The sequence below is a fragment of the Haemophilus sp. HMSC71H05 genome, from assembly GCF_001838635.1.
In the GTDB taxonomy this organism is placed as follows: domain Bacteria; phylum Pseudomonadota; class Gammaproteobacteria; order Enterobacterales; family Pasteurellaceae; genus Haemophilus_D; species Haemophilus_D parainfluenzae_R.
In genome coordinates, this window is sequence record NZ_KV838019.1 from 1 (window position 1) to 114,836 (window position 114,836).

Here is a 114,836-nt window from a genome sequence, read left to right on the forward strand (position 1 = left end):
AGCTTGCTGCAGTCGCAGAAGAATCTGCTGCTGACGCTGATGAGCTTGCCGCAGTCGCTGAGCTATTTGCAGATGAAGCAGCACTTACAGCTGCTGAGGCTGCACTTTCAATTTTACTTAAGTTGCTGGTAACCACTTCCGCCGCTGATGTTGCCGCTGAAGCTGCTGTAGAAGCTAAAGACACTGCACTACTTGCACTTGAAGCGGCTGTCTTAGCTGTTTCATTTGTCTGATCTAGCTGTGAAGTTACTGCATAAAGTTGTGAACCATTGATCGCTTCTGTTGAAGTTGCAGAAATATTACCTGCTGCTACATTGATCAATTTACGCTCATCACCTACCGCACCGACGCTTACGAAACTACCTGCACCTGCAACGGTTCCTTTGAAACCACTATAGGTTAAATTTCCTACAGTTGCTTCAGTTACATTTGCAATAGCATGAGAGCCAGTTGTAGTTGAATGATTACCTAATACTACCGCTTCATCTAAACCCGCAGCGATAGTTAAGTTATTACCCAATACAGTTGTACCGTTTGATGCAATAGTATTACCGTGTCCAATAATCGTGTTATTTTTAACGCCATCTTTTACGTTATTTGCAACACCTACAGCAATGGTATTTTGGGTATTATTACCAACAAGGTTATACACACCTAACGCGGTGCCATTATTCACATTTTCACCAACCCAAGTGCGAGCACCAACCGATGTACCATTTGTTGTGCTGTTATCCACACCAGCGTAATGACCTAATGCTGTACCATCATTTGTATTTGGACGAACATAGCTTCTTGAACCCACAACGGTCGCATTCACAGAATCTTTACCCGCTGCAGAGAATTGTCCCACTACGGTTGCATTCACTGAATTTGCTTCTGCCACAGAATTAGCACCTAATATGGTTGCATTTACCGTACCCGTGCGAGCTGCACTATTAGAACCCACTACCACTGCATCTTCAGATGCTGCTGAAGCACCGTTACCCATAGCAATTGCATTATATGCTGTTTCGGTGGTTGTTGCTCGCATACCTGCTGTAATAGAAAATATACCTTGTGCACCAGCAGACGAACGAACTGAGCCGCCATTAGTTCTTAAACTCTCCTCTGAAGGAAGTCTATCTATATCCTCTGTTCCATCATTTACATGGAAATAAATATTAGCGGCTTGATTAGCTAACTCCAATGCATTGTTTGCTGTAGTCTTTGCCGTTGTTGCAGTAATGCTTGCAGTTGTTGCAATAGTCTGACTGAGATCTGCAACACTTTTTGCCGCTGTTGCTGTAGACTGAGCATTACCTGCAGTAGCTTGTGCATTATCTGCAGCCGTTTTTGCGGCTGTTGCTGTACTTGCTGTTGAATTTACGACTGTGATCACGTTGTAAAGCTGTGAACCGTTAATCGCGTCAGTAGAATCAGCGCTAATTAGACCAGCTGAAACATATTGAACCTGTCTAGCCTCAGTGCTGTTACCTACTGCTAAAACAGCGGTTCCGCTTGATTTACCATTATTACCAACTTCAGTTCCATTAATTGTAATTGAAGTTAATGCATTACGACTTCCGGTTTCTGAACCCGCACCTAACGCAACATCATTCGCACCTGTTGCATTTGCATTTGTTCCAACTGCTAATGCATTATTTCCATTTGCTACTGAACCTAAACCAGTTGCAATAGCACCATCTCCAGTTGCATTTGCATTCGCACCGGTTGCAATATTTCCAGTTCCACTCGAAGTTACATTCGTACCAATTGCTATAGAACCAACTCCACTTGCAGTTGTGGTATTAGGACCTGCAGAAATCGCGATTGCACTTTGATTAGAAGCATTTGCATTAGCACCTAAAGCAGTTGCAGCATTACCTGTTGCAGTAGCATTATGTCCGACAGCTGTAGCACTAACATTAGCACCTTGAGCACCAGCTCCCATAGCGATCGCATAATCTGAAATTGCTTTTGCATCTGAACCAACTGCAACTGATTTAGTACCTGTCGCTTTTGCAGCAATACCGTAGGCAGAGCTATTTGAACCAGTTCCTTCAGAAAAACGTCCAATAGCCGTTCCACCGTTATTTGCCTTAGATGTATGTCCAATAGCAATAGCACCAGTACCAGTCGCAGTACCACCACCAGCTGCAACTAAATAATTACTTGCATTACCACTGAATTGTGTCATGGTAGAAGTGATTGCACTAGCCTGTCCCGCAACACCTAATGTTGCCAATGCAATAGCACTTAATTTAAATAATTTACTGACTCGACCTACAACTGTCGGCACTGAAACATCAGAAGATGATTTCACTTGCCCTTTTGCTAATTCGGACGTTACTACCAACGATTGTGTAGTACGATTCCAAATCACTTTAAAAATCTTATTCATAAAAAAATGAAACTCCTTTGCATAAATTTAACTATTATAAAACTATGAGCCGGCCTCAAAATGCCCAAGCAGAGACCAATCCCCATTATCTAACACAGGCTTAATAAAATCTAGGAATTTTCGAGATCATTTGTGTAAAAGTATGTAAATTAATTACCCTAGAAAAAACAAACACATATTAATTTTGCTTTTGTACTCAAAAACTATAACAAAATCCCACTCTCCGCTTTGGTAAAATTCATAACAAATAAACTTTTATAAGTACGAACATGATATTCACCGGTTAGAACGCGACGGGTAAACGAATGGTAACTTTCCATGCTTTCAGCGTGAATAAGCAGCATAAAATCATAATCGCCAGAAATTTCATAACAGCTCACCACATCGGTTTCTTGTCGCATTTTTCGTTCAAATAACTCTTGAAAGCGGGAATGTTGGTTGTCCATTTCCACCATCACAAAAACACTAATGCCTCTGCCCACTGCCTTTGGCGATACCACCGCCACTTGTTTGGTAATAACCCCTTTTTCTGTCAGTAATTGAATTCGACGCTGACAGGTTGCCACCGAGCTATGCACTTTTTCAGCGAGCTCTTTTAACGGCAAAGTCACATCTTGTTGGAGGATATTTAAAATATCCCGATCTAATTTATCTAATTCCATGTTTGCCCCTTGAAAATAAATGCAAAATAACGCTTAAAATTGAGAAAAATAATCACCAATCATTTTATATTGAGAAAATTTACCACACCAGACTTTTATAATGACGTTATCAAACCTAAGGAAATATAAAAATGGCTCAAGGTATTTTTCTCGGCATCATCTCGCAATTTTTATTTGGATTGCTATATCTATTCAGCTTATGGCTACAGCCGCTTAACGGCACGGATGTGTTTGCTTGGCGAATGGTCATGATGGTATTTGGACTCTTTTTGATTATCTTCCCAACCGTAGGTTGTCGTTCATTATCAAAATTAGTCAATGAAACCTTAGGTAAAGACAAAAAACGTTGGATGTTGTTTTTGCTCGGTACACTTGATGCCGGCAGTCAATTTTGGTTATTTATGTGGGCCCCCGTTAATGGCGAAGGAGTAAACATCGCTATGGGGTATTTTTTATTCCCATTAGTGATGGCATTACTGGGACGCATTTGGCTGAAAGAAACCCTTTCCACCATTCAAATCATCGCTTTATGTATCGCCGCCTGCGGTGTGGCACATGAGCTTTGGCACAATCAAACCTTTTCATGGAGCAGCCTCTGGGTGTGCCTAGTTTATCCCTATTATTATTTAAGCCGTAAAGCCATGAAGATCCCCGCATTGCAAGGGATCACACTTGATGTGTGCTTCATTGCCATTCCTTGCCTCATTTATTTGCTCATACAAGAACAGCAATTTTCTTTTGTAATCAGTGAAAGCCGATATTGGTATTTATTGCCTGCATTAGGTTTAGTGAGTGCAATCGGTTTGTCTGCCAATTTAAAATCAAGTCAACAAATTCCGGTCAGTGTATTCGCCGTGCTCAGTTATCTCGAACCTACTTTGCTCTTTTTAATTGCGATATTTTGGCTCAACACACAAGTTTCCCCTTCCGATTACTTCACTTATGTGCCGATTTGGACCAGTTTGATTTTACTTGGCATAAATGGCTTAATGAAAAAACGCCATTAAAATTGACCGCACTTTTATCTCAACAAGTGCGGTCATTCTTGAAATAATTCTAATTCACGTTCATAATGAACGAACATTCATATTTTATAGACTGAAGCCTTTTTTACTTCAGCATTTTTTCATAAGGCTCGCATTATGACCGATCAACAAACAGATACTCAAACTTCCTCAAATAACAAATCTCAACAACGCAAAAAAGGGCTTTCCATTTTTATTCTTTTGCTTCTTCTGATTGCAATCGGTTCTGCAGCTTATTGGTTTTTCTTTATTAAAGGCTTTGAAGAAACCGAAGATGCCTATGTGAGTGGCAATCAGGTGATGGTCTCATCACAAGTAGCGGGAAATATTTCGAAAATTAATGTCGATAATATGGATCCCGTACAAGCCGGTGACGTGTTATTAGAGCTGGATGATACCAATGCCAAATTAAGTTTTGAGCAAGCTAAAAGTAATTTAGCCAATGCCGTTCGCCAAGTTTCACAACTGAATTACACCGTAAAACAATTGAAATCCGCCGTTCGTGCGAATGAAATTACCCTTGCTCAAGCTCAAGGAAACTTGAATCGTCGCGTTCAATTGGTGAAAGATGGGGCGATTGATAAAGAATCTTTCCAACACGCCAAAGAAGCGGTTGAACTCGCCAAAGCAAACTTAATGACCTCACAAAACCAACTTGAGGCAAATCAAGCCTTATTGCTAGATGGTCCTTTAAGTGAACAGCCCCAAATTCAAAGTGCGGTCAGTAATTTAAAACAAGCTTGGTTAAATTTAGAACGTACGAAAATCCGTAGCCCAATTAAAGGCTATGTGGCTCGTCGTAATGCGCAAGTAGGGCAAGCGGTTTCTGTTGGCGGGGCATTAATGGCAGTGGTGACTACCGATCAAATGTGGTTAGATGCCAACTTCAAAGAAACACAATTAACCCATATGCGAATTGGTCAGCCAGTTGAAATTCATTTCGACCTTTACGGCAAAGATAAAACCTTTAATGGAAAAGTCGTCGGAATTGAAATGGGTACGGGCAGCGCATTCTCATTATTGCCCGCTCAAAATGCGACCGGTAACTGGATCAAAGTGGTGCAACGTGTGCCTGTGCGTATTCAATTAGATCCGCAACAGCTAGCTGAAAATCCACTACGTATCGGTCTTTCTGCGACTGTGAAAGTGAATGTGAGTGATAGCCAAGGTGAAACCTTGCGTAACCAAGCGCCAGCTACAACGCTTTATTCCACGAATGTGCTGCAATATGATGAAAGTGCGGTCAATAATTTGATCGAATCCATTATTCGCGACAATAGCTATTAGGTTTCACAATGTCGCAATCTCATTTTACGCCGGTACAAGGCGGTGCACTGGTTATTCTCACGTTAGCGCTCTCGCTTGCGACGTTTATGCAGGTGCTTGATTCCACCATCGCTAACGTTGCCATTCCTACTATTGCAGGTGATTTAGGGGCTTCATTCAGCCAAGGCACATGGGTCATCACTTCGTTCGGTGTGGCCAATGCGATCTCAATTCCTATCACCGGTTGGCTGGCAAAACGTTTCGGTGAAGTGCGGTTATTTTTAATCTCAACCTTACTTTTCGTCCTTGCCTCTTGGCTTTGTGGCATTTCACACAGTTTGGAAATGTTGATTATTTGCCGCGTCATCCAAGGTGCAGTTGCCGGTCCAATCATTCCTCTTTCGCAAAGTTTATTACTCAATAACTATCCGCCTAAAAAACGTGGCATGGCACTGGCATTTTGGTCAATGACCGTGGTGGTTGCCCCTATCTTCGGGCCAATTCTAGGAGGCTGGATCAGCGATAACATTCATTGGGGTTGGATCTTTTTCATCAATGTTCCCATTGGATTGGCCGTCGTCTTAATGAGTTGGAAGATTTTAGGCGATCGAGAAAGCCAAATATCTCATCAACCTATTGATACTGTTGGGCTTGTTTTACTGGTTCTCGGCGTAGGCTGTTTACAATTAATGCTGGACCAAGGAAGAGAGCAAGATTGGTTTAATTCAACGGAGATTATTGTTCTCACCGTGATTGCGGTTGTGTGTTTGATCGCGCTCACTATTTGGGAACTGACGGATGACAATCCCGTTGTAGATATTTCACTTTTTAAATCACGCAACTTTAGCGTAGGCTGCCTTTCAACTAGTCTCGCTTTTTTAGTGTATTTGGGATCGGTTGTACTTATCCCACTTCTACTCCAACAAGTTTATGGCTACACCGCGACTTGGGCAGGGCTCGCAGCCGCCCCAGTGGGATTATTCCCGATTTTACTTTCGCCAATCATCGGTAAATTAGGGTATAAAATTGATATGCGAATTTTAGTCACAATCAGCTTTATGGTTTATGCCCTGACCTTTTATTGGCGAGCCGTGACCTTTGAGCCGGAAATGACCTTTGCCGATGTTGCCTTGCCACAATTTGTGCAAGGTTTAGCGGTTGCTTGCTTCTTTATGCCGCTGACCACAATTACGCTCTCAGGTTTACCACCCGAAAAAATGGCTTCGGCATCGAGTTTATTTAATTTCCTTCGAACCCTTGCTGGTTCAGTAGGAACATCCCTCACAACCTTTATGTGGTATAACCGTGAAGCTGTGCATCATACTCAACTCACGGAAGCGATTACTCCATATAATCCAATTTCCCAACAGTTCTTCCAGACGATGGCAAGTTTTGGTTTAAACGAACAACAAACAGCATCATATCTTGCCAGACAAATCACTGCTCAGGGTTTTATTATTGGCGCGAATGAGATTTTCTGGCTATCGGCAATTACTTTCCTAGCATTATTCATAATCGTCTGGTTCGCCAAACCGCCTTTTGGAAATCGCCATTAAAAAACCTCAAAAAATAACCGCACTTTGATAATGTTCAAAAGTGCGGTTGGTTTTTCTAGCCTTTTGTTAAGATGTCTTTTAGGAATCTCGCGGTGTGCGAACCTTTGACTTTAGCGACCTCTTCCGGTGTGCCTGTCGCGATGATTTGACCACCGCCACTGCCCCCTTCAGGGCCAAGATCCACAATCCAGTCTGCGGTTTTGATCACATCTAAGTTGTGTTCGATCACCACGATAGTATTGCCTTGATCGCGCAAGCGGTGTAACACTTCGAGAAGTTGTTTAATATCAGCAAAATGCAAGCCGGTTGTCGGTTCATCCAAAATATAAAGGGTTTTACCCGTATCGCGTTTTGAAAGCTCTGTCGCTAACTTAACGCGTTGTGCCTCACCACCTGAAAGCGTGGTAGAAGACTGACCTAAACGAATATAAGACAAGCCTACATCCATTAGGGTTTGCAATTTACGCGCAATCATTGGGATCGCATCAAAAAACTCGCGAGCTTCCTCCACCGTCATATCTAACACTTGGTGAATAGTTTTGCCTTTGTATCGGATCTCTAAGGTTTCACGGTTATAGCGTTTACCTTTACATTGATCACAAGGTACATACACATCCGGCAAGAAATGCATTTCAACTTTCAGCACGCCATCACCTTGGCACGCTTCACAACGACCACCACGCACGTTAAAACTAAAACGTCCCGGGTTATAACCACGTGCACGCGCTTCTGGCACGCCCGCAAATAATTCACGTATTGGCGTGAATAAACCGGTGTAAGTCGCAGGGTTAGAACGCGGTGTACGACCGATCGGACTTTGGTTAATATCGATCACTTTGTCGAAATATTCCAAGCCTTCAATGGATTTATAAGGCGCAAAATCCGTTTTTTCCGCACGATTTAAGGCGTTTTGAGCCAATGGGAATAACGTATCATTAATTAGCGTTGATTTACCTGAACCTGATACCCCCGTAATACAAGTAAATAAGCCCACTGGGATCTCTAAATTCACACCTTTCAGATTATTCCCTGTTGCCCCTTTTAATTTTAGAAGTTTGCTTTTATCAAGTGCGGTTCGTTTTTTCGGAATTTCGATTTTTTCTTCACCCGATAAGAACTTACCCGTAATAGAATTTGGGTTCGCCATAATTTCTTTGGCTGTCCCCTGAGCGATCACTTGGCCACCATGTACACCAGCTCCAGGGCCAATATCAATAATATGATCGGCTTCTCGAATGGCATCTTCATCATGTTCCACCACGATCACGGTGTTACCCAAATTACGCAAGTGAATCAGTGTATTTAGTAAGCGTTCATTATCGCGTTGATGCAAACCGATAGAAGGCTCATCCAACACATACATGACACCCACTAATCCCGCACCAATCTGACTTGCAAGACGAATACGTTGTGCTTCACCGCCCGAAAGGGTCTCGGCAGAACGAGAAAGGGAAAGATAATTCAAGCCCACATTCACTAAGAATTCTAATCGCTCTCTGATCTCTTTCAGGATTTTTTCCGCAATTTGTGCTTTTTGACCGGTTAAGGTAAGCCCTTGGAAAAACTCAAGGCTTTCACCAATGCTTTTCTCTGAAATTTGCGGCAAGTTAATGCTGCCGATATACACGTTGCGAGCTTCAGGGCGAAGACGTGAACCACCACAATCTGCACAAGGGCGGTTGCTGATATTTTTTGCCAATTCTTCGCGTACAGACATGGATTCCGTTTCTTTGTAACGGCGTGCCATGTTATTCAATATCCCTTCAAAAGGATGCTTGCGGATCACTACATCGCCACGGTCGTTCATATATTGGAATTCAATTTCTTCCTTGCCTGAACCGTGCATCACAATATCTTTAATTTTTTGAGGCAAATCTTCGTATGGCGCTTCAATATCAAATTTATAATGTTTCGCTAACGAGGTAAGCATTTGATAGTAATAGAAATTACGACGATCCCAACCTTTCACCGCACCGCCTGCGAGGGAAATGCTTTCATTTTGCACCACACGGCTTTCATCAAAGAACTGCTGAACACCTAAGCCATCACAAGTCGGACACGCCCCTGCTGGGTTATTAAATGAGAACAAGCGAGGCTCTAATTCTGGTACGGAATAGCCACAATGTGGACAAGCAAAGTTTGCCGAGAAAACCAATTCTTCAGCCTTAGGATTATCCATATCCGCCACAACTGCTGTACCACCAGAAAGCTCCAAAGCCGTTTCAAAGGATTCCGCCAAACGTGTGGCTAAATCTGACCGCACTTTAAAGCGATCCACCACAACTTCAATGGTATGTTTTTTCTGTAAAGCAAGTTCTGGTGGATCGGATAAATCACAGATTTCACCATCAATTCTTGCACGAATATAACCTTGTGCCGCTAAACTATCTAACAACTTAACATGCTCACCTTTACGGTTTTTCACCACAGGCGCAAGCAACATCATTTTGCTTTCTTCTGGCAGACTTAAAACTTTATCCACCATTTGACTGATGGTTTGTGCCGTTAATGGCACATCATGATCTGGACAACGCGGCTCCCCTACGCGAGCAAACAGCAAACGCAGATAATCGTAAATTTCGGTGATCGTGCCCACGGTTGAACGCGGATTATGAGAAGTGGATTTTTGCTCAATAGAAATCGCCGGCGACAAGCCCTCAATCGAATCCACATCCGGTTTTTCCATCAAAGAAAGGAATTGACGCGCATAAGCAGAGAGCGATTCCACATAACGACGCTGCCCTTCCGCATAAAGCGTATCAAATGCTAAAGAAGATTTGCCCGAACCAGACAAGCCTGTTATCACAATTAATTTATCGCGCGGAATGGTTAAATTGATGTTTTTGAGGTTGTGGGTTCTAGCCCCACGAATGTCGATAGTATCCATAAAAAAAGCGATTGCCTTAAGAAAATAAATTCAAAAATTGCGACCATTATCGCATATTTCAATATCTGTGCAAATATCCAGTTAATTTTTATGGATCTTTTGTTTCTTTTAAGGCAAAATAGCCAAAATTTTTCATCTTATTTCTAAAATATAGAGGATTCTATGGCAGGTATTAATAAAGTAATCATCGTGGGTAATTTAGGTAATGATCCTGAAATCCGCACGATGCCAAATGGCGAAGCGGTAGCAAATATCAGCGTGGCAACAAGTGAAAGCTGGACAGATAAAAACACAGGTGAACGTCGTGAAGTCACCGAATGGCACCGTATCGTGTTATATCGTCGTTTAGCAGAAATTGCGGGGCAATACTTACGCAAAGGTTCACAAGTTTATGTTGAAGGTCGTTTAAAAACCCGTAAATGGCAAGATAACAACGGCCAAGATCGTTACACCACTGAAATCCAAGGTGATAACTTACAAATGTTAGGTGGTCGCTCTCAAGAGATGGGCGGTTATACACCTGCACAATCAGCACCACAACCAAGCTATCAATCTCGTCCAGCACAATCTGCGCCAGCGCCACAAGCTGAGCCACCAATGGACGCATTTGATGATAACATTCCATTCTAAATTGTATTAATACAAGATTATCAATACGAAGAGAGACCTTTCATTGAAAGGCCTCTTTTTTATCTATCATTTTGACATCAATTATTCCTGCGCCTTATCTCGCTCAAACGCTAAAACGAAATAAATATTCAATTTATTGCACCGCATCCAAATCTAATATATCTTTATTTGAATACTGGAAAATAGTATAGATATCAAGGAGAACATTTCTTAGATGAGTAACATCACTCGAATCAGAAAAAAGAACACGATGTATCTTTGCTTTATTTCCTTTGAACATCTTCAGGAGTAAGAATATATGGAAAATTTTAAACAAATTCTTTCGAAATTATCTGTTATTTTTTTATTGTTCTATTCGCAAAATATATTTTCCATGACACAAACAGAAATCCAATTGGAAAAAGCCTATTTAGCAGAAATGATTGATATTGCATCTGAAATTATGGAGAAAAAACAATCTGTTGATCCTGATTCATTGCAATATAAACGTAGGAATATCAAGGTTCTTACTCATACAAACATGAAAAACGGTTATACAAGCTACACTTTGGAAAAATCAAAGGTTCATTTGGTTGTACCTAAAGAGTTAAAACAGAATACGAAACTTAATCTCTATTGGGATCAAAGCAAAGGTTCAATAAATATCCTATTTGACAAAGATGAATTGACAAAATACTTTCATCTGAATCTTAAAAAAAGTGAAGAAAAATCAGAAACATTGAAAACAGTTTTTGATGAAACCACATATTTTTTCACATCCTATGAATTTTCTATCGATAAATACCCTAACGTTACCGTTGAGTTTCGTCTCTACCATTCACCCGGTACGACATTCAGATTGGACTACCCGACTGAATTTACGCGGATTTTGATTTATAGAAAAATGTAACAAACGATGTTTCCTTATACCGTTTCTAACTTGGACGACATTGTTCCACCACCGACCGCACTTTAGAAGAAAAAAACGCAGTGGTAAGCTTTAAAGCGAAATTAGAGAAATAGATCACTATCACTGAATAAGAATTCAGTAATCACATGATGACTTGCTGGTACACCAAATGTATAATAGATAGAGTTCACTCTAATTATTTTTATAAATATAAAAGGTAAACTATGAAAAAAAATAATCGCATTATTATTTGTAGGCTTATCTTCATTTCTGACTGCGTGTAGCAGTCATTTAGATACGAGTAGCTTGCCGATTGAAGTCTATAATCATACATCCAAAGCTATTAACTTTAATATGACAAATGCTACTGAAAAAGACTGGAAAGGCTGGGAACTAGGCTATGGAGGCGAGCTTAAATCAGTAGCTGCGTTTAGTTCAGATACTGGCGCTGGAGGCTTATGGCGTCTTCCTCGAACTGGGCTGGTATGCTTATCAAATGAAGCTCATCGGCACAGGCAACACCCCGCAGCCGAAACGCTCCGCGTGGGCGGAACTGTTCCGCCTGCTGAAAAACATCCGCCAACACCGCCTGCGTTCCGGACGGGCGTAAAAAGTGCGGTGTTTTGCAATTTTTCGCTTAAATTCCATCGCTTGTAGCTACAAAAGTGCGCTCTATTTTACGAATTTTTCTTTATATTCCCCAACAGTAATCTGCGCCCTTCAAATTCCTTGCCGGCAATTTCCAAAGCGAAGCGTTCTTTGTCGGCGTCGCGTACTTTGTCGTGTACGGCACGTAATTCCTGCACGCTAGCACCCAATGCCTTGACGATTTCATCGCCCATTTTCATGGAAGAATAGAAGGTTTCGCGCACTACGAAATCCGCTTCCGCTTTCACTAGGGCCAGCGCATTGCGTCTGTCCCAGGCGCGCACGAACACCTTGGCGTTCGGGTTGATATGATGAATATTTTCCACAATTCTGACCGCACTTTCTCCGTTGTCCACGCATACCGCTACGATGTCGGTGTGTTCTACGCCGCAGGCATGCAGCACGTCGGCGCGGGTGGCTTCGCCGTAATAGACTTTGAAACCGTATTCGCGTGCGACGTTGATGGTGTCGGGATCGTTGTCCAGAATGGAAATAGTGGCACCGTAGGCTAGCGGCATTTGGCTGACCACCTGCCCCATGCGCCCGAATCCGATAATCAGCACGTTGCCGTTGAGTTCGCCCGCATGTTCTTCCACATCGTCCACTGCCGCAGCTGCGCGGGGTTCTTTGAAATAGCGGTCGAACAGCATAACGCTAAAGGGTGTCATAACCATGGAGAGCACCACGATTGCCGTCATATTCGCTAGCACTTCCGCATTAATCGCCCGTTGTACGGCAGCGGAGGCGAGTAATACGAAGGCGAATTCACCGCCCTGCGACATCAGTACGGCGCGGTGTATCGCGGTGTGATGGCTTGCTTTGGCAAAACGCGCCACTCCATAAATGGCAAGGCATTTCAAGATAATCATCAGTACAGTGGCGGAAAGAATTACCTTCCAGTTATTGAGCACCGTTGCCACATCCAGCGACATCCCGACAGCTAAGAAAAACAGCCCGAGCAAAAGGCCTCGGAACGGTTCGATATCCGCTTCAAGCTGATGACGGAAGTCGGATTCCGACAGCAGCACTCCCGCCAGAAACGCACCCATCGCCATAGACAGACCGCCCAGCTCCATTAAATAAGCCGCACCGAGTACCACCAGCAGCGCGGCGGCAGTCATCACCTCGCGTGCTTTGGATTTTGCCAGAATTTTAAACAGCGGATTGAGCAGCCAAATACCTGTAGCAATCAACGCTGCCAAAGAAAGCGCGGCAACACCGATTTTCTGCCATATCGGTACGGCATCGGCAACGGCATTGGGATTATCGGGTGCTAGAAATGCTACAATCGCCAGCATGGGCACAATCAGCAAATCTTCAAACAGCAAAATGGAGACAATGCGCTGACCTTGCGGTGTGCTGATTTCATGACGTTCGTCCATAATCTGCATGACCATTGCGGTGGAGGTGAGTGTAAAACCTACCGCCGAAATAAACGACATCACTAAAGAAAAACCGTAAGCCAGCCCGATTTGGGTAAGGAACAGACTGGAAAAAGTCACCTGCAGGGTACCCAAGCCGAAAATCTGATTACGCAATTTCCATAAATGCGACGGCTTCATTTCCAGCCCGATCAAAAACAGAAACATCACCACGCCGAATTCCGCAATATGCAAAATAGCGTGGGAATCGGTAACGAGCTTTAATCCGAAGGGTCCGATAACCAGCCCCGCAGCCAAATAACCCAGAATCGAGCCTAGACCTAAACGTTTAAATAACGGCACGGCAACTACCGCCGCCCCCAATAACTCCACCACGTGCAATAAATCGCCGTTAGCTGCTTCTACCGCCATAATTCCTGCCTTTGTTAATTCATAAAAATTTTTGTATTATAAAGGAAAATCGCCGTAACACAAAAAAGTCGTCATTTGACGGCTTCCTCTAAGAAAAGTGCGGTCGGTTTTTGTTAAATTATTGCACTTTGCCGTCGATTTCGATCGGGGTATATTCCACCGGCACCCAAGTATAGCTGCCGTTGCTTTCGGCACGGACGTGTCCGATGCCGGGGAAGGGCATATGTGCGCCAGCTATCTAGATTTTACGTGTGGCGGCATCTTTGAGCGCGTCTTGGCGGCTGGCGCGTGCCTGTTTGGGGTCGCTGTCAAACTCAATGGCGATTTCGGGATCAAGCATTTGCAGTGTGAGGCTGTGTTCGAGTTCGGGATCGGAGAGTCTGTGCCATTGTCCGAGCAGGACGGCTTTGAACATGGACAACAGGGGATAGGCGGGACAGTCGCGGTGGTCTCGGAGATAACGGGTTCTTTGACGGTTCAGGTACTGTTCGATCGGTTGCCAATCAATCACCTGATCCAACTTCAATAGAGGGAAGCGGTTGATGTGTTTGGCAATCACGGCTTGGGCGGTTTGCTGGAAGAAGGTAGTCATAAAAAATCCCCTAAATGTCTTAGTGGGAATTTAGGGGATTTTGGGGGAATTTTGCAAAGGTCTTATGTAAAAACAAATCGATAAGGTCTATAATTGGTGCGCAATCCATCATTTCACGGAGACAAATTATGCACACACAAAATCTTATTATCGGCTTTGGCAAAGCGGGCAAAACGCTGGCGGCGGATTTGGCGAAACACGGGCAACAGGTCGTGCTGGTGGAACAGTCGGCGCAGATGTACGGCGGCACTTGCATCAACATCGGCTGTATTCCCAGCAAAAAACTGATTGTCGAGAGCGAGCAGCGCGGGCATAACGCCGACAAAGCGGCGGTGTTTGCGGCGGCGATGAACGCGAAAAACACCCTGATTCCGAAATTGCGCGCCGCCAATTTCGCCAAACTGGACAATCTGGACGGCGTAACCGTGCTCAACGCGCGCGCCGAGTTTCTCGATGATCGCACGGTCAAACTGACTGACCCAGACGGCGGCGAGCAAACCCTTACCGCCGAACGCATTTTCATCAACACCGGTGCCACCCCGCGCCGCCTGGGCGTAGCGGGCGAAGACAGCCCGCGCGTACTGGACAGCACCGGTGTACTCGCGCTGAACGAACGCCCGCGCCGCCTCGTCATCATCGGCGGCGGCTACATCGGCTTGGAATTTGCCTTTATGTTCCACGCTTTCGGCAGCGAAATCACCATTCTCGATGGCGGCGACCGCTTCCTGCCGCGTGAAGATCGCGACATCGCCGAAGAAATGCTGCGCGTATTAAACAGCAAAGGCATCAAGGTGTTGCAAGGCGTGAAAATTGAAGCGTTCCGCGACAATACGGCGGACACCAGCGTCATCACCTCGCAAGGCGAATTTACCGCCGACGCGGTGCTGGTGGGCGTAGGCCGCGTGCCGAACACGCAAGGATTGGGCTTGGCAAACGCGGGCATCGAAACCGACCCGAGCGGCTTCATCCTCGTTGACGACCATCTGCGCGTGCAAGGCAAAAACCACATCTGGGCGATGGGCGACGTGGCGGGCAGCCCGATGTTCACCTACATCTCGCTCGACGACTATCGCATCGTGCGCGAACAGCTTTTCGGCGACGGCAAACGCAACCGCGCCGACCGCACCCCGTTCCCGACCGCCACCTTTACCGAGCCGCCGCTCGCCCATATCGGCTTAACCGAAACCGCCGCGCAGCAATCGGGGCGCGAGGTGAAAGTGTTGAAACTGAAAGCCGACGCGATTCCGAAAGCCAAAATCCTCAACCAAACCGACGGCCTGCTCAAAGCCGTGGTGGACGCGCACAGCGGCGAAATCCTCGGCGTAACCCTGTTCTGCGCCGAAGCGCACGAAATCATCAACCTGTTTAAAATGGCAATCGATTTCCGCGTCCCTGCCCGCTATGTCAAAAACCAAATCTTCACCCACCCGACCATCGCCGAAGGGCTGAACGATTTGTTCGCGGGCTGCTAAAAAACTGGTTGTAAAACGACCGCACTTGATACGGAAATGCCATCTGAAAGCGATTTCAGAATCGATGCGGGTATGTTGTTTCGTAACCGAGTCTGTATAAACCGTTTTTCTTTGTCCAACGGGCATCTTTGTCTTTACTCGGTGTGGTTTGACCGCTGACTTGTCCTTCGTCATCGACTTCTATGGCCTGACGCTGTTTGCCGCCGGCGGTTTGAATAATGGTGGCGTCAATGACGGCGGCGGATGCTTTCTCTACTTTTAGGTCTTTTTCAGTCAGTTGGCGGTTAATCAGTTGCAGCAATTCGGACAGGGCGTCGTCTTGCGCCGCCAGTTGCGGTAGCGGCATAAGGTGCTGTAATCGGGGATGCTCAGTTCGTCGAAACGGCAAAACAGGTTGAAGTCGATGCGGGTAATGAGGCTGTGTTCGAGTTCGGGATCGGAGAGGCTGTGCCATTGTCCGAGCAGGACGGCTTTGAACATGGACAGCAGGGGATAGGCTGGACGGCCGCGGTGGTCTCTAAGGTAACGGGTTCTTTGACGATTCAGGTACTGTTCGATCGGCTGCCAATCAATCACTTGATCCAACTTCAATAGCGGGAAGCGGTCGATGTGTTTGGCAATCATGGCTTGGACGGTTTGTTGGAAGAAGGTGCTCATGAAAAATCCCCTAAATGTCTTGGTGGGAATTTAGGGGATTTTGAGGGGATTTTGCAAAGGTCTCAAAAGGAGAAAAAATATTACAAACAGCTGTTCCGTTAATTGAGCAAATTGATGAGTTATTTTTCGGAAAGTTGAATAACGACGAAGAACAATTTAAGCATTTTCTTGTTAGATTAAACAAAGAATAAGAATATTATTTATGGAGTTGTCAATTTTGATAACTCCATACTACATTTGAAACTCAAAAATAGAGCATAGCTATAGAACAGAAATTTATTCAAGAGAATTATTTACACCAAAGTATAGAAGTCCTCTGTTTTTATTTTCAAAAAGTAAAACAGAGAACATAAATGGTTGGCTCTTGAAAGCAATGTGTAAAAATTTTACGTTAATATTGTAAAATATAATGATATAATTACTCTGTTATCGGGGTTATTTTTACGTATTTTTAAGGAAGTTATCAATATTTGATTGCAACAAGTTGAAATAATTAGAGTTTTATTTTTCATTCTTTCCTTATATAGAAACAACCCTTTTAAGTTACATATAATTTAAAAACAAAAGCGTTGTTCTATATCGCTAGAACAACGCTTTTTCTATACATACAAGCAGTCAAATTTTTATAATTTCTTGCAAAAATTCATTAAATTTTGACCGCACTTTGCCCCTCAAAAAAAGAACCTAGACACCTAATTTTAGGTTCAGATTATTATTCAATTTCGTTATAACTAAAAATCAGTACATATATTTAACAATTCTTTCGATTTTGCTATGTGGTTTGCTACATTTTTACCGTCTTATTTTCACTAGAGGTACAATTATGCAGCATCGCGATCTTTATCCCCATGAAATCTTACAAGATGTTATTGATAAAAGTTATGCTAAGTCGGAAGGGCACTTAAAAACACTGGCTATTTTAAGTTTTTTAGGTGGCGGCTATGTGAGTTTTGGTTATATGGCCTATTTAAAAGTAGTGAGCGGTATTCCTCCAGAGTGGAGTGGGCTATCAACATTACTTGGTGCGGCTGTGTTTCCTATTTGTTTGATTTGTATATTAATCGGTGGTGGTGAATTAGCCACGGGAAATATGATGATGATGGCATTAGGCCGTTTAACAAAAAGAGTAAGCCTTAAAAAATTATTTCGTAACTGGATTGTAGTGAGTTTGGGCAACCTGCTCGGTGCGCTGTTTATGGCCTATTTCTTAGGGCATTATGCCGGTTTATCAGAAGGTGCTGCTGCCGCTAAAACCATCGCGATTGCCGAGGCTAAAGTGCAAATGGATTTTGGTCGTGCCTTTGTTTCAGCTATTGCCTGTAACTGGATGGTCTGCATGGGTATTTGGTTCTATTTTGGCGCCAAACAAACCTCCGGTCGTATCCTAGCCATATGGTTCCCCGTGATGATTTTTGTGCTTATCGGATTACAACACTTTGTCGCTAATATGTTTATTATTCCTGCCGGGATTTTTGCCGGTGCTAATGTGACTTGGAGCCAATTCTTCTTCAATATGATTCCTGTCTTTTTAGGCAATGTCACGGGTGGTGCAGCATTTGTCGGTGCATCTTATCTTTATGCCTATCGTCACTTATTAAAAGAAGATTATTGTATTTAGTAAACGAAAATCTGCCCGCACTTTGGCGTGAAAAAGGTCTTTTGAAATGTCAAAAGGCCTTTTATTCTCCCTAAAATGTATTGAATCCTCTCTTAATTAACTCAACACTATTTTGAATAGTGAAGAGTTGCACTTTACACTTAAAGCATGTAAACTTATCGACTAAGAGCAATATGGAAAGAAAAACGTTAGCAAAACTGCCATATTATTTAGCATTCTCAAATTTACAGTAAGGAAGAAATCACATGCCGAAGATGAAAATTTCTAGACTGATGTTTTATAGCACTATTTTGACTAGTGTTATGCTGTCTTCTTGCAGTCAACATGCCCAATCCTACTCAACAGTAGAAAATTCAGCGAGTAATACTGCTACGTATTGGACTGAGCAGCCATTTTGCAGCGGGCGTTACCAAATTAACTTACCAGCCAATCGTAAAGGTGGCACAAGTTGGATTAAATACAATGGTTGGCAGATAACCGTACGACCAGACTATTGGAATAAATCAGTAGAGTTGGCATCAAAGATCCAGGAGCTAGGTCATAATGGAAGTGATATCTTTATAGAAAACCGTACAATCGTTCCTAATAAAGCGATAGCTATGGTGACACAGGCTCCTGGTTCTTGGGAACACTCGGTGTCAAAGCACCTAAAAGGTATGCTCTATTATGTCGATTATAGGTTCAAATTAAGTAAGAACGATGCCTATACGGTTAGAGCTTTTGTTCGTATTATGCCTGTCAACGGTAAAGAGCCACCAAACCTTAAACAGCTTGAAAAAAGTAAAGTTGATGAAGCTATTAGGTATTTACAGGATGATTTTTTCAATAAGATGAGGGATCGTAGTGAGAGCGATATTCCGCAGCAACAGGGTGTCTGCCTGACAGAGGGGTTTATTGCTGATAAGGGATCCGAGCCATTTTGGGGCAGAGCGGGCATCAAAATCAAAGACTATAAAGACGTTTATGCCGAGCTAACGACGGGTGGATCTTTAGAGGAAGGTGATAAACCACTATTAGAACGAGATCTTTTCACTAAAGATAGTGCTTTGGATAAACTCTTCTCGTGGGCGAAATACAGCACCATCCGCAAAGGAAAGCGCAATATAAATGGCATGGCCGGCAGTGAAAAACTGGTTAAGTGGCAGGGAAATCGATATCTATTTATCTGGGAAAAAGATGATGGCAGTGTGAGATTTAAGATGACTTTCAGAACCAGTAATAACAATTCTGCTGGTTCCCCATTAAGTGAAAAGGAGGCTTTAACGGCTTGGGATGCAATATTGCCAACATTGAAAAAACGAATTTGATCAGATTTTTAATGAATAGAAACTTACTAAATTTATTAACTTTAAAGCTTAAGAAAGAGACAAAAATGAACCGTAAATATCGTAGAAAAAATGTATTTAAGATTGGCTTATTATATGGTGCTATAGCAATAGTATTAACAGGATGTTGTTCTTGTTGGCCGATGTGTATCTAGAAACATTGTCTTTACAATAAGGAAGAAATCACATGCCGAAGATGAAAATTTCTAGACTGATGTTTTATAGCACTATTTTGACTAGTGTTATGTTGTCTTCTTGCAGTCAACATCCCCAAACCCACTCAACAGCAGAAAATACAGCAAGCAATTATGCTCAAAATGCGGCAACGTATTGGACTGAGCAGCCATTTTGCAGTGGGCACTACCAAATTAACTTACCATCTAACCGTATAAGTGGGACTGGTTGGCTTAAATACAATGGTTGGCAGATAAGAGTGCGACCAGATTATTGGAATCTGAAAGTAGAATCCGCATTAGAGGTTAAAGAAAAAGGATATAATGGAAACGAGAGTTTTATAGAGTACCGCACTATTATTCCCAACAAAGCGATAGTTACGGTGACACAGGCTTCTGCTTCATGGGATAGCCCTTTATTAACTCAGGTAAATGGAATGCTTTATAATGTTGATTTTAGTTTTAAGTTAGGCAAGAACGATGCCTATTCCATTAGAGCTTTTGTACGCATTATGCCTGTCAACGGCAAAGCTCCCCCAAACCTGAAACAGCTGGAAAAAAGCAAAGTTGACGAAGCTATTGGGCATATACGGAATGATTTTTTCGACAAATTGAGAGATCGTAAAGATACTGAAATGCCACAGCAACAAGGTGTTTGTTTAACAGAAGGATTTATTGCCGATAAGGGAACTGAGCCGTTTTTTGGCAGTGCGGGCATCAAAATCAAAGACTATAAAGACGTTTATGCCGAGCTAACGACGGGTGGATCTTTAGAGGAAGGTGATAAACCACTATTAGAACGAGATCTTTTCACTAAAGATAGTGCTTTGGATAAACTCTTCTCGTGGGCGAAATACAGCACCATCCGCAAAGGAAAGCGCAATATAAATGGCATGGCCGGCAGTGAAAAACTGGTTAAGTGGCAGGGAAATCGATATCTATTTATCTGGGAAAAAGATGATGGCAGTGTGAGATTTAAGATGACTTTTGGTACCAATAAGAAAAATACCAAAGGTTCACCACTCAGTGAGCAAGAAGCTTTAACCGCTTGGGATGCAATATTACCTACATTGAAAAAACGACTTTAAACAATGGATTACCACTGCTAAATTAAAGTAAAAAACAAGCGGTCAAGTTTTGAAGAGCATTTGCAAAAATACTTCAAAATTTGACCGCACTTTTAAATCAAAAGCCTTCAAAACTTAGCGCATTGAGATTTTGATTATTAGTATTAAATTAAAAAAATCTAATGTGGCTTGCCTTGGAAATAATTGTAGAGGTCCAATTGAAAAATAGATAAACTGAAATCATCAGCAATTTTTGAAAATCTTCAGTTAGAGATGTAAAAGACCTGTCTCAATTTAGTCGCAAATCAACCTTATTTTAAATACTCGCCAAATAGCATGCACAAAGAGGAAAGTTACAATGGCTATTTTTAACAAATTTCAACGTGCCAAGCAGGTTGCAGAAATCTTATTACGTTATGGTTTAGATGAGTTTTTTGAACGCAGTAATTTAGAGAAGTGGTTACCGGAATCCCTTTCAAATAAGTTAGCCAATGAATCAAGTGGAAGCGTGTCTGTATATGAACGTATCCGTCGAGCGATGGAAGAGCTGGGCACAACTTACGTTAAATTAGGGCAGATGTTAAGTGATCGCCGCGATTTGCTACCAGTTGAAATGATTACTGAACTACAAAAATTGCAAGATAAAGTAGAAGTTCAGCCCATTGATATTGCAGAGAAATTTCAGCGTGAATTAGGCATAGATATTCATGAACATTTCGAAACGCTTGCTTCAGAGCCTATGGCATCAGCTTCTATCGGTCAAGTATTCAAAGGGCGGTTGAAAAACGGACAAGATGTTGCGGTAAAAATCAAGCGAGAAGGCATTGAAGAAGTCATTAAGGCAGATTTACTTATCTTACAAGATCTCGTGAATTTTCTAGAACAACGCAACGACATTATTTCTAACCTTCAACCTAAAGCGTTATTAAATACCTTCAAAGAATCCATTACAACAGAACTCTCCCTTGAAAGTGAGCGTCGTAGCATTGAGCGTTTTGCTAATAACTTTAAGCAAAATCCACGTATTTTAGTCCCACAAACCTATTCGAATTTATCAAACAATAACATTCTTTGTATGGATTTTGTGTATGGTTCAAAAGTGACCAATAAAGCACAGATTGAACAACAAGGTTTACTGGCTAAAGATGTTGCTTTACTTGGATTAGATCTCTATATGAAACAAGTATTTGAGTTTGGCTTCTTTCATGCTGATCCCCACCCTGGCAACATTCTATTAACGCCTGACGGGCGGATTGCTTTTATTGACTTGGGGGCAATGGGCAAACTCAGCCCTAAAGAACGCGAATTACTTGGAAATTGTTTGTACTATGCCTCTAAAAAAAATATGCGAAAAATCATCGAGACCATTAAGCAGCTTGCTGTCAGTTATAATGTGCCGAATGAAAAAGCGCTAGAAAATGATCTTTCTGAGATTTTCATGCTCCTCACTGAAAGCAATTTGGCAGGGTTAAATATCAGTGAATTGATGAATCGTTTTACCAAAATTATGAGCGAAAATAGCATTATTATGCCTGAGGGCGTTTATTTGCTAGCAAAAGGTTTTGCCCAGATTGAGGGGATCGGACGTTATCTCTATCCTGAATTAGATATTGCAGCCGTACTTAAACCTTATGTTACACAAATGCTCAAGAAACGATTTTCACCTAAACACGTGATTAGTGAAAATTTCGAAAAAATTGCTGACAGCTACAACAACTGGCTTTCGCTTCCGGAAGAAGTCAAAATTTTCTTACAAAAAATCAGCAATAAGGAAATTCGTCTTGAACATGAAATCCACGGATTAGAGCGTTTTCGTAAGACTGTCGAACGAGTGGGCATTATGTTGATTATTGCCGCACTCATTATTGCAGCGTCTATTTTATCGTTGAACGAAAATCTCCCTCAGCGTAATGGCATCCCAATACCAAGCTTGATTTGCGGTGCGATTGCATTAGTACTAGCGGTCTTTTTATTGATTAAGCGAATAGATAAGAATTAGTGTAATGAGGACAATACAAGCGGTCGAATTTTTAAGATGATTTGCAAAAACACCTCAAAATTTGAGCGCTCTTTGGAATGAAAAAATCCCCTAGCGCTTTATGCTAGGGGATTTTTGTTTTTAATGATGTGAGATTTATTTCAAACCTTTTTTCACCAAATCTTCATAACCACCATGGTTGGTTACATTGGTGTAGCCTGCATTTTTCAGCTCTGTTAGTGCGGCTTCGGCACGACGGCCACTACGACAATAAAGGTTGATTGGTGCATCTTTATCTGAGCCAATCGCTTTAACGCCTTCAACAATTTTATCGTGTGGAATATTCACCGCATCTTGCAAATGACCTGCGTTAAATTCCTCGGCTGAACGTACATCAATCCAAACGCCTTTTGCTTTTTCCGGTTGTACTGCACTTTGTTCTGTTTGTGGTGCAGTATTCGCAGAAGCAAAAAAAGGTACAGCAATGGCTGCCGCAGAAAGTACCGCTGTGAATAATTTTTTCATTATTCAATCTCCTATTAAATAGAAATAATATATTTACCTAAATAAATTTAGGGGTTATGTAAAACTAATAGTCATCATACGCCTAAATATAAAGATAATAAACTGTGAATGAAGTAAAAATTAAGTAAAATTTTCGTGAAATTTAACCGCGCTTTGTAATATTTCCCCCTATTTAATACGCCCATATCTCTAAACCTTACTATTAATTATTTCCGATTAGTAAAAAATGTTGTTCATAAACGGGTATTTTTCACACAAAGATTTAACCGTACAATCCTCCCCATCAAATATTGAGGAGAAAATAATGAAAAAAATGCCTGTATTGTTTGTTGGGCATGGTAGCCCGATGAACGTGTTAGATAAAGAAAACCCGTTCAATCAGAATTTCAGCCTAATTACACAAAACTTTCCAAAACCAAAAGCCATTTTGATGATTTCAGCGCATTGGTACAGCAGCCGTTTGCAGGTGACATCAGGTGAACACCCTGAAATGATTTACGATTTCTATGGTTTTCCTGAAGAACTCAGCCAAGTGCAATATCCCGCACCCGGTTCGCCTGAGTTGGCGGAGCAAGTGCGATCATTATTACAGCCAGAAAATGTCGAACTAAATCCAACGCGTGGTTTTGATCATGGTGCATGGGCGGTGTTGAAATATCTCTATCCCAATACCGATATTCCTGTGGTGCAACTTAGCCTTAACCGTTTGCAATCGGCAGAATGGCATTTCAATTTGGCGAAAAAATTATCTGCTTTGCGAGAACAAGGTGTGTTGATTATTGGGAGCGGCAACATTGTGCATAATCTGAGAGCGATAAGCTGGGAACATATTGATCAAATCGGCGCGGGGTATGACTGGGCGTTTGCTTTCCGTGAAACAGTCAATCAGGCGATTGCGACGCAAGATGATGAAACTTTGGTGCATTATGACCAGTTAGGTGAAAAAGCCGAGCTTTCTGTGCCTACGCCAGATCATTATTTGCCGTTGTTGTACATCATGGCATTACGTGAACCACAAGACGATATTACGTTTTTCAACGATAACCTGATTGCAGGATCGCTCAGCATGACGTCGGTTTTAGCGGGGTAAAACTCTGGATTAGGATGAGTAGTCTTGGGAAAAAAATCAACGTATCGCGAGCTTACGGGCTTGCTATTTTGCGAAAATTATTACCAAAAAATGCTGTAATAGAACCACTGGTTAAGCAACGCATTGCTAAAAGCAACAATATTGCGCAAGTCAGCGATGCTCCGTGTTATAGCATAAACTGTATAAGTTGGATGCAAATTAATTCAGCAAGTTTACTATATAATAATTGGGGATAAGGATAGTATAAGCTATTAGATTATTGAATAATAATTTACAAAATAACCGAACTTTTAAAGGAAAGAAAAAAGCTATCTGAAATTCATTTTATGTGTTCTATTAAGACCACCTTTTTATCTATGTGCCATCACTAGCTTTATCCACCACTGAAAAAATTTCTTGAACTTTCGTAAAGTTAAAAGTAAAGCTAACTAAGTATTTCTATAAAGTATTTCAAATTTTTTAGAGTGAGTTGAAAGATATTGGCACGATTTTGCTTAAACTAACATTAATTAACGTTTGACCAAAATTAATTTTGGTGCTATTTTTGGAAAAATTTTCCAAAAATATGATTGAGATTAGGTGTTAATATGTTTGTTGAGATGAATGTGACTAATTTTCGCTCTTTCCGTGATACCCAGACATTTACTTTGGTGAAAGGAAAAGGTGATGAATTACCGGAAAATACGTTTAATATTGAAGGTGTAAAGGATTTAAGCCTATTAAATTCGGCTGTCATTTATGGAGCTAATGCGAGTGGTAAGTCTAATTTATTAAGATCCTTACGTACAATGAAGAAAGTTGTAACGCAAACTTCACAGCGTGGGGACAAATTACCAGTTGTACCATTTAAATTGGACCCAACAATTTTAAATCAACCTAGTGAGTTTGAGGTAATCTTTATTATTGATGGAATTCGTTACCAATATGGATTTTCAGCAACTGAGGATAAAATTTTTGAAGAATGGTTATTTGCATATCCTAAAGGGAGAGCTCAAAAATGGTTTAAACGAATTTTCAATTTTGAAACACAAAATTATGATTGGAGTTTTAGTTCATTACTAGGAGGGACTAAGCAATTATGGAAAGAGGCTACACGAGAAAATGCACTATTTTTATCTACAGCAGTACAATTAAATAGTGAACAATTGAAACCTTTATTTGATTGGTTTGATAAAAAACTCAAATTTGGTGATATTGGAGGTTTTTCCCCAGAATATAGTATTTCTCTATGTGTTGAAAATAAAAAAAACGATATCATGAAATTCTTACGAGCCGCAGATTTAAATATTAATGATATTGAAATTAAAAAAGAAGAGTTTAATCCTTCTGCATTGCCTTCAGATATGCCAGCTTTTTTAAAAGAATTACTAATTAATAATATGAAAGGTGGACAGGTTGTAGATGTTAGAACAGCTCATTTAAATAATCATAATGAGGCAGTATTTTTTGATTTCGAAGATGAGTCTGACGGAACAAAAAAATTATTTGCTTTTGCTGGCCCTTGGATGGATGTATTAAAAAATGGCTATGTTTTATTTATTGATGAATTACATGATAATTTACATCCTAAGTTAGTTCAGTTTCTTGTTAAGCTATTTCATAATAAAGAAACAAATCCTAAAAATGCTCAATTAATTTTTACAACACATGAAACTTCGATCTTAAGTCAAGATGTCTTCCGTAGAGATCAAATTTGGTTCTGTGAGCGAAATAAAATGCAATCCACATCATTGTATCCACTTTCTGATTTTAGCCCTAAAAAAGGAAAGGAAAATTTAGAAAGATCTTATTTATCGGGAAGATACGGAGCTTTACCATTTATTCGTTCTTTTAATATGGAGTAAAAAATGGGGAGTGATGATTTATTCAAAAAGCGAAAAGCCAAAAAACTTAAGGACCATCAACGTAAAGTAGCAATGCGAAAGCCTTATGATAGGGTACTAATCGTTTGCGAAGGAGAGAAAACTGAACCGTCATATTTTATGGAATTGCGTGAATATTATGGATTGCATACAGCAAATATAGAAATAACTGGTGAGTGCGGTTCATCTCCTACAACAATTCTAGCCAAAGCAAAAGAATTATTTAATAAAGCTAAGCAAGATGGAAATCCTTTTGATAGAGTTTACTGTATTTTTGATAAGGATGAGCATACAACATATGAGCAAACTATTCTTGAAATAGAAAATATAACTCCTAAAGGAGTTTTCTTTTCAATTACTTCCGTACCATGTTTTGAGTATTGGATACTGTTACATTTTACATACAGTTGCAAACCATTTACTTCTTCAGGAAATAAAAGTGCAGCAGAATATGTAATTAGCGAACTAAAAAATTTTTACCCAGATTACGAAAAGAATAAAGAAGGTATTTTTATTGATTTGATAGATAAGCTTGATACAGCTATAGCTTATGCTAAACAGATTAGTAAATCTAACCAAAAGACAGTGACTGATAATCCATCAACATCAATTGGGGAATTAGTTGAGTATTTAAGAAACCTAAAATTATGAAATATTAATATCAAAAGGCCATCTAAAAATTGATACGGCCTTTTTACTTGACTCTCTTATCTCCACGCAGGTTCCACTTCTCCCACTGCTTTCTGAGATTTTTCATCCATTTCCACTTTAATATTGTGGTCCACCACCACATTCATGTTAATGGTGATGCCTTCCTTTGGTGTGTCCAATTGAATGGTCGGTGTGCAAGCCGTAAGTGTAAACATAGCCGCAAAAATAAAAAAGTACGGTTGAAATTTAAGGTGTTTTATCATTTGTCTTTGTCTAATTGCTTATAAAGTTTATATTGCAGATTTTGTTCAAATTGCGAGCCGTAGTCAATCATATTCCACAATTCAAACATATTTTCTTGGTGCGTATAATTTAACGTTATCGGATTATTGGTTCGCTTGGTTGGATTAAATCCGCTGATACTCGCCCGCAACGTCATTTGCCCTTTAGGATCGAGCGTCACCGCTGCATGGGAATTTTGCAGTTCCATTTCTTTTAATAAATCCACCAAAATATTCTCTGTCCAACCGCCTTTTTTCAGCCCTTTCACCATTTCATCCGTTAATTTGATGGACACATTCCCCACTTGTTCCAACGTGCCATTACAAATTAAACATTCCTTATGTCCGAGCCAAAATGGCAGGGTTGCATTAGCACGGCCGGTTAAGGTTACTTGATTATATTGTGCCAAAGCTAACACTTGCGCTAAATCAATATTGGTAAAAGAAAGTGTCGCCATTTTACTTTGTGGGAAAGTGAGCTGAGGTACCGTCAATTCACCATCAAATAAGGAAACTTTCACATTTTTTAAGATAAGTGGATTTTTCATGGTATTCGGATAACGACCGAATAAATCTAATTCCCCATTTGCGACAGAAAGCACCCCATAGCGAATATTTTTAGTCGAAATATGAATGGGTTTGCCCGAAGCCACTTGTAATGCCTCGTTTTCATAATTCATTGGGAAGCGAATATTCAAGCCATACACTTCACCATCTGGCATAGTGATTTTACCGTTTTTTAGGTTCAGCTCCCCACCCATTTTCACGCCATTGGTATTAATCACAAATTTGCTCTGTCCTTTGATGCTCCCTTCATGGATTAACCAGTTCCATTTTTGTGGGAAGAGTGATTGGAATACTTTTGCGGATTGTTCTTTCCAACTAATTTCGCCTGAAAGTGCACTATTCTGATATACACCCAAAACATCTAAAGGCCCAAGCGAGCCCGCCTTTAAATCACCTGCAAAATTGAAGTTACTGATACTCTTACCATCAATGCCTAAGCCAAAAACAGGCGAAACAAAACGACCGCCATAAGCCAGTTCAATCCAATCTGTTTTCGCTTGTAACAAGCCTCGAATATGTTCTTCTTCATAATCCCAACGGAGTCGATCTTTAAGTTCCAATGAAAGTGGTGCCATTTTTACCTCTTTCATTTTGACTTCTTTAGAATGAGCAGAAAGTTGATTTAATTCAATATGATCGGCTTCCCAAAATCCTTTACCTTCCATTTTGACTGGCGTATTTAAGGATTTCCAGTTTGCACTTCCATTGATAATCCAATCCCAACGGTTTGTCGCTTGTTTTTCCACTGACTGTAACTTATGTTCTTCATCTCGGAAGTCAAACACGGTTTTAATACCGGCAATAAACTCGTGAGCGTTTCCGTCTAATTTTAAATTGAGATTTTCAAACTGCGGGGTTGTGCCATTCAACGTTGCCTGCAAACGCCCTTCTAAGCCATAACGACCGATAATAATGTCATCTAACGGTAAACGAACATGTAACTTGGTGCCCTCTTGTTCGTTATCCATTTTAAAGACCGACCCCGGATAAAAATACACCACGGGATGCGTAAAAATCCCACCTAGATGATAAGTTAAATTGGTGAGTGCCACAGTCGAGTTATAACGCAAATCCCCACGTGTTTTCAGCTCAAAGTCCAATTCGTTATTGTCATCGCCCCCACCGATTTCACCATTTTTGCCTGAAATCACGATCTCCCCTTTGCCCATTTCGCCAAAGGTTTGCAAGATCACGTTCATATCAATGCTTAATGGCAACAAGCCTTCTGCTGCACGGTGGATAGATAACCCAAGGAAGCCTTTAATCGGTTGATAGCTGTCGAAGGTCCAATAAAATTTCCCCCATGAAATATCCAAACCGTCTTTGGTGAACACAAAAGGCACATCCAACAACGGCGAATTTGCTGTTAAATCTTGAACATTTAACTGACCATCCGCGCCTTGCCACGACACTTTTGCCTCGCCTTTGGTTACAGCAAGTTCTGGGTTATTCCAATTGAATAAAACATTTCCTTGTTGAGGAAGTTGAGAAAGATCGGGCTCAAAATTTGCAGTGAACTGAAGATCATAGGTTTTATCGCCTGATTGTTTGATATCGGTATTGCCTGTCCATTGGAAGATCCCATCTCGTGGCGTGACAGTGGATTGATGATGCAGCTCAAGCCCATCATTATTCGCTTGAGCTTCAAGGGCTAATTGGTTGCCATTATAGTTGGCATCTAACGCCCAATCAGCCGATAAAAAAGGCTGCAATGCGGCTTGTTTCAGTGCATCGGTATTTGTTAATTGAAAGTGTTTAACTTTGACATCAGAAATAGGTAATGCCGCCCAAAGTGCGGTCAAATTTGGTGGTGTTTTTTCAGCGTTATCGCTTGGTAAATGAGTTAAACAATCATAATTCAAACTCGCCTTTTCAACATCAAGACTACGTTTATTCCACCAAGTGAGTTGCGTATTATCGAGGTTTACAAGGGTACATTGGTCTGTTTTCACTTTTAGCTCAGGTAGCGTTAAACCTGTCGCTTTCCATTGCCAGTCATCCGCTAATTCAATGTGATAATGCGGTGCTAAAAAATGATTTGCGAGTTGTTCCACACGTTTCGGGGTCGCAAAAACGCGCACTAAGCCAACGCTTACTACGATCAACAGCAACAAAATAATCAAAGCCCACAGGCAACGCTTTCGCATAGTTTCCCCAATTACGCGATAAATAAATGAACAGAGACGTATTCTATCTTATCTCGTCCCAAATAGCTCAACTAACTTATCCCCAAAGAAATAAAATACTAATCCAAAGGCGACAATAATTAAGCCAATAAATTTCGTGATATTGACTTCTCGAATCGGCATACCGATAAGACCGAAATGATCAATAGTGGTTGCGGTAATTAATTGTCCGACGATGATAAAAAATAACATCGCGGTAATGCCTAGCTTAGGTGCAAGTAAAACCGTTGTGAACACGACAACTGCACCAAGTATCCCACCAATTAATTTCCACCAAGGTTGTGAAGGGACGGTTGATAAATTGCCCCATAAATCGGTTTTTACCCAAGCAATAAAAAAGAGAACGATCGTTCCCACTGCAAAAGAAATAAAGGTCGCGATCACTGCTTCGCCACTCATGGCTTTCGCCAACTGCGTATTAATGGCTGATTGCGTCGCGAGTGCGACACCTGCCGCTAAGGCGATAATGAGATAAACAAAAAACATTGAAACTCCCAACAGAAAATTTGGCTTATTTTAACCTTTTCCTATTTGTCTTGTCGCGAAATGCTTTCCATTCGATAAAAATCGTCCAAAAATCAACCGCACTTTGCATTTCATTCATAAATACCTCAAAAGTTGTAAGTCATCTTACCTGTTTATTTGATCTCGATCACTATTTGACTATTCTTTATTTGACGGTAATCTTCAAATCCATACACTAAACTCCATTCGGAGCAATCGTTTGCGTAATGCGTATTGAAAGCAAAATAGACTGATTTTATCAACTCAATGGGAGGAATATCCATGACCCACATTATCGTTGCAACGCACGGTAAGTTTTCTGAAGAAATCGTCAATTCCGCCGCTATGGTGTATGGCGAAGATGAAAACTGCCATGTCGTGACTTTCTTACCGGGTGAAGGTGGTGAGCATTTAATCGAGAAATACAATGCGATTATTGCCACGCTGCCTGAAAATGAACCTGTGCTCTTTTTGGTCGATTTATTTGGTGGTAGCCCTTATAACGCGGCAAGCCGAGTTGCCAGTGAAAGGGATAATACCGATATCGTCACCGGCATTAATCTACCGATGTTGCTAGAAGTACTTGATGCTAAAGATGGCGCTAGCTTAGATGAATTGGTAGAAACCGCGAAAGAAGTCGGGGTCGCTGCCGTGAAATCCTTCCGTCAACCTAAAGAAAGCAAGCCTGCTCCAACGCCAGCCTCTAAACCAGCTGAAGCACCAAAAACCTCTCCAAATCCAACCGCACTTTCTGGCAATATGAACATTTCCTTGTTGCGTATTGATAGTCGTTTAATCCACGGTCAAGTGGCAACCTCTTGGGCGAAAGCAGTGAAATGTGAAGCGATTTTTGCGATAAATGATGATGTGGCGAATGATGCGCTTCGTCGTGATTTATTACTCCAAATCGCGCCTGAACATTTGAAAGCTTATGTGATTCCTGTGGAAAAAGCCATTAAGGTGTATCACAACCCGAAATATGCAGGTAAAAATATTCTTTGGTTAGTGACCAACCCAACGGACATCCTGCGTTTAATCGAGGGTGGCGTGAAAATTGATAAGGTCAATGTGGGCGGTATGACCTATCGCGAAGGCGATAAACTTATTTCTCAAGCGGTTGCGGTTAACCCAACAGATGTAGCGGCATTTAAACAGCTTTTAGATAAAGGCGTGGAATTAAGCTTACAACAAGTGGCGAGCAGCCCGAAATCAATGCTCACACACAAAGAGCTTGATGCGATTCAATTTTAATTACGAGGACAATTCATTATGACAACAATGGAAATTATTTTAGTCACGCTCGTTGCCGCCATTTGCGGAATGGGGAGTGTATTGGACGAACGTCAAACCCATCGTCCTTTAGTTGCTTGTACCCTAATAGGCTTAGTATTAGGTGATTTAGAAACCGGTATTATTGTCGGTGGTACCCTTGAATTAGTGGCATTAGGCTGGATGAACGTGGGTGCAGCAATGGCACCAGATGCGGCATTAGCCAGTGTGATTGCGACTATCCTTGTCATCAAAGGCGGACAAGATAAAGGGAGCGCATTAGCGATTGCGATTCCGGTAGCGGCGGCAGGTCAAGTATTAACCATCTTCGTTCGTACTTTAACTATCTTCCTTCAACACAAAGCCGATGATTTTGCCGCAAAAGCGAACTTCCGAGGTATTGAATTCTGTCACTTTAGCGGCCTTGCATTACAAGCGTTACGCGTGGCAATTCCAACCTTCTTCGTTGCGTTAGTAGCAGGTACGGATACGGTAACCGAAGCATTGAACGCGATTCCAGAAGTGGTTACTCGCGGTTTACAAATCGCTGGTGGTTTTATCGTGGTCGTCGGTTATGCGATGGTCATCAATATGATGCGTGCAGGCGCATTAATGCCATTCTTCTTCCTAGGCTTCGTGATCGCCTCTTTCACCAATTACAACCTTGTCGGTCTCGGTATTTTAGGCACATGCTTAGCGATGATTTACATTCAATTGAACCCACGTTTCCATCAATCTACTGCACCACAAGCAGTTGCAAAACGTGAATTAGCTGACGATGAACTTGAAGGACTATAAGGAAGAAATTATGACTGAACAAACTAAAAAATCATTAACAAAAGGCGATATTCGTAGCACTTACTGGCGTTCAACTTTCTTGCTTGGATCCTTCAACTTTGAACGTATGCAAGCAATGGGTTTCTGTGTATCCATGATCCCAGCCATTAAACGTCTTTACAGCAAAAAAGAAGATCAAGCAGCGGCATTAAAACGCCATTTAGAATTCTTTAACACCCAACCTTGGGTCGCATCATCTATCATCGGTGTAACCGCTGCGATGGAACAAGAACGTGCGAACGGTAACGATATTGATGACTCAGCAATCAGCGGGGTGAAAGTCGGTTTAATGGGCCCATTAGCCGGTGTGGGTGACCCAATTTTCTGGGGAACATTACGTCCTGTATTGGCCGCACTTGGTGCAGGTTTAGCCATTACTGGTAGCCTTTTAGGGCCATTGCTTTTCTTCATCGGTATCAACCTTTGCCGTGCAGTAACTCGTTGGTATGGTTTCAAATACGGCTATGAAAAAGGTACCACAATCGTTAACGATATGGGTGGCGGTCGCTTACAAAAATTGACGCAGGGGGCATCTATCCTCGGTCTCTTTGTCATGGGCTCTCTGGTATCGAAATGGACGAGTATCAACATTCCATTAGAACTTTCCCGCTATAAAAACCAAATGGGCGAAGAAGTGGTGACCACCGTACAAAGCGTGTTAAACGATCTTCTCCCAGGCCTTGCGGCGTTAGGTTTAACTTTCTTATGTATGTATTTATTACGTAAAAAAATCAACGCCATGTACATCATCTTCGCCTTATTCGGCGTGGGTATTTTAGGCTATCATTTTGGTGTGTTGGCATAATATATTATGATATTGCCTTCCCTCTTTCGCTTGAGGGAAGGCAAATTTTTAGCATGACATATAAACCCTATGAACTGGAAAGATCTCATCAAGCCACCACCGGCTGAAGGCTATATTAAAAATTCATCCAATTTAGTGACCGCACTTTTTGTTCTGGCGGGCATTCTTTATTACCCCACTAATGGCTATGGCGCCGTCATCGCTTTAATTGCCGCATTAATTGTATTAATCGGACAAAAAATGCTAATTGCTCAAACCAATAAAGACTTCACTGAAATGCAGTTAGCCGAAAAGCAATTCCAAGAAACCCAAAACAGCGATTACCTCCGCTTTATTGAAGCACGCGCCACCCAAATGTTGCACGACAACAAAGTCCTTTCCGAAAAAGGCAAAAAAGAGTTGGAGAGATTACTGTCTATCGTCAAAACGCATTTAGCATAGCTGATCCAAAATAATCATAACTTTTAGCTATATGAAATAAGCTTTTCTTCTTTTTCTTACTTAAGTTAGAAAGGTATTATCAAGCGGAAATTTATGATTTATCCCTTAGGAGTAGTTTATGTCTCAATTTAAAATTCACACCATTGAATCAGCCCCTGAAGCGGCACAAGAAGCCTTAAAAGCCGTACAAAATGCAAATGGTTTTATTCCAAATTTAATTGGTGTTCTCGCGAATGCCCCTACTGCACTTGAAACTTATCGCACGGTAGGCGGTATTAATGGTCGTAACAGCTTAACGGCAACAGAACGCGAAGTGGTGCAAATTACTGCAGCTGTAGTTAACGGTTGTGGTTTCTGTGTAGCAGGCCACACGAAGATCGCTTTAAAAGTGTTAAAACTTGAAGAAGAGCTTGTAAACCAAATTCGTGCAACTGCTCGTATTGAAAGTGATAAAAAACTGGATACTTTAGCGCGTTTCACCCTTGCCGTTATTTTACAAAAAGCAAAATTAACCGAAGCGCAGCTTAAAGCGTTTTTTGATGCGGGTTATACCCAAGAAAATGCTATTGATGTGATTTTAGGTGTCAGCCTCGCCACATTATGTAACTATGTGAACAACATTGCTGAAACCCCAATCAACCCTGAATTACAGGCATTTGCATAATCAAGCCAATATAAAAAGTGCGGTCAAAAATGACCGCACTTTTTTATTCCTTCACAAATTGTTTTATTTGATCTGAATTGAGATGCCCAGGTTGGACTTTGATAAGATTTAAATCCTTATCTAAGAGTAAATTAAACGGATAGCCTAATACATTAGCTCGTTTAATGATTTCACCCTTTTCATCCAATAATACCGTGATATTTTTGTAATCCAGACCTTGATACCAATTGATAAATTTTTGGCTGTTTTGCTCGTTCTTTTGTCCTGGTGAGGCAATCGTAATCACATTAAAATCAAGATTTTTTTCTGCACTGAGATCGTCAATTTCCACTAAACCAGCCAGACAAATTGGACACCAAGATGCCCACATTTTGATATAAAGCGGTTTGCCTTGATATTGTGATAAAGATACAGTTTGATTATCCAATGTTTTCAAGGAGATATCAGCCAAAGACACCTTTTCTTGTGCAAAACTCAATGGACTCAAAAATAATAAAAGTGCGGTCAATATTTTTTTCATTTTTTCCTCTTATTTCACAAAAGGAATCAAATCGCCATAACCTTGTTTTTCCATTTCATCCAATGGAATAAACTTAATCGATGCGCTGTTGATGCAATAACGTAAACCACCTTTATCACGCGGACCATCATCAAACACATGGCCTAAATGGGCATGACCACTGCGGCTTAACACCTCAATGCGAGTCATGTTAAAGCTATTGTCTCTTTGATACTCCGCCACTTCAGCGGCAATCGGTTTAGTAAAACTTGGCCATCCACAACCAGATTCAAATTTATCTTTGGAAGAAAATAACGGTTCTCCCGTGGTGATATCCACATAAATACCAGGCGCGAAATTATCCCAATATTCGTTACTAAAAGAACGTTCGGTATGTTTGCCTTGTGTCACGTCATATTGAAGTGCGGTCAATTTTTGCTTTAATTCTGTATCACTTGGTTTTGGGTATTTTTTATCATCAATTAATGGCTCATCCGCTTTTTTGATATCGATATGACAATAGCCATTCGGATTTTTCTTGAGATAATCCTGATGATACTCTTCCGCCTCCACATAATTTTTCAGCGGTTCTACTTCAATTTGGAGCGGCGCTTGATATTTGCTTTGTAAGGTTTTCAATGCTGCTTCAATAACGGCTTTATCTTGTTCGTTTTGATAATAAATGCCGGTTCGATACTGTCTGCCACGATCATTGCCTTGCTTGTTAATACTGGTTGGGTCGATAACACGGAAATAATATTGCAATAATTTATCTAACGAAATTTTGTTTGGATCGTAAGTGACTTTCACGGTTTCAGCATGATCTGTCGCGTGCAATAATTGATAGTTCGTGGTATCGCCTTTTCCATTGGCATAGCCAGAAACGGCATCAGTCACGCCTTGAATGCGTTCCATATAAGCTTCTAGTCCCCAAAAACAACCACCAGCAAGATAAATAATTCGTTGTTCTTGTTTGCTTTCCATTGTCATTTTTTGCTCCTTTGATGAAGTTGTATTATCAGCATACGTTAAACTACTTTGCAAACCGCCAAAAAGTGCGGTCAATATGAGAAATGTTTTTGTATATTTCATTTTCTTTCCTTATTATAGAAAAATCTTCAACTTACATTTCATTAGACGAAGACAAGCCCATTTTCTTACAAAATAAGGCAATTTTTTTACCGCACTTTGTGCAAGGAACCTTTATGCCAAACATACATCTCCGCAATAATTATCAAAAAGCTGTTGTTTGTATGGTGTTAGCTTACATCAGCATTGCCTTAATGGGCGTATTTGTAAAATACGCCTCTGATGAATTACCGTCCAGTGAAATTTTATTTTCCCGTTTCTTTATTGGTTTTGTGTTTCTCCTGCCTTTTTTGATTAAAGATGGAGATTTCAAAGTCGATATGTCGCAATGGAAGTTTCTCGTTTTGCGCAACCTCGCCGGCATTGCCAGTATGTTGTTAACCTTCTATGCCATTAAATATTTGCCGATTTCCATTGCAATTTTATTGATGAATACGTCCGCACTTTTTGTGCCTTTATTGCTGTTTTTCTTTAAAGTCAGAACACCATTAAAAGTATTGGCTTGCAGTTTTATGGGCTTTATTGGTGTATCCATCATTATGCTGACTAACGGCTCAATGAATATCAATCCTATCCATGTAGGCTATGCTTTGGGGGCGGCAGTATTAGCAGCCATGGCATTTATCAGCTTACAAGAGCTCAATAAGCACAACTCACCTAAAAATATCGTGTTTTACTTTCACTTATTAGGCTCAATTTTATTGCCGCTCTTTTTCATCGCACAATGGAAAATGCCAACATTACATGGATTTGCATTACTGCTTTTGGTGGGCGGATTCGGTCTTATTTTCCAATTATTACTCACTCGTGCCTTTAAATACGCGCCTGCAAATGTCATCACGCCTTTTGCCTTTACCGGTGTCATTTTCTCCAGCATCTGTGACTGGCTCTTCTGGGATAACGTACCAAGCCTAAATTTCTGGATTGGTTCATTAGTCATTATTGTTGCCGTCAGTCTGCTTGCTAGAATGCGGGCGAAATAGAGAAATCCGACCAAATAGCTAAAATATAACTATTCTCAATAACATTGTTTTAATGTATAATCCAAACGCTTTTATTATTGAGGACATAACATGAAAAAATTATTGAAAACCACTTTAGCTTCCGCATTGTTAATGGCATCTGCATTTGCTAGTGCCGTCACGATTAAAGATGCAAAAGGCGAATTTACCCTTGATAAAACCCCAAGCCGTGTTGTCGCATTGGAATATTCTTTTGTGGATGCCTTAGCCCAAGTCGGTGTAAGCCCAGTGGGTGTGGCTGACGATAACAAAGTCGATCGTATTTTGCCGCAAGTACGCGAAAAAATTGCTGCATGGCAATCCGTTGGCACACGTTCTCAACCGAGTCTTGAAGTGATTGCTTCTCTGAAACCCGATTTAATTATTGCCGATCCTTCCCGTCACACAGCGGTGTTTGAAGAATTGAAAAAAATCGCACCAACGGTGATGTTCGATTCTCGTCATGAAAGCTACCAAGAAAATCTTGAAACTGCACAAAAAATTGGTGATTTAGTGGGTAAAAGCGCTGAAATGAAAGCGAAGATCAATGAACATAATGATTACATTGCCAACATTGCAAAAAATCTAGGTGTGCAAGGCAAAAAAGCCTCATTTGGTACTTCCCGAGAAGATAAATTTAATATCCAAAATGACAATGGCTATGTGGGTAGTTTCTTAACGACATTAGGTTTTGCCCCAACCAAACTTAATAGCGATCAGGCTTTCGTGGAAATCAACCTTGAACAATTAGTAATGGAAAAACCGGAATACTTGTTCATCGCCCATTATCGTGATGAAAGCATTGCGCGCAAATGGGAAGCCGAGCCACTTTGGAAAGCCATTCCTGCCGTAAAAGCAAATCATGTTTACAGCGTTGACTCCGACATGTGGGCTCGTGGTCGTGGCTTAGAAGCGAGCAAAATTATGGCAAAACAAATTGAAGGTTTCGTGAAACAAAAATAATGATGAAGTCCATTTTCCGTTGGGGACTTCCCCTTATCATTCTGGCTTTCCTATTATGGGGAAGCCTGTTTTTGTATTATCCCATCGAAATTCGACCGCTTGCAGCGTTACAAGCATTCCTCCCCGATGGCGATGAAATTGCCAAAATCACCGTAACCGATTTACGCCTGCCGCGCGCATTAGTTGGCATGATTTTAGGTGCCAATCTTGCGGTGGCAGGGGCGTTGTTACAAACCATTACGCGCAACCCACTGGCCTCACCTACGCTACTCAGTGTGAACTCAGGAGCCAGTCTTGCCATGGTGACCACCAGTGCGTTTAGCCCCTTGATTCTTTCTGGTTATAGCATTGCCTTAGTGGCCAGTATCGGTGGCGGTCTGAGTTGGTTTGTAGTGATGCTGATCAGCAATGGATGGAAAGACAACAGTGGGGATCGTAGCCGGGTAATTTTAGCGGGGATTGCTGTATCACTACTGTGTGCAGCGCTCACGAAATTGGTGCTAATTATCGCAGAAGATCATGCCTTCGGTATTATGAGTTGGCTAGCTGGCGGCATTGCACATGCCCGTTGGAATGAATTATTGACGTTATTTCCGTTCTTTATTTTGACCGCACTTTTCTGCCTGTTTTTTGCCAGTCGTTTGAATTTACTCAATTTAAGCGATGAATCCGCTCGTTCACTAGGCATCAATCTCTTCCATTTACGTTGGTACGCTAACATCATGGCGTTATTGATTGTGGGCTCAAGCGTGAGTGTTGCTGGTCCAGTGGCCTTTATTGGCTTACTCGTGCCTCATCTTGCTCGCTATTGGATTGGTTATGACTTGCGAAAATCTCTCCCCATGGCGATGTTACTCGGCGCAATTTTAATGCTCGCTGCAGATACCATTGCCCGTGCGGTTAATTTCCCTAGTGAAGTACCTGCTGGTGCGGTACTTGCCTTAATCGGTGCGCCAGTCTTTGTATTATTTGCCAGAGGAAGACACTAATGCGAGCTTCTCATGTATCTTTTCGCGCTATCGGCTTTTATGTCGTCACGCTTAGTTTGATGGTACTACTCTTTGGATTGAGTATTCGACTTGGCACTTATACGCTTTCCTTTGAGGAAATTTGGGCGGCCTTTCAGCCTGACGATAAAAACTATTTTACCTTGATGGAATATCGCCTACCCCGTGCGGTATTAGCGATTTTATTAGGCGGAGCCTTAGCAATTTCCGGTGTGTTAGTGCAAAGCGTGGTGCGTAATCCGCTTGCCTCTCCTGACATTTTAGGGATTAACAACGCGGCTGGGTTGGTTGCTGTTTCGGTATTGATGTTCTTGCCAAACTTGGCATTTTACTGGATGCCAATTTTTGCGTTTTTAGGCGGCGTGCTCTCTTTTGTCATTTTATGGATCGTGTGCGGTTTTAGCTTCCGCCCTATCAAAATGGCAATCATTGGAGTTGCACTTTCCGCATTGTGGGCAGCCATTAGTCATTATCTGATGCTCACCAATCCGGTCGAGATCAATACGGCGATGTTATGGCTCACAGGAAGCCTGTGGGGACGCAGCTGGTCTTATTTGAATGTGGTATTGCCATGGTTAGTGGTATTGCTACCCTTACCATTTATTTTCTGTCGCGATCTCGACACCCTTGGTTTAGGTGAAAACAAAGCCTCCACCTTGGGCGTAACCGTAAATAAAGTGCAAATCAGCGTTTTAGTGTTAGCGGTAGCCCTTTCCACTACAGCCGTGGCAATTTGCGGTCCGATTGCCTTTTTAGGCTTGGTTGCTCCGCATCTTGCCCGTCGTTTAGTTGGCGGCAGACATCGCACCCTATTACCGGCAGCCTTGATTATTGGCGCCCTCTTATTACAACTTTCGGATATTTTGGCGCGGGTGATTGACCCACCAACTGAACTCCCCGCGGGTATTCTGACCGCGATTATCGGTGCGCCATATTTCTTCTACTTATTGATGAGAACTAAATAATGAGCATTGAAATCAATAATTTATCTTTAGGTTATCAAGATAAACTCGTGGTTAAAAATCTGTCGCTAAAATTCCCGAAAAATAAAGTGATTGCATTAATCGGCCCAAATGGTTGCTGTAAGTCCACCACATTAAAAGCGGTGGCTCGTTTGCTCAAACCGAAGCAAGGCTCAATCACCCATAAAGGTCAGGATATTTGGCAAAAAAGCCCTAAAGAATATGCCCAAGAATTGGCTTTTCTCCCGCAGCAACACCTGGTACCAGAAGGGATTAAAGTGCAGGAATTGATTGCCTACGGGCGTTCGCCTTACTTAAATCTCTGGGGCAAACTCAGCCAAAAAGATGAAGAATTGGTCACTTGGGCGATGGATCAAACACAAACTGCCGAACTCGCCGAACAGTTAGTTTCCGATTTATCTGGTGGTCAGCAACAACGGGTATTTTTAGCCATGACACTTGCGCAAGATGCTGAATTAGTGCTACTCGATGAACCGACTACTTATCTGGATTTAAACCGTCAAGCAGAACTCATGGGCATGATGCGACAAATGCAACAAAATGGCAAAACCGTGATTACGGTGTTGCATGATCTCAACCAAGCCTGTCGCTATTGCGATCACTTAATCGTCATGAAAAAAGGTGCAGTAATGGCACAAGGTACGCCCGATGAAGTGATGACCGAAGAGTTGCTGAAGGATGTATTTGATTTGAATGTCATCATTCATCGTGATCCTATCAGCAATACACCGATGTTTATTTTGAAATAACCTACTATCACTTCTCTAAATATCAAATAGGCGTTTTATTTTACTAAAACGCCTATTTTTTTACCTAAAATCCCCGCTGTTATACATAAATAATGCTTTTTATAGCTCAATTAGAGGTCGGACCACTTTGCGAAACTTACACTTTCTTTACATTGTCATAAAAGTGGAGTCCACAATAAATAATTATAATTAAACATAGTATAAGTTAATATGAAATCTCTATCCCATGTCTTTAAGGCAATGCTATTGGCAGGTGTCAGTACCTCAGTAGTACAGGTTGCCTATGCCCAAAATTCCTCTATTGATACCGAACGAGAAAATATCATCATTTTCTCTCGTCAAGGAGAGGCCCAATTAAATCAAGCCATTCCAAAACTTGAGGCCTTATTTAAGAGGACAAACGATATTAAAGTGCGCGATGATTTAATGACACTCTATCTGAGGACGAATCAATCCGCTAAAGCACTTTCACTTTGCGAAAGCTGCGCACCAGCGCAATTTTCCCAAAATGAACTGGAAAATTTAGGCAAAGCCGCTCGAAATGAAAAACAATACGACCGTGCCGTTGCATTCTATTCCCAATTGCAAAAGCAATTCCCTGATAATCCAAATGGATGGCTTGGTGGTGCATTAGCCTCCACAGAAACCAAAAACTATACTGCAGCAAAAAATGCACTGAATGTTTACAAAAAACGTTTTGGACAAGATAACGCCTATCTTGATGCAGAAAGCTATTTGCTTGATTTCACTGAACCCGATATGGCTAAACTTGGCCGTTGGCAACGTCAATTAGAGCAAAATCCGAAAAATATCACCTTAATGAGAGAGTTGTATCGTTTAGCATCAAAATACAACCTTCTGCCATTACAAGAGAAACTACAACAAGCCTATCCGGATCAATTCAGTCAAAAAGACATGATGTGGTTTGAGCATGGTAAGGTGATTACCTCCTCAAAAAATGCGACAACGCCTACGCAGCAAGAAAAATCATTTGAAGAATTGACCGCACTTTTGGCCAAAATTAATCCTGAGCATCCTCTGTATCAACAAGCATTGCAAGATCGTTTTGTGATGGGTGTTCGCTTGAATAAATTTGATGAAATAAAAGACGACTTCAATACATTACAGGCTCAATCTAATGTGCCTGCATATTTAGAAGAAGCCTTTGGTGATTATTGGGCAGCAAAAGGCTCACCACACAAAGCATTAGCAATTTATCAATCAATTGAACAACAAGTCTTAAACAATAAACTCGCTGTGAGTGATGGTTTACTTCATAAACTCTCTCTCACTGCAAGCGATGCGGGCAAATTTGAATTGGCGCAACAATATTTAGAGCGTATGAATTCAAATGTTTATATCAATGACTATACCCGAACATCAAAAATTCTGAATCCAGGCTACGATTCTCGCTATTTTGGTTTAGCTCGTTTAGCGTTATGGCGCGGTAACAGCAAATTAGCTCAGCAACTGATTGATGATCGTCTATTTAATAAAACGCCTGGTGATCCATGGGTGATGTTGCAAAAAGCAGAACTTGAGCGAAATCGTGGCAACTATGATGATGCTAAATTATGGGCGGAAAAAGCCGGTTATTTTTTGAGTAAAAATGATCAGCAAGAAGCTCGTAATAACCTGGCTGAAACTGCCTTAAGTCAAAATGATTTACCAGCAGTTTCAAAAACGATTAATGCAATGAATGAAGAACAACGTCAGTCAGCGCAATCCCTTATTAAGCATTATGAACAAGCGCGTTCTGGCAAAATTGTAGGGAGCGTCGGCATACAGCATCGCACTTCACCAATAAGTTATAGCAATGAAAGTAGTCAAGATTATGCGATTTACACACCGAAAACAGCAAATGGTCACGATCTCTACGTTCATTACTTAGAAACACGCTCCCCTTATGATAAAGAAAGCCTCATTTCTCGCCGAATTGGTGTGGGAACAGAGCTCAATTTCTATCCGCTCCAATTGAAAATGGAAGGCGGGAAAGGCATTAAGCTTAATGATAAAGCCTATTTCTCTACAGAGGCAAATTATACCCTCAACCAACATTGGTCATTTAATTTAAACGCCAATATTAATGGTAGTGGCACCCCAGTTAAAGCCATTAATAAAGGTGTGTATACCAAAGATATTGGTTTCTCTACCACGTATTCCTATTCCGATATTTTCCAAGCCGGACTAGGTGGTGGCGTCATGAAATTTGATGACGGCAACTTAAGAAAAGAAGCCAATTTCTGGTTGAATCTCAATACATTCAAACATGACCGTTGGACGCTAACCAACAATTTCAGAGTCGATTACAGCAAAAACAAAACCATTGATTCTGCTGAATATTACAACCCATCAAAAGCGACAAGCTTGGAATTCGGTGCGGATTTAAGTTACTACCAACCACTTAATTATGGCTTAGTCTTAAATCACCATTTGAAAGCCAGTGTGGGCGCCTATAAACAGGCAGAACTCAGTCGAGAAAAAATGTGGTCGATTAGTTACGGACACCAATGGCGTATTGGTAAAAAATTTGGCGTGTCTTATGAAATTGGGCGTAAAAAGAATATTTACGACGGCAGTGCTGAATTCAACAATTTCGGAAATTTAAACTTTTCTATTTATTATTAAATATTTAAGCGGTATAACTTTATGAGATCTCTAAAACATTTTGCAAGAATAATTATTTGCACGCTTTCCCTTTTTTCGGCTTTTACCTTTGCGCAAGATCGTTATGGCGTATTAGCTTATCACTCTGTGGTAGATGAAAGTGCGGCTGAAAATCAAAAACAGTATTTTCCTCAAACGATTTCTGCCCAAATGTTAATTAAACATTTTAATTGGCTAAAAGAAAACGGATACAACGTGATCAGTTGGCAGCAAGTTATCGATGCTGAAAATGGTAAAGGCACATTACCTGATAATGCGGTATTGCTAAGCTTCGATGATGGCTATGAAACCATGTATAACGTGGTCTTTCCTCTATTAAAGGCCTATAACTACCCTGCTGTTTTTGCGCCAGTGACAGGCTGGTTAGATACGCCGGCAAATAAAAAGATCGCTTATGCCGATAAAATGCTAGATCGTTCTGTTTTTGCCACTTGGTCGCAAGTCAAAGAAATGGAACAAAGTGGGCTCGTTGAAGTAGCCTCACATACTCATAATCTTCATAACGGTATAAATGCCAACCCATCTGGTGGCCAATTACCCGCTGTGATTGCACCTGAATATAAAAACGGAAAATATGAAACAGAAGATGCCTACAAAAACAGATTAAAATCTGATTTTGCCCGTACTGTTCAAACCTTAGTCAATCGTATCGGTAAGAAACCACGTGTAATGGTGTGGCCTTATGGACAATTTAATGATGTTGCTGTGCAACTTGCACGACAAGCAGGAATGCCACACTATTTCTCATTAGGTGAAAAAATCATCAATAAAGTGGGCGATAAACATATTGGACGCTTATTACTTAATGCAGAAACCGATCTAAATACCGTTAAAAACTATCTTGATGGCATTGATGAAAGCAAACAAATTCAACGAGTACTGCATGTCGATTTAGATTATGTCTATGATGCGGATAAAGCTCAGCAAGCCAAAAACCTTGATAAGTTAATCGACCGCATCTATCGCTATGGTGTGACGACAGTTTATCTTCAAGCCTTCTCTGATCCCGACGGAGATGGTGTAGCGGATGCCTTGTATTTCCCAAATAAATACCTTCCTGTACGAGATGATATTTTTGGCCGAATTGCCTGGCAATTACAAACGCGCGCAGGCGTACAAGTCTACGCTTGGATGCCTGTACTCGCCTTTGATTTACGAAAAGGCGTAAAAGAGGCGGAATATGTCATTGATAGCCGCACGGGCAAGCCTTCAACAAAGGCTTATTTACGCCTTTCACCTTATAACAAACAGAATGTTGAAATCATTAAATCCATTTATAACGATTTGTCATTCTATGCCAAATTTAATGGCATTTTATTCCATGATGATGCGTTCCTAACCGATTTTGAAGGGGCAGAAGGTGATCATGCTGAAGGTATAGTTAGCCCACAAGCAAAACAAAAAACACAAGATTTAATCCAATTAACCCATCAACTCACCGATGCGTTAAAACCTTATTTCTTGCGTGGTTCATATTCTCTTAAAACGGCTCGTAATCTTTATGCATCAGTGATCACCAATCCAAATGCTGAAGAATGGTTGGCACAAAACTTAAAAACGCTCACCGACAATTACGATACCATTGCCATCATGGCGATGCCATACATGGAAAATGAACAGCCTATTTCACAAAAAGAAGCCTATCAATGGTTTGCTTCTCTCATTGAAAATGTGAAAGCCCAAGCGCCATTAGATAAAGTCTTATTTGAATTCCAAGCGGTGAATTGGCGGACTCAAAAGCCAATTCCTGAATCCGAATTGATTGATTGGATGACGCTATTACAAAAAAATCATATTTATAGCTATGGCTACTATCCGGATAACTTTTTAACGAATCAACCGGATATGAACAAAATGAAACCGTATTTTTCCGTAAATACGAATGCAGGAAAACAATAAGGATTGACTTATGAACCAACAATTCTTAGAAGCCGTGAGTATCTTCGTATTCATGTATCCTGCTGGAATGGCGATATATTGGGTGACGGCAAGTCTGTGTTATTACCTTTTTATGGAAGGAAAACTTGGGCAACCAACTTTCCAACAAATGCCAAAAGAACGTGTTCCGATGGTCAGCATTATGGTGCCTTGCTATAACGAAGGGGACAATTTAGATGAAGCCATTCCTTACTTGCTCCAACTCAGATACCCAAACTATGAACTGATCTTCATCAATGATGGCAGTAAAGATAACACGGGCGAAATTATTGAGCGTTGGGCAAAAGCTGACGAACGCATCGTGGCGCTTCACCAAGAAAACCAAGGTAAAGCCAGTGCATTAAATCATGGCTTGTTAGTTGCTAAAGGTGAATATGTAGCTTGTATTGATGGCGATGCAGTATTGGATTTCGATGCGATCGATTACATGGTGCAATCCCTCGAATTAAACCGTGCTTATGGCGCCGTTACTGGCAATCCACGCGTACGTAACCGCAGCACCATTTTAGGTCGTCTACAAGTTTCTGAATTTAGCTCTATTATCGGTTTAATCAAACGCGCTCAAAGTCTAATGGGAACCATTTTCACGGTATCCGGCGTATGTTGTTTATTCCGCAAAGATGTGATGGAAGAAATCGGTGGCTGGAGTACCAATATGATCACTGAAGATATTGATGTCAGTTGGAAAATTCAAACGGCTGGTTACAACATCATGTATGAGCCTCGTGCCTTATGTTGGGTATTAATGCCTGAACGTCTTTATGGCTTATACAAACAGCGTTTACGCTGGGCACAAGGTGGTGCTGAAACCATTCTCAAATATTTCCCTCAGGTCTGGCGTTGGAGAAACCGCCGTCTATGGCCAATGTATGCCGAATATTTTGTTACCGCAACTTGGGCAATCTTATTGGTTGTACTGGTTGCGCTTGCACTATACCGCAAGATTACCTTAGGTATAGGTATTCAAAACATGGAGCTGTTTGAAACAAATATCTCGATCATGTTTTTCTCTTTCTTCTTACAGTGTCTCTTAAGCTTATACATTGATTCACGTTATGAAAAAGGATTGATCCAATATGGAATTTCCTGCATTTGGTATCCCTATGTTTATTGGTTACTTAATACAGTAACGTTACTCATTGGGATCCCAAAAGCGATTTTTAGAAACAAGTCCAAGCTAGCTGTCTGGACAAGCCCTGACAGAGGAGTTTAAATAATGGCAACCGCCACTTTACAACAATTGATGGTTATTAATAAAGGTAGCAGCCTTCCCTTGCTGATTAAAGCCAAAAGCTTTGTACTAGATCTAGTTACCTGGGCTTTATGGGCTTATATCATCACTTTTGTCGCGAGATATGCGGAACGCATCTTCACTAAACCGATTCTGGAAAGTTTCTTTTTTGTCGATGTGGTCAGCATCATGTTTTCTGTCTCTGCGGTATTGGTCATCTTGGCTTATATTTGGTCTATTCTTACCGTAGCAAAAGAATAACTCGCAAAAAACTTAACATAAAAAAAACCGCACTTTGGTTAACAAATCAAAGTGCGGTTATTTTTAGAAATGTTTAATTAGATACGATATTCTCTAATTAAGCTTTTGGACCTGCTGCGATAAGTGCTTTACCTTCTGCGTTGGTCGCATATTTTTCAAAGTTTTTCACGAAACGTCCAGCAAGGTCTTTCGCTTTCGCTTCCCATTGTGCTTTATCGGCATAAGTATCACGAGGGTCTAAAATCGCAGGATCTACGCCAGGTAATGCTTTTGGAATCGCTAAATCAAAGATTGGTAACTCGCCCATTTCTGCTTTTTCGATAGAACCATCTAAGATCGCATCGATAATACCACGAGTATCTTTGATTGAGATACGTTTACCTGTACCGTTCCAACCAGTATTAACTAAATACGCTTCTGCACCAGCAGCTTGCATACGTTTAACTAATACTTGAGCATATTGTGTTGGGTGGAGAGTTAAGAACGCTGCACCGAAACATGCTGAGAAAGTTGGCGTTGGCTCAGTAATACCACGCTCTGTACCAGCTAATTTAGCAGTGAAACCAGATAAGAAGTAGTATTTGGTTTGCTCTGGTGTCAATTTAGACACTGGAGGTAACACACCGAATGCATCCGCAGTTAAGAAAATTACTTTCGTTGCGTGACCTGCACGAGATACTGGTTTAACAATATTATCAATGTGATAAATTGGGTAAGACACACGAGTATTTTCAGTTTTAGAACCATCATCGAAATCAACTGAACCATCTGCACGAACCACGACGTTTTCTAATAATGCATCACGACGGATTGCACGATAGATATCTGGTTCATTTTCTTCAGAAAGATGGATAGTTTTCGCGTAGCAACCACCTTCAAAGTTGAAGATACCTACATCATCCCAACCGTGCTCATCATCACCGATTAATTCACGTTTTGGATCGGTAGAAAGCGTGGTTTTACCTGTACCTGATAAACCGAAGAAGATTGCTACATCACCGTCTTTACCTACGTTAGCAGAACAGTGCATTGCACCTACACCTTTAAGTGGTAAGAAGTAGTTCATCATTGAGAACATACCTTTCTTCATTTCACCACCGTACCAAGTACCACCGATTAATTGAATACGCTCAGTTAAGTTAAATGCAACGAAGTTTTCAGAGTTCAAACCTTGTTCTTTCCAGTTCGGGTTGGTGCATTTAGAGCCATTCATGACCACAAAATCTGGTTTAAAAGTTTTTAATTGTTCTTCTGTCGGACGAATAAACATATTTTTTACAAAATGTGCTTGCCATGCCACTTCAGTCACAATACGCACTGCGATACGGTCTTGTTCACTTGCGCCACAGAAACCATCAACCACGAATAAACGTTTGCCAGAAAGTTGTTTAGTCACAAGATCTTTCAAGCTCGACCACGTTTCTTGAGTCATTGGTTTGTTATCGTTTTTCGCCACATCAGAAGTCCACCACACAGTATCTTTTGTGGTATCATCTAAAACGATGTATTTGTCTTTCGGTGAACGACCGGTAAAGATCCCTGTATCAACAGCCACCGCACCAGTTGTGGTAAGTGTCCCTTTTTCAAAGCCTTCTAAGCCTGGTTTTGTTTCTTCTTCAAAAAGTTGTTCATAACTTGGGTTATAAACCACTTCTTTAACATCATGAATACCAACGGCTTCAAGTTCTTTAATTACGTTTTTAACATCAGTCATAGTTCACCTCTTGATTAAAGTTTAAAAATTTTTCCTATGTTTATTGTATGGGAATTGTCAAAAAAAAAATGTTAACTAGATCTCATTTTTGAACATTCATTGGAAAATTCTACCCCTTTTTAGGTGGTTTAGGAGGTTGGGATACAACAAGGTTGATTTACCCCTCATATTTCCGATATAGTGAGAACCATTATCAACTTAAAATGCGATAACCATGTTCTCATTTCTGCGTTTACCCTTTTTTATTTGTCTGCTGATGTTTACGCAAAGCACGCAAGCAGAACCCGACTTTAAGATTCCACCTATTCAAGAAAACATGAAAAAAATGTATCAAATTCAACAAAAAGATTTTACCTTTGAAGACAAACATTACCGCTTGTTTATTGCGGTACCACCAAAAACATCGCAAAAACTGACCGCACTTTACACGTTAGATGGCAATGCTCAATTTCCAATGGCAGTGAATGCTGTCAATCCCAATAAACCTCTCCCGCTTATTGTCGGTATCGGTTATGTATCAGATAAAGCTTATGTCATTGAAGAACGCACGAGAGACTACACTTTCCCGGCAGAAGGTACCGAATTCGCCAAAGGAGGAAAAGCAGCCGATTTTCTACGCTTTATTCAACAAGACGTAAAGCCTTATATTGAACAGCATTTCGATATTAATAAGGAAAAACAATATTTCTTTGGCCATTCTTTTGGTGGATTATTTGGATTGTACGTACTCTTCCATCAACCGGATTTATTTCAATATTACACCTTGGCAAGCCCTTCTCTTTGGTGGGGGAATGGCTCATTTCTACCTCAAAATGAACCATGGATTAGCCCAAAACCATCACATATTCTGATTACATTAGGCTATTATGAAGAGCATCCTGAACAGGATCCAAATATGACTGAAGAACAATTACAGCGTATTAATCAACGGAAACAAATGCGAACAATCAATGCGCATCAACTGGCGGAAATATTGGAAAAACAGGGTAATTCCGTGGAATTTATTTCTATTCCCAATAAAAATCATGGTGGCTCAATTCCGGACGCTATCAAACATTGTTTAGAACAAGTTCAACAATAAAAGAGCATAAAAAAATCCCCATTATCATGAACGGGGATTTTTCTTATTGGGCTTGTTTAAGTTTATCAATCGCTTCTTTATTGAAGAAGTAATGCGTACCACAACATTCACACTGCATATCAATGCTGCCTTTATGCTCTTCTAAAATTTCCTCTATTTCAGCTTCTGGAATCAGTAATAATGCTGCCCCAGAACGCTCAGGTGAGCAACCACAGAAGAAAGAAACGGCTTGAGGTTCAAAAACTTCCACTACTTCTTCGTGGTATAAACGATAAAGCAATTCTTCTGCAGGTAATCCAAATAACTCCTCATCTTTTACGGTTGCAGCTAAGGTCGTTAAATGTTCAAAATCTTCTGGCGTACCTTGGCCATCTGGCATAATCTGTAGCAACATTCCAGCGGCAACAGCTTTACCGTCATATTCACCCGTGCGAATAATAAGTTGGGTTTGTAATTGCTCTGAACGCACAAAATAGTCTTCTAAACATTCCGTAATCGTTGGTTTATCTAAACCGATAACGCCTTGATAACGTTCACCTTCAGTTGGAGCAATCGTAATCACTAATACGCCTTTGCCAATCATATCATGTAGGCTCATGCCGTCTTGAATATCACCTTGCACACGTGCTAATGCACGGATCTGTTGCTGATCATTGCCATTAACTAAGGCTAATTTTAATGGACCATCACCTTGAATTTGAACTGTAATATTGCCATTAAATTTTAATGTGGCGGTCAACAAATTCGTTGCCACCATCATCTCACCCAGTAAGTTTTGTACTGCTTTTGGATAATGATGAGTGTTCAACGTATCAGTAAAAGTTTGGTTTAATCGTACCCATTCACCACGCACGGCACGGTTTTGGAAAAGGTAACGGTAAAGTTTGTCATTGTCTTGAGTGTAATTCATTATTTGTTCCTATTTATTCTTTGAGTAAAAAGTGCGGTCAATTTTGTGAATAAATCTTAAACGTTCAAAAAAGATGTCGTTTTGTTACCGCACTTTGTGCCTGAGCAATATTATGGGGGTGAAAATCAAAATTACAAGCCAAAAAGAAAAGCGGATAGCTCTCACTATCCGCTCGCTTTATAAGATTAAACTGATAAATTACCAGTATGCACGTAAACCGATAACAGTTTTGAAATCACGGCTACGATCAAGTTGTTTACCAGAGTCTTTATCAAAGGTATTCTCGTATTTAGTACGAGTTGCTTGCCATTCAATGAATGGTTTCACTTTTAACGAACCTTGATTATACACATAGTATTCAGTACCCACTAAGAACTGGCGATCAGTCGCTTTTGAATATGCAGAACCTACAGGTAAAGTTTTCTCAGTTTTGTAAGAATACATTGCATATACATTCCAATCTTCATTTAAACCTTGGCGAATCACTGCAGTTACTTCATTATTTTTCACTTTGTTACCTGCACCATCTTTATTTTTAGTATCTTTGTGAGCTAAGTCTAAACCATAAGTAGTGTGAACAAAGTTATACGCTAAGCCTAAAGCATAAGCATTGCTGTAGTATGCTGTTTTGTTCGCATTTTCAGAAATTTCACGAGTGAAACCTGCTGCGACAGTTACATTTTGGATACTATCAATTTCATGATTGAAGATAAGACCTGTACCCCAAGTGTTTTTACGATTATTTTTTAAATCTACGTTTTTGATGTTACGTTTGCTTGAACCGCCGTAGTACGCACCAAATTTCACTTTATTTGAACCGTAGTCACCATTATAAACATATTGTGTTACACGACGAGCTGAAGTCTCTAATAAACCATCAGTCAAGCTGTAAGTATTTGCTAAATCACTTTGTTTTACTTCATCAGTGATAGTTACCATGTTACCGTAAGTTAATTCACCGAATTGTTTGTGGCCAAAACCAGCATAAAGTTGGTGAGTATAAACATGGTCAAAATCATGTTGTGAAGGTGCTTCACCACGCATACGCCATTCAGCACGGCCTAAAGCGTAGAAATCACCACCTAAGCTTTGTTTTAATTTGAAACCAAAACGTGAACCGTTGTTATCAACTGCGTGATTGATGTGTTCTTTAGTTACATCACCATTTACATAGTTAGTTTTGTTAGAGGTGCTTTCCCATTTAACACGTAAAGAACCGTAAAAATCAACATCAGTACCAGTTTGGTCAATGTGGAAATTATAAGCTTGTGCAGAACCTGCTGCTAATGCAGCTACAGATAAAGCAAGAAGTGTTTTTTTCATAACGCTTTCCCTATTATTTAATGAAGTTTATTAAAAAATTGAACTTTTTGCAGTTTATACACTACAACTTAAATGGTCAACCCTAAATTTTGCCAACTATCAGAAAATAGGCAATATTTTGACTAAAATCAATCAAGATAAATACATATTTGATTACTTTATCACCTATTTAATTAATAAATTTAGCGTAGAAAACACTTGGTCTGAAGTAATATTTTCCATTGAATTTGCCGTTAAATAATGCTGATTTTTACCATAACAGCCAATTAAGGTCGGATCTGTTGCGCCATAAAGTGTAATATTCGGTTTATCCAGCGCAGCAGTTAAGTGGGCAAGCCCTGTATCTACCGATACCACGGCTTTCGCATTGGCAATTTGTCCAGCCAATTCATTCAATGAAAGCTTAGGCAAAACGACTACATGAGATAAACCTGCGGCTAATCGCTCTGCTCTTGCCTTTTCTTTTTCATTTCCCCAAGGTAAACGGACTTGAACAGAAAGCGTGGTCAGTTTTTCAATTAAATTTCGCCATTCTTGTTCTGGCCAATGCTTTTCATCTCTTGTCGTAGAATGAAAAAAGATCACATAAGGTTCGATAGAATCTGCAGAAATAAAATGACGAGCAATACCATAATCCCCTTTTTCTTTCGGTAATGGATAAGATAAGGCTTGCGCAAAAAGTTGACGAATACGTTCTACCGCATGTTGTTGATAGGAAATAGTGTATTTTTTATCGTAGAAAAATGAAGCAATCGGTTCACGGATACTTTTGCAATCATAGCCATGTTTAATGCCATTAGCTAAGCGTGTTACAAAAAAAGCACTCTTAAAAAGCCCTTGTGCGTCAATCACGGCATCATATTGCTTGGCTTGTAATAACGCGCGGTAAGATTTCCACTCGTTTTTGGTCTGAGTCGAAAAAGGCGATTTTCGCCAACGTCTTAAGGCAATTGGAATGATTTGCTTCACGGCAGAATGCCAATGTGGAATTTCGGCAAAATTCTCTTCTACCACCCAATCAATGGAGAGATTAGGAATAGCATGCTGCGCATCAGTCAATGCTGGCAAAGTATGGATTACATCGCCCATAGAAGACGTTTTGATCACGCATACTTTCATTTAATTAACCTTCTTCCCCAGTGCATAATACCGAGACCTGACACAGCTAAAATACCACCAATAATTAAGGATGAATCCACTTGTTCATTCAACCAAACAGCTGAGAATAAAATCCCTAAAATCGGCACAAGTATGATATAAGCTGAGGCATTACCTGCCCCTAAGTATTTCACCCCATCAAAATACCAGGCATAGGCTAATACTGTTGCTCCAAATGCGAGGCCAAGCAAACTTATCCACTCACCTTGAGATAAATTCAGTACCGTAAGCCAATCGGCTGCACTTTCCACGCATAATGCGCTCATAAATAACAATAAAAAACCAAAAATAGAAGATAAGGTGGTTGCGGTGAGTGAATCAATACCTGCGAGTACTTTTCTCGCCAGTAAGGTATAAACGACCCAACAAATTAGCGCCCCAATTAATAATATTTGCCCAAAGCCAAAGGAATCCATCATCTGTAAAAAATTCCCTTTTGTGAGAGCCAATAGCGATCCACTCATGGCAATAATCATTCCGAGTATTACCCATCGATTCCATTTTTCTTTAAATAAAAAAATTGCCAAAAACGTCGTGAAAACTGGGTTTGTTGCTACAATCACGGCAGCTTGCCCTGCCGGAAGATATTTCAGTCCCCAGATAAAAAACGTGGAATAGGCAAAAACACCGAAAAAGGCAGTCACAAACAAACCTATCCATTGGTTTGCTCTTAGTTGTTTCGCATATTTAAAGCGATTTGCCGCATATAACCAAATCATGAGCGGAATAATCGCAAAGAAAAATCGCAAACTGGAGGCAACAAATGTCGGCATAGCTTGGGCAACCACTCGCCCCCAAGGCCAAGATGCGCCCCATAAAATAGCCATTCCGATTAATTGTAAGTGTATGCGAAGAGGGTTCATTTTGCTAATAATGTCTCTAATTTTTCTAATGCCATTTCTGGTGTAATATCAATCAAACTTTGATGATACCCTTCCGAGCTATCTGTGCTTTTACGCACTTTAATTAAATCGCCTTCAATTAAACGAATAATCACCGCTTTATCAGATAATGGTGGCGTATAAGTTGGGCTCGTTGGGCCGTAAAGCGCGACCAATGGACGATCTGTTGCAGCGGCAATATGCATTAAGCCGCTATCATTGCTCACCACTGCTGTGCAGTTAGCGATTAGATCCACAGCTTGATTAAGATTCGTTTGCCCTGCCAAATTCAAACAAAACGGTTGTAGCTCGGCTGGCAACGCATTGCGGATTTGCTCTCCTGCCTCCACATCTTTTGGTGAACCAAATAATTCTACCGCATAGCCTTTTTCAATTAGCATTTCAGCCAATTTAGCATAATGATAATGCGGCCAACGTTTAGCTGGACCAAATTCTGCACCTGGGCAGAAACCGATAATCGGACGTTCGCCTAAAAGTGCGGTCTGTTTTTCAAAGTTTTTTAAGGTTTCTGTTTGTTGCGTTGGATCAACGGCTAAATAAGGTTTTAGAACAGAAATATCTGCCGCTTTCGGTACTGCATTTTGCTCAAAAGCTAACGCCACATAACGTTGCACCATCATTGGGTAATCACGTTTGTTATTGCGTAAATCATTAAGTAAGAAATAACGGCTTTCCCCTTTCCAACCACGACGCACAGCAATTTTTGCAAAAGCAGGAATAAAAGCTGACTTCAAGGAATTTGGTAACACAATCGCCATATCATATTGATTGCGCAAAGCCTTACCTAAACGATAACGTTCACACAAGGCAAACTTGCCGTGTCCAAGCGGCATTTCAATGGCATGGCGCACTTCTGGCATACGGGCTAAAAGCGGTTTACACCAATTCGGTGCCATCACATCAATTTGGCAATTGGGATATTGCAGTTTGAGTTGTTGATACAAACTGTGCGACATCATCATATCGCCGACCCAAGACGGGCCGATAATTAAAATATTCATGCTTGACCTTATAACAAAAGTGCGGCTAAAAATAAGACTAATTTTAACCGCACTTTATTCATTTTCTAGTATTGAACGACATTATTTGTTCAATATTTTTATTTATTTAACCACGCCATGTACTCAGCCACACCTTCCGCTACGGTTTTAAATGGTTTGTCATAGCCAGTTGCGCGAAGTTTCGTTAAATCCGCTTGCGTATATTCTTGATAGCGAGATTTCAAATGCTCTGGGAATGGAATGGTTTCCACTACGCCTTTTCCGTGGAATTTAATCACCGCTTTTGCCACTTCCGCAAAAGATTCTGCATTGCCGGTACCACAGTTGAAGATACCTGAAATGCCATTTTGCCAGCACCAAATGTTGACTTGTGCCACATCGCCTACATAAACGAAATCACGGCGGAAGTGTTCACTACCTGCAAATAATTTTGGATTTTCGCCTTTCAGGATTTGGTTATTTAAGTGGAATGCCACGCTTGCCATTGAACCTTTGTGGCCTTCACGCGGACCATACACGTTAAAATAACGGAAACCACATACTGGTGATTTTGCTTCAGGTAAAATCGCTCGCACATATTGGTCGAATAAGAATTTAGAATAACCGTACACATTCAATGGGCCTTCAAATTCACGCTCTTCACGGAATTCAGTTTTGTCGCCATAAGTCGCCGCACTTGATGCATACAAGAACGGAATTTGACGATCTAAGCAGTAATGCAATAACTCTTTTGAATATTCGTAGTTATTATGCATGATGTATTTACCGTCCCATTCAGTAGTCGCCGAGCAAGCGCCTTCATGGAATACCGCATCGATCTCACCTAAATCATCACCTGCAATAATTGACGCAATGAAGTCTTCTTTATCGCAGTAATCTGCGATATCAAGATCCACTAAGTTAATGAATTTAGTCCCGTCTTTTAAGTTATCCACCACTAAAATATCTTTGCGTCCCATATCGTTTAATGCTTTAACGATATTACTGCCGATAAAGCCGGCGCCACCTGTTACGATAATCATAATTCTGTCCTCTTTAAAATAAGTCTGTGTATTGTAATAGATTTTGTGCCGCTTAGCCAAAAAACTCTGTGAAAAACAACCGCACTTTTAAGCCCCAGTAACTTGTCCAACCCGTTGTGGCTAAATCCATTTTTCCTTTGTTTAAAATAATAATCGTCGGTGTCACATTCACCTGCCATTGATCCGCAATCTTGCCTTGAGGATCATTCACCGTTGTAAACTGATAGCGATGGGTTTGTAAATAATCCTCCACGTCCTTATTTGTTCCTGAACGTAGCGCGACAGAGATTACCGGATAGCCTTCTTCTGAAAGTGAATTAATCGCTGGAGAAGTATAACGACAATAACCGCACCAACTTCCCCAGAAATAAATGATCGTCGGCTTAGCTTGATCTAATTGGGGTAAAAAGAAGGCATTCCCCTGTAAATCATAAAGTGCCGTCGCATTGATTTCAGGCGGAATATTAGGTTTACGAATAAAATCGAGAATACTGCTTACGACAATCAACGTTAGCAGGAGCGAAATCGCATTTTTTAATAATGTTTTAAGTTTCACAATAAAATTTCATGATCTAGGATAAATGGATTGTAATCGATCAGAAAAGTGCGGTCAAAATTGCAGAGATTTTGTTATGATAATCACATCATTTTATAAGGAGAAAAAATATGGATAGTAAACAATTAGCACAGTATATTGATCACACTGCCCTTACTGCAGAAAAAACAGAACAGGATATTCTTAAGCTCTGCGATGAAGCCATTCAATACGGCTTTTATTCAGTCTGCATTAATTCAGGCTATATTCCTTTAGCCAAAGAAAAACTCGCTGGCTCAAACGTCAAAATTTGTACCGTTGTTGGTTTCCCACTTGGCGCTAACTTATCTTCCGTCAAAGCTTTTGAAACCCAAGAAGCGATCAACGCAGGGGCAGGTGAAATCGATATGGTAATTAATGTCGGCTTGATTAAATCCAATAAATGGGATGCCGTAAAAGACGACATTCAAGCTGTATTAACCGCTTGTCATGGCGTGCCACTTAAAGTGATTTTGGAAACCTGCTTACTCACCAAAGAAGAAATTGTGAAAGCCTGTGAAATCTGTAAAGCGTTAGGTGTGGCATTCGTTAAAACCTCAACCGGTTTCAATAAAGGCGGTGCAACCGTAGAAGATGTCGCTTTAATGAAGAAAACGGTAGGCAACATTGGCGTGAAAGCCTCTGGCGGTATTCGTGATACTCAAACCGCACTAGCAATGATTGAAGCAGGTGCGACACGAATTGGTGCAAGCGCAGGGATTGCCATTGTAACTGGTACTTCTGGTAATACCTCAAGCAATTACTAATCAATAATAAAAAAGGAGATTGAAGTGGATGCCTCAATCTCCTTTTTAATCATCAAAGACTTAATTAAGCTTTAATTTGTCCTTTTAAGAAATCTAACAACTGATCTTTTGCAATCATTTGTTTTTCACCGGTACGGCGATTTTTATATTCGATTTCGCCGTTTGTGAGATTTTTCTCACCAATCACCACCATGTGTGGCACGCCGATAAGTTCCATATCGGCAAACATCACACCTGGACGCTCTTTACGGTCATCAAAGATCACTTCTACGCCTTGTGCTTGTAAAGTGCGGTACAATTCTTCGGCATATTCTTGAACGCTTTCAGATTTATGCATATTCATTGGCACAACAGCTACGGTAAATGGTGCAATTTCATCTGTTGGCCACACAATACCGCGATCATCAAAATGCTGTTCAATCGCTGCCGCGACCACACGTGTTACACCAATACCGTAACATCCCATGGTTACGACCATTGGACGACCATCTTCACCTTGAACAGTCGCATTCATGGCTTCTGAGTATTTTTTTCCTAATTGGAAGATATGACCGACTTCGATACCTCGTTTAATCAACAAAGTACCTTTACCATCTGGGCTTGGATCACCTTCAACCACGTTACGAATATCCGCTACTTTTGGTAACGCTACATCACGTTCCCAGTTGATATTGAAGTAATGTTTACCATCAATATTTGCACCCGCGCTGAAATCAGACACTAACGCCACTGAACGGTCAACAATCACAGGAATATTGAGATTAACAGGGCCTAATGAACCGACACCCGCACCAATTTTAGCTTTGATAACAGCTTCATCCGCAAACTCAAATGGTGAAGCCACTTCAGATAATTTTTCTGCTTTAATTTCATTTAATTCATGGTCACCACGAATGACTAATGCCACTAACGGTTGCTCTTCGCTTGCCCCTTTTACGATTAAGGTTTTAACTGTTTTCTCAATTGGCAAATTGAATTGTTCCACCAACTCAGCAATTGTTTTTGCATTTGGCGTATCAACTAATTCCATTGCTTTCGTTGGCGCGGCGCGTTCACCAATCGCCACCGCTTCTGCTAACTCAATGTTTGCTGCGTAATCTGATTCCGTAGAGAAAATCACATCATCTTCACCGCTGTTTGCTAACACTTGGAATTCATGTGAGGCGCTCCCTCCGATAGAACCGGTATCCGCTTGTACTGCACGGAAATCTAAACCTAAGCGATTAAAAATATTACTATACGTTTGGTACATCACATCATAAGTTTGTTGCAAGCTCGCGTGATCAGCATGGAAAGAATACGCATCTTTCATAATAAATTCACGTGAACGCATGACACCAAAACGAGGACGTACTTCATCACGGAATTTGGTTTGAATTTGGTATAAATTGATCGGAAGTTGTCTGTATGATGACACTTCGCGGCGAACTAAATCCGTAATCACTTCTTCATGTGTTGGACCTAATACAAAGTTACGATTACCACGATCTTCAAAACGAAGTAATTCTGGGCCATATTGTTCCCAACGACCTGATTCTTCCCATAATTCTGCTGGTTGCACGACTGGCATTTTGATTTCAAGTGCGCCGCTTTTATCCATTTCTTCACGGATGATTTTTTCTACTTTACGGAGCACGCGCCAGCCGGTTGGCATCCAGTTATAAAGACCTGAGGCAAGAGGACGAATCATCCCTGCGCGAAGCATCAATTGATGGCTCACAATGGCCGCTTCAGCTGGGGTTTCTTTTAATGTTGAGAATAAATATTGACTTGTACGCATTGAATTAACCTTAGATTCTAAGCATTGAGAAAAAATTGGTGAGAGTATAACAAAAAGTGCGGTCATTTTTAACCGCACTTTTTTCTGAGAAAAGATTATCTTCTCGGTAGGTATCTAACTGGATCGACAGATTTACCTTTATAACGGATCTCGAAGTGAAGTTTCACAGCATTGGTTCCTGTGCTACCCATTTTCGCAATCTCTTGACCCGCTTTCACTTCTTGTTGATCGCTCACGAGGATCTTGTCGTTGTGTGCATAAGCACTTAAGAAATCATCATTATGTTTGATGATGATTAAGTTACCGTAGCCACGTAATGCGTTACCCGCATAAACAACACGACCGCTAGCCGCCGCTTTAACCGCTTGTCCGCGAGAACCACTGATATCAATCCCTTTGTTACCACCATCCGAGTTAGAGAAACCTTGGATCACGTTACCTTGGGTTGGCCATTGCCATGCCACATTCGATGCCACTGGTGCTACAACGTTTGCATTAACAGGCGTATTGTTTGTGGTTTCCACTTGAGTTGTCGTTGTCACCGGTGTGCTCGGTGTATTGTTGGTAAACGCTGGTGTTGATGTACCACCTGTTGCAACACCTGATTTAATTGGACCAATTACCGTACCATCAGAACCAATTTGCGTACCGTTTGCACCTGGTGTATAAGTCACTTCTGGCTCAGCAGGGGCTGCCGGTGCAGCTGGTGCTGTCGTTTTCACTGGTACAGTCGTAGTAACTGTTTTAGTTGAACAATTAGAAATTTTTAACGTTTGGCCCACACTTAAACTATAAGGCTCTTTCATATTATTCATGCTTGCCAAATCTTTCACGTCCATACCTGTCAAGTAAGCGATTAAGAACATGGTATCGCCTTTGTTTACTTTATAGGTATTTCCTTTGTATGAACCTTTTTGAATTTGGCTGTAATCCGGCGCATTGGTATTTGGATTACGCGGCACATTGATTGCGCCAGAGCTGGTGCAATCAGAAACCGTTTTGGTTACTGTTTTAGTCTGTGGTTGAACCGGTGCTGGAGCTGGCGTTGGTTTAGGCTGTGCTGCAGCAGGTTGTTGAACCGGTTGATAAGTTGGTTGGAAACTTGGTTGTGGTGTTTGAGTTCCCGTTGGCACGCTATTGCCCATGGTATTTGGCATCGTATTTTGTTGGATTTCTGGCTGCCATGTACCGCTCGAATTATTATCAACAGGCTGCATTACACCCGGAGAAAGTGTGCCATCTACATTTTCAATTGGCGCAGGGCTATTTGAACTACACGCCGTTAAAATAGCGATACTCACAGGGAGCAATAAAAACGATTTTTTCATTTATTCTTCCTTTAACATTAAATTTATTTCATTTGATTTGGCATCGAGTTCTTTTCAATTTCCGGCATAAAGCTACCACCGGCAACCGCTCCCGTTCCCTCTACGGGTTGCATAATACCATTAGGTAATGCATCGGGATCTTGTTTTTGTGGTTCTCCTGTACAAGCTGAGATCAGCAATGCACTCGAGATAATTAAGAGTAATTTATTCATAAAAAAGGTCATCCTGTTATTTTAAAATAAGATAAGCAATCACAGCCAGAGCAACCACACTCCAACCAATGATTTCAATGGATTTACGTAATTTCGCGGCGAATTTCTCTCCGCCCCATGCAGCCAGTTTTGCGACTAAAATAAAACGAGCAAAACGCGATACAAATGCGGTTATCACAAAGGGGATAAACGCCATTTGCATCACGCCTGCGCAAATGGTGAAAACTTTATAAGGAATCGGGCTAAAACCGGCAACAAAGACCACTAAAATGCCCCATTCTTTAAACCACGCCATAGCTTGTTCCCAAGCGGCTTGGTAACCCCATTGCTGAATATAACCTTGAACCCAATCAAAAGCATAATAGCCGATAGCATAACCAATCATTCCACCGACAACCGAAGCAATCGTGGTATAAAGTGCAAAACGAAATGCACTTTTCGGTTTTGACATTGACATCGGAATCAACATCACATCTGGTGGAACAGGGAAAAAAATAGCCTCAATAAAACTTACAAAGGATAACCAAAACACGGCAAAGCGATGTTTTGACCATTGCATTGTTTTATCATACATCGCACCAAAAATATTCATTCACTTATCCTTTATTGCTTCAATAGGGAAAATTCGTTTCAAAACGGCACATTATTCACTTTCCAGCCAATCTTGTAAAGCAGCAATTGACTGATGAGCCGTAAGATCCGCTTGAATTGGCGTAATGGCAACATAACCATTTTTTACCGCATGAAAATCTGTACCTTCACCATCATATTCTGGCAAGCCTGACGGGCCAATCCAATAAATATTTTCGCCACGAGGATCTTCTTGTTTAATCACTTCTGCAGCGGATGAGCGATAACCTAAATGACAGACTTTGATGCCTTTAAGCTCTTCGTAAGGCAAATCTGGCACATTGATATTGATCACTTCGCGTTTATTCAATAATTGAGGATGTAATTTCGGAATTAAATCACACACTACACGAGCCGCTGTTTCATAATGCAAACGACCATCTAAAGATACCGCAATAGCTGGCAACCCTAAATGTCGGCCTTCCAATGCTGCAGCCAAAGTACCTGAATAAATCGTATCATCCCCCATATTGCAACCCGCGTTAATACCTGATACGACAAGATCCACTTGTCCAGATAAAAAACCGTTTAGTGCCAAATGCACACAATCAGCCGGTGTGCCATTCACGCAATAATCACCACTGTCTAAATGACGAGGGCGAAGCGGCTCAACAAGCGTTAATGAACTTGATGCCGCGCTACGATTACGATCGGGCGCAACGATCACCACATCGGCAATTTTTCGTAATTCTTTTGCTAAAACTTGAATCCCTTCGGCGTGAAAACCGTCATCATTGCTGACTAAAATTCGCATTATTCTTCTTCCTTAATATTCACTAACTCTCGCACCAATGCAGTGGCATAACTCCCTGCCGGCAAATAAAATGAGAGCTTCAATCCTTCTTCAACAAACGTCCAGTGGAAATCTTTTGCCTGCATCAATAAAGGGCGACGAGCGGCTTTCATTCTTTCTTGTTTCATTAATTCTTGGAAAATCTGATGTTCCAAAACGACTTTATTTTCGACCGCACTTGCAGATAAATTTTCTTCGCCAATTAAAGGCGCAGTGAGCAAAATATCTTGTTCGTTCAAACGTTGCTGTAAGACCACTAAATCTTCATTTTCATCAGCCTTAAACCAACTGTGCGATCCGTTTAATTGCACAATATCGTCTCTTAGAACCTGATCTGCCACATTTTGTTCAATTCGTTCTGCTACAACTAAATTAAAAATTTCGCTGCGAGCAGCTGAAAGGTAAAAACTGCGTTTTTTACGATCTTTGACCTTAATCTCCCCTTTAGCCCAACGAATCGCTTGAGTTAGGTTATGCCCATCACGCCCAAAACGTTGTTCGGTGAAATAGTTAGGAAAACCGTATTTCGCCACAAAATTTAAGCGCTCATTTAATTCGTCACTTTCTTTTGCACCACGCAATAAAATCTCAAAAGCATTCCCTTGAAGACTGCCCGTGCGAATTTTGCGATTGTGGCGAGTGACTTCTAAAATCTCGACACCTTCCAATTGAAATTGACTAAAATCAGGCGTTTCCTTACCTGGCATTTGCAAACAAAACCATTGTTCTGTGATGCCATGACGATCTTTCAAACCTGCATACCCCATATTTCGATCAGAAATACCTGCAAACTTGGCAAGTTTTTCGCCCACAAACAACGTATTACAATCCGTTTTACGGATTTTTACTGCCACAAATTCGCCTTCGCCTGACATTTCATAGCCCAGATCTTCTTTTACAATAAAATCAGCAAACACTTGCTTTAAAAGTGCGGTTGTTTTTGGCGGTGTTTTTAAGGTGAAATAAGGGAGATGTTTGACCATTTTTTTTCGTTCTAAAATAAGAAAGCCCAACTTTTTTCGCTGTAATAAATAGCGTGAGCAGCTGGGCATGTTAAGCACAATTTATTCGCGCAGAATTTTAACCTTTCCGCCCCCTCAAGGCAAACTGAAATGAGAATAAATTTTTAGCGACATTTTCATCTTTATCCCCTACAATGACCGCACTTTTTCTGACAAAAGGAATGCCTTATGACAAACTTTAACGAACTTCAAGAAGAAACCCGCGAAATCATTACGGATTTATTAAATGACGGCAGCGATCCGGATGCCCTTTATATTATCGAACATCACATCGCCCATTATGATTTTGATACCTTAGAAAAAATTGCCGTAGATGCGTTCAAAGCAGGCTATGAAGTGTCAGAAGCTGAAGAATTCGAAGATGAAAATGGAAAGGTCATTTTCTGTTTTGACATCATCAGTGAAGTGGAATTAAAACCTGAAATTATCGATGCACAACAAAAAGAAATTTTACCATTAGTCGAAAAATACAAAGGCATTTATGATGGCTGGGGCACGTATTTTGAAGATCCGAATGCAGAGGACGATGAATACGGCGATGACGGCGAATTTTTTGACGATGAAGATGTCGAAGACGACAACGAACGTTTACATTAATAATAACAAAGGGCGTGTTAAACCGCCCTTAATTTTTACCTTACCCAAATAGGAATGAAACAATGAAACTCAAAGCGCTTTCTTTAGCATTACTTGCCTTGCCTATCGCTTCTTTTGCTGCAGAACCTGTATCTCATCAGCCAACTGATGTCAGCTTTAGTGTTGAAGCTGAAAGAGAGGTAGAACGTGATTTATTGCAAGTCTCCCTTTTTTACCAAGCGGAAGGCAATGATTTATCCGCACTCAATAAAATTATGGCAGAAAAAATGAATAAAGCCATTGAATTGGCAAAAGCACAAAGTGCGGTTGAAATTAAAGATAATTCTCGTAATACCTGGATTCGCTATGATAATAAAGGCAAACAACAAGGCTGGATTGCGCGTGCAGAATTAACCTTAGAAAGTAAAGATTCTCAAGTGTTATCAACATTAGTACATGAATTAGATGGCGTATTAGCCATTGATCGCGTAAGCGCGTCTGTTTCACGTGAGAAATTAAATAGCTTAGAAAAAGAATTAACCAAAGAAGCTTTAGCGAAAGTTAAAGATAAAGCCCTCTTAATTCAAGAATCTTTGCAGATGAAAGGTTATCACACACAAAGCCTTGACGTGTCTTCTGCCAATGATTCAGCGAATGATTTCCGCCCTTATGCCGCAGGGGCAATGATGGCAAAAAGTTTCTCTTACTCGGATGAAAAAGATGAAACTTACACTCAAAGTGGCAAAGAGAAAATTAAAGTCAGTGTGAATGCGCGAATTGCATTGCTTAAAGAATAATTTTCTATACAATGAATGACGATTTTTTTAATAAGGAAAACAATATGAAAGTAGCAAAAAATACGGTTGTGAGTATCGCTTACCAAGTACGTACTCAAGACGGTGTATTAGTTGATGAAGCACCAGCAAATCAACCATTAGAATATTTACAAGGCCACAATAACTTAATCATTGGTCTTGAAAATGCCTTAGAAGGTAAAGAAGTTGGCGACAAATTTGAAGTTCGTGTTCAACCAGAAGAAGGCTACGGCGAATACAATGAAAACATGGTTCAACGTGTACCAAAAGAAGTATTCCAAGGCGTTGATGAAGTAGTTGTTGGTATGCGTTTCTTAGCTGACACGGATATCGGCCCTGTTCCTGTTGTGATCACGGAAGTGGATGGCGATGAAGTAGTGGTTGATGGTAACCATATGTTAGCGGGTCAAGAATTACACTTCACTGTTGAAGTTGTTGGTACTCGTGAAGCAACACTAGAAGAAATTGCTCACGGTCACGTACATGGTGCACACGATCACCACCATCATCACGATGATGAAGATGGTCATGGTTGTGGTTGCGGTGGTCATGGTCATCACCACCATGATCACGATCATGGACACGGCGGTTGCTGTGGCGGTGGTCATAAACACGATCATGATCACGGACACGGTCATGGCGGCTGTGGTTGCGGCGGTCACTAATCTTAATCTAGAGATAAAACTAGAGACAAAAAAAGTGCGGTTAAAAATAACCGCACTTTTTCTTTATCTAAACTTTCATTACAGAATGAATCGACTTAAATCTTCATTTTCAATCACTTCGCCTAAAGCATCAATCACATAAGCGGCATCGATATTCACGGTTTGACCATCCATTTCACTCGCATCAAATGAGATTTTATCCATTAAACGTTCCATAACGGTATGTAAACGTCTTGCACCGATATTCTCCGTTTTCTCATTCACACGGAAAGCGGCTTCGGCAATTTTCTTGATTGCATCTTGTGTAAACTCAATGCTCACGCCTTCTGTCGCCATAAGCGCTTTATATTGCTCTGTTAAAGACGCATTTGGCTCAGTTAGAATACGCTCAAAGTCTTCTGCCGTTAATGCAGACAATTCAACACGAATCGGCAAACGACCTTGCAACTCAGGGATTAAATCTGATGGACGCGCCACTTGGAATGCCCCTGAAGCAATAAAGAGAATATGATCAGTTTTCACCATACCGTGTTTAGTATTAACCGTCGAACCTTCCACTAATGGCAATAAGTCTCGTTGCACGCCTTCACGAGAGACATCGGCACCACTGTATTCGCCTTTTTTACAGATCTTATCGATCTCATCAATAAACACGATACCGTTTTGCTCAACTGCATCGATAGCTTTTTGTTTCAATTCCTCTGGATTGATCAATTTGGCTGCTTCATCATCAATTAAGGTTTTTAACGCATCCTTAATTTTCATTTTGCGTTTTTTGGTTTTATCCGAACCTAAACTTTGGAACATGGATTGTAACTGATTGGTCATTTCTTCCATACCTGGAGGTGCCATGATTTCCACACCCATTGACACGCCCGCCGACACATCAATTTCGATTTCTTTATCGTCTAATTGACCTTCACGTAATTTTTTACGGAACGCTTGGCGAGTACTGCTATTAGTATCGTGGTTTTCCACTTCACCCCATTGATTTTTTGGTGGTGGTAGCAACGCATCTAAAATACGATCTTCAGCCGCATCTTCTGCTTTCGCACGATTTTTCGCAATTTCTTGTTGGCGAACTAATTTCATCGCACTGTCCGTTAAATCACGGATAATGGAATCTACTTCTTTCCCCACATAACCCACTTCGGTGAACTTGGTTGCTTCCACTTTAATGAAAGGTGCATTGGCTAATTTTGCAAGACGACGCGCAATCTCGGTTTTACCCACACCTGTTGGTCCAATCATTAAAATATTTTTAGGGGTAACTTCATGGCGAAGTGGCTCTTGCAACTGCATTCTTCTCCAACGGTTACGCAACGCGATCGCAACCGCTCTTTTCGCCTCTTTTTGGCCGATAATATGTTGATCTAATTCGGAAACAATTTCACGAGGGGTCATTTCAGACATAATTTTTCCTTATTTATTCGGTAATTCTTCGATAGTGAAATTCGTATTGGTGAACACGCAAATATCACCCGCAATTTTTAAAGATTTTTCTACAATTTCACGAGCTGATAAATCGGTATTTTCTACCAACGCACGGGCTGCCGATAATGCATAATTACCGCCTGAACCAATGGCTAAAATCTGATCGGCTTCTGGCTGCACCACATCACCAATACCGGTAATGATTAAACTTTCTTTTTCATCCGCCACAATCAGCATCGCTTCTAACTTGCGCAACGCACGATCGGTTCGCCAATCTTTGGCTAATTCCACCGCAGCTTTTAACAAATGTCCTTGATGCATTTCTAATTTACGCTCAAATAATTCAAATAAGGTGAACGCATCGGCTGTACCACCTGCGAAACCGGCTAAAACTTTGCCATTATATAAACGGCGCACTTTACGGGCATTCCCTTTCATCACTGTGTTGCCTAATGAAACCTGTCCATCGCCCCCAACAACCACTTGGCCATTACGACGTACGCTTACAATTGTTGTCATTCTTTTAATCCTTCTTTTAAGAAAAGTTACTCGTTATATGGCGATCGATTCCACCAAATTCAAGGGAAAATTTTTCTTTGATGCTTTATTAGACAATCAGTTTTAAAAAATGTGACAAAGATCACTTTTTTAAATAGCAAACGATTGCTATTATTTCACACCTTTATTTTAAAGGAATATGATTTGTTACAAATAAAACAAACTACTTAATGAGGAAAACATGAAAAATTTACTTAAACTTTCTGCCATTGCAATTTTAGCGGCAAGCGCAGCCTCTACTTTTGCATCAAACAAAGAACCTTACACTGAACAAGGTACGAATGCTCGTGAAATGACAGAGCAAAAACCGATTCACTGGATCTCTGTTGAGCAGTTGAAAAAAGAATTAGAAGGCAAAGCACCAATTAATGTGAGCTTCGACATTGATGATACTGTACTTTTCAGTAGCCCTTGTTTCTACCACGGCCAAGAAAAATACTCACCAGGTAAAAATGATTACTTAAAAAATCAAGATTTCTGGAATGAAGTGAATGCAGGTTGTGACCAATATTCCATTCCAAAACAAATTGCGGTGGATTTAATTAATATGCACCAAGCACGTGGTGACCAAATTTATTTCATCACAGGTCGTACAGCGGGCGATAAAGATGGTGTGACCCCAGTGCTACAAAAAGCCTTTAATATTAAAGATATGCACCCTGTAGAATTCATGGGCGGTCGCAAACTTCCAACTAAATATAACAAAACACCGGGTATTATTGACCACAAAGTGAGTATTCACTATGGTGACAGTGATGACGATATTCTAGCAGCAAAAGAAGCGGGTATTCGTGGTATTCGTTTAATGCGTGCTGCTAACTCCACTTACCAACCAATGCCAACCCTTGGTGGCTACGGTGAAGAAGTATTGATTAACTCAAACTACTAATCAGCGCCCAAAGTGCGGTTATTTTTGACCGCACTTTTCTTATCTAATTAACCATCTTAATTTTTAAAAAGTTTCTGGGAATATGCTAAAATTTTTCCGTTTCCAGGAGCCTATTTATGTCAGAACTCACGTCTAATCAATATTTAATTATCATTGCCATGCTGGTTTTTATCAGCATTGTGATGCTTTTTCTATTAAGCCGCAGCAAACGAGACACCCAAGAATTACAACACGATCTCAATAAAACTATCGAAGATTACAATCAATTAGCGGAGCGTTTTGATTCCTTAAGTGTGGTCAAAAATCAGCTAGAACAGCAAGCTGTTAAAGCACAAACTCATGCGGAAGGCTTACAAACTCGTCTTAATGAACGTGATGAAAAAATCCAATATTTAGAAAAAGAATTGGATGAAGAGCAGCTCCGACACGATCAAATTGGCGGTCAAATCACCGCATTAAAAGAACGCTTTGGGATCGCGTCAGCACAAGCTGAAAGCTTGCAAGGTCAATTACAACAAGCGCAAGAAAATCTGCTACGAAAAGAACAAGAACAGCAAAAAACGCAGGAAAAATTGACCGCACTTTCACAAGAATTAACGGAGTTGAAAACTACCCTTTCCGAAAAAGAAAAGCATTTTGCCGAACAGCAACAGCATATTGAGCAATCCAAACAACAGCTAGGCGTAGAGTTCCAAAATCTGGCCAACCGCATTTTGGAAGAAAAAAGCCAATCCTTTAATCAAACCAATCAAACCGCATTGGAAACCTTGTTGAAGCCTTTCCGTGAACAAATCGAAGGCTTTCAAAAACGAGTGAATGAAATCCATTCAGAATCCGTAAAAGGCAATGCAGGCTTAGAAGCGGAAATCAAAAAGGTGTTGGAAATTGGCTTAAATATGTCACAAGAGGCTAATAATTTAACTTCTGCGCTAAAAGGGGAAAAGAAAACCCTAGGCAACTGGGGAGAAGTGCAACTTGAACGCGCACTTCAACTGGCCGGACTCATTGAAAACGTGCATTACAGTGCACAAGCACATTTTAAAGATGAACAAGGCGGTCGAAACTATCCTGATTTTGTGCTTAATCTGCCTGATGAGAAAAACATCATCATTGATAGCAAAATGTCATTGAATGCTTACGAAAGTGCGGTCAATTCTGAGGATGAATTAGAACGTGAGCGTTTACTAAGGGAGCATATTAAAGCCCTAAAAAATCACATTGATGACTTGCACCGCAAGGATTATAGCAATCTGATTGGTATGCGTAGCCCTAATTTTGTCTTGATGTTCATTGCAGTGGAACCCGCTTATATTGAAGCCTTAAAATTAGACCCAAGTCTGTTTAATTATGGTTACGAGAAAAATGTCATTATGGTTTCGCATACTACCCTTATGCCAATTTTACGCACAGTGGCGAATTTATGGCGTATCGAACGCGGCAACGCCGAAGCGAAAGAAATCGCTGAAAAAGCAGGTGAAATTTACAACCAGATTTGCTTGGTGGCAGAACGTTTAAACAAACTGGGGAACACCCTTTCCACTGTGAGCAATCAATACAACAGCACCGTCACCGCCCTTGTGGGACAACAAGGTTTAGTGGGGAAAGTGGAACGCTTTAAAGACTTGTCAGCGAAGGCTAACAAGAGCATGCCAAACGTTGAATTGCTCAATAATGACGTGGATTTAACGCGCCTATCCCTTCTCACCACTGAGAGTGAAGAAAAATAAAACATATCTATTGAATTTTTCTTTAAAAGCGGCTATTTTCTTGCCACTTTTTTTATTTTAATTTTATTTGTGGGGAATTTATGGCTACGGAACAAAAAGAAATCACGGATCCATGTGCAAAATATAATGAGCAGACTAACTTTCTAAGCAAAACGATTTTTGCAAGTCGTTGGTTACAAGTGCCTATTTATTTAGGTTTAATTGTTGTACAAGGCATCTATGCCTACAAGTTTATGAAAAACTTGTGGTATCTCATCACCAATGTCAATGAAATGGATGCAGACACCATTATGCTCGCCGTACTCAATCTCATTGATGTGGTAATGATTGCTAACTTATTAGTAATGGTAACATTAGGCGGTTATGAGATTTTTGTTTCAAAACTGCGCACGAAAAACCACCCCGATCAACCTGAATGGATGAGCCATGTGAATGCAACTGTACTGAAAGTTAAACTTTCTATGTCAATTATCAGCATTTCATCTATTCACTTATTGCAAACCTTTGTGAATGCGTCAAAAATCCCTGAAAAAACAATCATGTGGGAAGTGATTATTCATTTTTCTTTCTTGATTTCAGCGATTGCGATGGCTTATACCGATAAAATCTTATACAGTACAAGTCACAAGAACCATTAATCAAAAAAAAGTGCGGTCAAATTTGACCGCACTTTTGTTTTCTAGAACTCATCTTGGTGTTTAAATTTCAATAAATCTCGACGTTCTTTTTTGTTTGGACGACGATCAGGATGTGGCATCGAAAGTGCATTATTTTTTCTTGCCCATGCCATTTCTTCGCGTTTTTTCACACTCAGTGGCGTTTCTTGGTAAAGCAGTTGGGCCTCAGGGGCACCACGACGTTGGTCACTCAACGCTATCACTTCAATTTCCTTTTCATCACTGCCTTGGCGAAGTTTAATCATCGCACCAACTTCAACAGTTTTACTCACTTTTGCACGTTGACCATTGTAATGGACTTTGCCGCCTTCAATCATCGCTTTCGCAATGCTACGGGTTTTATAAAAACGCGCCGCCCAAAGCCATTTATCTAATCGTACTTCGTTATTTTCAGCCATAACTCTTCCTATTTCTCTCACTTTGCGTATGATGAGCCAATAACAAGATAATAGGGCTAATATTATGAAAAAACAACTTCCACACATTCTCTCCCTTTCCACCGTGGCAAAATCCCGTTTGTTTGAAATTCAAGCTGTCGAACTCAAATTCTCCAATGGAATTAACCGCACTTATGAACGTTTCCGCCCTTTCAATCGAGACTCCGTGATGGTGATTGCGATTGATGGTGAAGATTTACTTCTTGTTCGTGAATACGCGGTAGGAACAGAACAATATGAGCTAGGCTTTGTAAAAGGTGGAATGGATATGGGGGAAACGCCCGAACAAAGTGCAAATCGAGAATTACAGGAAGAAATTGGCTTCGGCGCAAAAAAATGGACATTTTTACGTACCATGAAAATCAATCCACAAATCATGGGTCACAAAATGCACGTGTTATTAGGTGAAGATTTGCACCCCAATAAACTGGAAGGCGATGAGCCTGAACCATTAGAAATAGTCCGTTATCCGTTATCTCAACTTGATACACTTTTGGAGAGTAATGAATTTAATGAGGCCAGAAATCTTGCTGCACTTTATTCTTTACGCGATTACTTAAAAAAACGATAACTTTAATTGAATAAATTTAAATAATTTCTAATAGCAAGCGATTAAATTTAAAGAAAACTTGCATAAATATTCTTTTTTTGAGAATGTATCGCCATTTTTCAAAAAATATATATAGGAAAATTTATGTCTGATAATAATTTAAAAGAATTGACCTTCCGGGGGATGTTCCTTGGGGCGTTAATTACAGTGATCTTCACTGCATCTAACGTTTATTTGGGTCTTAAAGTGGGGATGACGTTTGCGTCCTCTATTCCTGCTGCCGTGATCTCTATGGCAGTTTTAAAGTTCTTTAAGGATTCCAGTATCTTAGAAAATAACATGGTGCAAACCCAAGCTTCATCAGCAGGGACATTGTCTTCCGTTATTTTCGTGCTTCCAGGCCTATTAATGATGGGTTACTGGCAAGAATTCCCATTCTGGCAAACAGTGCTTATTTGTGCCGCTGGTGGTACCTTAGGCGTGCTATTTACCATTCCACTACGTCGTGCAATGGTAGTAAACAGCGATTTACCTTACCCTGAAGGTGTGGCTGCTGCTGAAATCTTAAAAGCGGGTAACAACAGTGAAAGCGACAGTGGCGTGAAAGATATTGCTTATGGTGGTATTTTTGCAGGAACCGTTGCATTCTTAACCAATGCATTACGTGTCATGTCTGATAGCGCGAGCGCATGGTTCTCTAACGGCAAAGCCATTTTCCAATTACCAATGGGCTTCTCACTTGCCTTAGTGGGTGCCGGTTATTTAATTGGTATCGTGGGCGGTCTTGCCATGTTATTCGGTACATTCCTTGCTTGGGGTGTCGCAGTACCTTATTTCACTGCAACAGGCGATATGCCAACGGATGCCTCTATTGTTAGTTATGCCATGGCTGAATGGAAAACGAAAGTTCGCTTTATCGGTGTAGGTACTATCGGTATTGCGGCGATTTGGACATTATTAATCCTTTTCAAACCAATGATTGAAGGGATGGTTCATTCTTTCCGTATGTTAAAAGGCTCACAAGCTGAATCAGAACATCGTATTGATATCGACTTATCGCCAAAAACCATTATTTATATTTTATTGGCGACAGTCGTGTTAATCGTGATTTCTTTATATCACTTCATTGCAGCAGCGCCAATTTCTGCTGAGCTTGCTGTGTTATTAGTCGTGGTTTGTACTCTTCTTGCGGTGCTAATCGGCTTCTTCGTTGCCGCAGCATCTGGTTATATGGCAGGACTTGTAGGCTCATCTTCTAGCCCTATTTCTGGTATCGGGATTATTTCTGTTATCGTGATTTCACTTGTTTTAGTGACAATTGGCAAAAGCAGTGGTTTATTTGAAACGGCAGACGGTCAAAAATTCTTAACGGCATTAACCTTATTCACGGCATCTATCGTTTTAACCACAGCAACCATTTCAAACGATAACTTACAAGATTTAAAAACCGGTCTTTTAGTTGAAGCGACCCCTTGGAGACAACAGGTTGCATTAATCATTGGTTGTTTCGTTGGTGCGTTAGTCATTGCACCGGTATTAGAAATTTTATACCACGCTTATGGTTTCACAGGTGCATTACCACGTCCAGATATGGACCCTGCACAAGCGCTTTCAGCGCCACAAGCCACTCTTATGACCACTATCTCACAAGGTATTTTCACCAACCATTTAGAATGGACTTATATTTTAACTGGTGTAGGTTTAGGTATTGTGTTGATCATTGTGGATGCATTCATGCGTAAAACCAGCGACAGCCGCTTTGCCCTACCAGTATTAGCGGTGGGGATTGGTATCTACCTTCCACCATCAATCAATATGCCGGTTGTTGTCGGTGCTGTAATGGCATGGTTTATCACCCGTCATATTAAAAACTATGCAAAACGCACTAACGATGTGGAAGTGGAGAAAAAAGCAGAACGTTTCGGCACACTTTTCGCTGCTGGTTTAATTGTGGGTGAAAGCTTGATGGGTGTTATCTTAGCCTTCATTATCGCAGCATCTGTCACATCGGGCGGATCTGAAGCACCATTAGCCTTAGCGTTAGAAAACTGGGATAAAATGGGCGAATTACTCGGTCTTGCCGTATTTATCTTTGGTATCTTTATTTTCGTTTCTCGTGTATTACGTGCGAAGAAATCGAAATAATGGATTAAAATAGGCTGTCCTCGGATAGCCTATTTTTCTAGGAGTTTAAGGTGTCTACGCAATCCCCTTATCTAAAGGCTATTATCATATTTCCATTGGTTACGCAGCTAATAGGTAGCATTATTGCTTATGTCGTTTTTGGAATAGACTACTGCAAAGAAGGGAACTTCGATGCTGCATTATTTGGTTTCTTTCTGACATTTTGGCCTCTCACCGTGCCGGCGATAATCAACGCTTACTTTGCTAAATACCGGGGCTATCTACGCCATCAGTGGAATAAGATTTTTCTTTTTTCATTCATCATTCTTTTTTGTTATTGGAGTATCGGCAATCTCCTCATCGCACAAAATACCCAATATCTGACTGACCGTGTATTATTCGTCTTAGAGGGTTCTGTCATCCTGGCAATCTATACGACAATTTTCCTCTCCTTGTTATTACCGAAATCAAAGTAGGAAATAAACATGCAATTATCTCAATCTCTTCTCGATCAAGTCCGCTCGCTTGCCAATGAAGCGGGAAAACATTTGGCTCGTTTTTACCAACAGGATGTGGCAATACAAACCAAATCGGATAACACCCCTGTCACAGAGGCGGATTTATTTGTCAGCCAGTTTTTAATCGAAAAACTGACCGCACTTTTCCCCGATATCCCTGTTCTTTCAGAGGAAAACTGCAATATTCCTTTTGAACAACGCCAAACTTGGCAAACCTATTGGTTAATCGATCCCCTTGATGGCACACAGCAATTTATTGATCGCACGGATCAATTTTCGGTGTTGATTACACTCGTGCAAAACCATCAACCTGTTCTGGGTGTTATCCACTTCCCTATTTTGAATATCACCTATTACGCCATGAAAGGTTTTGGGGCATTCAAGCAAAGCGACAAAGAAATAAAAACCTTACAACCCAGAAAAATCGATCTGACCAAACCGTTAAAAATCGCCGTAGGCGCCACTACCTCACAAGAAAAAGTGCGGTCAATTTTAGCGAAGAATTTGGCATGCAAATTTATGGTGGTTGGCTCGAGCAGTTTGAAAAGCGGTTTAGTCGCAGAAGGAGCGGTTGATTGCTATGTTCGACTCGGTAAAACAGGCGAATGGGATACGGCAGGTGCTGAAATTTTATTAGCTGAAATCAATGGGATGATTTTCGATCCGCACTATCAGCCGCTCACCTATAATCAGCGTGAAAGTTTAATTAATCCACCCTTTGTGATGGTGGCTGATAATACACAAAATTGGGCATCTGTCTTTCAATTTAATTGATTGGTTCGATTGGTAAAGTGCAGTAATATATTGCATTATTTAAAAATACTACTCGGAACAATAAGGAATAATATGCAAACGAATAATAACTGTATCGTGATTTTTGGTGCTTCTGGTGATTTGACTCACCGTAAACTCATTCCAGCACTTTATAATCTCTTCAAATTTGGTCGATTAAACCAATTTTCTGTATTAGGTGTCGCTCGCTCAGAATTAAACGATGACACTTTCCGTGAAAAAATGCGTGAAGCGTTACTTGAAACAGAAGAAACCACACCAGAAACGTTAGACGCTTTTTGTAGCCATCTCTATTATCAAGCCGTAAATACATCTGATGCGGCCGATTACGGTAAATTAGTCCCACGTTTAGAAGAATTACATACTAAATATCAAACGAATGGCAACACCCTTTACTATATGTCTACGCCACCAAGCTTATATGGTGTAATTCCAGAATGCCTTGCGGCCCATGGTTTAAACACAGAAGAAGACGGTTGGAAACGGATTATTGTCGAAAAACCTTTTGGTTACGATGAAAAAACAGCACAAGAACTCGACGTTCAAATTCATCGTTTCTTTGAAGAGCATCAAATCTATCGTATCGACCATTATCTTGGTAAAGAAACCGTACAAAACTTACTTGTTTTACGCTTCTCAAATGGCTTATTCGAACCACTTTGGAACCGTAATTACATTGATTATGTCGAAATTACGGGTGCCGAGGCCATTGGCGTAGAAGAACGTGGCGGCTATTATGATGGCTCCGGCGCAATGCGTGACATGTTCCAAAACCACTTATTACAAGTTTTAGCCATGGTTGCCATGGAACCACCTGCAATCATCAATGCGAACTCAATGCGTGATGAAGTGGCCAAAGTCATGCATTCTTTACGTCCATTAACGCAAGATGACGTTGAGCATAACTTAGTGCTTGGTCAATACACCGCAGCCGAAATTGATGGCAAAGAAGTCAAAGGTTATTTACAAGAAAAAGGAGTGCCTTCTAACTCTCGCACTGAAACCTTTATGGCTTTACGTTGCGAAATCGAAAACTGGCGTTGGGCGGGCGTACCTTTCTATGTACGTACCGGTAAACGCTTACCGGCACGTGTGACGGAAATTGTGATTCACTTTAAAACCACACCACATCCGGTATTCAGTCAAAATGCGCCTGAGAATAAATTGATCATCCGTATTCAACCTGATGAAGCCATTTCAATGCGCTTCGGTTTGAAAAAGCCAGGTGCGGGCTTTGAAGCGAAAGAAGTCTCAATGGATTTCCGTTATGCCGATTTGGCCGATGAGCAAGTGCTAACAGCTTATGAACGCTTATTGCTTGATGCGATGAAAGGCGATGCCACACTCTTTGCGCGTACGGATGCGGTGCATGCTGCATGGAAATTTGTGCAACCGATTTTGGATTACAAAGAAGCGGGTGGTCGAATCTACGAATATGAAGCCGGCACTTGGGGACCGATTGCAGCCGAAAAACTCATTGCGAAAAGTGGTCGCGTATGGCGTAAACCAAGCGGTAAAATGAAGAAAAAGGTTTAATCATTAATATCTCGCCTTCTTCAATAGAAGAAGGCTTATCACCGAATAGAGAGAAACAAACATGAACACCATTACCTTCCCAACAGCTCAACACGCTGTTGAAAAGATCGCTCAAGAATTTGTGATTTATAGCCAATTAAATCACCCTGTGCATATTTCTCTTTCTGGCGGTTCAACACCTAAGCTGTTATTCAAAACCTTAGCCAAAGCGCCTTATGCGGAACAAATTAACTGGAAGAATCTGCATTTTTGGTGGGGCGATGATCGCATGGTTCCACCAACAGATTCAGAAAGCAACTATGGTGAAGTGCAAAAACGCTTATTCGATCATATTCAAATTCCTGCAGAAAACATCCACCGAATTCGTGGCGAAAATGAACCGCACTTTGAGTTAAAACGTTTCGAAGAAGAATTAAGTGCGGTCATTCCAAATGGTGTTTTTGATTGGATTATTTTAGGTATGGGAACTGACGGTCATACCGCTTCTCTCTTCCCACATCAAACCCATTTTGATGATGAAAATCTTGCTGTCATTGCGAAACACCCTGAAAGTGGTCAAATTCGCATTTCTAAAACCGCCAAACTCATTGAACAAGCGAAACGCATTACCTATTTGGTCACTGGCGAAAGCAAAGCAGACATTTTAAAAGAAATCCAAACAACGCCAGCTGAAAACCTACCTTATCCCGCAGCCAAAATTAAAGCAAAAAATGGGGTGACGGAATGGTATTTGGATAAAGCGGCGGCGAAATTGCTATAACAAGTTGAGTATCAAATACCATAGGATTGCAAAATGATAGACTACAAAGTAAATGAACCAATTTCAGTTAAACAATTTATTGAATTGTTAAATAAAACAACGCTCGGGGCACGCCGTCCGTTAGAGGATGAAAAACGCGTCGCGGCAATGTTGCATCATGCGGATTTATTAGTCACCGCTTGGGATGGTGAACGATTAGTGGGTATGGCACGTTCCGTGACAGATTTTGCCTACTGCTGTTATTTATCTGATTTAGCGGTTGATGAACAATATCAAAAACAAGGTATCGGCTTGCAGTTAATTGAACACACCAAACAGGCGTTACATCCACAAGCTAAAATTGTGCTTTTATCGGCTCCGCAAGCCGTGGATTATTATCCGCATATTGGATTTACTCAACACATGAGTGCGTGGACGAAGAGTTAATTTATTAGAATGATATGGTGACAAAAATGAAAAAACTGTTTGTACTACTTACTTCAACGTTGTTATTTGCTTGTTCATCTGGTCCATCTTTAGATCAGTTAGCGGCACAAATGCCAAAAGATAATCGCTCAGTAATGCTTCAAGTTCCAGAAGCAGGAAACCCAGTTTCAAATGGAATGCTTGTAGCAACGATTAGAACCGCAGGTGGTACTTCAGGAAAACGACTCGTATCTCTTTTAGCTACAGATAATTTACACATCGGAATTGCAGGGAACAGTCAATCTGTGAATAAAGCAGTTGCTATGTATGGACTAAATAATGCAGAAAAGGTCGGCAAGGATGTATCTTTATACCTTGTTGGAGATAGTCAAAGTGATAAAGCAGATCTAGAAAAAGCCGCAAAAGCGAAAAATGTAGAAATGCATTACATTATGCAAAAATAAGATATAGATACATCAGATGCAGGGTGACTTTAATGTTGAATTTAGATAATAAAAAATTTGTTGCTGTTGAAAACACCGCAAATGGTGAAGTCAGCAGCCAAACAGAATTTCATTACCATCAACAAGGTAAAATGATTTGGGCCGAATATGGTGGCGGCAAAATTTTAAAAGGCTTTTTAATTGGAAAATGGATTGACGGGACTCAAATTGAATTTACGTATCAACATTTAAATCAATCTCTAGAAAATCGTTTGGGGCGTTGCTGTACAACATTTTCTTTAGAAGAAAGTAAACTCGTCGGCCATGAAAAATGGCAGTGGCTAGACACGTTAGAGCAAGGCAGCTCTTTAATTAGAGAAATTTAAAAGAAGTTTTGCTATAGAATATCAGAAACAAGGTATCATCTTGCAGTTGATTGAACACACTCAACAAGTCTTACATCCACAAGCCAAAATTGTGCTTTTATCTGCTCCACAAGCTGTAGATTATTATCTGCATATTGTTTTTTTACGCAGCATATGAATACGCAGGCGAAGAGTTAAGATGACCGAACGTGGAGTTATTGGATAGTATTTTCCATGCTATTTTAATTTTAAATTAAATAATGAAAAAATATCGTTTAACAAATAATACTATTGTTTATGAAGGAAGAACACTTTATCAAATAGAAGCGCTAATAACAATTTACCCCTATGATGACGAAGAAGATAACTATTGGGATCCCCCAATTGTTGAAGAAGGCTCTCTCGGAGGATATATTGAAAGTGAAAATAATTTATCACATATAGGCAAAGCTTGGATAAAAGATAATGCAAAGGTTCTTGGAAATAGTAAAGTTCTAGATAATGCGATAGTTTCTGAAAATGCTATAGTTCGTGATAATGCAATGCTCATCCATAATGCAACAGCCTCTGGGAATGCTATAGTTTGTGAAGATTCATCTGTTGAAAATAACTCTTCGGTATACGGAGATGCTATGATTTTAGGTGCATCTACAATTTGTGGAGACTCATACATCTTAGATAAAAGTAAAATTTGTGATTCTTCAATTGAAAATTCAATTATCTTTGATGATGCAATTATAGAAAACTCAAGTATTGTTAATGGACATATAGGTAAACATGCTCACATTCGAGCATATAAAGATGTAATTTCTATATCCTACTCTGGTTTTTTAAAACTAAATCTAACCGCATATAAAACTGAAGATAATGTTTATATTGCAACAGAAAGTTATCCTAACCACGTTCGTGTTTTAGAAAGCAAAAACTTCCTTAACTTCTTATATGACTATGGAAAAAGAATATTAGATAAAAAATTCGAAGTTAAAAACAAAAATATTGCATATATACTTGATAATATTAACTCAACACTTAAAACAAGCTCTAATATTGAAGATAAAATAATCTTTGATTTTTTAATGGCTGTCTTTTTATCTTTTCAAGAGCTTTTAGAGGATAAAATATATCAATAAATGTAGAGTGAAATTTAGTTACACCAACATATTCAACCGGTACAAAGACTTGTACCTCACAAACAGGAGAAAACAATGTCAGTAAAAGGCGACATCGGTGTTATCGGCTTAGCCGTAATGGGGCAAAACCTCATTTTAAATATGAATGATCATGGCTTTAAAGTAGTGGCTTATAACCGCACTACTTCAAAAGTGGATGAATTTTTACAAGGTGCAGCAAAAGGCACCAATATTATCGGTGCATACTCTTTAGAAGATTTAGCTTCTAAATTAGAAAAACCACGTAAAGTGATGTTAATGGTGCGCGCGGGTGATGTTGTGGATCAATTCATTGAGGCATTATTACCGCACCTAGAAGAAGGCGACATTATTATTGATGGTGGTAATTCAAACTATCCTGATACTAACCGTCGTGTAAAAGCATTGGCTGAAAAAGGTATTCGCTTTATCGGTTCGGGTGTTTCGGGCGGTGAAGAAGGTGCGCGTCATGGGCCATCTATCATGCCAGGTGGTAATCACGAAGCATGGCCATATATTAAACCAATCTTCCAAGCAATCTCCGCTAAAACCGAACAAGGCGAACCATGCTGTGACTGGGTTGGCGGTGAAGGCGCTGGCCACTTCGTGAAAATGGTTCACAATGGTATCGAATATGGCGATATGCAATTAATCTGTGAAGCTTACCAATTCTTAAAAGAAGGTTTAGGCTTAAGCTATGACGAAATGCAAGCTATCTTCGCAGAATGGAAAAAAACTGAACTTGATAGCTATTTAATTGATATCACCACCGATATTCTTGGTTATAAAGATGCTGATGGTGAACCATTAGTTGAAAAAATCTTAGATACAGCTGGCCAAAAAGGGACTGGTAAATGGACGGGTATCAATGCATTAGATTTCGGTATTCCATTAACCTTAATCACTGAATCTGTCTTTGCTCGTTGTGTCTCTTCATTTAAAGATCAACGTGTTGCCGCTAACCAATTATTCGGCAAAACAATTCAACCAGTTGAAGGCGATAAAAAAGTGTGGATTGAAGCAGTACGTAAAGCATTATTGGCGTCAAAAATCATTTCTTACGCACAAGGCTTTATGCTGATTCGTGAAGCCTCTGAACAATTTGGCTGGAACATCAACTACGGTGCAACAGCGTTATTATGGCGTGAAGGTTGTATTATCCGTAGCCGTTTCTTAGGCAATATTCGGGATGCATATGAAGCAAATCCAGATTTAATCTTCTTAGGTTCAGATAGCTACTTCAAAGGCATTTTAGAAAACGCATTAAGCGACTGGCGTAAAGTGGTGGCAAAATCTATCGAAGTGGGTATCCCAATGCCTTGTATGGCATCAGCTATTACCTTCTTAGATGGCTACACTTCAGCCCGTTTACCAGCAAACTTATTGCAAGCACAACGTGACTACTTCGGTGCACATACTTATGAGCGTACCGACAAACCACGCGGTGAATTCTTCCACACCAACTGGACGGGTCGCGGTGGTAATACTGCATCCACCACTTATGATGTATAAGTAAAAAACTCGTGATAAACTCACCGCACTTTGTTCGCATAAAGTGCGGTTTATTTTTACCTTATTTTGGAGAAACCTATGTTACCTCAATCACGCTTGGATAAAATTTCAGAAATGGAAAACCTTCTCAATGAAGCAGAGAGTTTCTTAGCCGAAGCAGAACAATTTCTTGAAAAATGGCAAGCCTTCTTACCAAAAATGAAAACCTTAGAACACTATTATTTTGATGGTGACTGGCGAGAAGATTATCAAGCTTATGAGAACGGTAAGATCCCCGAGGATATGCCTTGTGGTGTATTAAGTGAAGATTTAGTATTTAATGCGAGTACAGGACACCATGGATTGGCGATTGAATATTTGAAAGTGGTTGCGAAAGTATTAGATCAAGCGAAAGATTAACATTCAATATATTCAATTGTTCAAAAAAACATCGAAAAACACATATTTTTGAACTTTCATTCATCTCTGTTTGTCTTATGGAGTACTATCAATATGGATAGTTTTATATGTTAAACACGGAGAGATCCTATGAAATTAATTGGAAAATCACTTGTTATCGCGATGACTGTTATTTCCCTTGCTGCATGTGGAAATATGAACCGTACACAAAAAAATACAACAGCTGGTGCAGCTATTGGTGGTGCAGCAGGCTATATGCTTGGTGGTAATGCCGCGACCACATTAGGTGGTGCCGCATTAGGTGGCGTAATCGGTAGCCAAGTCAATAAATAGTCAAAAAAATAACCGCACTTAATAAGTGGCGGTTATTTTTTTATTATTTCTCGGCTGTTTTTTCTGTGCTTGGTTTACGACGTTTACCAATGTTTTTCGTATCTTTATGACGAAGTTTAGCTTTCTTCTTCACCTCTGATTTTTTCTTTTCTTCACGCTTTTCTTTAATACGCGCTTTTTGCTTTTTAGACATGGATTTTACTTCCCCATCTTTTGGTGGTTTAGTGCGAGGCTCTAATCCTTCTAAAATACGTGCTTTCAAAAGCTCTTCCGTATAGCGTTTAATTTTACCGAGCAATTTGTAATCATGGGCTTCCACAAAAGAAACTGCTGTACCCTTTTTCCCTGCGCGAGCCGTACGACCAATACGATGTAAATATGTATCTGCACTGTAAGGTAAATCGAAGTTCATGACGTGTGTGACATCATCAATATCAATCCCGCGAGCAGCCACATCAGTAGCCACTAACACCGTGACAATACCGGATTTCAATTTATCAATGGCATTATTACGTTGCGTTTGTGCCATATCGCCTTCTAGATAAGTAGAGCGAATACCGCGTTTACGCAAGGTTTCAGAAAGCTCACGCACATCTTCACGACGACGGACAAACACAATGCCGCGACTCACGTTCTCGGTTTCGATAAAGCGTGCAAGCAACTTGATTTTATGTTCATTGCTGTCGGCATGATAATACCATTGGTTGATTTTCTTGCGCTCACGACGACTTGGCTCGGCATCAATTTTGACTGGGTCATTTAATAAACGATCTGCGAAATCAACTAATAGCTCCCCTTCTAATGTGGCAGAGAAAAGAAGGGTTTGTTTACGCCAACGCGTTTCAGCGGCAATTTTCTCCGCATCTTGGCCAAAGCCCATTTGCAACATGCGATCTGCTTCATCAAAAATCAGCATTTCCACCGCACGACAATCAAAGTTCTCTTCTTTGATGTATTGCAATAAACGCCCTGGTGTTGCCACCACGATATCCTGATTTGAATTAAATACTTCCCCATGATTTTGATACGCCACACCGCCAGTAATCGTAGCAATCTTCAAATGTGTGAATTGCGCCAGTTCTTCCGCTTGTTCCGCAACCTGCATCGCTAACTCACGGGTTGGCGTTAAAATTAAAATGCGAGGCGCACCTGGCTTACGACGTGGATAATCCAATAAATGCTGAATCGCTGGCAATAAAAATGCAGCCGTTTTACCCGTGCCTGTTGGTGCAGAACCTAACACGTCACGCTCTTCCATAGCTGCAGGAATGGCTTCTAACTGGATTGCGGTTGGACGGGTGTAGCCTTTCTTTTCTAAGGCTTTTAATAATTCGGGGGAAAGATCGAATTCTTCAAATGGGGATAAATTCATTATTTTGCGTTAATTTGTTAAAATTGGGGCTGATTATACCTGAAAGTGCGGTCATTTTCCGCAAGATTTTATGAGCAGCTTTACCTTTAAACAATTCCATATTAATCAACAACATTGTGCAATGAAAGTCGGTACGGATGGCATTTTACTTGGTGCTTGGGCGGATATGTCTGATTGTCAGCGTATTCTTGATATGGGGACTGGCACAGGCTTGGTTGCATTAATGCTCGCCCAACGAAGTCATAAGTATTGTCAAATTGAAGCCATTGAACTTGATCTCCTTGCAGCACAACAAGCACAAGAAAACTTCCAGGCCTCGCCATGGCACAATCGCCTTCATTTAACACGCCAAGATGTGCAAACCTATTGCCTACAAACAGCACATCAATTTGATTTAATTGTGGCTAATCCGCCTTATTTTGCGCAAGGTGTGGAATGTAAAAATGATAAGCGTGCGCTTGCCCGTTATGTTCAACAAAGCCATTTAGATTGGTTAAATTGGGCGGCAAGTTGTTTATCCGAAAAAGGAAAAATCAGTTTTGTCTTGCCTTATGAGGCGGGGAAAACATTGATAAATTCAACCGCACTTTATTGCATCAAGCAGACTGATATCATTACAAAGACAGGGAAAGCACCACAACGAATGTTACTCACGTTTAGCCGAGAGCATTTACCACAGGTAAAAGATAGCTTGGTGATTTATAACGAAAACAATCAGTACACAGAGGAATTTATTGCATTGACGAAGGCATTTTATTTAAAAATGTAAGGGCATATGACTATGCCCTTTTTAATTGATGTGATTAGTGGTTTTCTACTTTAACGAGTTTCGTCCAGTTGTAATAACCATATAATGAGTTAAGTAAGTAAGCACTATACATTAAGTACATCGCTGGCTGTTCTGCCCAAAGCAAAATAGAAAGCACATTTAAGACAATCCATAATAACCATTGCTCACGATAACGTAAAATCATCAATAATTGCGCCGCTACGGTGATAATCGTGGTTAAACCATCTAATCCTGTAGAACTCCCACCCGCTGCTTTTAAAGCCTGCACAAAGCAGAATGTACCAATCCCCACACTCACGAGTAAAATTGCCCAACCTTTTGGTGTTAAGGCTTTTGCAATCACACTTTCACCGCCATTATCGTTTTGCATGTGCTGTTTCCACATAAAATAACCGATAAATTGTGATGGAATATACACATAGAGCACCGTATTCATTTCACCAAGGAAATTGTTTCCCCAGGCGACATAAAAATAGGTGTAAGCAAAAATAAGCCCAAAGAAATAATTACTAATTTTTCCTTTACTCACCAATACCACACAGAGAATACCTGCAATCCCCGAAATCATGCCTAATGGGCTGTCTGGCGCAAGAACATAAGCAATAATTTGCGCAGCAAGGAAAATAACTACCCATGCCACTTCAAAAGGCTTCCAACCGGATAAAAATTCTTCTTTAAGTCGTTCTGTCCAATTCATGGAACACTCCTGTTTTATAAAAAGTACGCCATTTTTACACCGCACTTTTTTAAAGTAAAGCATAGCGGGTATTTAATTTGATTATTGTGAGATAAATCACACTTTATTTTTCATACTTTTAGATGTCCCTACCTTGCTTTCCCTTATAATCAGACTACAATATCGCCCCATTTTAAGAGATTCATTAAGAGGAAGATGATGTCATTTGCAATCGGTCAACGTTGGATTAGCGAAACAGAAAATAGCCTCGGATTAGGGATGATTACCGCCTTAGATTTCCGCTCTGTAACCCTTCACTTTCCTGCCACGGATGAAACCCGAATTTATGCGATGGCACAAGCTCCATTAACCCGAATTGCATTAAATAAAGGAGAACAACTTCATCACCAAGCGGGTTGGCAAGGTGAAGTCCTTGATGTTCAGGAAATGAATGGTCTCTTATTTTATTTAGTCAAAAATGCGCAAGGCGAAGAGATTATCGTCAATGAAAAAGAACTTTCTCCGATTATCTCCTTTAGCCAAGCCAAAGATCGCCTCTTTTCATCGCAAATTGACCGCAGTGAACATTTTGCGTTGCGTTATCAAACGCTTCTGCATCAACAAGCTCAATTCCAATCGCCTTTGCGTGGCTTACGAGGCAATCGTGCGGGTTTAATTCCTCATCAGCTTCATATTGCACAAGAGGTGGGAAACCGTGTCAATCCTCGCGTGCTCTTAGCGGACGAAGTGGGGTTAGGTAAAACCATTGAAGCAGGCATGATTTTGCAAAACCAGCTTTTTGCTGAAAAAGTACAACGTGTATTAATTATTGTACCGGAAACCTTGCAACATCAATGGCTTGTCGAAATGCTTCGTCGTTTTAATTTACATTTTTCATTATTTGATGAAGAACGCTGTGAAGACTTTGCCGAACAAGCTATCAACCCATTTAGTACAGAAAGCTTAATTATCTGTGCATTAGACTGGTTGAAAGCCCATCCCAATCGTGTACAACAAGCTATTGAAGCTGAATTTGACTGTTTAATTGTCGATGAAGCGCATCATTTGGCTTGGTCCGAAAATACACCAAGTACCGCTTATTTATTAGTAGAACAATTAGCGAACGCTATTCCATCAGTTTTATTACTCACCGCAACACCAGAACAACTAGGTTTGGAAAGCCATTTTGCACGCTTACGCTTACTTGATCCTGAACGTTTTTATGATTATCAAGCGTTCTTGAAGGAACAGGAAAATTATCAACCTGTTGCGGATGCTGTGCAATCTTTACTCTCAGAGAAGCCGCTAAGTGCGGACGAAAAAAATCATATTTCTGATTTACTTAATGAGCAAGATGTCGAACCATTATTTAAAGCTTTAGCCTGTCATAATGATGAGGAGAAGCAAGCGGCACGACAAGAACTCATTCAAAATCTCATCGACAGACATGGTACAAGCCGTATTTTATTTCGCAATACACGCCAAGGTGTAAAAGGTTTTCCGCACAGGGTTTATCACCAAGTAACGATTGATGCGACTGAGGCTGATGAAAAAATTCATTGGTTAATTGATTTCTTAAAATCACACCGAAATGAAAAAATCTTAGTCATTTGTAAAACAGCACAAACGGCAATTCAACTTGAGCAAATTTTAAGAGAAAAAGAAGCCATTCGCAGTGCCGTTTTCCATGAAAGAATGTCAATCATTGAACGAGATCGCGCAGCGGCTTATTTTGCCGATACCAATAATGGCGCACAGGTTTTACTGAGTTCTAGCATTGGTTCTGAAGGACGAAACTTCCAATTTGCTTGCCATCTCGTACTCTTCGATTTACCAGAAAATCCTGACTTACTTGAGCAATGTATTGGCCGTTTAGATCGTATCGGACAAACGCGAGACGTACAAATTTATGTACCTTGCCTAGCAAATTCTGCGCAGCAAGATTTAGCACGTTGGTATCATGAAGGTTTAAATGCCTTTGAACAAACTTGTCCGATTGGTATGGCATTGTTTGAACAATATGAAGCTTTATTGAAAGTGCGGTCAGAAAATAAAGCAGATTTTGAGCAACTCATTCTCCAAACGCAAAAACAAGCAAAAGTATTGCATTTAGCCTTGGAAAAAGGTCGTGATCGTTTGTTAGAATTAAATTCTAATGGTGGTGAAAAGGCACAACGACTTGCGGCAGAAATTGCTCAAACAGATAATTCACCCCAATTAGTCGATTTTGCACTGAATTTATTTGATATTATTGGTGTAGAACAAGATGATTTAGGTGAAAACAGCATTGTCATCACGCCAACAGGCACCATGCTTGTTCCTGATTTTCCAGGACTAAAAGAAGAAGGTGTCACAGTAACTTTTGACCGACAACTAGCCCTTGCTCGTGAGGAATTAAAATTTCTTACCTGGGATCATCCAATGATACGTCAAGGCATTGATTTAATCGCTTCTGGTGACATCGGCAAAGCATCGATGGCATTATTAGTTAATAAACAGCTACCTGCAGGCACTCTTTTGGTTGAATTGATTTATATGATTGAAAGCCAATCACCAAAAGGTTTACAACTGAATCGTTTTCTTCCGCCTACGCCTGTTCGCTTATTGCTGGATAGCAAAGGAAATAATCTAGCCGGACAAGTTAATTTTGATACATTGCAAAATAAACTTAAGCCGCTAAGCAAAGACATTGCGAATAAAATGGTCAAAATGGCTCGTCCAAATATTGAGCAATTAATTAAACTAGGCGATCACAAAATAACTGAAATTGCACAAGCTCAAATTCGAGAAGCCAGTAAATTAGCCGATCAAACATTGAGCGCTGACCTCAATAGACTTATAGCCTTGAAAGCAGTAAATAAAAATATTCGCCAAGCGGAAATTAATGTATTAGAAAAACAACGTGTACTTTCTCTGGAAGAGTTAAGTAAAGCAAGCTGGCGATTAGATAGCCTTCGGGTAATAGTGACAAACAAGGAATAATATGGCACTTATTGAATACCATCCCCCTTTAGAACCGTATTTAGATATTATCTACCAAGATAATCATATCTGCGTGGTAAATAAACCAAGCGGTTTACTTTCAGTCCCGGGCAATCAACCTGAATACTATGACAGTGCTATGAGCCGGGTGAAAGAGAAATTTGGATTTTGTGAACCCGCACACCGTTTAGATATGGCCACTAGTGGGATTATTCTGTTTGCATTGAGTAAAGCAGCAGATAAAGAGTTGAAACGTCAATTCCGTGAACGTGAGCCAAAAAAATATTATCAAGCGTTAGTGTGGGGACACTTAGAACAAGATAGTGGGGAAATTAATCTTCCTATGATTTGTGATTGGGAAAATCGTCCGCGTCAACGCATTGATTTTGTATTTGGTAAAAGAGCGGTCACGTTTTATGAAGTTCTAGAAAGATTACCTACTAACTGCACTCGAGTAAAACTGACACCAATCACAGGACGTTCACATCAACTACGTTTACATACACACGCACTAGGACATCCTATTTTAGGTGACAAATTTTATTCTCACCCACAAGCTAAAGCGATGTCACCTCGCCTATGCTTACATGCAGAAGAACTTACGATCACGCACCCCATCACAGGTGAAAAAATGACATTCAGAGCTGAAGCTGAATTCTAGAAATGAAATATAAAAAAGGCTCACATTAGTGAGCCTTTTCATTTTATAACAAATTATTATTCCGCTGCTGCTTCTGCAACTTCTGGACGATCAACTAACTCAATGTATGCCATTGGAGCGTTGTCACCTGCACGGAAACCACATTTTAAGATACGGGTGTAACCACCTGCACGTTGAGCAAAACGTGGACCTAATTCATTGAATAATTTCGCAACAGTTTCGATGTTACGAGTACGAGCGAATGCTAAACGACGGTTTGCAACGCTATCTTCTTTTGCTAATGTAATTAACGGTTCAACTACACGACGTAATTCTTTAGCTTTTGGTAAAGTAGTCTTGATGATTTCATGACTAACTAAAGCACTTGCTAAGTTACGGAACATCGCTTGGCGATGGCTGCTATTACGGTTTAGTTGACGACCACTCTTACGATGGCGCATGATCTTATCCTTCTCAGAAAAATCTTAACCTATGACCAAACTAGTCTTCAGCAATACTTGCTGGTGGCCAATTCTCAAGGCGCATACCAAGTGACAAGCCACGTGAAGCGAGAACGTCTTTAATTTCAGTAAGAGATTTCTTACCAAGATTAGGCGTTTTTAATAACTCAACTTCTGTACGTTGTACTAAGTCACCGATATAGTGAATTGTTTCTGCTTTCAAACAGTTAGCAGAACGAACTGTCAACTCTAAGTCATCAACAGGACGTAATAAAATCGGATCAAATTCCGGTTTTTCTTCCTTGACTTCAGGTTGACGAACATCACGCAAATCAACGAATGCATCGAGTTGCTCTGCTAAAATTGTTGCTGCACGACGAATTGCTTCTTCCGGATCAATAGTCCCGTTAGTTTCTAACTCGATAACTAGTTTATCTAAGTCAGTACGTTGTTCAACACGTGCTGCTTCAACATTGTAAGCAATACGGTCAACCGGACTATAACAAGCGTCTACTAATAAACGACCAATTGGACGATCTTCATTTTGTGAATGAGTACGAGCAGATGCAGGTACATAACCTCTACCACGTTGAACACGAATACGCATATTAATAGATGCGTTTTCGTCTGTTAAGTGACAGATTACATGTGATGGATTAACAATTTCAACATCACCATCGTGGGTGATATCTGCTGCAACAACAGGGCCAATTCCAGATTTATTTAATGTCAGAATAACATCATCTTTATTCTGTACTTTAACCGCTAGACCTTTAAGGTTTAAAAGAACTTCAAGAATATCTTCCTGAACACCTTCTTTACTACTATATTCGTGCAGTACGCCATCAATTTCTACTTCAGTTACAGCACAACCTGGCATTGAAGACAGAAGGATACGACGTAATGCATTCCCTAGAGTATGACCAAAGCCACGCTCTAACGGTTCTAAGATCACCTTAGCATGAGTAGAGCTAATTTGCTCGATATCTACTAAGCGTGGCTTTAAAAATTCTGTAACAGAACCCTGCATTTTATCCTCTCTTTGCTTTTAAGCTTAACTATTATTTAGAGTAAAGCTCAACGATCAGATGTTCGTTAATGTCTGCTGATAAATCAGAACGTTCAGGAACACGTTTGAACACACCTTCCATTTTTGCAGAATCAACTTCTAACCAAGTTGGTTTTTCTCTTTGTTCTGCTAATTCTAATGATGCTTTAATACGTGCTTGTTTTTTAGATTTCTCACGAACAGCAACGACATCATTTACAGAAACTTGGAAAGATGGGATATTTACAACACGACCATTTACGACAATCGCTTTGTGGCTCACTAATTGACGAGCTTCTGCGCGAGTTGCAGCAAATCCCATGCGATAAACAACGTTATCCAATCTACCTTCTAATAATACTAGTAAGTTTTCACCAGTATTACCTTTTAAACGGTTTGCTTCTTTATAGTAGTTACGGAATTGACGTTCTAAAATACCATAGATACGACGAACTTTTTGTTTTTCACGTAATTGACTACCATAGTCAGACAAACGCGGTTTACGAGCACCGTGTTGACCTGGTGCTGTATCAATTTTACATTTTGAATCAATCGCACGCACACCTGATTTAAGGAATAAATCAGTGCCTTCACGACGGCTGAGCTTGAGTTTAGGGCCCAAATATCTTGCCATTTTCTTTCTCCAACTATCCTATTACGCCATTAAACACGACGTTTTTTCGGTGGACGACAACCGTTATGAGGGATCGGAGTCACATCAGTGATGTTCGTGATACGGAAACCCGCTGCATTTAATGCACGGATTGTTGATTCACGACCCGGACCCGGACCTTTAACCATAACTTCCAAGTTCTTTAAGCCGAATTCTTTAACGATTTCAGCACAACGTTCTGCAGCAACTTGTGCAGCGAACGGGGTAGATTTACGAGAACCACGGAAACCTGAACCACCTGCTGTAGCCCAAGCTAAAGCATTACCTTGACGGTCAGTAATGGTAACGATTGTGTTATTGAAAGATGCGTGAATGTGTGCTACGCCATCTACAACTTGTTTTTTTACACGTTTACGTGCACGAACTGGTGTTTTAGCCATTCTTTATTTACCCCGACTATTTTTTGATCGGCTTACGTGGACCCTTACGGGTACGCGCATTAGTTTTAGTACGTTGACCACGTACCGGTAAACTACGACGATGACGTAAACCACGGTAACAACCTAAGTCTAAAAGACGTTTGATGTTTAGTGTTACTTCACGACGTAAGTCACCTTCAACGGTAAATTTACCAACTTCGTCACGCAGTTTGTCAATCTGCTCTTCAGACAATTCGCTGATCTTAACATCTTCAGCAATACCCGCTGCAGCACAAATGCTTTTTGAACGAGTTTTACCGATACCGTAAATTGCAGTTAAAGCGATTACAGCGTGTTTGTGATCAGGAATGTTAATGCCTGCAATACGGGCCACTATGCACTCCTATTATTTTAACTAATTTGGTATTCTGATCTTGAAAAGCCCGTTTTCAGGATACTCAAACAGAATACCAAGGACATAAATGAGTTGAGTAGTATAACTACTCAACCGGTTCTTTGCAAGAAGAAATGTTAATTAACCTTGACGTTGTTTATGTTTAGGGTCGCTGCATAATACGCGAACAACACCTTCACGTTTAACAATTTTACAGTTACGACACATCTTCTTAACGGAAGCACGAACTTTCATTGCTTATCCTTTTTACTTAAATGAACAATTACTGTCCAAAACCTTTAAGGTTTGCTTTTTTTAACGCAGATTCATATTGAGACGACATTAAGTGACTCTGAACTTGCACGATAAAATCCATAATTACAACAACAACGATTAATAAGGAAGTACCACCGAAGTAGAATTTAACATCCCATGCTGATGTCATAATATAAGGGACTAAACATACGAACGTTACATAAAGACCGCCAATTAATGTTAAACGAGTCATTACTTTATCAATGTAACGTGATGTTTGTTCACCTGGTCTAATTCCTGGGATAAATGCACCAGATTTTTTTAGATTATCTGCTGTATCACGTGGATTATATTGCATCGCAGTATAAAAGAAACTGAAGAAAATAATCGCTACCGCATAAACAAGAAGATATAAAGGTTGTCCAGGATTCAACAACATTGATAAGTCATTTAACCACTCAAACTTATCATTTTGACCAAACCATTGTGTCAATGTAGCTGGGAATAAAATAATGCTTGAAGCAAAAATTGCTGGCATTACGTTTGCCATATTAACTTTTAATGGTAAATGAGTTGAATGACCACCTAAAATTTGACGTCCTTGTTGACGCTTAGCATATTCAACACGAATTCTACGTTGTCCACGTTCTACGAAGACAACAAAATAAGTTACTGCAAAAACAATAGCAGCGATTAGTAGAAGAACTAAAGGATGCATTTGTCCTTGACGAGCTTGCTCAACTGTTTCGATGATTGCATGCGGCAATCCTGCAACAATACCACCAAAAACAAGAATTGAGATACCGTTACCAATACCTCTTTCAGTAATTTGCTCACCTAACCACATTAAGAACATGGTTCCGGTTACAAGACTCACTACTGCAGTGAAGTAAAAAGTAAAACCGATATTTGGCACTAACTGTGGCAACATATTCGGTAAGCCGGTAGAAATTGCGATAGCTTGGATAGTAGCAAAAACCACCGTTGCATAACGAGTATACTTGGTGATTTTTCTTTGTCCTGCTGCGCCTTCTTTTTTCAATTCTGCTAAAGCAGGTGAAACCGTAGCAAGCAATTGCATTACGATAGATGCCGAGATATACGGCATGATACCTAATGCTAAAATTGATGCTCGGCTCAATGCACCACCAGAGAACATGTTTAACATATCAATGATGGTGCCTTTTTGTTGTTCAACTAATTGAGCTAGCACGGCGGCATCAATACCAGGAAGCGGAATAAAAGAACCAATACGATAAACGATAAGTGCACCTAATACAAAAAGCAATCTGCTTTTTAGTTCACCAGTACCACTATTAGTACTTCTGCTTTGATAACCTGGTTGTTTAGCCATTTGCTAATTATTCCTCAACTGAACCGCCAGCAGCTTCGATTGCTGCTTTTGCACCTTTAGTTACACGTAAACCACGTACAGTAACTGCAGATTTCACTTCACCCGCTAAGATAACTTTAGCGAATTGAATATCTTTAGTTAAAATGTTTGCAGCTTTTAATGCTTCTAAAGTGACAACATTTCCTTCAACTTTTGTTAATTCGTTTAAACGAACTTCAGCAGTTACAGCTGATTTCATTGAAGTGAAACCAAATTTTGGTAAACGACGGTATAATGGCATTTGGCCACCCTCGAAACCACGACGAACACCGCCGCCAGTACGAGATTTTTGACCTTTATGACCACGACCACCAGTTTTCCCTAAACCTGAACCAATACCACGACCAAGGCGTTTTGCGCTGTGCTTAGCACCTTCAGCCGGAGATAGAGTATTTAAACGCATTCTCTTACTCCTCCACTTTAACCATGTATGAAACTTGGTTAATCATACCACGTACTGCCGGAGTATCGATTAACTCAACAGTATGGTGCATATGGCGAAGACCAAGACCACGCAAGGTAGCTTTGTGCTTCGGTAAACGAGCAATTGAGCTACGAACTTGAGTTACTTTAATAGTTTTAGCCATTATCAATTACCCCAAAATTTCATCAACGGTTTTGCCACGTTTAGCAGCAACCATTTCTGGTGATTTCATATTTGCTAATGCATCAATAGTTGCACGAACAACGTTGATTGGGTTGGTTGAACCATACGCTTTAGAAAGAACGTTACGTACACCAGCAACTTCTAACACTGAACGCATTGCACCACCTGCGATGATACCTGTACCTTCGCTAGCTGGTTGCATAAATACGCGAGAACCAGTGTGAACACCTTTAACTGGGTGTTGTAATGTACCTTCATTTAAAGCGACATTAATCATATTGCGACGTGCTTTTTCCATCGCTTTTTGGATCGCTGCCGGAACTTCACGAGCTTTACCATAACCAAAACCTACGCGACCGTTACCATCGCCTACTACTGTTAAAGCAGTAAAGCTCATAATACGACCACCTTTTACAGTTTTTGATACACGGTTTACTGCGATTAGCTTCTCTTGCAGTTCACCAACTTGTTTTTCGATGTTTGACATCTCAATTTACCTCATTAGAACTGTAGACCAGCTTCACGTGCAGCGTCCGCTAAAGTTTGGACACGACCATGATATTTAAAACCGGAACGGTCAAAAGCAACGTCTTTAACGCCTTTTGCTAATGCGCGCTCAGCAACAAGTTTACCTACTACTGCTGCGGCATCTTTATTACCGGTATATTTAACTTGCTCACGAATTGCTTTTTCAACAGTTGAAGCAGCGGCAAGCACTTCTGAACCGTTTGGTGCAATAACTTGTGCGTAGATATGACGCGGAGTACGGTGAATAACTAGACGAGTTACACCTTGCTCTCTCATCATATGACGTGCACGAGCTGCACGACGGATACGAGCTGATTTCTTATCCATAGTGTTACCTTAATTATTTCTTCTTAGCCTCTTTCATACGTACTACTTCATCAGAGTAACGTACACCTTTACCTTTATAAGGTTCAGGACGGCGATAAGCACGAATATCTGCTGCAACTTGACCAATTAACTGCTTGTCAGCACCTTTTAAAACGATTTCCGTTTGTGAAGGGCATTCTGCAGTAATACCTGCTGGTAAAGTGTGCTCCACAGGGTGAGAGAAACCTAAGCTTAATGCAACTACGTTGCCTTTAACTTGAGCTCTGTAACCAACACCCACTAGTTGTAATTTCTTAGTGAAGCCTTCAGTAACACCGATAACCATTGCATTAACTAATGCACGAGCTGTACCCGATTGAGCATTCGCTTCAACAAAACCTTCACGTGGAGTGAAAGTAAATTGACCATTATCTTGTTTAACTTCAACTGAGTGATGAATTGTGCGAGATAACTCGCCATTTTTTCCTTTTACTGTTAATAGCTGACCGTCGAGTTTAACTTCAACGCCGGCAGGAATATTAACAGGTGCCTTTGCAACACGAGACATTTTCCTACCCCTCTATTAAGCTACGTAACAGATGATCTCACCGCCTAAACCCGCTTGACGAGCTGCACGGTCAGTCATAACACCTTTAGATGTAGAAATTACAGCAACACCTAAACCACCCATAACTTTTGGTAATTCGTCTTTACGTTTGTAAATACGAAGACCAGGACGGCTTACACGTTGGATGCTTTCTACAACCGGTTTGCCTTGGAAATATTTTAAAGTAATTTCCAATTCAGGTTTTGCACCTTCTAAAACTTTAACGCTTTCGATATAACCTTCAGCAGCTAATACGTTGGCAATTGCCACTTTTAGCTTGGAAGAAGGCATATTGATTGCAACTTTGTTCGCAGCTTGACCGTTACGAATACGGGTCAACATATCTGCGATTGGATCTTGCATACTCATTGTACTTTTTCTCCGATTCCAAAATAAAGTGGTATATTACCAGCTCGCTTTTCTAAGGCCTGGGATCTCGCCGCGCATAGCAGCTTCACGAACCTTAATACGGCTTAAACCAAACTTACGTAAAACGCCGTGAGGACGTCCAGTTTGGCGGCAACGGTTACGTTGACGACTAGGGCTAGAATCACGTGGTAAAGTTTGTAATTTTAACACTGCATTCCAACGATCTTCGTCAGAGGCATTGACATCAGAAATGATTTTCTTTAATTCTGCACGTTTAGCGAAGAATTTTTCAGCCAATTTAACGCGTTTTACATCGCGTGCTTTCATTGATTGTTTTGCCATTATAACCTGCCTTATTTACGGAATGGGAAATTAAAGGCAGCAAGTAGTGCTTGACCTTCTTCATCATTCTTAGCAGTAGTTGTGATAGTGATATCTAAACCACGTACACGATCTACTTTATCGTAATCGATTTCAGGGAAGATGATTTGTTCACGCACACCCATGCTGTAGTTACCACGACCATCAAATGATTTCGCGCTTAAACCGCGGAAGTCACGAATACGTGGAACAGCAATTGTAATTAAACGTTCAAAGAACTCCCACATACGCTCACCGCGTAGTGTTACTTTACAACCGATTGGATATCCCTGACGGATTTTAAAGCCAGCAACAGATTTACGAGCTTTAGTTACTAAAGGTTTTTGACCGCTAATTGCTGCTAAGTCCGCTACTGCGTTGTCTAGCAATTTCTTATCGGTCAATGCTTCACCCACACCCATATTCAGGGTAATCTTTTCGATTCGTGGGACTTGCATGACAGATTTGTAGCCGAATTTATTTTTTAACTCGTTTACTACTTGATCTCTGTAGTAATCATGCAGTTTCGCCATCGCATTACTCCAGTTTGTTAGATAATTTCATTGTTAGATTTGAAGAAACGTACTTTTTTGCCGTCTTCGAATCTAAAACCTACACGGTCAGCTTTGTTTGTTTTTGGATTGAAAATCGCAACATTAGAAGCATCGATAGCTGCTTCTTTTTTCACTAAACCACCAGCTTGTCCTAAAGCAGGAACTGGTTTTTCATGTTTAGTGATGATATTAATACCTTCAACAAACACTTTACCGTTTGGTAACACTTTAGTTACCTTGCCACGCTTGCCTTTGTCTTTACCGGCAAGTACGATTACTTCATCGTTTTGACGAATTTTTGCAGCCATTTCTCACTTCTCCTTACAGTACTTCTGGTGCCAAAGAAATGATCTTCATGAATTTCTCAGAACGAAGTTCACGAGTCACCGGTCCAAAAATACGAGTACCGATTGGTTGCTCTGTGTTATTGTTTAAAATTACACAAGCGTTACCATCGAAGCGAATGACTGATCCGTCTGGGCGACGAACACCCTTCTTGGTGCGCACAACAACTGCTTTTAATACATCACCTTTTTTAACTTTACCGCGTGGAATTGCTTCTTTCACAGTAACTTTGATGATATCACCAATAGCAGCATAACGACGGTGCGATCCACCTAGAACCTTGATACACATTACGCTGCGAGCACCAGAGTTATCGGCAACATCCAGCATAGTCTGTTCTTGGATCATATTTTATGCTCCGTTAAGTTAATAATACACCCTTGCGGGACGAACCTACCCATGCCTTATAAAGATATATGGCGGATAGGTGGCGGAGTTTACCAAAATCAAGCTATAAACGCAATCAAAATTTTATACTTAAGTTAGCGTATTTAAAGTGCGGTCAAATTTTATGACTTTTTAGCGAGTCTTGGAAAGAAAAAAGCCAACGGCATAACCATTGGCTTTTATTTTTTAACTTGTTAATTAAGCAATAACTGCTTTCTCAACAACACGAACTAAAGTCCAAGATTTGGTTTTAGAGAGAGGACGACATTCGCGAATCTCTACTACATCACCTAATTTGGCTTCGTTGTTCTCATCGTGTACGTGTAATTTAGTTGTACGACGGATAAATTTACCGTATAACGGGTGTTTTACCTTACGTTCAATAGCAACAACGAAAGATTTTTCCATTTTGTCGCTAACAACTTTACCTTGTACGCTACGAATTTTATCAGTCATTACTCACCCGCCTTCTCAGTTAAAATGGTTTTAACACGTGCGATATCACGGCGCACTTGTTTAGCCTGATGGGTTTGTTGAAGCTGACCGGTGGCTGTTTGCATACGCAATTTGAATTGTTCACCTAAAAGGTTCACTAATTCATTATTCAGCTCTTCAACACTTTTTGTACGTAAATCTTGAGCTTTCATTACATCACCGTCTTAGTTACGAAGGTAGTCTTGATTGGCAATTTAGCAGCTGCTAATGCAAATGCTTGTCTTGCGATCTCTTCTGACACACCATCCATTTCATAAAGTACTTTACCCGGTTGGATTAAGGCTACCCAGTACTCAACGTTACCTTTACCTTTACCCATACGGACTTCTAATGGTTTTTCAGTAATTGGTTTATCTGGGAAAACACGGATCCAGATTTTACCTTGACGTTTAACTGCACGTGTCATTGCACGACGAGCCGCTTCAATTTGACGAGCGGTTAAACGACCACGACCAACTGCTTTTAACCCGAATGTACCGAAGCTAACTTCAGTACCACCCGCGATACCACGGTTACGGCCTTTGTGAACTTTACGGAATTTTGTACGTTTTGGTTGCAACATTTAGCGTTTCTCCTTACTTACGACCTTTGCCACGCGGAGCCTTTTTAGGCTTGTCGGCAGGTTGTTGTTCTGATTGCGCAACTGCAGCCATTCCACCCAAAATTTCACCTTTGAAGATCCATACTTTAACGCCGATTACGCCGTATGTAGTATGAGCTTCTGCAGTGTTATAATCGATGTCCGCACGAAGAGTATGTAGAGGTACACGACCTTCACGATACCATTCAGAACGTGCGATTTCTGCACCACCTAAACGACCGCTAACTTCAACTTTGATACCTTTAGCACCTAAACGCATTGCGCTTTGTACCGCACGTTTCATAGCACGACGGAACATTACACGACGTTCTAATTGAGAAGCGATGCTGTCTGCAACTAATTTTGCATCTAATTCCGGTTTTTTCACTTCAGCAATGTTGATTTGAGCCGGAACGCCAGCGATTTGAGATACTGCGTTACGTAATTTTTCAACATCTTCACCTTTTTTACCGATAACGATACCAGGGCGAGCTGTGTGAATTGTTACACGAATACTTTTCGCTGGACGCTCAATAGTAATACGTGAAACCGAAGCGTTTGCTAATTCTTTAGTTAAGAATTTGCGTACTTTGAAGTCACCGTCAAGATTGTCGGCGAAATCTTGTGTATTCGCGAACCAAGTAGAGTTCCAAGGTTTTACAATACCTAGGCGAATACCATTTGGATTTACTTTTTGACCCATTGCTATTCCTCTACTTATTAACGATCTGACACAACCACAGTGATGTGGCTAGTACGTTTTAAAATACGATCTGCACGACCTTTAGCACGTGGCATAACACGTTTCATGCTAGGACCTTCGTCAACGAAGATTTTAGCAACTTTAAGATCATCGATATCTGCACCATCATTATGCTCTGCGTTAGCAATAGCAGACTCTAATACTTTTTTCACTAAAGCCGCAGCTTTTTTGTTAGTAAAAGTTAAGATTTCTAATGCTTGCGCAACTTTTTTACCACGAATTAAATCGGCAACTAAGCGAGCTTTTTGGGCAGAAGTGCGAGCGTAACGATGTTTTGCGATAGTTTCCATCTATTTACCTCTTATTTCTTAGCTTTCTTATCTGCCGCGTGACCGCGGTATGTACGAGTCGGTGCAAATTCACCTAATTTATGGCCGATCATTTCATCAGATACATAAACAGGAACGTGCTGACGACCATTATGGACTGCGATGGTCAATCCGATCATTGAAGGAATGATCATTGAACGACGGGACCAAGTTTTGATTGGTTTTTTATCCCCGCTTTCCACCGCCTTCTCTACCTTCTTCAACAAGTGTAGGTCAAGGAAAGGACCTTTCTTGAGAGAACGTGGCATGGCTTATCCTCTTATTAATTTAAATTATTTGCCACGACGACGTACGATATATTTATCAGTACGTTTGTTGTGACGAGTTTTCTTACCTTTAGTTTGAACGCCCCAAGGAGTTACTGGGTGTTTACCAAAGTTACGACCTTCACCACCACCGTGTGGGTGATCTACTGGGTTCATTGCTGTACCACGAACTGTAGGGCGAATGCCTCTCCAGCGGTTAGCACCAGCTTTACCCAATACGCGAAGCATATGTTCTGAGTTACCAACTTCACCGATTGTAGCAACACATTCAGCTAATACTTTACGCATTTCGCCTGAACGTAAACGTAAAGTTACGTAGTTGCCTTCACGAGCGATGATTTGTACATAAGCACCAGCAGAACGAGCGATTTGACCGCCTTTACCTGGTTTTAATTCAACGTTATGTACTGTTGAACCAACTGGGATATTACGCATTGGTAATGAGTTACCCACTTTAATTGGTGAGTTAACGCCAGATTGGATTTGATCGCCAACTGACAAACCTTTAGGTGCTAAGATATAACGGCGTTCACCATCTTTATAAAGCACTAAAGCAATGTTAGCTGAACGGTTTGGATCATATTCTAAACGTTCAACAACCGCTGGGATATCTAACTTGTTACGTTTGAAATCGATTAAACGGTAATGTTGTTTATGACCACCACCGATGTGGCGAGTGGTAATACGACCATAATTGTTACGACCACCAGTTTTAGATTTAGTATCTAGAAGAGGCGCGTAAGGTTTACCCTTGTATAATTCAGGGTTCACGATTTTAACAACGTGACGACGACCAGCGGAGGTCGGCTTACATTTAACGATAGCCATTCTCTAATTTCCTCCGATTACTCTGCACTGTCCACGAAGTCCAAGTTTTGGCCTTCGGCTAAAGTTACATAAGCTTTTTTCCAGTCGCTGCGACGACCCATTTTGTTACCACGGCGTTTAGTTTTACCTTTAACAACCACAGTACGAACTGAGTCAACTTTTACTTCAAATAATTGAGCAACAGCAGCAGCAATTTCAGCTTTGTTCGCATCTAAAGCAACTTTAAGTACAACAGTGTTAGATTTTTCAGCATTGTTAGTTGCTTTTTCAGAGATGTGCGGTGCACGTAGCACGCTTAGCAAACGTTCTTGACTCATGCTAGGATCTCCTCAATTTGTTTCACAGCGTCAACAGTAACAATCACTTTATCGAAAGCGATTAAGCTAACTGGATCGATACCTTGAACATCACGTACATCAACTTTATATAAGTTACGTGCCGCTAAGAATAGATTTTCATCTAAACTTGCTGTGATAATTAACGCATCTTCAACTGCTAAATCTTTTAATTTTTGTACTAATACTTTAGTTTTTGGTGCATCTAATTCGAATTTTTCAACAACAACCAAACGGTCTTGACGAACTAATTCAGAAAGAATGCTTTTGATAGCACCACGGTACATTTTCTTGTTCACTTTTTGGCTGTGATCTTGTGGTTTAGCCGCGAAGGTTGTACCACCAGAACGCCAGATTGGTGATTTGATATCACCAGAACGAGCACGACCTGTACCTTTTTGACGCCAAGGTTTTTTACCTGAACCAGACACTTCAGCACGAGTTTTTTGCGCACGAGTACCTTGACGAGCACCTGCTGCATAAGCAACAACAACTTGGTGAATCAAAGCTTCGTTAAACTCACGTCCGAAGGTAGTTTCAGAAACAGTTAGTGCGTTTGCACCTACAACTTGTAATTCCATCTCTATCTCCTAGACTTATGCTTTAACTGCCGGCTTAACGATAACATCGCCATTGATAGCACCAGGTACAGAACCTTTTACTAATAGCAATTTACGCTCAGCATCTACACGAACAACTTCAAGTGATTGAACGGTTACACGCTCAGCACCTAAATGTCCTGCCATTTTTTTACCTTTAAACACACGACCTGGAGTTTGGTTTTGACCAATAGAACCAAGTACACGATGTGATAAAGAGTTACCGTGTGTAGCATCTTGAGTACGGAAGTTCCAACGTTTAACACCACCTTGGAAACCTTTACCTTTAGAAGTACCAGTAACATCTACTTTTTTAACATCTGCAAAGATGTCAACATTGATTTCTTGACCTAAAGTGAATTCTTCACCTTCAGTACGAAATTCCCATAAACCGCGACCAGCTTCAACACCTGCTTTCACGAAATGGCCTGCTTCAGGTTTAGTTACACGATTCGCTTTTTTAGAACCAGTAGTAACTTGAACTGCAGTATAGCCATCGTTTTCAAGAGTTTTAACTTGAGTTACGCGGTTGGCTTCGATTTCGATAACGGTAACTGGTACAGAAACACCGTCTTCATTGAAGATACGGGTCATACCAACTTTACGACCGACTAAACCAATCATTGTAATAACCTCTTAATTAACCTAGGCTGATCTGCACGTCCACGCCGGCAGCCAAATCTAAACGCATTAATGCATCAACAGTTTTTTCTGTTGGCTCTACGATATCTACTAAACGTTTGTGTGTACGAATTTCGTATTGGTCACGCGCGTCTTTGTTCACGTGTGGAGAAATCAACACGGTGAAACGCTCTTTACGAGTTGGTAAAGGGATTGGACCACGAACTTGTGCACCAGTACGTTTAGCTGTTTCTACGATCTCCGCAGTAGATTGATCGATCAAACGGTGATCGAAAGCTTTTAAGCGGATACGGATTCTTTGGTTCTGCATTAGACCAGAGCTCCAATAAAATTTAGCTAATAAAAAACTAACACCAATCACAATTCTAACTTCAAAATAGAAAAGGAGGTGTAAGTTACCTGTTATATAGTCTCCAAATCGGAAACATTGTTAGTATTACATATCGTAATACTCGTTTAATAAATGATTACATTAAACGGCTTTCAATATCTGAAAGCCCGTGGATATTACACAAAAACACCTAATTATGCAAGCTTTTTGTTCAATTAATTTCCACAAATAAAAAAGTGCGGTCATTTTCTCGAGTATTTTTCACCTGAAAAAATGACCGCACTTTTATAAAATGAAATCTACAGCTTATTATCTAACATTGCAATATGTCTTGTTGCGGCAATCCATGCACCAACATAACCCATAATCAAGCAACTTACTAATAAGAAGATCAGCTCGCCTACACCTAATCCATTGAGCTCAAAGTTGACTGCAAAGATATCCGTCACATATTTCACTGCAGAAGTAAAGTAACCCACAATAAGACTACTAAATACAGCTGCGACAAATCCACCTAGCACTGCATAAATCATACCAGTGTAAAGATAAGGACGAAGAATAAATTGATCCGTTGCACCTAATAGCTTCATCACATCAATACTTGCACGACTGCTATAAACATCGGAACGAATGCTATTTCCGATAACAAGGAATACCGCTATTGTCATTAACACCGTGCAGAAAATTGCCACGTGTGCGAAAAGCCACGAAAGTGCGGTCAATTTTTCCATCCAATCATTATCTAGTCGAACTTCTTGCACGCCTTTAATTTTATTTAAATTTGCGCGTAACTCAGCTCGTTTTTCTGATTCATTAAACGCTTTAGACGGTTTCACCATCACCACTGCCGGCAATGGGTTGTCATCTAAAATTTCTAACTCTTCACCAAAACCAGACCAACTTTTAAATTCTTTCAAACTGTCTTGGCGAGAAACATAATTTAACGATTCCACACCTTCTTGTTGACGGATTTTTTCCACCACCAAGTTAGCATCTTCTTCACTTAAATTTTTATGTAAATAGATTGTGAGCTCGCTTTCCGGATAAAATTGAGTTGTCGCTAAGTGTAAATTTTTCCATAACAAATAGCTCACCGTTGGAATCGTGAGAGATACGGCAATCACAAGAATTGTTAGTAATGTACCAAATTTACGTTTTACTAAATCGTTCAAAACAGAACGCAAAGTATAAGCAGTTTGCACGCCAAAAGAAGCATCAATACGTCTTGTCATTTTTTATCCTTAATAGCGTAAGTAGCCTTGTTCAAGCACAAGACATGGTTTTGGTTTTTGTTGAATTAAATTGATATCGTGTGTCGCAATTAACACCGTCATGCCTAAACGATTAAACTCTTCAAACAGATTGAAAATCCCTAAGGAAAGTTCATCATCAAGGTTACCTGTAGGCTCATCCGCTAATAAAAGTTGCGGTTTATGTACGATTGCACGCGCGATATCGACACGTTGTTGCTCCCCACCTGAAATTTGTGGCGGCATATAATTCGCTTTACTACGTAAGCCCACACGATCTAATGCAACCAATGCGCGTGTATGTGCTTCTTTCGGGTTCATGCCAGCAATAATCAATGGCAACGCCACATTTTCTGCTACGCTACGATCCGTTAATAGACGGTAATCTTGGTGAACCATACCTATTTGGCGGCGTAAAAATGGGATTTCATATTTAGACAAACGCGTAATATCATGACCATTAAACCAAATATTACCGGCATTCGCCTTTTCCATTCCCATGATTAATTTAAGCAAGGTACTTTTACCCGCGCCAGAATGCCCAACAAGATAAGTCATACTTCCAACAGGAAGATAAAAATTCAAGCCTTGCAAGGCCGGCTGAGTCGCACCGTGATAAGCTTTAGAGACATTTGAAAATCGAATCACTTTATTATTCCTTTTTATTCTTCATTTTCGTGAACAAACAATGCTTCAATAAATTCTTCTGCATTAAATTCGCGTAAATCTTCAATTTTTTCACCCACACCAATATAACGAATTGGTAAATTAAACTGATCTGCAATGGCGAAAATTACCCCACCTTTTGCTGTTCCGTCTAATTTGGTTAATGTAATACCTGTTAACCCAACCGCCTCATTAAAGAGTTTGGCTTGGCTAATTGCATTCTGCCCTGTACCCGCATCTAAGGTAAGCATAATTTCGTGCGGTGCGGTTTCATCGTATTTTCTCATGACACGAACGATTTTCTTCAATTCATCCATGAGATTATTTTTATTTTGTAAACGACCGGCCGTATCCGCAATTAAAATATCAATATTACGTGCCGCGGCAGATTGCATCGCATCAAAAATCACCGACGCAGAATCTGAACCTGTACTTTGTGCCACAACCGGGATATTGTTACGTTCACCCCATACTTGAAGTTGTTCTACTGCTGCGGCACGGAAAGTATCCCCTGCGGCTAACATGACTGATTTACCTTCATTTTGGAATTTACGAGCCAATTTACCAATTGTGGTTGTTTTACCTACACCGTTTACGCCAACCATCAAAATAACATAAGGCTTTTTAGTCGTATCAATGACCAATGGTTTTGCAACTGGTTTTAGAATTTCTACCATTTCAACTTTAAGTTGTTGGTAAAGCAATTCCGCATCTTGTAACTGTTTACGGCTTGCGTGCTCCGTTAAATTCTTAATGATTTTATTGGTTGTTGGTACACCAATATCCGCAATTAAAAGCTGCTCTTCCAACTCTTCAAATAAATCATCGTCAATCTTTTTACCTAAAAAGAACGCTCGGAAACCTGCACCAATATTTTGTTTAGTTTTGAGTAAGCCTTTGACTAAACGACTAAAAAAGCCACCTTCACTTGGTTTTTCTTGCGTTTCGGTATTAATATCTGAACGGAATTCATCTTTAACATCTTCAACAATTTCAGGCTCAATCTCAGCATCAACTACAGGAAGATCTTCAACGACATTATCTTGCTCAATAATGCTTTCTGTTGGTTCTTCCGCAGAAAGTGCGGTAGAAATTTCTTCTGTTTTTTCTGTCTCTTCAGCCGTTGCCTCAATCACCGGTGTATCTAAAACTGGCTCAATATTGACCGCACTTTCAGGTGAAATCACTTCTTCTACAACAGGTTCAATATGCTCAACAATGGTATTCTCAGCTTTATCCTCTTGCAGCTGTTCCGCTAACTCCTGTAATTCTTCCTGTTCAACTTGTTCTAATTGAACGTTCTCGCTATTGTGAACAATCTCTTTCGTAGGCAAAACATCGGCAGATTCAACAGATGACTCTTCAATAGTTGGCTCAATTTTTTGTTCTTCTTGCTTTTTATTGCGACCAAAAAGAGAGGCCCAAAACCCGCCTTTTTTCTTTTCTTCTGACATAAATTCTTCTCTTAAACACAAATCTGTAAAAAATACTGCCTATTCTAGCAAAAAATCGTCTAAACTAAGCACAATTTTCACTAAAAATCTGTTTCTTTATGAAAAAAATGCAAGTTCAAAATGCCAAAGGCGAAGTTCGAATCATCGCGGGTCTTTGGCGTGGACGAAAATTACCGGTTTTAAATGCGGAAGGTTTGCGCCCTACAGGTGATCGCGTGAAAGAAACCTTATTCAACTGGTTGATGCCTTATATTGTGGATAGCCATTGTCTTGATTGCTTTGCGGGTAGTGGCTCACTTGGCTTTGAGGCTCTTTCTCGACAAGCGAAACAGGTAACGTTTTTAGAGTTGGATAAAACCGTAGCGAATCAATTAAAAAAAAATTTGCAAACGCTGAAAACGACAGCTGAACAAGCCCAAGTGATCAATCAAAATAGTTTAGAATTTTTAAAACAAGCACAAAATCAACCGCACTTTGATGTGGTATTTTTGGATCCTCCTTTTCATTTTGGTTTAGCTGAACAAGCAATTGCCCTCTTAGAAGAAAAGAATTGGCTCTTACCTCATGCATTGATTTATGTGGAAACAGAAAAAGACAAACCGCTAAGCGTGCCTGAAAATTGGCAATTACTAAAAGAAAAAACCACAGGTATGGTGAGCTACCGCCTGTATCAAAAAAATTAGGAAATCATTATGTTAGATATTGTGTTATACGAACCTGAAATTCCGCAAAATACGGGAAATATTATTCGTCTTTGTGCCAACACTGGCTTTCGTCTTCATTTAATCGAGCCGCTTGGTTTTACCTGGGATGATAAAAAATTACGTCGTTCCGGCTTGGATTATCATGAATTTGCTGAAATCAAAAAACATAAAACCTTTGAAGCCTTTTTAGAAAGCGAAAAACCGAAACGTCTTTTTGCACTCACCACTAAAGGCGGCCCCGCACATAGCGAAGTGCAATTTGAATTAGGGGATTATTTAATGTTTGGTCCTGAAACCCGTGGTATTCCCATGTCTATTTTGGATAAAATGCCAATGGAACAAAAAATCCGTATCCCAATGACCGCAAATAGCCGAAGTATGAACTTATCTAACTCGGTAGCTGTTGCAGTTTATGAAGCTTGGCGACAACTTGGTTACAAAGGCGCGGTGAATTTAAATCGATAAAAATAGCTGCTTATTTTATACACAAAAATAAGCAGCTTTCTTTTTGCATTTAATTTGTGATCTCGATCACATATTTATAATTTTAAGATTTCCTTTTTACCAAAACAGCAGTATAAATAAATTACATTTAGAGAGGGATCTCGATGTACCCACTTGATCTATCAAGCTCTAGTCTTTCTTGACTCTTCAAGCAAACCTTCCCCGTTGTTCTAAATAAAGAATTGGCAGTCGAATGATTTGCCCTCCATTTGTATCCCTAAAATTTAACAACTATTGCAGCAAAATTAGTTTCATCTCACATCAATAAGGAGGTTGGGTGAATGAAGTTAATTTTGAATTGGTCGAAACAGCAGTGGCTAGGCATGGATGCTTACCAAAAAAGTGCGGTCAATTTTGGCCGCACTTCCTATTTCTATCATTTGCAAATCACTAACCTTGTATTACTATTTTCTAAATAATCCTCAATTTGTTTTGGCACATCATCGGTGAAAAGGTAATCCACATCTTTAAGCTCACCTAACCGTACAATCGCTTGTCGAGAGAATTTCGAATGGTCGGTTGCTAACAATGTTTGACGCGAGCTTTCTATAATAGCTCGCTTCACTTGAACTTCATGATAATCATAATCTAATAATGAACCATCAAGGTCGATCGCACTAATCCCGAGAATCCCAAAATCTAAACGGAATTGCGAAATAAAATTAACCGTTGCCTCACCAATAATGCCCCCATCCTTACGTAAGGAACCGCCCGCCATCGTAATATCAAAGGTTTCATTTTGGCGTAATAAATGAGCTGCATTGATATTATTTGTCACAATGCGTAACCGTTCATGGTTTAACAAGGCGCTAGCTACCGCTTCAGGCGTGGTACCAATATCAATAAATAAGGAGGCACCATTTGGAATACGTTTTGCCACTTCACGAGCAATGGCGCTTTTTTGAGAAGGGAAAAATTGTTTACGTTCAATGTAATCAGAATTTTCTGCGGTTGAAGAAGGGGCCGCACCACCATGATGACGACGAATTAAATCTTGTTCCGCAAGGATATTCAGATCGCGGCGAATGGTCTGAGGGCTAACTTCCAGTTCGATAACCAGTTCTTCTGTACTGGCATACCCCTTTAGCTTCACAAGCTCAATTATTTTCTGATGGCGTAATGATTGCTTCATATAAATGCCTATAAATTTGAATTAGCTAAACGATTTAGCCTTAATTTTACTCTGCAGAAATCCCCAAACCAATCCTAAGATAAAGCCTGAAATGTGGGCAGCGTTCCCTATATTAATACCAAAAAGCGGACTAATAAAGCCAAATACAAGCCCTACCAGTAACATTGTAAAAAAGCCTTCTGGTAAGTCAAAACTATGCGGGTGTAATTTGTCTACCACCAACACATAACCTAACACGGCATAAACCACACCAGATAGCCCGAAAAAGGCGGGACCAGTAAAATAATTCTGTACAGCGCCACTCACTGCTGCAGAGACTAAAACTAATAATAAAAAATGGAGAGAACCAAATCGGCGTTCAATCGCGCCACCAAATAACCAAAACCACGAAAGGTTAAATAAAATATGCGGTACCGACAAATGAACAATAGCATGAGTGAAATAGCGCCATACTTCCTGATCTTCCCAAGAATAAGCCGGATAATGGAATAAATCCATAATTGGCTCTTCAAATCCGATATTCTGCAAGAGATAAATCAACGTGCAAAGTGCGGTCAAAATAAATGTAATTTTTTTCTTTCTTAATAGACGTTTCACCAATTTCCTCTCTTGAATCCCATCTGTTTCGCTACCAAATAAAGGCTGCATTTGCTATATTCCTTTTTCATTTAATTTTGTTCATCATATAAGGTTCATTATGAAAAAACAAACTATGCCGACAGGATTTAGTGGCTTCGCTTGGGGACTTGCGGCATTTTGTTTACCCATTTTACTGTGGCCTATGGCCTCTCTGCTTTCTACTGCTTTTGTGAAAAACCCTACACTGAGCGATTTTCAGATCGATCTTTTCTCGATTATCTTTTGGGTTTATCCCTTTGTTTTAGTCTTAATTGCGCGTTTACTTTATAAATTGCATCAGCATAAACCAAAACTCGCCGTAAAATTATTGCTACTAAGTGCGGTCATTTTTTACATTGTTTTAGTTTCGGTTTGCCACATTGGTTTTAACGCTTAAGAACATAACAAGACAATAGACAACAAAAAAGGGAGCTTTCGCTCCCTTTTAAATTATGTTCCTAATAATCAAAAATATAAAAAATTCCTACCTGCAATCAATTATGCAAAGTATTTTTCTAAATCGTCGCTACCGCCGATGTGTTTACCACCAATGAATACTTGTGGCACAGTTGAGCGACCAGAAACTGCACGTACACTCACGATTGTTGCATCGTGACCTAATACGATTTCTTCAAAGCTTAAACCTTTATCGCGTAAAAGTTGTTTTGCTTTCGCACAATATGGGCAACCAGGTTTAGTGAAGATTGAGATTGATTCTTGCACTTGGTAATTTGGTGCAATGTATTTCAACATGGTATCTGCATCTGATACTTTAAATGGATCGCCTGGTTCATTTGGTTCAATAAACATTTTTTCCACTACGCCATTTTTCACGAGCATAGAATAACGCCAAGAACGTTTACCAAAACCTAAATCATCTTTTCCAACTAACATGCCCATACCTTCAGTGAAAGTACCGTTACCATCTGGAATGAATTTCACGTTATGTGCTTCTTCAGCTTCTTTCCACGCATTCATAACAAACGTATCATTTACTGATACAACTAAAATATCATCTACACCATGTTGTTTGAAAACGGGTGCGAGTTCGTTATAACGTGGTAAGTGAGAAGATGAACAAGTTGGCGTGAACGCACCTGGTAATGAGAAAACAACAACTGTTTTGTTATCAAATAATTCAGATGTAGTCACATCAACCCATTGATCACCTTGACGAGTACGAAATGTAACTTGTGGGACTTTTTTTCCTTCCATATTAGACATAATGTGTCTCCTCTGTTAGTTAAATGAATTTGCCTTAAAAACTTGATAGGCATTATAGAAAGTTTTGTGATATAGTTACAATCAATTAATTCTATCCTTTTAATTGACATATTCTATAAAGTGAGAACCCTATGAATATTCGTGATTTAGAATACTTAGTTGCCCTTTCTGAATTCAAACATTTCCGTCGTGCAGCGGATTCTTGCAATGTTAGCCAACCGACTTTAAGTGGTCAAATCCGCAAACTCGAAGATGAGTTAGGCATTATTTTACTTGAACGTACTAGCCGTAAAGTGCTTTTCACACAATCAGGTATGTTGCTTGTTGAGCAAGCTCGCACTGTATTACGTGAAGTAAAATTACTTAAAGAGATGGCTAGCAATCAAGGTAAAGAAATGACCGGTCCATTACACATTGGACTCATCCCTACTGTTGGCCCTTATCTACTTCCTTACATTGTACCAACATTAAAAGAAACTTTCCCTGATCTTGAAGTATTTCTTTACGAAGCTCAAACACATCAATTATTAGAACAATTAGAAACAGGTCGCTTAGATTGTGCGATTGTGGCTCGTGTACCCGAAACTGAAGCCTTTATCGAAGTACCCATTTTTGATGAAAAAATGTTACTCGCTGTTTCAGAAGAACATCCATGGGCTTCAGAAAGCAAAATTGCCATGAATACCCTAAAAGGGCAAGAAATGCTCATGTTAGATGATGGGCACTGCTTACGCAATCAGGCGTTAGATTATTGTTTTACGGCAGGAGCGAAAGAAGATTCTCACTTCCAAGCGACGAGTCTAGAAACTTTACGCAATATGGTGGCAGCTAATGCAGGTATTACCTTTATGCCAGAACTTGCTGTATTAAATGAAGGCACACGTAAAGGCGTAAAATATATTCCTTGTCATTCACCAGAACCCGCTCGTACTATTGCGCTTGTTTACCGTCCAGGCTCTCCGTTACGTAATCGTTATGAACGAGTTGCAAATGCGATCAGTGAACAAGTTAAATCAATTTTAGCGAATAAAAAATAATTCATCATAGACTGAGGAAAACCAAATGGCAGGCGTTCGAGCAATTCAAAAAGAAAAAACCCGTCGAGCCTTAATTGACGCAGCGTTCAATCAGTTGAGTGCAGAAAAAAGCTTTTCTAATTTAAGTTTACGTGAAGTTGCGCGTGAAGCAGGCATTGCACCAACTTCTTTCTATCGCCACTTTAGCGATATGGATGAGCTCGGATTAGAAATGGTGGATGAAGCCGGCTTAACGCTTCGCCAATTAATGCGCCAAGCGCGTAAACGCATTGATGCCGGCGGCAGTGTCATCCGTGTTTCTGTTGAAACCTTTTTTGAATTTATCACTCACAGCACCAACGTGTTCCGTTTGCTTTTACGTGAAAGTTCGGGAACCTCTCAAGCATTCCGTACCGCAGCCGCTCGTGAAATCAAACACTTTGTCGATGAATTAGCTGAGTACATTGCGAAGAAAAATCACTACTCTCAATATGTCTCTTATGTACAAGCAGAAGGCATGGTAACCATCGTATTCACGGCAGGTTCTAATGCCTTAGATATGACCAAAGCTGAACAAGATTTGTTAAAAGAACGCGTTATCTTACAGCTTCGCATGCTTGCTAAAGGTGGGGATTTTGCGGCGCATAAAGAAAAAATGATGCGAAAATAGACCGCACTTTTCGACTAAAACAAAACACCCGCATCTCTGCGGGTGTTGCTTTATCTAAAAAAGGGAATTATTTACCATCCCAAGCTTTAATCGCATCTAAACGCGCTTTCACTTTGCTGCTTGAATCACCTTTGAAGTAATCTTTCGCTAAACCACCTTCAAAACCGCCGTAGTTCGGGTTAGGTAAAACGATGAATGTTTTACCAAATTTCGCTTTGTTTTGTGCCACGAAATCACGACGTTCTGCATTTTGTTTACCGTAGATTGCATCACCGAAGTCATCGAGGTTATCACCCACATAAACGACGATTTCATAACCTTGTTTTTCAATTTCTTCAAAACGTGCTGCTTTTGGTGATTTATCTTTTTTCAAGTAAAACGCTGAATCTTCAACACCATTAAAACCTAAACGTTTCATGTCATCAATCGTACCTGCTTTTTCATTGCTTTCTTTACGATTAGACACATAGAACATTTTACCACCGTGGGTATTTACATAGTTATTGAATTCTACTGCGCCTGGTACAACACCTGATTGACGCGCTTCTACCCAACGAGTCCAGTCTTTGCCATCAAATGGTTTGTTGTTTTGAACTTGCCAGCCAGCATAAGGGCTGTTATCTAACATGGTTTCATCTAAGTCCACCACAACAGCTTTTTTCTTACCTTTTTTCACTTTAGCGTGATCAAATGCTACTTTTGCCGCATTGTATGCTTGGTAAGAAAGGGCTTGGTATTCACCTGATTGTTGAATCCAGTTTAGACCTAATACCGCTTGTTGTTGAAGCTGTGCATCAGCTTCTGCACTTTTATTTTGAGTCGCGCAACCCGTTAAAATAAATGCTGACATTGCTGCAATAGCAGTAAGTTTTAATGTTGTTTTCATTGATTGTTCCTTCTGTTAAAAAGTCATAATGACAGGCAAAAGTATAACAAGCCTATTTGGGCAGTGACTATGGGTTTATCAAACTTTATAACTAATTTGTGAGATAGATCACATTTTTCATTCTGAAGTAATCTAACAAGCCCGATGAAATCATTTCAAAAATCATCTTATTTTTTAACCGCACTTTTTCATCGCATTTCGCTGTATTTCACGGTAAACTATCCCCAGTTTTCAGAAATAATAGGTAATTTATGCGTCTTTTCATTGGAATTTTAGTGGGTATTCTCGTGCTATTTCAGTACGATCTTTGGTTTGGTAAAAATGGCTATTTTGACTACAAAGATGTCGCAGCTCAAATCAAAGAGAATAAAGCTGAAAATGAAAAGCTCTCACAAAGAAATCAAATGATTTCCGCCGAAATTCAAGGATTAACAAAAGGCTTTGAATCTATTGAAGAGCGTGCACGCATGAGTCATGATATGGTCAAACCAAACGAAGTGTTCTATCACATCGTCAAAGAGCATAAATAATGAACCGCGAAATTATTGCCGTCATTCCTGCTGCGGGTGTTGGAAGCCGTATGCAAGCAAACAAACCGAAGCAATATCTGAAAATCCTAGACAAGACGATTCTGGAACATACGCTCTCAGTCATTCTATCCCATACTGCAATCAATCACGTTATCCTTGCGGTGGGAAAAAATGATCCCTATCTTTCTGAAATTACCTTATTCCCTCATCAAAACATCACCCTCGTTGAAGGTGGTGAAACACGAGCTGAGTCAGTTCTAAATGGACTCAACGCAATCAAAAATGACCATGCTTGGGTGTTGGTGCATGATGCAGCCAGACCTTGTTTAGCACATCAAGATTTAGATAAACTACTCCAAATCAATGATGAGCAAGGTGCTATTTTGGCCATCCCAGCAGTAGATACGATTAAACGCGCGAATAAACAACAAAATATTATTAAAACAGAAGATCGCTCAGAACTTTGGCTTGCTCAGACGCCTCAATTTTTCCGTTGCGATCTATTAAGAAATGCGCTTGAACAGGGGCTTTCTCAAGGCGCTAATATTACAGATGAAGCCTCTGCGATGGAACTTGCCGGATTTCAACCGCACTTAGTCGCAGGACGAAGTGATAATATTAAAGTGACACGTCCAGAAGATTTAGCTTTAGCCGAATTTTATTTAACAAGGAAAACACTATGATACGAATTGGACATGGGTTTGATGTTCATGCCTTTGGTGAAGACCGCCCTTTAATTATTGGTGGCGTTGAAGTGCCTTACCATACTGGGTTTATTGCCCATTCTGATGGTGATGTCGCCTTACATGCTTTAACGGATGCCTTATTAGGTGCAGCAGCATTAGGTGATATTGGTAAACTCTTCCCTGATACCGATATGCAATATAAAAATGCAGATAGCCGTGTTTTATTACGAGAAGCATTCCGCCAAGTACAAGCAAAAGGCTATAAGGTCGGTAATGTGGATGTAACCATTATTGCTCAAGCCCCTAAAATGCGTCCGCATATCGATGCAATGCGAGCGAAGATTGCAGAAGATTTACATTGTGATATTGAGCAAGTCAATGTGAAGGCAACTACAACAGAAAAACTTGGCTTTACAGGCCGAAGTGAAGGCATTGCTTGCGAGGCCGTCGCATTATTATTAAAAGCTTAAATTTTAGGTAAAAGAAAAGGTTGGTAAAATACCAACCTTTTTTATTTGGATTAAATTCTTATTGTTTTTTTAATAAATCGCGAATTTCAGTAAGTAATTCTTCTTGTGAAGGACCTTTTACTTCTTCTACTGGTTTTTTCACTTTGTTGATACCTTTGATCATCATGAAGATTGCGAATGCAATGATGATGAAATCAAAGACGTTTTGAATAAATACACCGTAGTTTAAGGTTACTGCTGGGGTTTCACCTACAGCTTGAGCTAACGTGATTTTCAAATCTTTGAAATCCACGCCACCAGTTAAAATACCTAATACAGGCATTACTACGTCACCGACAAGTGAACTTACGATTTTACCAAAAGCACCACCGATGATCACACCGACTGCCATATCTACTACGTTGCCGCGCATTGCGAATTCGCGGAATTCTTTAAGAAAGCTCATAAAATTTCCTTTTGTGTTGGTTTAAAAAATTAAAAGAGTGCGTATTATAGGTTTTTAGATTAAAAAGTAAACTGTTATTTAAATAAAAAATGCACTTGGTTGGAATAATTTTTCAATTTCTGACACGGATTTCTTGTCATTAATATAAACAATCACATTATCCCCTTCTTCAATAGCAACCTGACGACGAGCAATGATTACTTCATTTTTACGTAAAATTGCCGCAATCATCGCCCCTACAGGCAGCTTGATATCGCCAATTTGTCTTCCAACCACATTGGATGTTGTCGCATCACCATGTACAACAAGTTCAATGGCTTCCGCGGTACCATGACGCAAAGAGGCCACATTTTTGATATCCCCTTTACGCACATGTCCTAATAAAGCTGAGATTGTTGCTTGTTGTGGTGAAACCGCAATATCAATGGTTCCACCTTGAATCAAATTGATATATGCCATGCGTTGAATCAGCACCATGGCTTTTTTAGCCCCTAGGCGTTTTGCCAGTAACGCCGACATAATATTAGCTTCATCATCTGCACTTAGAGATAAAAAGACATCAACGCTCTCAATATGCTCTTCAAAAAGTAAATTTTGGTCAGAAGCATCACCATGGAAAACCAGGGTTTTAGAGAGCCTTTCAGCTAAAACTTTCGCTTTTTCTCCATCGCGCTCAATGAGTTTTACTTGATACTTATCTTCTAACTGTTTTGCCACACCTGAGGCAATATTCCCGCTG

124 protein-coding genes and 4 pseudogenes (1 of these 128 running past the window's edge) are annotated in these 114,836 nt (G+C 40.4%); 60 read left to right on the forward strand and 68 right to left on the reverse strand.

The features are described 5' to 3' along the window. Both HMPREF3279_RS00010 and HMPREF3279_RS00015 read right to left on the reverse strand, forming a co-directional pair. The coding region (locus HMPREF3279_RS00010; protein WP_218970378.1) for an ESPR-type extended signal peptide-containing protein at positions 1-2,380 on the reverse strand (2,380 nt) is incomplete at its 3' end. 203 nt (positions 2,381-2,583) lie between these two features. Further along, a complete protein-coding gene (locus tag HMPREF3279_RS00015; RefSeq protein ID WP_070867675.1) occupies positions 2,584-3,042 on the reverse strand; it encodes an Lrp/AsnC family transcriptional regulator in 459 nt (152 codons plus the stop codon). Positions 3,043-3,173: 131 nt separating this feature from the next. Here HMPREF3279_RS00015 and rarD point away from each other — a divergent pair, with 131 nt between their 5' ends. The 3 genes from rarD (at position 3,174) to HMPREF3279_RS00030 (ending at position 6,889) form a co-directional block, all read left to right on the forward strand. After that, entirely contained in the window at positions 3,174-4,049 is an 876-nt protein-coding gene (gene rarD / locus HMPREF3279_RS00020) for an EamA family transporter RarD (RefSeq protein WP_083327130.1), read from the forward strand. A 135-nt stretch (positions 4,050-4,184) separates the two neighbouring features. Beyond that, a complete protein-coding gene (locus tag HMPREF3279_RS00025; RefSeq protein WP_070867677.1) occupies positions 4,185-5,354 on the forward strand; it encodes an EmrA/EmrK family multidrug efflux transporter periplasmic adaptor subunit in 1,170 nt (389 codons plus the stop codon). Positions 5,355-5,362: 8 nt separating this feature from the next. After that, positions 5,363-6,889, forward strand: coding sequence for a DHA2 family efflux MFS transporter permease subunit (locus HMPREF3279_RS00030; RefSeq protein WP_070867678.1), 1,527 nt, complete (start codon positions 5,363-5,365; stop codon positions 6,887-6,889). A gap of 55 nt (positions 6,890-6,944) precedes the next feature. Here the strand turns inward: HMPREF3279_RS00030 and uvrA are convergent, their stop codons facing one another. Next, a complete protein-coding gene (gene uvrA / locus HMPREF3279_RS00035; RefSeq protein WP_070867679.1) occupies positions 6,945-9,776 on the reverse strand; it encodes an excinuclease ABC subunit UvrA in 2,832 nt (943 codons plus the stop codon). Between the two features lie 162 nt (positions 9,777-9,938). On the opposite strand from uvrA, the gene HMPREF3279_RS00040 reads away from it, so the two are divergent. Both HMPREF3279_RS00040 and HMPREF3279_RS00045 read left to right on the forward strand, forming a co-directional pair. Further along, positions 9,939-10,406, forward strand: coding sequence for a single-stranded DNA-binding protein (locus HMPREF3279_RS00040; protein WP_070867680.1), 468 nt, complete (start codon positions 9,939-9,941; stop codon positions 10,404-10,406). Between the two features lie 298 nt (positions 10,407-10,704). Continuing rightward, the gene (locus HMPREF3279_RS00045; protein ID WP_070867681.1) at positions 10,705-11,295 is read left to right on the forward strand and encodes a hypothetical protein; all 591 of its coding nucleotides are present in this window, start codon (positions 10,705-10,707) and stop codon (positions 11,293-11,295) included. Positions 11,296-11,972: 677 nt separating this feature from the next. On the opposite strand, the gene HMPREF3279_RS00055 is transcribed toward HMPREF3279_RS00045, so the two are convergent. Together HMPREF3279_RS00055 and HMPREF3279_RS10185 are read right to left on the reverse strand one after the other, a co-directional pair. After that, entirely contained in the window at positions 11,973-13,736 is a 1,764-nt protein-coding gene (locus tag HMPREF3279_RS00055) for a monovalent cation:proton antiporter-2 (CPA2) family protein (RefSeq protein ID WP_070867683.1), read from the reverse strand. Positions 13,737-14,043: 307 nt separating this feature from the next. Continuing rightward, a pseudogene (locus tag HMPREF3279_RS10185) lies at positions 14,044-14,328 on the reverse strand (transposase); the annotation flags it as partial. Between the two features lie 128 nt (positions 14,329-14,456). On the opposite strand from HMPREF3279_RS10185, the gene HMPREF3279_RS00065 reads away from it, so the two are divergent. Next, a complete protein-coding gene (locus tag HMPREF3279_RS00065) occupies positions 14,457-15,800 on the forward strand; it encodes an FAD-dependent oxidoreductase (RefSeq protein WP_049369855.1) in 1,344 nt (447 codons plus the stop codon). 54 nt (positions 15,801-15,854) lie between these two features. On the opposite strand, the pseudogene HMPREF3279_RS00070 reads toward HMPREF3279_RS00065, so the two are convergent. Next, positions 15,855-16,457 (reverse strand): annotated as a pseudogene (locus HMPREF3279_RS00070) (transposase); the annotation flags it as partial. 823 nt (positions 16,458-17,280) lie between these two features. Between HMPREF3279_RS00070 and HMPREF3279_RS00075 the strand changes: the two are divergent. From HMPREF3279_RS00075 to HMPREF3279_RS00090, 4 genes are all read left to right on the forward strand, one after another. Next, entirely contained in the window at positions 17,281-18,075 is a 795-nt protein-coding gene (locus tag HMPREF3279_RS00075) for a formate/nitrite transporter family protein (protein ID WP_070867685.1), read from the forward strand. 245 nt (positions 18,076-18,320) lie between these two features. Then, on the forward strand, positions 18,321-19,382 hold the full coding sequence (locus HMPREF3279_RS00080; RefSeq protein ID WP_070867686.1) for a T6SS immunity protein Tli4 family protein: 1,062 nt from the start codon (positions 18,321-18,323) through the stop codon (positions 19,380-19,382). A 205-nt stretch (positions 19,383-19,587) separates the two neighbouring features. Beyond that, the gene (locus HMPREF3279_RS00085; RefSeq protein ID WP_070867687.1) at positions 19,588-20,661 is read left to right on the forward strand and encodes a T6SS immunity protein Tli4 family protein; all 1,074 of its coding nucleotides are present in this window, start codon (positions 19,588-19,590) and stop codon (positions 20,659-20,661) included. A 337-nt stretch (positions 20,662-20,998) separates the two neighbouring features. Continuing rightward, positions 20,999-22,639: an ABC1 kinase family protein gene (locus HMPREF3279_RS00090; protein ID WP_070867688.1), complete on the forward strand. Its 1,641-nt coding sequence runs from the start codon at positions 20,999-21,001 to the stop codon at positions 22,637-22,639. 135 nt (positions 22,640-22,774) lie between these two features. Here the strand turns inward: HMPREF3279_RS00090 and HMPREF3279_RS00095 are convergent, their stop codons facing one another. Further along, positions 22,775-23,143: a rhodanese-like domain-containing protein gene (locus tag HMPREF3279_RS00095; RefSeq protein WP_049384607.1), complete on the reverse strand. Its 369-nt coding sequence runs from the start codon at positions 23,141-23,143 to the stop codon at positions 22,775-22,777. 304 nt (positions 23,144-23,447) lie between these two features. Here HMPREF3279_RS00095 and ygiD point away from each other — a divergent pair, with 304 nt between their 5' ends. From ygiD to HMPREF3279_RS00115, 3 genes are all read left to right on the forward strand, one after another. Continuing rightward, entirely contained in the window at positions 23,448-24,233 is a 786-nt protein-coding gene (ygiD, locus tag HMPREF3279_RS00100; RefSeq protein WP_070867689.1) for a 4,5-DOPA-extradiol-dioxygenase, read from the forward strand. Between the two features lie 587 nt (positions 24,234-24,820). Continuing rightward, positions 24,821-26,077 carry an AAA family ATPase gene (locus tag HMPREF3279_RS00110; RefSeq protein WP_070867691.1) on the forward strand — a complete coding sequence of 419 codons (1,257 nt, stop codon included), beginning with the start codon at positions 24,821-24,823 and terminating at the stop codon, positions 26,075-26,077. Positions 26,078-26,080: 3 nt separating this feature from the next. Beyond that, positions 26,081-26,746, forward strand: coding sequence for an RloB family protein (locus HMPREF3279_RS00115; RefSeq protein WP_070867692.1), 666 nt, complete (start codon positions 26,081-26,083; stop codon positions 26,744-26,746). 56 nt (positions 26,747-26,802) lie between these two features. Here HMPREF3279_RS00115 and HMPREF3279_RS00120 read toward each other — a convergent pair whose 3' ends face one another. From HMPREF3279_RS00120 to HMPREF3279_RS00130, 3 genes are read right to left on the reverse strand one after another with little or no spacing between them, the layout of a single operon-like run. Continuing rightward, positions 26,803-27,009 carry a YnbE family lipoprotein gene (locus tag HMPREF3279_RS00120; RefSeq protein WP_070867693.1) on the reverse strand — a complete coding sequence of 69 codons (207 nt, stop codon included), beginning with the start codon at positions 27,007-27,009 and terminating at the stop codon, positions 26,803-26,805. Next, positions 27,006-29,741, reverse strand: a complete 2,736-nt coding sequence (locus tag HMPREF3279_RS00125) for a YdbH family protein (protein ID WP_070867694.1) — start codon at positions 29,739-29,741, stop codon at positions 27,006-27,008. The genes HMPREF3279_RS00120 and HMPREF3279_RS00125 overlap by 4 nt, the downstream gene beginning before the upstream one ends. 48 nt (positions 29,742-29,789) lie before the next feature. Next, on the reverse strand, positions 29,790-30,266 hold the full coding sequence (locus tag HMPREF3279_RS00130; protein WP_070592640.1) for a DMT family transporter: 477 nt from the start codon (positions 30,264-30,266) through the stop codon (positions 29,790-29,792). A gap of 300 nt (positions 30,267-30,566) precedes the next feature. On the opposite strand from HMPREF3279_RS00130, the gene HMPREF3279_RS00135 reads away from it, so the two are divergent. From HMPREF3279_RS00135 to HMPREF3279_RS00155, 5 genes and pseudogenes are all read left to right on the forward strand, one after another. After that, positions 30,567-31,535, forward strand: a complete 969-nt coding sequence (locus HMPREF3279_RS00135; protein ID WP_065420069.1) for a mannose/fructose/sorbose PTS transporter subunit IIB — start codon at positions 30,567-30,569, stop codon at positions 31,533-31,535. Positions 31,536-31,553: 18 nt separating this feature from the next. Continuing rightward, the gene (locus tag HMPREF3279_RS00140; RefSeq protein ID WP_005695178.1) at positions 31,554-32,351 is read left to right on the forward strand and encodes a PTS mannose/fructose/sorbose transporter subunit IIC; all 798 of its coding nucleotides are present in this window, start codon (positions 31,554-31,556) and stop codon (positions 32,349-32,351) included. 10 nt (positions 32,352-32,361) lie between these two features. Beyond that, entirely contained in the window at positions 32,362-33,195 is an 834-nt protein-coding gene (gene manZ, locus HMPREF3279_RS00145) for a PTS mannose transporter subunit IID (RefSeq protein ID WP_049364739.1), read from the forward strand. Positions 33,196-33,264: 69 nt separating this feature from the next. Next, positions 33,265-33,633: pseudogene (locus tag HMPREF3279_RS00150) on the forward strand (hypothetical protein); the annotation flags it as partial. A 121-nt stretch (positions 33,634-33,754) separates the two neighbouring features. Beyond that, complete coding sequence (locus HMPREF3279_RS00155) at positions 33,755-34,300, forward strand: carboxymuconolactone decarboxylase family protein (RefSeq protein WP_005695174.1); 546 nt, start codon at positions 33,755-33,757, stop codon at positions 34,298-34,300. Between the two features lie 43 nt (positions 34,301-34,343). Here HMPREF3279_RS00155 and HMPREF3279_RS00160 read toward each other — a convergent pair whose 3' ends face one another. Both HMPREF3279_RS00160 and msrAB read right to left on the reverse strand, forming a co-directional pair. Continuing rightward, the gene (locus HMPREF3279_RS00160; protein WP_070867696.1) at positions 34,344-34,820 is read right to left on the reverse strand and encodes a redoxin family protein; all 477 of its coding nucleotides are present in this window, start codon (positions 34,818-34,820) and stop codon (positions 34,344-34,346) included. Between the two features lie 9 nt (positions 34,821-34,829). Then, a complete protein-coding gene (msrAB, locus tag HMPREF3279_RS00165) occupies positions 34,830-35,891 on the reverse strand; it encodes a bifunctional peptide-methionine (S)-S-oxide reductase MsrA/peptide-methionine (R)-S-oxide reductase MsrB (protein ID WP_070867697.1) in 1,062 nt (353 codons plus the stop codon). Between the two features lie 113 nt (positions 35,892-36,004). On the opposite strand from msrAB, the gene HMPREF3279_RS00170 reads away from it, so the two are divergent. The 9 genes from HMPREF3279_RS00170 to HMPREF3279_RS00210 all read left to right on the forward strand — a co-directional run bounded on the left by HMPREF3279_RS00170 (position 36,005) and on the right by HMPREF3279_RS00210 (position 46,688). Then, positions 36,005-36,871 (forward strand): DMT family transporter, encoded by an 867-nt coding sequence (locus HMPREF3279_RS00170; RefSeq protein WP_070867698.1) that lies wholly within the window; start codon positions 36,005-36,007, stop codon positions 36,869-36,871. Between the two features lie 90 nt (positions 36,872-36,961). Further along, a complete protein-coding gene (locus HMPREF3279_RS00175) occupies positions 36,962-37,852 on the forward strand; it encodes a Fe(3+) dicitrate ABC transporter substrate-binding protein (protein WP_070867699.1) in 891 nt (296 codons plus the stop codon). Then, positions 37,852-38,841 carry an iron-dicitrate ABC transporter permease FecC gene (gene fecC / locus HMPREF3279_RS00180; RefSeq protein ID WP_049384617.1) on the forward strand — a complete coding sequence of 330 codons (990 nt, stop codon included), beginning with the start codon at positions 37,852-37,854 and terminating at the stop codon, positions 38,839-38,841. The genes HMPREF3279_RS00175 and fecC overlap by 1 nt, the downstream gene beginning before the upstream one ends. Next, the gene (fecD, locus tag HMPREF3279_RS00185) at positions 38,841-39,824 is read left to right on the forward strand and encodes a Fe(3+) dicitrate ABC transporter permease subunit FecD (protein WP_070867700.1); all 984 of its coding nucleotides are present in this window, start codon (positions 38,841-38,843) and stop codon (positions 39,822-39,824) included. The genes fecC and fecD overlap by 1 nt, the downstream gene beginning before the upstream one ends. After that, positions 39,824-40,591: a Fe(3+) dicitrate ABC transporter ATP-binding protein FecE gene (gene fecE / locus HMPREF3279_RS00190; RefSeq protein ID WP_070867701.1), complete on the forward strand. Its 768-nt coding sequence runs from the start codon at positions 39,824-39,826 to the stop codon at positions 40,589-40,591. Before fecD ends, fecE begins: the two co-directional genes overlap by 1 nt. A 210-nt stretch (positions 40,592-40,801) precedes the next feature. Next, positions 40,802-43,219, forward strand: a complete 2,418-nt coding sequence (gene pgaA, locus HMPREF3279_RS00195; RefSeq protein ID WP_070867702.1) for a poly-beta-1,6 N-acetyl-D-glucosamine export porin PgaA — start codon at positions 40,802-40,804, stop codon at positions 43,217-43,219. 21 nt (positions 43,220-43,240) lie between these two features. Then, positions 43,241-45,157, forward strand: a complete 1,917-nt coding sequence (gene pgaB, locus HMPREF3279_RS00200; RefSeq protein ID WP_070867703.1) for a poly-beta-1,6-N-acetyl-D-glucosamine N-deacetylase PgaB — start codon at positions 43,241-43,243, stop codon at positions 45,155-45,157. A gap of 10 nt (positions 45,158-45,167) precedes the next feature. Further along, entirely contained in the window at positions 45,168-46,409 is a 1,242-nt protein-coding gene (gene pgaC, locus HMPREF3279_RS00205) for a poly-beta-1,6-N-acetyl-D-glucosamine synthase (RefSeq protein WP_070867704.1), read from the forward strand. 3 nt (positions 46,410-46,412) lie between these two features. Next, positions 46,413-46,688 carry an HmsD gene (locus HMPREF3279_RS00210; RefSeq protein WP_065420546.1) on the forward strand — a complete coding sequence of 92 codons (276 nt, stop codon included), beginning with the start codon at positions 46,413-46,415 and terminating at the stop codon, positions 46,686-46,688. 97 nt (positions 46,689-46,785) lie between these two features. Here the strand turns inward: HMPREF3279_RS00210 and pckA are convergent, their stop codons facing one another. Continuing rightward, on the reverse strand, positions 46,786-48,402 hold the full coding sequence (gene pckA / locus HMPREF3279_RS00215) for a phosphoenolpyruvate carboxykinase (ATP) (RefSeq protein WP_070867705.1): 1,617 nt from the start codon (positions 48,400-48,402) through the stop codon (positions 46,786-46,788). A 256-nt stretch (positions 48,403-48,658) separates the two neighbouring features. On the opposite strand from pckA, the gene HMPREF3279_RS00220 reads away from it, so the two are divergent. Then, complete coding sequence (locus tag HMPREF3279_RS00220; RefSeq protein WP_083327134.1) at positions 48,659-49,483, forward strand: alpha/beta hydrolase; 825 nt, start codon at positions 48,659-48,661, stop codon at positions 49,481-49,483. 43 nt (positions 49,484-49,526) lie between these two features. Here HMPREF3279_RS00220 and hslO read toward each other — a convergent pair whose 3' ends face one another. From hslO to HMPREF3279_RS00255, 7 genes are all read right to left on the reverse strand, one after another. Next, positions 49,527-50,393: an Hsp33 family molecular chaperone HslO gene (hslO, locus tag HMPREF3279_RS00225; RefSeq protein ID WP_070867707.1), complete on the reverse strand. Its 867-nt coding sequence runs from the start codon at positions 50,391-50,393 to the stop codon at positions 49,527-49,529. Positions 50,394-50,591: 198 nt separating this feature from the next. Further along, positions 50,592-51,716 (reverse strand): porin, encoded by a 1,125-nt coding sequence (locus tag HMPREF3279_RS00230; protein WP_070867708.1) that lies wholly within the window; start codon positions 51,714-51,716, stop codon positions 50,592-50,594. A 165-nt stretch (positions 51,717-51,881) separates the two neighbouring features. After that, positions 51,882-52,835: a lipopolysaccharide heptosyltransferase RfaC gene (gene rfaC, locus HMPREF3279_RS00235; protein ID WP_070867709.1), complete on the reverse strand. Its 954-nt coding sequence runs from the start codon at positions 52,833-52,835 to the stop codon at positions 51,882-51,884. Continuing rightward, complete coding sequence (locus HMPREF3279_RS00240) at positions 52,832-53,737, reverse strand: DMT family transporter (RefSeq protein WP_070867710.1); 906 nt, start codon at positions 53,735-53,737, stop codon at positions 52,832-52,834. The genes rfaC and HMPREF3279_RS00240 overlap by 4 nt, the downstream gene beginning before the upstream one ends. Beyond that, positions 53,734-54,777: a lipopolysaccharide heptosyltransferase II gene (waaF, locus tag HMPREF3279_RS00245; RefSeq protein WP_070867711.1), complete on the reverse strand. Its 1,044-nt coding sequence runs from the start codon at positions 54,775-54,777 to the stop codon at positions 53,734-53,736. Before waaF ends, HMPREF3279_RS00240 begins: the two co-directional genes overlap by 4 nt. A gap of 98 nt (positions 54,778-54,875) precedes the next feature. Further along, positions 54,876-55,799: an ADP-glyceromanno-heptose 6-epimerase gene (rfaD, locus tag HMPREF3279_RS00250; RefSeq protein WP_070867712.1), complete on the reverse strand. Its 924-nt coding sequence runs from the start codon at positions 55,797-55,799 to the stop codon at positions 54,876-54,878. Positions 55,800-55,851: 52 nt separating this feature from the next. After that, positions 55,852-56,355: a protein disulfide oxidoreductase gene (locus HMPREF3279_RS00255; RefSeq protein WP_070867713.1), complete on the reverse strand. Its 504-nt coding sequence runs from the start codon at positions 56,353-56,355 to the stop codon at positions 55,852-55,854. Positions 56,356-56,465: 110 nt separating this feature from the next. Here HMPREF3279_RS00255 and deoC point away from each other — a divergent pair, with 110 nt between their 5' ends. Continuing rightward, positions 56,466-57,140, forward strand: a complete 675-nt coding sequence (deoC, locus tag HMPREF3279_RS00260) for a deoxyribose-phosphate aldolase (RefSeq protein WP_070867714.1) — start codon at positions 56,466-56,468, stop codon at positions 57,138-57,140. A 64-nt stretch (positions 57,141-57,204) separates the two neighbouring features. Here deoC and proS read toward each other — a convergent pair whose 3' ends face one another. The 6 genes from proS to truD all read right to left on the reverse strand — a co-directional run bounded on the left by proS (position 57,205) and on the right by truD (position 62,866). Beyond that, complete coding sequence (gene proS / locus HMPREF3279_RS00265; protein WP_070867715.1) at positions 57,205-58,920, reverse strand: proline--tRNA ligase; 1,716 nt, start codon at positions 58,918-58,920, stop codon at positions 57,205-57,207. A 95-nt stretch (positions 58,921-59,015) separates the two neighbouring features. Beyond that, positions 59,016-60,248, reverse strand: a complete 1,233-nt coding sequence (gene nlpD, locus HMPREF3279_RS00270; RefSeq protein ID WP_070867716.1) for a murein hydrolase activator NlpD — start codon at positions 60,246-60,248, stop codon at positions 59,016-59,018. A 23-nt stretch (positions 60,249-60,271) separates the two neighbouring features. Further along, complete coding sequence (locus tag HMPREF3279_RS00275) at positions 60,272-60,460, reverse strand: hypothetical protein (protein ID WP_049363974.1); 189 nt, start codon at positions 60,458-60,460, stop codon at positions 60,272-60,274. A 16-nt stretch (positions 60,461-60,476) separates the two neighbouring features. Then, positions 60,477-61,052: a YqaA family protein gene (locus HMPREF3279_RS00280; protein WP_049364715.1), complete on the reverse strand. Its 576-nt coding sequence runs from the start codon at positions 61,050-61,052 to the stop codon at positions 60,477-60,479. 51 nt (positions 61,053-61,103) lie between these two features. Then, the gene (gene surE, locus HMPREF3279_RS00285) at positions 61,104-61,844 is read right to left on the reverse strand and encodes a 5'/3'-nucleotidase SurE (protein WP_049364714.1); all 741 of its coding nucleotides are present in this window, start codon (positions 61,842-61,844) and stop codon (positions 61,104-61,106) included. Then, positions 61,844-62,866 (reverse strand): tRNA pseudouridine(13) synthase TruD, encoded by a 1,023-nt coding sequence (truD, locus tag HMPREF3279_RS00290; RefSeq protein ID WP_070867746.1) that lies wholly within the window; start codon positions 62,864-62,866, stop codon positions 61,844-61,846. The genes surE and truD overlap by 1 nt, the downstream gene beginning before the upstream one ends. Before the next feature lie 207 nt (positions 62,867-63,073). Here truD and rraB point away from each other — a divergent pair, with 207 nt between their 5' ends. The 3 genes from rraB (at position 63,074) to slyD (ending at position 64,961) form a co-directional block, all read left to right on the forward strand. Then, positions 63,074-63,502, forward strand: coding sequence for a ribonuclease E inhibitor RraB (gene rraB / locus HMPREF3279_RS00295; RefSeq protein ID WP_049363970.1), 429 nt, complete (start codon positions 63,074-63,076; stop codon positions 63,500-63,502). Between the two features lie 62 nt (positions 63,503-63,564). Next, complete coding sequence (locus tag HMPREF3279_RS00300; RefSeq protein ID WP_070867717.1) at positions 63,565-64,278, forward strand: SIMPL domain-containing protein; 714 nt, start codon at positions 63,565-63,567, stop codon at positions 64,276-64,278. A gap of 44 nt (positions 64,279-64,322) precedes the next feature. Then, the gene (gene slyD / locus HMPREF3279_RS00305) at positions 64,323-64,961 is read left to right on the forward strand and encodes a peptidylprolyl isomerase (RefSeq protein WP_070867718.1); all 639 of its coding nucleotides are present in this window, start codon (positions 64,323-64,325) and stop codon (positions 64,959-64,961) included. 78 nt (positions 64,962-65,039) lie between these two features. On the opposite strand, the gene hslU is transcribed toward slyD, so the two are convergent. Further along, entirely contained in the window at positions 65,040-66,374 is a 1,335-nt protein-coding gene (gene hslU, locus HMPREF3279_RS00310) for an HslU--HslV peptidase ATPase subunit (protein WP_049356794.1), read from the reverse strand. 9 nt (positions 66,375-66,383) lie between these two features. Continuing rightward, positions 66,384-66,914 carry an ATP-dependent protease subunit HslV gene (hslV, locus tag HMPREF3279_RS10070; RefSeq protein WP_005695137.1) on the reverse strand — a complete coding sequence of 177 codons (531 nt, stop codon included), beginning with the start codon at positions 66,912-66,914 and terminating at the stop codon, positions 66,384-66,386. A gap of 220 nt (positions 66,915-67,134) precedes the next feature. On the opposite strand from hslV, the gene aphA reads away from it, so the two are divergent. The 3 genes from aphA to HMPREF3279_RS00330 all read left to right on the forward strand — a co-directional run bounded on the left by aphA (position 67,135) and on the right by HMPREF3279_RS00330 (position 70,207). Next, positions 67,135-67,842 (forward strand): acid phosphatase AphA, encoded by a 708-nt coding sequence (gene aphA / locus HMPREF3279_RS00320; protein ID WP_070867719.1) that lies wholly within the window; start codon positions 67,135-67,137, stop codon positions 67,840-67,842. Between the two features lie 116 nt (positions 67,843-67,958). Next, complete coding sequence (gene rmuC / locus HMPREF3279_RS00325) at positions 67,959-69,569, forward strand: DNA recombination protein RmuC (RefSeq protein WP_070867720.1); 1,611 nt, start codon at positions 67,959-67,961, stop codon at positions 69,567-69,569. An 80-nt stretch (positions 69,570-69,649) separates the two neighbouring features. Continuing rightward, positions 69,650-70,207 carry a TIGR00645 family protein gene (locus HMPREF3279_RS00330; protein ID WP_070867721.1) on the forward strand — a complete coding sequence of 186 codons (558 nt, stop codon included), beginning with the start codon at positions 69,650-69,652 and terminating at the stop codon, positions 70,205-70,207. Between the two features lie 41 nt (positions 70,208-70,248). Here the strand turns inward: HMPREF3279_RS00330 and hslR are convergent, their stop codons facing one another. Further along, positions 70,249-70,644: a ribosome-associated heat shock protein Hsp15 gene (gene hslR / locus HMPREF3279_RS00335; RefSeq protein ID WP_070867722.1), complete on the reverse strand. Its 396-nt coding sequence runs from the start codon at positions 70,642-70,644 to the stop codon at positions 70,249-70,251. Positions 70,645-70,708: 64 nt separating this feature from the next. Between hslR and nudE the strand changes: the two genes are divergently transcribed. The 14 genes and pseudogenes from nudE to HMPREF3279_RS00400 all read left to right on the forward strand — a co-directional run bounded on the left by nudE (position 70,709) and on the right by HMPREF3279_RS00400 (position 81,568). Further along, complete coding sequence (nudE, locus tag HMPREF3279_RS00340; protein WP_070867723.1) at positions 70,709-71,254, forward strand: ADP compounds hydrolase NudE; 546 nt, start codon at positions 70,709-70,711, stop codon at positions 71,252-71,254. A gap of 123 nt (positions 71,255-71,377) precedes the next feature. Further along, positions 71,378-73,378 carry an OPT family oligopeptide transporter gene (locus HMPREF3279_RS00345; protein ID WP_083327131.1) on the forward strand — a complete coding sequence of 667 codons (2,001 nt, stop codon included), beginning with the start codon at positions 71,378-71,380 and terminating at the stop codon, positions 73,376-73,378. Positions 73,379-73,428: 50 nt separating this feature from the next. After that, positions 73,429-73,833 (forward strand): hypothetical protein, encoded by a 405-nt coding sequence (locus HMPREF3279_RS00350; RefSeq protein ID WP_070867724.1) that lies wholly within the window; start codon positions 73,429-73,431, stop codon positions 73,831-73,833. Between the two features lie 9 nt (positions 73,834-73,842). Then, a complete protein-coding gene (cysQ, locus tag HMPREF3279_RS00355) occupies positions 73,843-74,649 on the forward strand; it encodes a 3'(2'),5'-bisphosphate nucleotidase CysQ (RefSeq protein ID WP_070867725.1) in 807 nt (268 codons plus the stop codon). Between the two features lie 72 nt (positions 74,650-74,721). After that, positions 74,722-76,203, forward strand: a complete 1,482-nt coding sequence (gene zwf, locus HMPREF3279_RS00360; RefSeq protein WP_070867726.1) for a glucose-6-phosphate dehydrogenase — start codon at positions 74,722-74,724, stop codon at positions 76,201-76,203. 61 nt (positions 76,204-76,264) lie between these two features. Continuing rightward, a complete protein-coding gene (gene pgl / locus HMPREF3279_RS00365; protein ID WP_070867727.1) occupies positions 76,265-76,963 on the forward strand; it encodes a 6-phosphogluconolactonase in 699 nt (232 codons plus the stop codon). 33 nt (positions 76,964-76,996) lie between these two features. Beyond that, entirely contained in the window at positions 76,997-77,389 is a 393-nt protein-coding gene (locus HMPREF3279_RS00370; protein ID WP_070867728.1) for a GNAT family N-acetyltransferase, read from the forward strand. A 26-nt stretch (positions 77,390-77,415) separates the two neighbouring features. Next, the gene (locus HMPREF3279_RS00375; protein WP_032822542.1) at positions 77,416-77,832 is read left to right on the forward strand and encodes a hypothetical protein; all 417 of its coding nucleotides are present in this window, start codon (positions 77,416-77,418) and stop codon (positions 77,830-77,832) included. Between the two features lie 32 nt (positions 77,833-77,864). Continuing rightward, positions 77,865-78,197 (forward strand): avidin-fold protein, encoded by a 333-nt coding sequence (locus HMPREF3279_RS00380; protein ID WP_070867729.1) that lies wholly within the window; start codon positions 77,865-77,867, stop codon positions 78,195-78,197. Positions 78,198-78,213: 16 nt separating this feature from the next. Further along, positions 78,214-78,374 (forward strand): annotated as a pseudogene (locus HMPREF3279_RS10200) (GNAT family N-acetyltransferase); the annotation flags it as partial. 62 nt (positions 78,375-78,436) lie between these two features. Next, positions 78,437-79,306, forward strand: a complete 870-nt coding sequence (locus HMPREF3279_RS00385) for an LbetaH domain-containing protein (RefSeq protein WP_070867730.1) — start codon at positions 78,437-78,439, stop codon at positions 79,304-79,306. A gap of 75 nt (positions 79,307-79,381) precedes the next feature. Beyond that, entirely contained in the window at positions 79,382-80,836 is a 1,455-nt protein-coding gene (gnd, locus tag HMPREF3279_RS00390; RefSeq protein ID WP_054418460.1) for a decarboxylating NADP(+)-dependent phosphogluconate dehydrogenase, read from the forward strand. Between the two features lie 78 nt (positions 80,837-80,914). Beyond that, positions 80,915-81,235 (forward strand): DUF4298 domain-containing protein, encoded by a 321-nt coding sequence (locus tag HMPREF3279_RS00395; protein ID WP_054418458.1) that lies wholly within the window; start codon positions 80,915-80,917, stop codon positions 81,233-81,235. A gap of 129 nt (positions 81,236-81,364) precedes the next feature. After that, complete coding sequence (locus tag HMPREF3279_RS00400) at positions 81,365-81,568, forward strand: hypothetical protein (protein WP_054418456.1); 204 nt, start codon at positions 81,365-81,367, stop codon at positions 81,566-81,568. Positions 81,569-81,611: 43 nt separating this feature from the next. On the opposite strand, the gene srmB is transcribed toward HMPREF3279_RS00400, so the two are convergent. Next, positions 81,612-82,940 (reverse strand): ATP-dependent RNA helicase SrmB, encoded by a 1,329-nt coding sequence (gene srmB / locus HMPREF3279_RS00405; protein WP_054418454.1) that lies wholly within the window; start codon positions 82,938-82,940, stop codon positions 81,612-81,614. Between the two features lie 70 nt (positions 82,941-83,010). Here srmB and HMPREF3279_RS00410 point away from each other — a divergent pair, with 70 nt between their 5' ends. After that, positions 83,011-83,709, forward strand: coding sequence for a tRNA1(Val) (adenine(37)-N6)-methyltransferase (locus HMPREF3279_RS00410; protein ID WP_070867731.1), 699 nt, complete (start codon positions 83,011-83,013; stop codon positions 83,707-83,709). Positions 83,710-83,743: 34 nt separating this feature from the next. Here the strand turns inward: HMPREF3279_RS00410 and pnuC are convergent, their stop codons facing one another. Then, a complete protein-coding gene (gene pnuC, locus HMPREF3279_RS00415; protein WP_049380785.1) occupies positions 83,744-84,427 on the reverse strand; it encodes a nicotinamide riboside transporter PnuC in 684 nt (227 codons plus the stop codon). 198 nt (positions 84,428-84,625) lie between these two features. On the opposite strand from pnuC, the gene rapA reads away from it, so the two are divergent. Together rapA and rluA are read left to right on the forward strand one after the other, a co-directional pair. Continuing rightward, positions 84,626-87,388: an RNA polymerase-associated protein RapA gene (gene rapA, locus HMPREF3279_RS00420; RefSeq protein ID WP_070867732.1), complete on the forward strand. Its 2,763-nt coding sequence runs from the start codon at positions 84,626-84,628 to the stop codon at positions 87,386-87,388. 1 nt (position 87,389) lies between these two features. Beyond that, the gene (gene rluA, locus HMPREF3279_RS00425) at positions 87,390-88,049 is read left to right on the forward strand and encodes a bifunctional tRNA pseudouridine(32) synthase/23S rRNA pseudouridine(746) synthase RluA (RefSeq protein WP_070867733.1); all 660 of its coding nucleotides are present in this window, start codon (positions 87,390-87,392) and stop codon (positions 88,047-88,049) included. A gap of 56 nt (positions 88,050-88,105) precedes the next feature. Here the strand turns inward: rluA and rplQ are convergent, their stop codons facing one another. From rplQ to ftsY, 31 genes are all read right to left on the reverse strand, one after another. After that, on the reverse strand, positions 88,106-88,489 hold the full coding sequence (gene rplQ, locus HMPREF3279_RS00430; RefSeq protein WP_005695104.1) for a 50S ribosomal protein L17: 384 nt from the start codon (positions 88,487-88,489) through the stop codon (positions 88,106-88,108). Positions 88,490-88,529: 40 nt separating this feature from the next. Further along, entirely contained in the window at positions 88,530-89,519 is a 990-nt protein-coding gene (locus HMPREF3279_RS00435; protein ID WP_005695102.1) for a DNA-directed RNA polymerase subunit alpha, read from the reverse strand. Between the two features lie 31 nt (positions 89,520-89,550). Continuing rightward, positions 89,551-90,171 (reverse strand): 30S ribosomal protein S4, encoded by a 621-nt coding sequence (gene rpsD / locus HMPREF3279_RS00440; protein WP_005625866.1) that lies wholly within the window; start codon positions 90,169-90,171, stop codon positions 89,551-89,553. A gap of 29 nt (positions 90,172-90,200) precedes the next feature. Then, a complete protein-coding gene (gene rpsK, locus HMPREF3279_RS00445; RefSeq protein ID WP_005543603.1) occupies positions 90,201-90,590 on the reverse strand; it encodes a 30S ribosomal protein S11 in 390 nt (129 codons plus the stop codon). Positions 90,591-90,606: 16 nt separating this feature from the next. Beyond that, positions 90,607-90,963, reverse strand: coding sequence for a 30S ribosomal protein S13 (rpsM, locus tag HMPREF3279_RS00450; RefSeq protein ID WP_005548758.1), 357 nt, complete (start codon positions 90,961-90,963; stop codon positions 90,607-90,609). Between the two features lie 141 nt (positions 90,964-91,104). Then, positions 91,105-91,218: a 50S ribosomal protein L36 gene (gene rpmJ, locus HMPREF3279_RS00455; protein ID WP_005625868.1), complete on the reverse strand. Its 114-nt coding sequence runs from the start codon at positions 91,216-91,218 to the stop codon at positions 91,105-91,107. Positions 91,219-91,246: 28 nt separating this feature from the next. Then, positions 91,247-92,572 carry a preprotein translocase subunit SecY gene (secY, locus tag HMPREF3279_RS00460; protein WP_005695101.1) on the reverse strand — a complete coding sequence of 442 codons (1,326 nt, stop codon included), beginning with the start codon at positions 92,570-92,572 and terminating at the stop codon, positions 91,247-91,249. 7 nt (positions 92,573-92,579) lie between these two features. Then, positions 92,580-93,014: a 50S ribosomal protein L15 gene (gene rplO, locus HMPREF3279_RS00465; RefSeq protein WP_005695100.1), complete on the reverse strand. Its 435-nt coding sequence runs from the start codon at positions 93,012-93,014 to the stop codon at positions 92,580-92,582. A gap of 4 nt (positions 93,015-93,018) precedes the next feature. Further along, complete coding sequence (gene rpmD / locus HMPREF3279_RS00470) at positions 93,019-93,198, reverse strand: 50S ribosomal protein L30 (RefSeq protein WP_005543631.1); 180 nt, start codon at positions 93,196-93,198, stop codon at positions 93,019-93,021. Between the two features lie 6 nt (positions 93,199-93,204). After that, complete coding sequence (gene rpsE, locus HMPREF3279_RS00475; protein ID WP_070867734.1) at positions 93,205-93,705, reverse strand: 30S ribosomal protein S5; 501 nt, start codon at positions 93,703-93,705, stop codon at positions 93,205-93,207. A gap of 14 nt (positions 93,706-93,719) precedes the next feature. Continuing rightward, positions 93,720-94,073 (reverse strand): 50S ribosomal protein L18, encoded by a 354-nt coding sequence (rplR, locus tag HMPREF3279_RS00480; protein ID WP_005695097.1) that lies wholly within the window; start codon positions 94,071-94,073, stop codon positions 93,720-93,722. 13 nt (positions 94,074-94,086) lie between these two features. Beyond that, entirely contained in the window at positions 94,087-94,620 is a 534-nt protein-coding gene (rplF, locus tag HMPREF3279_RS00485; RefSeq protein ID WP_005698881.1) for a 50S ribosomal protein L6, read from the reverse strand. A 15-nt stretch (positions 94,621-94,635) separates the two neighbouring features. Beyond that, complete coding sequence (rpsH, locus tag HMPREF3279_RS00490; RefSeq protein ID WP_005625877.1) at positions 94,636-95,028, reverse strand: 30S ribosomal protein S8; 393 nt, start codon at positions 95,026-95,028, stop codon at positions 94,636-94,638. Between the two features lie 36 nt (positions 95,029-95,064). After that, a complete protein-coding gene (gene rpsN, locus HMPREF3279_RS00495) occupies positions 95,065-95,370 on the reverse strand; it encodes a 30S ribosomal protein S14 (RefSeq protein WP_005695094.1) in 306 nt (101 codons plus the stop codon). Positions 95,371-95,381: 11 nt separating this feature from the next. Then, positions 95,382-95,921 carry a 50S ribosomal protein L5 gene (gene rplE, locus HMPREF3279_RS00500; RefSeq protein WP_005695093.1) on the reverse strand — a complete coding sequence of 180 codons (540 nt, stop codon included), beginning with the start codon at positions 95,919-95,921 and terminating at the stop codon, positions 95,382-95,384. 17 nt (positions 95,922-95,938) lie between these two features. Next, positions 95,939-96,250 carry a 50S ribosomal protein L24 gene (gene rplX / locus HMPREF3279_RS00505; protein WP_005695092.1) on the reverse strand — a complete coding sequence of 104 codons (312 nt, stop codon included), beginning with the start codon at positions 96,248-96,250 and terminating at the stop codon, positions 95,939-95,941. 13 nt (positions 96,251-96,263) lie between these two features. Next, entirely contained in the window at positions 96,264-96,635 is a 372-nt protein-coding gene (gene rplN / locus HMPREF3279_RS00510) for a 50S ribosomal protein L14 (RefSeq protein ID WP_005619403.1), read from the reverse strand. Between the two features lie 237 nt (positions 96,636-96,872). Next, complete coding sequence (gene rpsQ, locus HMPREF3279_RS00515) at positions 96,873-97,130, reverse strand: 30S ribosomal protein S17 (RefSeq protein ID WP_005695091.1); 258 nt, start codon at positions 97,128-97,130, stop codon at positions 96,873-96,875. Further along, positions 97,130-97,321: a 50S ribosomal protein L29 gene (rpmC, locus tag HMPREF3279_RS00520; protein ID WP_005695090.1), complete on the reverse strand. Its 192-nt coding sequence runs from the start codon at positions 97,319-97,321 to the stop codon at positions 97,130-97,132. Before rpmC ends, rpsQ begins: the two co-directional genes overlap by 1 nt. Beyond that, on the reverse strand, positions 97,321-97,731 hold the full coding sequence (gene rplP / locus HMPREF3279_RS00525) for a 50S ribosomal protein L16 (RefSeq protein ID WP_005695088.1): 411 nt from the start codon (positions 97,729-97,731) through the stop codon (positions 97,321-97,323). Before rplP ends, rpmC begins: the two co-directional genes overlap by 1 nt. Before the next feature lie 13 nt (positions 97,732-97,744). Next, positions 97,745-98,452 carry a 30S ribosomal protein S3 gene (gene rpsC / locus HMPREF3279_RS00530; RefSeq protein WP_005640982.1) on the reverse strand — a complete coding sequence of 236 codons (708 nt, stop codon included), beginning with the start codon at positions 98,450-98,452 and terminating at the stop codon, positions 97,745-97,747. Between the two features lie 17 nt (positions 98,453-98,469). Further along, a complete protein-coding gene (gene rplV, locus HMPREF3279_RS00535; protein WP_005625897.1) occupies positions 98,470-98,802 on the reverse strand; it encodes a 50S ribosomal protein L22 in 333 nt (110 codons plus the stop codon). 11 nt (positions 98,803-98,813) lie between these two features. Next, entirely contained in the window at positions 98,814-99,089 is a 276-nt protein-coding gene (rpsS, locus tag HMPREF3279_RS00540; RefSeq protein WP_005539416.1) for a 30S ribosomal protein S19, read from the reverse strand. A 24-nt stretch (positions 99,090-99,113) separates the two neighbouring features. Continuing rightward, complete coding sequence (rplB, locus tag HMPREF3279_RS00545; protein WP_005640979.1) at positions 99,114-99,935, reverse strand: 50S ribosomal protein L2; 822 nt, start codon at positions 99,933-99,935, stop codon at positions 99,114-99,116. Between the two features lie 17 nt (positions 99,936-99,952). Then, positions 99,953-100,252, reverse strand: a complete 300-nt coding sequence (rplW, locus tag HMPREF3279_RS00550) for a 50S ribosomal protein L23 (protein ID WP_005632756.1) — start codon at positions 100,250-100,252, stop codon at positions 99,953-99,955. Further along, entirely contained in the window at positions 100,249-100,851 is a 603-nt protein-coding gene (rplD, locus tag HMPREF3279_RS00555) for a 50S ribosomal protein L4 (protein WP_005695085.1), read from the reverse strand. Before rplD ends, rplW begins: the two co-directional genes overlap by 4 nt. A gap of 15 nt (positions 100,852-100,866) precedes the next feature. Further along, the gene (gene rplC, locus HMPREF3279_RS00560; protein WP_005632753.1) at positions 100,867-101,493 is read right to left on the reverse strand and encodes a 50S ribosomal protein L3; all 627 of its coding nucleotides are present in this window, start codon (positions 101,491-101,493) and stop codon (positions 100,867-100,869) included. Positions 101,494-101,509: 16 nt separating this feature from the next. Beyond that, the gene (gene rpsJ / locus HMPREF3279_RS00565; protein WP_001181005.1) at positions 101,510-101,821 is read right to left on the reverse strand and encodes a 30S ribosomal protein S10; all 312 of its coding nucleotides are present in this window, start codon (positions 101,819-101,821) and stop codon (positions 101,510-101,512) included. Between the two features lie 320 nt (positions 101,822-102,141). Next, positions 102,142-103,074 carry a permease-like cell division protein FtsX gene (gene ftsX, locus HMPREF3279_RS00570; protein ID WP_049384341.1) on the reverse strand — a complete coding sequence of 311 codons (933 nt, stop codon included), beginning with the start codon at positions 103,072-103,074 and terminating at the stop codon, positions 102,142-102,144. Between the two features lie 9 nt (positions 103,075-103,083). Then, a complete protein-coding gene (gene ftsE / locus HMPREF3279_RS00575) occupies positions 103,084-103,740 on the reverse strand; it encodes a cell division ATP-binding protein FtsE (protein WP_070867735.1) in 657 nt (218 codons plus the stop codon). A 14-nt stretch (positions 103,741-103,754) separates the two neighbouring features. Beyond that, positions 103,755-105,212 carry a signal recognition particle-docking protein FtsY gene (ftsY, locus tag HMPREF3279_RS00580; RefSeq protein ID WP_070867736.1) on the reverse strand — a complete coding sequence of 486 codons (1,458 nt, stop codon included), beginning with the start codon at positions 105,210-105,212 and terminating at the stop codon, positions 103,755-103,757. Between the two features lie 98 nt (positions 105,213-105,310). On the opposite strand from ftsY, the gene rsmD reads away from it, so the two are divergent. Next, a complete protein-coding gene (gene rsmD / locus HMPREF3279_RS00585) occupies positions 105,311-105,895 on the forward strand; it encodes a 16S rRNA (guanine(966)-N(2))-methyltransferase RsmD (protein WP_070867737.1) in 585 nt (194 codons plus the stop codon). A gap of 9 nt (positions 105,896-105,904) precedes the next feature. Beyond that, on the forward strand, positions 105,905-106,381 hold the full coding sequence (gene trmL / locus HMPREF3279_RS00590; protein WP_070867738.1) for a tRNA (uridine(34)/cytosine(34)/5-carboxymethylaminomethyluridine(34)-2'-O)-methyltransferase TrmL: 477 nt from the start codon (positions 105,905-105,907) through the stop codon (positions 106,379-106,381). Between the two features lie 415 nt (positions 106,382-106,796). On the opposite strand, the gene HMPREF3279_RS00595 is transcribed toward trmL, so the two are convergent. Together HMPREF3279_RS00595 and HMPREF3279_RS00600 are read right to left on the reverse strand one after the other, a co-directional pair. Next, positions 106,797-107,552 carry a DeoR/GlpR family transcriptional regulator gene (locus tag HMPREF3279_RS00595; protein ID WP_070867739.1) on the reverse strand — a complete coding sequence of 252 codons (756 nt, stop codon included), beginning with the start codon at positions 107,550-107,552 and terminating at the stop codon, positions 106,797-106,799. A 21-nt stretch (positions 107,553-107,573) separates the two neighbouring features. Then, positions 107,574-108,200, reverse strand: a complete 627-nt coding sequence (locus HMPREF3279_RS00600; protein ID WP_070867740.1) for a rhomboid family intramembrane serine protease — start codon at positions 108,198-108,200, stop codon at positions 107,574-107,576. Positions 108,201-108,249: 49 nt separating this feature from the next. On the opposite strand from HMPREF3279_RS00600, the gene HMPREF3279_RS00605 reads away from it, so the two are divergent. Beyond that, entirely contained in the window at positions 108,250-108,567 is a 318-nt protein-coding gene (locus tag HMPREF3279_RS00605; protein ID WP_070867741.1) for a DUF5389 domain-containing protein, read from the forward strand. A gap of 101 nt (positions 108,568-108,668) precedes the next feature. Here HMPREF3279_RS00605 and pgdx read toward each other — a convergent pair whose 3' ends face one another. Then, the gene (gene pgdx, locus HMPREF3279_RS00610; protein WP_049364685.1) at positions 108,669-109,394 is read right to left on the reverse strand and encodes a hybrid peroxiredoxin PGdx; all 726 of its coding nucleotides are present in this window, start codon (positions 109,392-109,394) and stop codon (positions 108,669-108,671) included. Between the two features lie 131 nt (positions 109,395-109,525). Between pgdx and oxyR the strand changes: the two genes are divergently transcribed. Both oxyR and fabR read left to right on the forward strand, forming a co-directional pair. Further along, a complete protein-coding gene (gene oxyR, locus HMPREF3279_RS00615; protein ID WP_049364684.1) occupies positions 109,526-110,431 on the forward strand; it encodes a DNA-binding transcriptional regulator OxyR in 906 nt (301 codons plus the stop codon). A gap of 25 nt (positions 110,432-110,456) precedes the next feature. Continuing rightward, positions 110,457-111,080 carry an HTH-type transcriptional repressor FabR gene (gene fabR / locus HMPREF3279_RS00620; RefSeq protein WP_014064558.1) on the forward strand — a complete coding sequence of 208 codons (624 nt, stop codon included), beginning with the start codon at positions 110,457-110,459 and terminating at the stop codon, positions 111,078-111,080. A gap of 67 nt (positions 111,081-111,147) precedes the next feature. On the opposite strand, the gene HMPREF3279_RS00625 is transcribed toward fabR, so the two are convergent. Further along, positions 111,148-111,966 (reverse strand): 5'-nucleotidase, lipoprotein e(P4) family, encoded by an 819-nt coding sequence (locus HMPREF3279_RS00625; RefSeq protein ID WP_049368061.1) that lies wholly within the window; start codon positions 111,964-111,966, stop codon positions 111,148-111,150. 251 nt (positions 111,967-112,217) lie between these two features. On the opposite strand from HMPREF3279_RS00625, the gene ftsB reads away from it, so the two are divergent. From ftsB to ispF, 3 genes are read left to right on the forward strand one after another with little or no spacing between them, the layout of a single operon-like run. After that, positions 112,218-112,496, forward strand: a complete 279-nt coding sequence (gene ftsB / locus HMPREF3279_RS00630; protein ID WP_005695064.1) for a cell division protein FtsB — start codon at positions 112,218-112,220, stop codon at positions 112,494-112,496. Continuing rightward, a complete protein-coding gene (ispD, locus tag HMPREF3279_RS00635) occupies positions 112,496-113,179 on the forward strand; it encodes a 2-C-methyl-D-erythritol 4-phosphate cytidylyltransferase (RefSeq protein ID WP_070867742.1) in 684 nt (227 codons plus the stop codon). Before ftsB ends, ispD begins: the two co-directional genes overlap by 1 nt. Beyond that, entirely contained in the window at positions 113,176-113,652 is a 477-nt protein-coding gene (ispF, locus tag HMPREF3279_RS00640) for a 2-C-methyl-D-erythritol 2,4-cyclodiphosphate synthase (RefSeq protein WP_070776266.1), read from the forward strand. The genes ispD and ispF overlap by 4 nt, the downstream gene beginning before the upstream one ends. Before the next feature lie 58 nt (positions 113,653-113,710). Here the strand turns inward: ispF and mscL are convergent, their stop codons facing one another. Together mscL and trkA are read right to left on the reverse strand one after the other, a co-directional pair. Next, positions 113,711-114,097 (reverse strand): large-conductance mechanosensitive channel protein MscL, encoded by a 387-nt coding sequence (mscL, locus tag HMPREF3279_RS00645; RefSeq protein ID WP_049364681.1) that lies wholly within the window; start codon positions 114,095-114,097, stop codon positions 113,711-113,713. Between the two features lie 78 nt (positions 114,098-114,175). Beyond that, positions 114,176-114,836, reverse strand: partial view of a Trk system potassium transporter TrkA gene (gene trkA / locus HMPREF3279_RS00650; RefSeq protein WP_049364680.1) — the final stretch only. Its footprint extends 716 nt past the window's final position; the window shows 661 of its 1,377 coding nt (coding positions 717-1,377); its start codon lies beyond the right edge, outside the window; it ends in the stop codon at positions 114,176-114,178.

Coding starts and splice junctions, on each gene's coding strand:
- HMPREF3279_RS00015 (WP_070867675.1), bottom strand. CDS start 3,042: ATGGAATTAGATAAATTAGATCGGGATATTTTAAATATCCTCCAACAA.
- rarD (WP_083327130.1), top strand. CDS start 3,174: ATGGCTCAAGGTATTTTTCTCGGCATCATCTCGCAATTTTTATTTGGA.
- HMPREF3279_RS00025 (WP_070867677.1), top strand. CDS start 4,185: ATGACCGATCAACAAACAGATACTCAAACTTCCTCAAATAACAAATCT.
- HMPREF3279_RS00030 (WP_070867678.1), top strand. CDS start 5,363: ATGTCGCAATCTCATTTTACGCCGGTACAAGGCGGTGCACTGGTTATT.
- uvrA (WP_070867679.1), bottom strand. CDS start 9,776: ATGGATACTATCGACATTCGTGGGGCTAGAACCCACAACCTCAAAAAC.
- HMPREF3279_RS00040 (WP_070867680.1), top strand. CDS start 9,939: ATGGCAGGTATTAATAAAGTAATCATCGTGGGTAATTTAGGTAATGAT.
- HMPREF3279_RS00045 (WP_070867681.1), top strand. CDS start 10,705: ATGGAAAATTTTAAACAAATTCTTTCGAAATTATCTGTTATTTTTTTA.
- HMPREF3279_RS00055 (WP_070867683.1), bottom strand. CDS start 13,736: ATGGCGGTAGAAGCAGCTAACGGCGATTTATTGCACGTGGTGGAGTTA.
- HMPREF3279_RS00065 (WP_049369855.1), top strand. CDS start 14,457: ATGCACACACAAAATCTTATTATCGGCTTTGGCAAAGCGGGCAAAACG.
- HMPREF3279_RS00075 (WP_070867685.1), top strand. CDS start 17,281: ATGCAGCATCGCGATCTTTATCCCCATGAAATCTTACAAGATGTTATT.
- HMPREF3279_RS00080 (WP_070867686.1), top strand. CDS start 18,321: ATGCCGAAGATGAAAATTTCTAGACTGATGTTTTATAGCACTATTTTG.
- HMPREF3279_RS00085 (WP_070867687.1), top strand. CDS start 19,588: ATGCCGAAGATGAAAATTTCTAGACTGATGTTTTATAGCACTATTTTG.
- HMPREF3279_RS00090 (WP_070867688.1), top strand. CDS start 20,999: ATGGCTATTTTTAACAAATTTCAACGTGCCAAGCAGGTTGCAGAAATC.
- HMPREF3279_RS00095 (WP_049384607.1), bottom strand. CDS start 23,143: ATGAAAAAATTATTCACAGCGGTACTTTCTGCGGCAGCCATTGCTGTA.
- ygiD (WP_070867689.1), top strand. CDS start 23,448: ATGAAAAAAATGCCTGTATTGTTTGTTGGGCATGGTAGCCCGATGAAC.
- HMPREF3279_RS00110 (WP_070867691.1), top strand. CDS start 24,821: ATGTTTGTTGAGATGAATGTGACTAATTTTCGCTCTTTCCGTGATACC.
- HMPREF3279_RS00115 (WP_070867692.1), top strand. CDS start 26,081: ATGGGGAGTGATGATTTATTCAAAAAGCGAAAAGCCAAAAAACTTAAG.
- HMPREF3279_RS00120 (WP_070867693.1), bottom strand. CDS start 27,009: ATGATAAAACACCTTAAATTTCAACCGTACTTTTTTATTTTTGCGGCT.
- HMPREF3279_RS00125 (WP_070867694.1), bottom strand. CDS start 29,741: ATGCGAAAGCGTTGCCTGTGGGCTTTGATTATTTTGTTGCTGTTGATC.
- HMPREF3279_RS00130 (WP_070592640.1), bottom strand. CDS start 30,266: ATGTTTTTTGTTTATCTCATTATCGCCTTAGCGGCAGGTGTCGCACTC.
- HMPREF3279_RS00135 (WP_065420069.1), top strand. CDS start 30,567: ATGACCCACATTATCGTTGCAACGCACGGTAAGTTTTCTGAAGAAATC.
- HMPREF3279_RS00140 (WP_005695178.1), top strand. CDS start 31,554: ATGACAACAATGGAAATTATTTTAGTCACGCTCGTTGCCGCCATTTGC.
- manZ (WP_049364739.1), top strand. CDS start 32,362: ATGACTGAACAAACTAAAAAATCATTAACAAAAGGCGATATTCGTAGC.
- HMPREF3279_RS00155 (WP_005695174.1), top strand. CDS start 33,755: ATGTCTCAATTTAAAATTCACACCATTGAATCAGCCCCTGAAGCGGCA.
- HMPREF3279_RS00160 (WP_070867696.1), bottom strand. CDS start 34,820: ATGAAAAAAATATTGACCGCACTTTTATTATTTTTGAGTCCATTGAGT.
- msrAB (WP_070867697.1), bottom strand. CDS start 35,891: ATGAAATATACAAAAACATTTCTCATATTGACCGCACTTTTTGGCGGT.
- HMPREF3279_RS00170 (WP_070867698.1), top strand. CDS start 36,005: ATGCCAAACATACATCTCCGCAATAATTATCAAAAAGCTGTTGTTTGT.
- HMPREF3279_RS00175 (WP_070867699.1), top strand. CDS start 36,962: ATGAAAAAATTATTGAAAACCACTTTAGCTTCCGCATTGTTAATGGCA.
- fecC (WP_049384617.1), top strand. CDS start 37,852: ATGATGAAGTCCATTTTCCGTTGGGGACTTCCCCTTATCATTCTGGCT.
- fecD (WP_070867700.1), top strand. CDS start 38,841: ATGCGAGCTTCTCATGTATCTTTTCGCGCTATCGGCTTTTATGTCGTC.
- fecE (WP_070867701.1), top strand. CDS start 39,824: ATGAGCATTGAAATCAATAATTTATCTTTAGGTTATCAAGATAAACTC.
- pgaA (WP_070867702.1), top strand. CDS start 40,802: ATGAAATCTCTATCCCATGTCTTTAAGGCAATGCTATTGGCAGGTGTC.
- pgaB (WP_070867703.1), top strand. CDS start 43,241: ATGAGATCTCTAAAACATTTTGCAAGAATAATTATTTGCACGCTTTCC.
- pgaC (WP_070867704.1), top strand. CDS start 45,168: ATGAACCAACAATTCTTAGAAGCCGTGAGTATCTTCGTATTCATGTAT.
- HMPREF3279_RS00210 (WP_065420546.1), top strand. CDS start 46,413: ATGGCAACCGCCACTTTACAACAATTGATGGTTATTAATAAAGGTAGC.
- pckA (WP_070867705.1), bottom strand. CDS start 48,402: ATGACTGATGTTAAAAACGTAATTAAAGAACTTGAAGCCGTTGGTATT.
- HMPREF3279_RS00220 (WP_083327134.1), top strand. CDS start 48,659: ATGTTTACGCAAAGCACGCAAGCAGAACCCGACTTTAAGATTCCACCT.
- hslO (WP_070867707.1), bottom strand. CDS start 50,393: ATGAATTACACTCAAGACAATGACAAACTTTACCGTTACCTTTTCCAA.
- HMPREF3279_RS00230 (WP_070867708.1), bottom strand. CDS start 51,716: ATGAAAAAAACACTTCTTGCTTTATCTGTAGCTGCATTAGCAGCAGGT.
- rfaC (WP_070867709.1), bottom strand. CDS start 52,835: ATGAAAGTATGCGTGATCAAAACGTCTTCTATGGGCGATGTAATCCAT.
- HMPREF3279_RS00240 (WP_070867710.1), bottom strand. CDS start 53,737: ATGAACCCTCTTCGCATACACTTACAATTAATCGGAATGGCTATTTTA.
- waaF (WP_070867711.1), bottom strand. CDS start 54,777: ATGAATATTTTAATTATCGGCCCGTCTTGGGTCGGCGATATGATGATG.
- rfaD (WP_070867712.1), bottom strand. CDS start 55,799: ATGATTATCGTAACAGGTGGCGCCGGCTTTATCGGCAGTAATATCGTT.
- deoC (WP_070867714.1), top strand. CDS start 56,466: ATGGATAGTAAACAATTAGCACAGTATATTGATCACACTGCCCTTACT.
- proS (WP_070867715.1), bottom strand. CDS start 58,920: ATGCGTACAAGTCAATATTTATTCTCAACATTAAAAGAAACCCCAGCT.
- nlpD (WP_070867716.1), bottom strand. CDS start 60,248: ATGAAAAAATCGTTTTTATTGCTCCCTGTGAGTATCGCTATTTTAACG.
- HMPREF3279_RS00275 (WP_049363974.1), bottom strand. CDS start 60,460: ATGAATAAATTACTCTTAATTATCTCGAGTGCATTGCTGATCTCAGCT.
- HMPREF3279_RS00280 (WP_049364715.1), bottom strand. CDS start 61,052: ATGAATATTTTTGGTGCGATGTATGATAAAACAATGCAATGGTCAAAA.
- surE (WP_049364714.1), bottom strand. CDS start 61,844: ATGCGAATTTTAGTCAGCAATGATGACGGTTTTCACGCCGAAGGGATT.
- truD (WP_070867746.1), bottom strand. CDS start 62,866: ATGGTCAAACATCTCCCTTATTTCACCTTAAAAACACCGCCAAAAACA.
- rraB (WP_049363970.1), top strand. CDS start 63,074: ATGACAAACTTTAACGAACTTCAAGAAGAAACCCGCGAAATCATTACG.
- HMPREF3279_RS00300 (WP_070867717.1), top strand. CDS start 63,565: ATGAAACTCAAAGCGCTTTCTTTAGCATTACTTGCCTTGCCTATCGCT.
- slyD (WP_070867718.1), top strand. CDS start 64,323: ATGAAAGTAGCAAAAAATACGGTTGTGAGTATCGCTTACCAAGTACGT.
- hslU (WP_049356794.1), bottom strand. CDS start 66,374: ATGTCTGAAATGACCCCTCGTGAAATTGTTTCCGAATTAGATCAACAT.
- hslV (WP_005695137.1), bottom strand. CDS start 66,914: ATGACAACAATTGTAAGCGTACGTCGTAATGGCCAAGTGGTTGTTGGG.
- aphA (WP_070867719.1), top strand. CDS start 67,135: ATGAAAAATTTACTTAAACTTTCTGCCATTGCAATTTTAGCGGCAAGC.
- rmuC (WP_070867720.1), top strand. CDS start 67,959: ATGTCAGAACTCACGTCTAATCAATATTTAATTATCATTGCCATGCTG.
- HMPREF3279_RS00330 (WP_070867721.1), top strand. CDS start 69,650: ATGGCTACGGAACAAAAAGAAATCACGGATCCATGTGCAAAATATAAT.
- hslR (WP_070867722.1), bottom strand. CDS start 70,644: ATGGCTGAAAATAACGAAGTACGATTAGATAAATGGCTTTGGGCGGCG.
- nudE (WP_070867723.1), top strand. CDS start 70,709: ATGAAAAAACAACTTCCACACATTCTCTCCCTTTCCACCGTGGCAAAA.
- HMPREF3279_RS00345 (WP_083327131.1), top strand. CDS start 71,378: ATGTCTGATAATAATTTAAAAGAATTGACCTTCCGGGGGATGTTCCTT.
- cysQ (WP_070867725.1), top strand. CDS start 73,843: ATGCAATTATCTCAATCTCTTCTCGATCAAGTCCGCTCGCTTGCCAAT.
- zwf (WP_070867726.1), top strand. CDS start 74,722: ATGCAAACGAATAATAACTGTATCGTGATTTTTGGTGCTTCTGGTGAT.
- pgl (WP_070867727.1), top strand. CDS start 76,265: ATGAACACCATTACCTTCCCAACAGCTCAACACGCTGTTGAAAAGATC.
- HMPREF3279_RS00370 (WP_070867728.1), top strand. CDS start 76,997: ATGATAGACTACAAAGTAAATGAACCAATTTCAGTTAAACAATTTATT.
- HMPREF3279_RS00375 (WP_032822542.1), top strand. CDS start 77,416: ATGAAAAAACTGTTTGTACTACTTACTTCAACGTTGTTATTTGCTTGT.
- HMPREF3279_RS00380 (WP_070867729.1), top strand. CDS start 77,865: ATGTTGAATTTAGATAATAAAAAATTTGTTGCTGTTGAAAACACCGCA.
- HMPREF3279_RS00385 (WP_070867730.1), top strand. CDS start 78,437: ATGAAAAAATATCGTTTAACAAATAATACTATTGTTTATGAAGGAAGA.
- gnd (WP_054418460.1), top strand. CDS start 79,382: ATGTCAGTAAAAGGCGACATCGGTGTTATCGGCTTAGCCGTAATGGGG.
- HMPREF3279_RS00395 (WP_054418458.1), top strand. CDS start 80,915: ATGTTACCTCAATCACGCTTGGATAAAATTTCAGAAATGGAAAACCTT.
- HMPREF3279_RS00400 (WP_054418456.1), top strand. CDS start 81,365: ATGAAATTAATTGGAAAATCACTTGTTATCGCGATGACTGTTATTTCC.
- srmB (WP_054418454.1), bottom strand. CDS start 82,940: ATGAATTTATCCCCATTTGAAGAATTCGATCTTTCCCCCGAATTATTA.
- HMPREF3279_RS00410 (WP_070867731.1), top strand. CDS start 83,011: ATGAGCAGCTTTACCTTTAAACAATTCCATATTAATCAACAACATTGT.
- pnuC (WP_049380785.1), bottom strand. CDS start 84,427: ATGAATTGGACAGAACGACTTAAAGAAGAATTTTTATCCGGTTGGAAG.
- rapA (WP_070867732.1), top strand. CDS start 84,626: ATGTCATTTGCAATCGGTCAACGTTGGATTAGCGAAACAGAAAATAGC.
- rluA (WP_070867733.1), top strand. CDS start 87,390: ATGGCACTTATTGAATACCATCCCCCTTTAGAACCGTATTTAGATATT.
- rplQ (WP_005695104.1), bottom strand. CDS start 88,489: ATGCGCCATCGTAAGAGTGGTCGTCAACTAAACCGTAATAGCAGCCAT.
- HMPREF3279_RS00435 (WP_005695102.1), bottom strand. CDS start 89,519: ATGCAGGGTTCTGTTACAGAATTTTTAAAGCCACGCTTAGTAGATATC.
- rpsD (WP_005625866.1), bottom strand. CDS start 90,171: ATGGCAAGATATTTGGGCCCTAAACTCAAGCTCAGCCGTCGTGAAGGC.
- rpsK (WP_005543603.1), bottom strand. CDS start 90,590: ATGGCTAAAACACCAGTTCGTGCACGTAAACGTGTAAAAAAACAAGTT.
- rpmJ (WP_005625868.1), bottom strand. CDS start 91,218: ATGAAAGTTCGTGCTTCCGTTAAGAAGATGTGTCGTAACTGTAAAATT.
- secY (WP_005695101.1), bottom strand. CDS start 92,572: ATGGCTAAACAACCAGGTTATCAAAGCAGAAGTACTAATAGTGGTACT.
- rplO (WP_005695100.1), bottom strand. CDS start 93,014: ATGCGTTTAAATACTCTATCTCCGGCTGAAGGTGCTAAGCACAGCGCA.
- rpmD (WP_005543631.1), bottom strand. CDS start 93,198: ATGGCTAAAACTATTAAAGTAACTCAAGTTCGTAGCTCAATTGCTCGT.
- rpsE (WP_070867734.1), bottom strand. CDS start 93,705: ATGTCAAACATCGAAAAACAAGTTGGTGAACTGCAAGAGAAGCTAATC.
- rplR (WP_005695097.1), bottom strand. CDS start 94,073: ATGGATAAGAAATCAGCTCGTATCCGTCGTGCAGCTCGTGCACGTCAT.
- rplF (WP_005698881.1), bottom strand. CDS start 94,620: ATGTCTCGTGTTGCAAAGGCACCTGTTAATATTCCTGCCGGCGTTGAA.
- rpsH (WP_005625877.1), bottom strand. CDS start 95,028: ATGAGTATGCAAGATCCAATCGCAGATATGTTGACCCGTATTCGTAAC.
- rpsN (WP_005695094.1), bottom strand. CDS start 95,370: ATGGCAAAACAATCAATGAAAGCACGCGATGTAAAACGCGTTAAATTG.
- rplE (WP_005695093.1), bottom strand. CDS start 95,921: ATGGCGAAACTGCATGATTACTACAGAGATCAAGTAGTAAACGAGTTA.
- rplX (WP_005695092.1), bottom strand. CDS start 96,250: ATGGCTGCAAAAATTCGTCAAAACGATGAAGTAATCGTACTTGCCGGT.
- rplN (WP_005619403.1), bottom strand. CDS start 96,635: ATGATCCAAGAACAGACTATGCTGGATGTTGCCGATAACTCTGGTGCT.
- rpsQ (WP_005695091.1), bottom strand. CDS start 97,130: ATGACTGATAAAATTCGTAGCGTACAAGGTAAAGTTGTTAGCGACAAA.
- rpmC (WP_005695090.1), bottom strand. CDS start 97,321: ATGAAAGCTCAAGATTTACGTACAAAAAGTGTTGAAGAGCTGAATAAT.
- rplP (WP_005695088.1), bottom strand. CDS start 97,731: ATGTTGCAACCAAAACGTACAAAATTCCGTAAAGTTCACAAAGGCCGT.
- rpsC (WP_005640982.1), bottom strand. CDS start 98,452: ATGGGTCAAAAAGTAAATCCAAATGGTATTCGCCTAGGTATTGTAAAA.
- rplV (WP_005625897.1), bottom strand. CDS start 98,802: ATGGAAACTATCGCAAAACATCGTTACGCTCGCACTTCTGCCCAAAAA.
- rpsS (WP_005539416.1), bottom strand. CDS start 99,089: ATGCCACGTTCTCTCAAGAAAGGTCCTTTCCTTGACCTACACTTGTTG.
- rplB (WP_005640979.1), bottom strand. CDS start 99,935: ATGGCTATCGTTAAATGTAAGCCGACCTCCGCTGGTCGTCGTCACGTT.
- rplW (WP_005632756.1), bottom strand. CDS start 100,252: ATGAGTCAAGAACGTTTGCTAAGCGTGCTACGTGCACCGCACATCTCT.
- rplD (WP_005695085.1), bottom strand. CDS start 100,851: ATGGAATTACAAGTTGTAGGTGCAAACGCACTAACTGTTTCTGAAACT.
- rplC (WP_005632753.1), bottom strand. CDS start 101,493: ATGATTGGTTTAGTCGGTCGTAAAGTTGGTATGACCCGTATCTTCAAT.
- rpsJ (WP_001181005.1), bottom strand. CDS start 101,821: ATGCAGAACCAAAGAATCCGTATCCGCTTAAAAGCTTTCGATCACCGT.
- ftsX (WP_049384341.1), bottom strand. CDS start 103,074: ATGACAAGACGTATTGATGCTTCTTTTGGCGTGCAAACTGCTTATACT.
- ftsY (WP_070867736.1), bottom strand. CDS start 105,212: ATGTCAGAAGAAAAGAAAAAAGGCGGGTTTTGGGCCTCTCTTTTTGGT.
- rsmD (WP_070867737.1), top strand. CDS start 105,311: ATGAAAAAAATGCAAGTTCAAAATGCCAAAGGCGAAGTTCGAATCATC.
- trmL (WP_070867738.1), top strand. CDS start 105,905: ATGTTAGATATTGTGTTATACGAACCTGAAATTCCGCAAAATACGGGA.
- HMPREF3279_RS00595 (WP_070867739.1), bottom strand. CDS start 107,552: ATGAAGCAATCATTACGCCATCAGAAAATAATTGAGCTTGTGAAGCTA.
- HMPREF3279_RS00600 (WP_070867740.1), bottom strand. CDS start 108,200: ATGCAGCCTTTATTTGGTAGCGAAACAGATGGGATTCAAGAGAGGAAA.
- HMPREF3279_RS00605 (WP_070867741.1), top strand. CDS start 108,250: ATGAAAAAACAAACTATGCCGACAGGATTTAGTGGCTTCGCTTGGGGA.
- pgdx (WP_049364685.1), bottom strand. CDS start 109,394: ATGTCTAATATGGAAGGAAAAAAAGTCCCACAAGTTACATTTCGTACT.
- oxyR (WP_049364684.1), top strand. CDS start 109,526: ATGAATATTCGTGATTTAGAATACTTAGTTGCCCTTTCTGAATTCAAA.
- fabR (WP_014064558.1), top strand. CDS start 110,457: ATGGCAGGCGTTCGAGCAATTCAAAAAGAAAAAACCCGTCGAGCCTTA.
- HMPREF3279_RS00625 (WP_049368061.1), bottom strand. CDS start 111,966: ATGAAAACAACATTAAAACTTACTGCTATTGCAGCAATGTCAGCATTT.
- ftsB (WP_005695064.1), top strand. CDS start 112,218: ATGCGTCTTTTCATTGGAATTTTAGTGGGTATTCTCGTGCTATTTCAG.
- ispD (WP_070867742.1), top strand. CDS start 112,496: ATGAACCGCGAAATTATTGCCGTCATTCCTGCTGCGGGTGTTGGAAGC.
- ispF (WP_070776266.1), top strand. CDS start 113,176: ATGATACGAATTGGACATGGGTTTGATGTTCATGCCTTTGGTGAAGAC.
- mscL (WP_049364681.1), bottom strand. CDS start 114,097: ATGAGCTTTCTTAAAGAATTCCGCGAATTCGCAATGCGCGGCAACGTA.